Raw genomic sequence first — 115343 nt, 5'->3', positions numbered from 1 at the left:
GAACGCACCATGGTGCGTCATTGTTTCAAGCATGGAGAAGTGCTGGAAGGCGTGCGAGCCTTAGTGGTCGATAAAGACAATATGCCGCAATGGTCGCCCGCGCATCTGCGCGATGTGAGTCAGGAACAGATCACACAGTTCTTTACCGAAGTGTGGCCGGCACACGCACATCCGCTGCGCCATTTGCAGGGTTAATAGCGGACAGGTTTTTAAGCAATTTCACTGACAGATTTACTGACAGATTTGCCAGCACGTTTTTGCCGGCATCAGCACAGCAGCACCCATCACGCAATAAAGTGATGGGCGCTTTTTCATGGAATGCTGCTTAAAAAATGTGGCTGTATTTCTATCGTATCCGTGTTTCAGCACCAGATCACGACAAATCCTGCAACGAAGTATCAGGAAATTCCATTTTGAGCACCAAATATACTCCCCCCCAGTATATGTAAACCATCCTTATTTTCTGCTGACAATAGACCGATTTTATAAAAAAATAGGGGGAGTATGTGAACTCCCCCTCTTTCGTTTTGACTTCTGACTTACTTCATTTAATGATGTGAGCCACCACCCAGATACGCCGCTTTCACTGCCGGATCATTTTGTAATTTATCAGCTGGGCCGTGCACCGAGATGCGGCCATTTTCCAAGACGTAACCGTAATCAGCGACGGCAAGTGCGGCGGCAGCAAACTGTTCCACCAGCAACATGGTGCGGCCTTCCTGCTTGAGTCGCTGGATGATACGGAACACTTCGTCCACCAGTATCGGCGCCAAGCCCATAGATGGTTCATCCAGCAAAATCACTTCCGGATTCAGCATGACGGCGCGCGCCATTGCCAGCATTTGCTGCTCACCACCGGATAAAGTACCGGCCAGTTGGTGACGGCGTTCACGCAGACGAGGGAATAATTCCATCGCTTTTTGCAGATCGCTCTCGATATCACCGCGCGGACGCGAACGGGTAAAACGCGGAAACGCGCCTAGCAGTAAATTATCTGTTACCGACATCGTTGCAAACACACGGCGACCTTCCGGTGAATGGGCAAGGCCAGCGCGCGCGATCTTATGCGAGTCCAGGCCAGTCACATCTTTACCATGCAAAGTAACGGTGCCTTGTTTCGGTTTCAGCATGCCGGAAATCGCGCGCATGGTCGTGGTTTTACCAGCACCATTGGAGCCTATCAGCGTCACCACTTTGCCCTTAGGCACGTCCAGCGAAATACCATGCAAGACTTCCACCTTGCCATAAGCCGCGTGTAAATTTGAAATACTTAACATACTGATCTCCTCAGGCGGTGGCGGTCGATGGGGCAGCAGACCCCAGGTCATCACTGACGCTGCCACCGAGATACGCTTCGATTACTTTCGGGTCTGCCTGCACTTCGGCTGGCTTGCCTTCAGAAATTTTCTGACCAAAATCGAGCACGGTCACGGTATCGCAAATCGACATCACCACGTCCATGTGATGTTCAATCAGAATGATGGTGATATCGTGCTCGCGGATTTTACGAATGATCGCGATGAGGTCTTTGATGTCCGGTGCGGTGAGGCCAGCCGCAGGCTCATCAAGCAACAGCAACTGTGGATTCAGACCCAGTGCGCGACCGATTTCCAGCAGACGTTGTTTACCGTAAGGCAGATTCCGCGCTTCTTCATTCGCCAGATCAGCCAAGCCAACAAAATTCAGAATACTCGCCGCCCGTGCACGCGCTTCGCGCTCTTCACGCAGATAGCGTGGGCTGTGTATCATCACGTCAAACACATTGCTGCGGAAGGTATTGTGCAAACCGACCAGCACGTTTTCTGTCGCGGTCATTTCACCGAACAGCTGCACGTTCTGGAAAGTCCGCGCAACACCACCGAGCGCGATTTCTGAAGGTGTGGTGCCGGATATCACTTTGCCACCGAACTCGACCACGCCATCGGTAGGTTTATAGATACCGGTCAGCACGTTCATCATGGTGCTCTTACCGGAACCATTCGGTCCGATCAGTCCATGTACCGTGCCTTTGGCGATTTGCAAATCCACCTGATTCAAGGCTTTCAAGCCGCCGAATTGCATCAGCAACTGACGTGCGCTCAACAACACGCCGACACGTTCGCCGTTGGCTTTGACGATGGCCAGATCTTCACCACCGCTCAGCTCACCTGCTTTTGCCAGTAAGTGGCGTGGGCCTTTACCTAACAGAGAATTGACGAAACCAACGATACCATCCTGCAGGTAATACACCACGAACAGGGTCATCAGTCCGAACACCGTCAGGCGCCAGTCGGTGATATTTTCCAGTTTGTACGAGAAGATCGCCATACCGACAACCGCAGCCACCGGCACCAGCAATTCCTTCGCTGTTTTACGTCCCTTGGCGATAGTAAAGGCAGCACCGGCAATACCAATCACCGCAGCAACGGTCGCGATCTTACGGAACAGCTCAATGTCTGCCAGCAATGACGGCAGCATCACAACAATAAACGCACCCAGCAAAGAACCGATACGCGATTTGCGGCCACCCATGATCACCGCGAGCAAGAACATGATCGTCAGCTCAAAGTTATACGTATTCGGCGAAATGTACTCTTCGGAATACGCATACAAACTACCGGCCAGACCAGCCAATGCTGCACTGATGATGAACGCATACACTTTATAGCGATAGACGGAAACGCCCATGCAATCAGACGCGATCGGGCTGTCACGCAAGGCCTGAAAAGCACGGCCGAGATGCGAGCGCAAAATGCGATGCACCACGATCATCGCCACGACCATCATGCCGGCGACCAGATAGAAATTGCCGACTTCACCCAGTTTTTGACCAAACAGAATTGGCTTCGCAACCTTGATCCCCATCGGGCCTTCAGTCAGGAATGTCATTTCGTTGATCAGAATCTGAATAATGGTGCCGAATGCCAGTGTCACCATCGCCAGATAAGGGCCGGTGACGCGCAGCGCAGGCAAGGCCAGCAACGCACCAAAAATAGCGGTCACACCGATACTGGCGGGGAGCGCCACCAAAATCGGCATACCCAGCTTGAAATACAGCACGCCTGTGGTGTACGAGCCGATTCCGAACAGACCTGCATGTCCGAGCGACACCTGGCCGGTGTAACCGACAACGATGTCCAGACCGAATAATAAAATCGCGTAAATTAAAATTGTTTCGGCGAGATGTATGTAGTACGGGTTATGTACGATCATCGGAAACAGTATCAGGGCAATAATGCCGAGAATTGAAAAAGCTAAGGTTTTCTTGTTCATGTTTATTCCTTATACCTTTTTGATCGCTGCTTTGCCGAACAGACCAGCAGGTTTAAATGCCAGAACCAGCAACAGCAATACCAGGCCAGGTACTTCTTTATAACCTGTCGAGATATAAAAACCTGTGAGCGTTTCCGCCACACCTAAAATCAGGCCACCGACAATTGCACCGACACCGGAAGTCAGACCGCCGATAATCGCCACCGCAAATGCCTTCAGACCTAGTGCAGAACCCATCGTTGCACCAGTCAGCGTCAACGGTGCCACCAGCACGCCCGCAAACGCCGCTGTGGCCGACGATAAGGCATAAGAGAAGGTGATTACTAGGCTGGTATTGATGCCCATCAGGCCTGCGGCATCACGGTCATTCGAGGTTGCCACCACGGCTTTACCGTAAATCGATTTGCGGTTGAATAATTCCACCGCGAGCATAATCGCCAGCGCACCGACGACGACGACGACTTGCATCGCCTGCACATTCGCGCCGAAAATTTGAAACGGTGCCGCCGACAATGGCGACGGGAAAGTCAGATCGTCTTTACCCCAGATATTTTCAGCGACGTTTTTAAAAATAATCGCGAGCGCAATCGTGGACATAATCCAGCCGAACTCTGATTTGATTTTGATCGCCGGACGCACACCTATCCATTCAACGAACATCCCTTGCAAGCCACCGAAGACGATGACGATAGGAATCATCAGCCAGTAATTCATGTAAGGGCCACCATGAATATTACCGACCACACTCAGGCCGACCAGCGCGCCCAGCATCAATGATTCGCCCTGACCGAAATTCAGGGTGCCGGAAGTGGCAAAGGTCAGTTGATATCCAAATGCGATGACCGCGTAGATCATGCCAAGAGCGATACCACTGAACACTAACTGTAATAAAATTTCCATTTTCATTTACCTAATGGAGAGCACGACACAAGACGCACATAACAGCTGCAGACATGGCCGAGCCAGTCAATGCAGCGATATGGTCTTGATGATGCAGTACAGAGAAACGAGTCAGATCTTGCCTGAATTGCCGCAGACCTGACTCTGATGACAGCTAAAAAACGACGTTTTATTTAGCCAGAACGATGTGACCGCCTTTGGCTTCACCCATCACTGGAATACCAGTTTTGATCGCTTCGTGATCGTCGTGGGTAAATGGTTTGTTGTAAGTCGTTACAACACCATCGACTTTTTCAGTCAGATTTTCGAGTGCTTCACGAACTTTCACGCCGTCAGTAGTACCGGCCTGTTTGATCGCTGCAGCAAGCACGTAGATAGAGTCGTAGCCTTGTGCAGCAGAGACTGGTGAAGGAATACGCTCAACTTTGTAAGCCTTCTGATAGGCATCGATGAAGGATTTGCGTTTCGGTGTTGTCGCGTCTTGAATGAAGGTCTGTGGCATACGTGCGCCATCGCCATTTTTGCCAGCGTTATCAAGGAAGTTACCCATCGATAATGTCCAGCTGCCTATCATCGGTACTTTCCAGCCAAGCTTTTCCATGCCGTTGGCGATCTGCGCTAATTCAGGGCCGATACCGTAAGTCAGAATCGCTTGTGCGCCGCCTTGTTTGGCTTTCAGCAATTGCGCCGTCATATCCACATCTTTGATGTTGAATTTTTCTACTGCAACTGGCTTGATGCCTTTTGCTGCCAGCGCTTTTTCCAGATCTTCACGGCCTAATTGTCCGTAGTTGGTGGAGTCAGCAAGAATCGCCACTTTGGTAAATTTATGCTTGCCGATCGCTTCTTCCACAATCATTGCGGATTGAATCGTATCACTGGCAGCAATACGGAAAATGTAGTTATCTTTGTGTTCTGGCGCAACGAACTGCTTGGTGATTGCAGTACCGGTAGCGATGTTATTCATGACCGGAATTTTAGCTTCCTGATAGAAGCGCTGTGAAGCCAAAGCCACGCCGGTGTTTGCGTAGCCGACGGTAGCGACCACTTTTTCTTTATTGATCAGCTCTTGAGCAACTTGGACGCCACGCTCATTTTTTGCTTCATCATCACGTTCAACGAGTTGGAACTGACGACCAAGTACACCGCCTTTTGCATTGATTTCAGCAACAGCAATTTTGACGCCATCGCGCATCGAAACGCCCATAGGTGCAGAGCCGCCAGTCAGCGGGCCGGAAACGCCGATCTTGATCGGTTCGGCAGCAATACCTGCTACGGACCAGCTTACGAGTGCAGATGCAATAACAGCTTTCATTTTGTATGACATGTCGGTCTCCAGATTATTTGTATGAATTTGAATATTTGCTTTTCGACGTACTACCCATACAAATTACCAGAAAATTCTTTTTGCATTGCAACAAAAGCTACTTAAGTAAAACTACGCAAGCTATTTTCCGTCAACGCTCGTCATTCGTAATCCCGTTGAAGACCTCATGTTTTCTGGGTTTCCGCAGAGAAAACAATTTTCCATCAAATCTGTTTCATCAAAAGGCGAAATTTTTTTCACCAATTCTGATCAGAATTGATTTTTGTCAAGAGCGCAAAAAGAGACAATCAACATGGAGCACTGCGGTCGCTTATTTCAGTAAACTGAAAACCTGGCTGATCGCTTTACTGCCTGAACCAAGCGGATCTTTGCGTATCGCCTTTTCTTCTTCCGCAATCATGAGATACAGACCATCTAATGCTCGCTGCGTCACATAGCCTTCCACCGTTGACTCTTGCGCCGGGACCACGCCGAATTTCTGCGCTTGTCCCATCATATTGTTGTACTTAGAAGATAAGCCTGCCTTATCCGTTACATTCTTCACCAGAGGCAAAAATTTGACCGCTAACGGTGCCGCTGTTTTCTCTTTGAAAAAATCGGTGACCGATGTCTCGCCGCCAGTCAGAATATTTTTTGCGTCAGTCAGTGTCATTGATTTGACCGCGTTGATTAACAACGGCTTCGCCAAAGGCACGGCTGATTCAGCAGCACGATTCATTGACAACACAAGCTCATCGAGCTGCTGCGACTTTCCGGTCATTTTCAATATTGGCCGCGCTTTTTCCAGCACCGATGGCAGCGGTATTCTGACCTTATCATTATTCAGAAAGCCGTTTTCCACGCCAAGTTTGGCGACCGCGGCCACACTACCCTTGTCCAGCGCCGCTTTCAAGCCAGTGCTGGCGTCTTTATTACTTAAATCACTGAAAGAAATCGCGTGGACGGACATCGCTATCGTCGTCAGCGAAACAGCCAGCAGCAAGCGTCTTTTAGATAAGGAACGATCAGAAAACATAAGGAACTCCACAATAAATTTGATACAGCAGCAGATTAAATTTCTTGCATAGAAAACAGGCGTCTGTGTTCACGTATTGCATAACGATCAGTCATACCGGCGATGTAATCGGCTATTTTTCGCGCCTGCAAATCACCGTTGTCGTGATTCCCCGATTCATGCGCCACCTGATAATCTGGCGGCAGCAAGTTAGGTTCAGCTATCATCGCGTCGAATAATTCTTTAATGATTCTGCGCGCCTTCGACGTCATACGGTTGACCTGATAATGCCGGTACAAATGGTGATGTAAAAATTGCTTAAGCAATTTGGCTTCTTCAAATCTGGCATCCGAGAAAGCGATCAGTTTGCTGCTGTTTCTGACATCATCGACAGATTGAGGAGCACAATCGCGGATGCGCGATGCAGAGGTTTCAATCAGATCAGTGATCAAGGTGTTGATCATGCGTCGTATGGTTTCTGAAATTGCCCGGCGTCCCTGTACACCCGGATATGCCGCACTAACCTCAGCACGATGGCGAGCGAAGAAATCGACTTCCATCATCTGCGCCTCAGTCAGCAACCCGGAGCGTAGTCCGTCATCAATATCATGATTGTTATAGGCGATTTCATCTGCCAGATTTGTCAGTTGCGCTTCAAGACCAGGCTGAGTTTTATTGATAAACCGCTGCCCAACCTCGCCGAGTGCAGGGGCATTGGACAAGGAACAATGCTTGAGGATACCTTCGCGTGTTTCAAAGCATAAGTTCAATCCGTCAAAGCCCGCATATCGCTCCTCAAGTTGATCTACGATGCGCAGGCTTTGCAGGTTATGCTCGAAGCCGCCATAAGGCTGCATGCAGGCATTTAAGGCATCCTGCCCCGCATGACCGAAAGGTGTATGGCCGAGATCATGCGCGAGTGCAATCGCTTCCACCAAATCCTCGTTGAGTCGCAGGTTACGTGCAATAGAGCGACCTATCTGTGCAACTTCCAGGCTGTGCGTCAGCCGCGTCCTGAACAAATCGCCTTCGTGATTCACGAACACCTGGGTCTTATATTCCAACCGACGGAATGCCGAACAATGAATAATACGATCCCGGTCGCGTTGAAATTCAGTGCGTGAACCGGATGACGGCTCAATAAAAAGCCGCCCTCGTGATGTTGCTGATTGGGCGGCGTATGGTGCTAAATGGTCGTCGGCGAAATTCATTTATGGTCAAGAATACAGTGACGTAAGGTTTGTAATAATAACTCTTCCGGCACATTGGTAATGACGGAATGCCCTAAAGGTTTTAGCAAAATAAATTTGATTTGCCCACCTTCATTTTTCTTATCCACTTCCATTAATTCTAACCAACGCTGTTCGCCAAGGTCCGGGGCTATGATCGGTAAACCCGCAGCTTCGACTAGCTGTTTAATTCTGGTTTTAGTCACAAAATCAATATAACCTAAGCGGCAGGAAAGATCTGCAGCCATGACCATGCCGCAGCCAACCGCTTCACCATGCAGCCATTTTCCATATCCCAGACCAGATTCAATCGCATGTCCGAAGGTATGTCCGAAATTCAAAATTGCGCGCAAACCACCTTCCCGCTCGTCCTGTCTGACGACATCAGCTTTAATTTCGCAGGAGCGGATAACCGCATAAGCCAGGGCTTGTTCATCTCTTGCCCGGAGCTTCAACATGTTAGCTTCCAGCCACTCGAAAAAAGCCAGATCAATGATCGCGCCATGTTTGATGATTTCAGCCAGACCTGCGGATAATTCATTATCCGGTAGCGTAGTCAGCGTTGAGGTATCTGCAATAACGGCCTGAGGCTGATAAAACGCGCCGATCATATTCTTGCCGAGCGGATGATTAATGCCAGTCTTACCGCCGACAGACGAATCCACCTGAGACAATAAGGTCGTTGGAATCTGCACGAATGGAACACCGCGCATGTATGTAGCGGCAGCAAATCCTGTCATATCGCCGATCACTCCACCGCCAAGCGCAATCAAAGTGATTTTACGATCACACTTTTGCTCCAGTAAATGATCAAAAATCATCATCAGACTGCCCCAGTGTTTATGCTCCTCACCATCTGGAAGAATCACAGCACTACATGTCTTGCCAATACTACGCAGCGTTTTTTCAAGAGAAGACAAGTACAAAGGGGCGACCACCGTGTTCGTGACGATAACGACGCTTTTACCCTTGATGCGATCTGCCAATACGGAGGCATCATTTAATACGCCAGCACCGATAGTGATAGGGTAAGACCTATCGCCTAACTCGACATTCAGTGTGTGAAATCCTGCTTCTGTTTTATGCATACTGAGATGTTTCTGAGGAAATCGTTCGCTGACATCAGACCGGGGCAACTTATCCAGAATGTTCTGTACCAGATGCTGAACATTCGGACGTCCGGTTTCTATGACTAAATCAGCAATTTCCTGATATAAGGGGTGACGTTGAGACTCAAGTTCTTCGAGTTTTTTACGCGGATCTGCTGTACGAAGCAAAGGCCGATTTTTATCGTTGCGGGTACGCTGAAGAATACTATTTACACTCGCGTGCAAATAAATAACGGTACCGCGCTCTTGCAGGTAACGGCGGCTATCCTTATTCAGAATAGCACCACCACCTGTTGCCAGCACGATACCGTCTTGCGCGGTTAAGTCACGTATCACCTCAGCCTCTCGCTGACGAAAACTGACTTCACCTTCAATTTCAAAAATCACCGGAATCGAAACGCCTGTACGCGCCTCGATTTCGTGATCTGAATCAATGAAACGTTTATTAAGCTTCTTCGCAAGGGCCCGGCCAACTGTTGTTTTGCCGGAGCCCATCAAACCTACTAAGAAAATATTATTCGACACTGTCTTGCTTTAATTCCCATTATTTACAATTAGCGTCCAAAGTATCTCTGATGTTCATTTTACTTGTTGCCGACGCTCCTAAACTGTCAACTACAGTCAATGTAACTGTATATACACCTAAAGCTGTCAGAGGAGTAACGCATCGACGAGTAACAGAACCGATTGTAAAAGTATTGCCTGACAATGTTACCGCACCATATGACGGATCACTTGACCAATATTGTACGTATGGAGGAGTACCACCATAGACCTTCAATTGATACGACTCAGAGGACTGCTCGCTCACCTCAAAATCACTTGGCGATAAACGCAATGTGGCGGCATCACCAGTGGCAGTAATTGTAATTGTGGTCGTTGTGCCCAAAGCGTCAATGACAGTCACATCGGATTTACCAACATTACTCAGTACCGCGTTAAACGACGCACCATCTACTGATGCAAATACTTTAGCAATACTGTCGTTAGTATTCGTTACCTTGTAAGGCAACACTCCGCCGACAACGTTAAATTTTAAAGTATCACCAACGCTACCAGATGCACCGGCAGGCAAAACAGACAATGTACCTGCCGCTGGAGTCGTTACAGTTACAGCAATAGTGACCGAACTACGGGATGCGTCAGTCACGACAATATTAGCAGTTCCTGCGGCGATGGCCTTGATATCGAAATCAGTACCATTTTGTTTTAAGCTTACATCAGCGGCACCTGAGTTATTACTGGAAACCGAGTAAGGTGCGGAACCACCAGAAATCGAGTAAGAAACTGTTTTACCTGATGGAACCGACAACGCAGAAGGCGCTGTGGTGAACAGAGACCGAGTCCCGCCAACCACAGTAACAGCTATACTCACAGACTGGCCAGCATTGTCTTTTACAACAACCGTCGTTGTACCCGTGCTGACACCTGCAATAACGAAGACACTCCGGTCCTTATCAAAACCAACATCAGCAATAGATGTGTCGCTACTGTTGACGGCATAAACCCCAGTGCCACCGGTGATAGAGTATGTCAATGTAACCGCACCAACGCCAACAGTAACAGATGCTGGAGCGCTGGTAGTAAGTGTTGCTCCGGTTCCAACAGTAACGTCAATGGACACTTTAGCACCAGCTTTATCAGTAACTGTAACAGTACCAGTACCTGTTGCATTGGTAGCAACTGTTAGTACAGTTCCAGTCAAAGTTGCGGAAACTGCTCCGGAACTTGACACAGCGTAGGATGGGACACCGCCGCCTACTGTAAAAGTTTTAGTTTCTCCATAAAGCATCTGAATCTTGTCAGCCGCAGTTGTAAACAAGGCAGCGCCGTTCATGTTAGTGCCAGCAGAACCGCCACCACCACCGCACGCAGATAAGATTGCCATCAAAAATAGTCCAGAAACTATCCGAAAAAACGTCTTCATGTAACACCTGTAGTTAAGCTAAAAATTATCAAATCTGCGCGTTAGTCTAAGTTCACTATTACTTCACACTAAACTTATCAGTTACGATTTTAGGCGTAATGAAGATTAACAATTCAGTTTTGTCATTTGTGCGGCCGGTATTCTTAAACAAGTTACCAAACAGCGGGATATCACCAAAAAATGGTATTTTCGTAATATTATCACGTTCAGTCTGTTGGAAAATCCCACCTAACACAACGGTACCGCCATTTTCAACCAAGACCATCGTTTTTACTTCTTTAGTATCAATTGCATAACCCATACGTGTTTCCTGACCAACGCTGTCCTTATGTACTTCAACATCCAGTATGACGTTGCCATCAGGGGTGATCTGAGGTGTTACTTCCAATCTCAAAGTTGCTTTACGGAAGAAAATCGATGTAGCACCACTGGATGTCGCCACCAAGTAAGGTAATTCAGTACCCTGCTCAATTAACGCCTTTAATTGATCCGCAGTAACAACCCGTGGGCTGGAGATAATCTTACCTTTACCATCGGCTTCCAGTGCAGATAACTCCAAGTTCAAGAAGCGATTTGCAGCAGCTGAGAACAGACTGATGGCCAAACTTCCCGGTGTTGAGCCATTGATACCAGCAGCAGGCAGACTGACAAACTGTGAGTTAGGCACGAAACTCTGATCGGTAATCTTAGCCTGACCAGTTTGCTCACCAACACCCAAATAATTACCGGTCAAAGCGACGCGCTGATTTCCACTGACGGAATATCCTGCATCACCACCGCGTAAACCACGCAGATCCGTGAAGCCTAATTTTGCGCCGAGATTTTTACTGAACTTATCATCCGCCTCGACAATCCTTGCTTCAATCAACACTTGCTTTGACGCTATATCCGTTTTTTGAACTAACTTCCGAACCTCCTCAAGCTTTGATGGAATGTCAGTGACAAATATTTGATTGGTACGAGGCTCTATAACGGCACTACCTCGCTTCGATAAAATACGGTTTGTTGACGAACCATCCATACCAAATACCTGCTTAAATGCTTCGGCTTTTTGGTAATTCAACTGAAAAGATTCAGTCTTCACCGGTTCCAAATCTGCAATCTGTGCTTTTTGCTCCAGTTCCAGTTTTTCTTTCGTCAACAATTCATCTTTAGGTGCAATCCAGATCACATTACCGTTCTTACGCATATCAAGTCCCTTGATTTGCATAATGTTGTCCAACGCCTGATCCCACGGAACGTCTTTCAGACGCAAAGTGATAGTTCCGGTTACAGTATCGCTGGCGATAACGTTCAGACCACTTACTTCAGCAATAATTTGTAAAATTGCACGAACTTCGATGTTCTGGAAATTAAATGACAGGCGCTCACCTCTATAACCTTGGGTACCCTGTGTCAGCTTGTTCGGATCTTCTTTGATAGGCTTCACTTCAAGCACAAATTGCGTATCACTTTGATAGCTACTTTGCTCCCATAACCCTTTTGGCTCAATCACCATCTGCACGTTATCACCGACGGGAGTAGTAGTAATAATCTGCACAGGAGAACCAAAGTCAGCGACATCTAAACGCTTACGCAAGACTTCAGGCAAACCGACTTTCTGGAACGTCACCAAAATCTTTTGTCCCTGTTGACGCACGTCCACAGCAATCTGATTCAAAGGCAGATCAACAACTATCCGACCATCGCCAGCAACTCCGCGACGGAAATCAATGTCACGTATCTGTGGCTTTGTCGATATCGGGCTCTCAGTATTAACAGGAAGCCCTTGTGAGTTAACTGCGGTTGCAACACCGCCAGAACCATCAATAGTAACAATCAGAAATTTACCTTCGATCACGGTTGCGTAATTCAACGGCTTATTCAGATTGAATATCATCCGGGAACGGCCTGAGGCCTCGACAAGGGTAACTGTACGTAAATCGCCGATATTGACATCGACCGTTGCCTTGCCCGTTGCATTCGAAACATCAGCAAAATCAAGTGCGATGCGAGCCGGATTCGCGATAGAAAACCCAGCCGGTAATTTTGTGATTGGATTTTTCAAACCAACTTTCACAACAATATTAGAACCTTGTTGGTTAGCAACAACTGACTCGATACTGTTCGATTGGGCAAAAACCAACTGGCAAATGCCCAGCATCATAAAGATACAGGCTTTAAAAAACATGGCGCCCCTTTTACTTATATTTATCAACGCGTTCATTTCTTACTCTCCTGCAACTCAAGCTTAACGTTACGTTCAACCCACTCCCCTGATGCATCTTGAATGGTTTCTTTAATTTCAATCTCAGAATCAGTAATTCGTGTCATCAGGCCAAAATTTTGTCCAATGTAACCACCAGCTTTCGCCTGAAAAACGGTTTTATCTGCTTGCACCAAAGCTTGCTTAACCCCGGATTTTTCAATCACACCAACCATTTTTAACGCATCAAGAGGGAATGCCTCTAAAGCTTCTTTCCGCCGGTCCATATCAGGTTTTAAACCATTACCGGAATCTCTCATTCGTGCCAAAACAACAAGAAGCTTAGCGGGATTAAAAGGATCTATGTCTGCTGCACCAGAATAAGCAACAGGAACATACACTTTAGGAGGACTCAGCTTAGGAATCGATAATTTGGTATCTTTCTTCACTGAGTTCATCCACTCTGTCAGCTCAGAAACACCATTGTCGCCACAACCGGCAAGGAAAATTGCTGGCAACAGCAGTATCAGTATTTTGAAATATCTAAACATCATTTCTTTGCTGCCTTTTTCAGGTTAGCCTGAGCTAAAACTTCGTCCTTATCCAGATAACGGAATGTTTTAGCGACGACATCCAAAGTCAACCCGCCATCTTTGCTGCTTGTCAAAGCCAGGTTATTCAAAGTTACGATCCTTGGTAATTTTGCGATGTCAGCAACAAATTCGCCTAAATCATGGTAGCTGCCAGCAAGTTTGATATCAATCGGCAATTCAGCATAGTAATCTTTGACAATAACGACACCAGGTTTAAACGAATCAAATTGCAACCCTCGTCCTGTTCCCGCCTGGTTAATATCTGACAGCAACGCATACATTTCAGCCTTGCTCGGCAATTGCTTTTCCATCGTGGCGACATATTGCAACACCAACCCGCGTTGATCTTTCAAAGCATCCAGATTAATCGCTTGCTGCATTTTGTCGCGGTAGTCCTGCTTCAACTTAACTTCTTCCTGCAATTTCTGGTCTATTTCCTCTGTTTGTCCATCCCAATAAAAAAACCAACCTAGTGCCAGAACCACTACCGTCAAGGCAAAAGCCATAGCGACTCTCGGGGCAATCGGCCACAAACCAGGATGTAATCCATTCAGGTCACGGAATTGCTCGCTGATTCCTTCAAAAAATTCTTTTGCATTTGTTGCCATTCCTGATCTTCCCTTTTTACATTATCGAGCAGGACTCGGAGCACTCGTATTTTTTACCGGGTTCGCCACAACACCGGATGCCGATTCTTCTTTTTCACGCGGGCGTTTAATGCCAACATTCACAGTAAAGTCTGAAACTTTTTTAGCGTCCCTTCCTTGCCCGATTCCTGTTGTGTGGATATCAATCAGCTCCGGCTTAAACATCCATTCCGAGTTATTGCTTAAATTACGAATAAACTCAGCGACCCGCTCTTGCGATTGCGCGTACCCATTCAAGGTCACACGCTGTCCATCCTGTTTCAACGCGCGCAAATAAACGCCTTCCGGAGTATGCGTGACCAGCTCACTCAATAAAAATACTGGCTGATTCCGGTCACTTTGCAAATCTTCTACGGCCTGCTGGCGCGCTTTCAAAGAGTCAATTTCTTGCTTCAAAGTAGCGATTTCTTTAATTTTCTCGTCGAGCTTTGCATTTTCGCTCTTGATGAAATTCACCCTGTCTGTTTGTATAGCAAGCTCTCGCGCATTAAATACACCAACCACCACAACGATTAACGCACCAATGATCACCGCCAACAGCAATAGGGAATAAAAGTCTTTAACCCGCTGTTTACGCTTTTCCTCTCGATGAGGGAGAAGATTAATTTTTATCATTAGTCAAATCTCCGCAGCGCGAGACCGCAAGCAACGGTGTAAGCAGGTGCTTCACTGCGCAAAGCTTTTTCATTTACTCCTGTACCCAATTCCATCCCCTTAAACGGACTGATAACCGCGGTCGAAATCTTCGTACGCTCAGCGACAATATCAACAAGTCCTGCGACAACAGCACAACCACCTGTCAGAAAAATCTGATCAACTCTTGTATAAGGAGTGGACGTAAAGAAAAACTGAATTGCGCGGGTTACTTCTAACGCAGCATTCTCTAAAAATGGCTCAAGCAACTCCATTTCATAACTATCAGGCAGATCACCGTTTTTCTTTTTAATTTCAGCTTCTTCCTGCGAGAGTCCGTAATTCCTGACGATATCCTGTGTCAGTTGCCCACCGCCGAATTGCTGCTCACGTTCATAAACCACTTCACCATTGAACATGATGTAGATATAAGTTCGTTTGGTACCAATCTGGAAAATGGCAAAAACCTGATCACGTCCCTCGTTAGCCTGTTTTTCAATCAGGCGCTGCATTGCAGCGCGAGCTGCATAGGACTCAATGTCCATTACTTTTGCCTGCAATCCCGCTGCCTGAACAACAGCAACCCGGTCTTCAATTTTTTCTTTACGTGAGGCGGCCAGCATCACTTCGACATCTTCCTGATTTGCAGCCGGGCCGATCACACAAAAATCAAGGCTGACTTCATCCATAGAAAACGGAATATATTGGCTTGCTTCAGATTCAACCTGGACTTCCAGGGCCTGATCACTCAACGTTGCAGGTAAAAATATTTTCTTTGTAATGACCGCTGCAGCAGGCATGGCAACCGCAGCATTCTTTGAACCGGACCCGCTTTTCTTCAGCAATTTTCGAATCGTGTCAGAAACCTGCTCGATGTTTTCAATATTACCATCCAGAATCGCGCCCTTAGGCAAAGGCTCGGAAGCATAGCGTTCCAGCCGGTATTCTTTATCGCTACCCTCAGAAAGTTCGACCAGTTTGATATCAAACGAACTGATATCCAACCCGATAAGAGGCGGATTTTTTCTGCCGAGCAGTGAAGCAAGATCTAAAGCCAAGAATACCCCCTCATGAACACATCCGTTTTTTTAAACACGACAGTGTTCGTTTTTTAAACACTTCAGTGTTCGTTTTTTACAAATTGAAACAAACCCATCAATGAAAACCGAAAAATCTCTTTAAAAACCGCTATTTAGGAGACACTTATAAAAGCCTACGTGAAATGCTAGCAACATCGCCAGTATTGGTAAAGAACTTTCCTAAGGGCATATTCAGAATCCGTTGCCAAATCCCCACGCTCGGTCAAATTTCATGTCCGGGCTCAAACCAGGAATCAGGTTTCAACAGCTGTCGAGGTGACAACCGTTATAATGTCTGCCGCGATTGTTACTGAGTAAACACATGACGGATAACGAAAAAGAACTTTCTCAAAAGACCACCCATAAGGCAGGCGCAAAACGCAGCCTCGCCAGTCGTATCGTCATTGTTACCTTAGGCACACTATTGGGTTTAGGTGTCGCCCTGGCACTTGTCATTGGTTTTGCCTTAACCATGGCCTATCCGAATTTGCCCGAACTTGATTCAATCACCAGCTACAAACCGAAAATGCCTCTGCGCATTTTTTCTGCCGACAATGTATTAATTGGCGAGTTTGGTGAAGAGCGAAGGAATGTCGTTCGTTTCGATCAGATCCCTGACATCATGAAAAAAGCGGTTCTCGCGATCGAAGATGATCGCTTTTACGAACACGGCGGTGTTGATTATCTGGGTATCACACGTGCAGCCCTGCACAATCTGACTGGCGGTGCCAAGCAAGGTGCTTCAACGATCACGCAACAAGTCGCGCGTAATTTCTTTTTATCGAGCGAGCAAACCTTTAAACGAAAAATTTACGAGATCCTGCTCGCCTGGAAGATAGAACAAAATCTGAGCAAAGATCAGATTCTCGAAATTTACATGAACCAGATTTATCTGGGGCAACGCGCATACGGCTTCTCGTCGGCAGCGCAGATTTATTTTGGCAAAAACCTGAAAGACCTCACGATTGCCGAAGCAGCGATGCTGGCCGGCTTACCAAAAGCACCTTCCGCTTACAACCCAGTTGTTAATCCGAAACGGGCGACAGCACGTCAGCAATATATCCTGCAACGGATGCGACAACTTGGCTACATCACCAATGATCAGTATGAACAAGCCAAGGCCGAAGAACTGGTCACAAAAACAGACAGTAGCGAATTCGGTGTGCACGCAGAATATGTTGCTGAAATGGCGCGCCAACTGGTGTATGAGCAATTTAAAGAAGATACCTATACACGTGGATTGAACGTCTATACAACGATCACTAAGCCAGATCAGGATGCGGCTTATTTATCGTTGCGCCGGGGGGTGATGGAGTACGAAAAACGCCATGGCTATCGCGGGCCGGAAGCAATTATCAGCATACCGGAAGGAAAAGAAGCGGCGGAAGATGCGATTGAAAAAGCACTCGCAGAGCACTCGAATAGCGATGACTTGCAGGTGGCAATGGTACTCGATGCCACGCCAAAATCAGTCCGCGCAATCCTGGCTTCGGGTGAAGAAATTCGCATGGATGAAGCCGGCATCAGCTTTGCGGCTTCAGGCTTGTCTGCAAAAGCGCCGGCCAACAAACGTATACAGCGCGGTGCAGTCATCCGCGTGATGCAGGAAGGAAAAAACTGGGTCATCACGCAGATGCCTGAAGTGCAGTCGGCATTCGTGGCCGCCAGCACCACCGATGGTGCGATAAAAGCGCTGGTCGGCGGTTTTGATTTTGACCTGAATAAATTCAACCATGTGACACAGGCATGGCGTCAGCCGGGTTCCAGTTTCAAGCCGTTTATTTACTCCGCTTCGTTGGAAAAAGGTTTATCTCCGGCCACCATCATCAATGACGAACCCATCAGTTTTGACGCAGGTCAGACCGGCGGCCAGGCGTGGGAACCGAAAAACTATGACGGTAAATACGAAGGTCCGATGACCATGCGTAAGGGCCTGACGAAATCGAAAAATATGATTTCGATTCGCATCCTTAACCGGATAGGGGCGAAATATGGGCAGGAATACACCAGCCGCTTTGGTTTTCTCCCGGAAAAAAATCCACCTTATCTGACACTCGCCCTCGGCGCGGGCGCAGTGACGCCGTTGCAGATGGCAGGCGCATACGCGGTGTTTGCAAATGGCGGCTATAAAATCAACCCGTATCTGATCAGCAAAATTACCGACAGCAACGGCAATGTGCTGGTCACCGCAAAGCCAGATAAAGCGGGCGACGAAAGTAACCGCGTTATCGATGAACGCAATGCATTCCTGATCGACAGCATGTTGAAAGACGTGGTGCGCTATGGCACTGCCGCCAAAGCCATGGTGCTGAAGCGTCCGGATCTGGCAGGTAAAACAGGAACAACGAATGACTCTTTCGACGCCTGGTTCGCTGGTTACCAGGCCAAGATCGTGGGGATTGCATGGATAGGTTTTGATCAGCCGAAAAATCTCGGCAATCGTGAAACAGGCGGTGGTCTGGCTTTACCTATCTGGATAGGCTTTATGCAAAAAGCGTTAAAAGATATTCCTATCGAAGAGCGTCCGGTTCCGAATGGCATCATCTCTGTGAATGGCGATTTCTATTATGCAGAGAATCCGCCCGGAACCGGGATCAGCGATCTGAGCACACCGCCGGTGATTGAAGAACCCAAAGAGTAAATTCAGTAAATTCGGTAAATTCAGCGACCTTGTTCTTGCGCCAGCGAGGACAAGGTCGTAAATAATTCCGAGCCATCGCGCGTATTGCGCCATTGCTGACCATCGTATTTATAGTGGTAACCACCGGCGCGCGCAGCCAGCCACATCTCTTGCATCGGCGCCTGACTGTTGACGATCATTTTTGAGCCGTTGTTCACAAACTCTATCGTCAATACATTCCCGGTACGGCTGCATTCAACATCCAGCTCATCATTGTCGAACGCTTTTTCAAACATCTCTTCCACCTGGCCAAGGCAAGATTCCGCCAGAGTCAGGAAATCAGATTCAGTCATGCTACACTCCTCGCATTGATTCACACTTAAAACGCCATTTTATACGGTGTCAGACAATTCAAGATGCGTACCCTGATTTCTTCCCTGTTACTCCTCAGCCTGCTCTCCGCCTGCGGACAAAAAGCTCCTTTGTATTTACCGAATAAACCGAGTGCCCAGACGCTCTCTACGGCAAAATAATACTCCCCGGGAGTATATTTAAAGCCCCTTTATATTCGTAGAGATTCAAGCATTTTTGGCATATACTCCCTATTTTTTAGCGTTATCGGGGCGAAACTGTATCGGGCTGGCAAGTTGCGGACGACACCCCTGCACGCCATCGTAAATGCCGCGTATCTTCGCCAGATCGCCATCGATGTCGCCACTTAACTCAAGATAGTCAACCAGACTGACTTCTTTGCGACGAAAATCAAAATAGGCGCAGCCCAAAGGAACCCTGGCAGCGCAAGTGATGTGATAAAACCCGCTGCGCCAGTAAGGTTTACGACTACGGGTGCCTTCAGGTGCGATCACCATCCAGTACCAGTCAGACTGATTCACTTTTTCTGCCAATCGGGAAATCGCACCAGTCGAGACACCGCGCTCCACAGGTTCGCCGCCCAAAGCGCGGATAATCCGGCCTATCGTCGCGCCAGTGAAGCCTTCGAACAGAGAAGACTTCGCAATAAAATAAAATGGCATACCTATCGCCAGTTTTGCCAGAACACCAATCGGAAAATCCCAGTTTGACGTATGCGGATAAACGATGATGATGCCCCGGGGACCGGGCAAGGGACGGAAATGCACCTTCCATCCGATGCAACTTAACAGTCGCAACGCCACGCGCTGCGTCAGCGTTTGCATCTGGTCCTTTTTAAGTAGATAGCTTGTCATAATTCAACGGTACGATGTGCTGAAAATTGTGCCGAGCATTATGCCGTGGAAAAAATAGAGATGCAAAAATTACGTAAAACCATGCTGCTCATCGCCTGCGCACTGATGACACAGAACGCAGCACATGCCGCCCATCCGCTGGTGACAGAAGACGCCAATCTGCAAACCACTGGCAAACAGCAAATTGAATTTAATAGTGATCACTGGTCAACATCGAAAGCACACAGTCAGATCGGCAATCTGACTTATACCTACGGTGCCAACGATCAGCTCGATGTATTCTTTTCCAGCCCGATACGCTGGTCGTCACCCGGCGCACTCGGCGACTTATCCGTCGGCAGCAAATACCTGTTTTCGTCGCAAGAAAATGCCAACTGGGCCTGGAAAACCGAAGTCTTTTTCCCGACTGGCGCGAAGACATTCGGCAGTGATCGCTATGATCTCGCCCTGACTTTGGTCCGAACGGAAAACGCCGGGCCGTGGGTAATACACAGCAATCTCAGTCTGAATATACGTCAGCACCGACAGGCGCTGGCAGATGCACAGCAACGCGATCAACTATGGCGCACATCGGTTGCAGTATTGCGTGCGATCACGCCACAGACACAGTTGCTTGCTGATACGGGCATAGCGCAAGCCGATCAAAAAAATGATGGTTACTGGCAACCTTATCTGGTCGCTGGCGTCATTTATTCGCCAGCGAGCAATCTCGATCTGGATATCGGTTTCAAATATCAGAAGAAAACGCTGTCCACAGAACGGCAAATCGGCATCGGTATGGCCTGGCGTTTTTAAGCGATTTGTCTGGCGTCTTCAGCGTCCCTGCGCCAGCTCGCTGCGGCTGGCGGACCAGCGCCACCACACACGCATCAACAACAGCACGCCGACCAGTACAGCGAACATCAGCGGCTGCGACAAATCATGCTTGCCGGCTTTCATCCAGTAATAATGCAAGACACCGGCAGGCACAATCAGATAAATCAGGCGATGCAAAAATTGCCAGCGCTTGCCGCCGAGGCGCTTGATCATGCCATTCGTGCTGGTCAGCGCCAGCGGTAACAATCCGGCAAAGCCGAGAAACCCAACCGTGATGAATGGACGTTTCAGTACGTCAGCCCACATTTCCGCCAGATCAAAAAAGTGATCGAACCAAAGGAAAGTCAGGAAATGCAGGCTGGCGTAAAAAAACGCATACAAGCCCAGCATGCGCCGCAAGCGCAGTAACCAGCTCCAACCAGAAATTTTACGTATGGGCGTCACTGCGAGGGTGGCGCATAAAAAATACAACGTCCAGTCACCAGTGTTGCGGGTAATAAATTCCAGAGGATTGGCACCCAGTTGATCCAGCGTGGCGAAACCTACAAGCCTCGCCAAGGGCAACAAACAAAGAATAAAAACGACGGTTTTGATCACCGTTATCTGCCGCTGAGACATCGCCATATCAAAAGAATTTTTTCAGATCCATGCCCACATACAACGAGGCAACTTCAGGATAGCCATTAAACATCAGGGTCTTGCGCTTGCGGGTGAATAAGCCATCTTCACCGATACGTCGTTCCGTTGCCTGCGACCAGCGCGGATGATCAACCTGCGGGTTCACATTGGAATAAAAACCGTACTCGTTTGGCGCCGACTGATTCCACGCCGTGCGCGGCTGCTCTTTGGTCAGACGGATTTTAACGATAGACTTGGCTGACTTAAAACCGTATTTCCAAGGGACAGACATGCGTACCGGTGCGCCATTCTGATTCGGTAAAATTTCACCGTACATGCCGAATGTCAGCAGCGCCAACGGATGCATCGCTTCATCTATCCGCAGACCTTCGACATACGGCCAGTCGAGCACAGGGCTGCGCAAACCCGGCATCTGCTTCTTATCGTCGAGCGTGATGAATTCTACGTATTTGGCGTTGCCCGTCGGCTCTACTTTTTTCAGCAGATGCGATAAAGAATAGCCTACCCACGGAATAACCATTGACCAGCCTTCGACGCAACGCAGACGATAAATGCGTTCTTCCAGCGGCGCCAGCCTGAGCAAACTATCGAGGTCGAGTGTGACAGGCTTTTTGACTTCGCCTTCGATCACCACTGTCCACGGGCGCGTTTTCAAACTGCCAGCCATCACGGCCGGATCGGCTTTATCGGTGCCGAATTCATAGAAATTATTGTAGGTCGTGGCGTCTTTGTAAGCGGTCTTTTTCTCTACCAGCGCGTATGCCGGGTTGAGGCTTGCCGCCAATTTTTGCGCTGCAGATGTTTGTGCGAAAGCTTCGCGATTGGCCATTTCGAGCAGGCTACCGCCGGCAATCGTTCCGACTGCCAGTTGGCGTATGAAATCGCGGCGTGATTCAAACACCTCTTTTGGCGTAATTTCGGATGAAAGTGGCAAATGGTTGCCACTGGAATGGGATTTGATCAGCATGACAGACTCCAAAGTTGAAACGCCAGACAAAACAGAATGAATGAAACACCCACCCCGTTTTGCCGCTTAGTTTCTCACGAGTCGCAAAAGTCTGCTGAGAGAGGAAAATTTAACTGATTACAGCGTACCGTAGGAATGCAAGCCAGACAAGAACATATTCACGCCAAGGAATGCAAACGTCGTCACCAGCAAGCCCATCAAGGCCCACCAGGCCGCAACCTGACCTCGCAAGCCCTTCATCAGACGCATATGCAGCCACGCAGCGTAATTCAGCCAGACGATCAGCGCCCAGGTTTCTTTCGGATCCCATGACCAGTAACCGCCCCAGGCTTCCGCCGCCCACAACGCACCGAGTATCGTCGCGATCGTGAAGAAGGCAAAACCAACCGCAATCGCTTTGTACATCACGTCATCCAGCACCTCCAGTGCAGGCAGACGATCCGCCAGATAGCCTTTCGATTTCAGCAGATACGCCATCGCCACCATTGCCGCCAGCGCAAACGTGCCGTAACCAATGAAGTTTGCAGGTACATGAATTTTCATCCACCAGCTTTGCAGCGCCGGCACCAGCGGCTGAATTTCTGCCGCATCGCGAGTGACTGTGTACCACAGCAAAAAGCCAACCGCAGCAGAAATCACGAGCAACACAAATGCCCCTAATTGCCGGGTTTTGTATTCCTGTTCGTAATACAGATAAAACAATGCCGTAATCAGCGAAAACAGAATAAAGACTTCATACAGATTTGAGACCGGAATGTGACCGATATCGGCACCAACCAGATACGACTCGTACCAGCGCACCAGCATGCCAGTAAAGCCCATCACGACCGCCGCCCAGCACAGCACAGAGCCGACCGAGACACCGAAATCAGACCGTGCAATCAAACCGCCCCAGTAAAATAAAGTCGATAAAAAGAACAGCATACTCATCCACAGAATCGCGGACTGGCTCGACAGCAGATATTTCAGAAAGAATTTCTGGTTCGCCATTTCCAGTGAACCGGCGTACAAATGAATGGCAAAGAAACTCAGTAAGGCCAGCAGTACGATCAGCGGACGCACCGGCTTCCAATGCCAGCCCAACCATGCAAATGTCGGGGCAGCTAACAACAAAATGCCTTTTTCATAGACATCCATGTAAGCACCGAAACGGTTCAATGCAAACAGCGACGCCATGCACAGCGCAACGGCATACAGCCAGTCGAGCACACCCAGACGCTTAAAAAAGCCTTGATAGGGCGTGTAATTTTGTGTCATTTCCATCATTTCTCCCCGAACCAGAATAGGAAAATATCCTGGTCGTCAGTGTAGTCTATTCGTTGCATCTTTGTTCTGATTACATTCTTACGCCTGACCGTTACTGATCACCTGCCCCAGCTGCGCCTTCAGTTCGCCGAACTCTTTTTCAAAATCCAGGGTTTTGCGTTGTGAACTCAGGGCCATCAGTGTATTCGTCCCGTGTCCGTCGTCTTTGAGCCAGATCCAACAACGTCGCTCACGGATGTAAAACATCGCAAACACGCCTATGACTAAAAATAAGCAGCCGAGATAAACGATATTTTTCCCCGGTGAGCGAGTGACTTGCAATACCGATGCTTTGACCTCGTCAAAGCCTCTGAGTTGCAGATACACCGGTGCACCATAGAAATAAGCATCCGACATCGCACCGATAGATAATTGCAGGAAACGTCCATGTTTCTCAGTCAGTTCCAGCGCAGGCAACCCGTCTTTCTCACGCGCCAGCATCCACAGATCCCACAGGCTGCCATTCAGAATTTTCATGAATACATCCGCCGCCTTGCCCTGATCTGCGGCGGGAATCTGTTCTAAGAATTTCGAAATAGCCACGAAACCCGCTTGTTTTCCATCGCCAGCAAAAATGCCCAGACTTTTCTTTGCAGACTCTGCCAGTTGCATCTGCATCTGCGACGCATTGTTCAATTTGGCGGGCAAAGCTCTGGCTGCATAACGCTGTGCGGCAGCCTCACGCAGAGCCGGATTGGCGACCGCTGCGCGCAGACGCATCCATTCATTCACGCTGTCATTATCATCGGCAGGAATACGTAAATACCGGAAGGCATCTGCCGGACTATCTCTGGTACCGGCAAGAAACATGTAATCGCCATCGACCAGCAATGGCTGCATGTAATTATGAAACTCCCGCGCTTGCCCGGTTTTGTCGCGCAATTTGTACTGCACGCTGGGGCCGACGTTTTTCAAATCCTTGTTGTTCGCATTCTTCGCAGCAGAACCAAGATGTTTGTCGAGATCGGCACTGAATTTTTCGTTAAAGGATTTACCGGTGTTGACCGCGCGTACATCAGCGCCATTCCGTGTCATATTTTCGACGTTGAATGGCCGAAATCCTGACCATTCTATGGTGTAAGCATTGCCGCCCTGCCCGCTCAGCGGCGTATTTCCGCCGACTTCGCCTGCGACCTCGAAGCTGGTGGCCGATGCCCCGGACATAGGAAATGCGGCTAACTTCAAACGACTGCCGCCATCTTCAAAACTCGATTGATAAACCGCCACGCCTTTGTATATCAAAGGCTGATTCACCTTAATCGTGGAGTTGAATTTTTTCCCGGTTTCATGATCGGTCACCTCGACATCGCTGGCAAACAACTTAGGCATGCCACTGCTGTAAAAATCGATCGTGAATTTATTCAGTTTAATCGTGAACGGCAAATCCTGAATCAGGACACCGGTTTGCTGCGGAATAATTGCGGTATTGCTGCTGGCACCTTCAGGAATCATGGTATTGCCACGGAAAGTGGGATTCGCCAGTGACAAGCGATGTTGCTGCGGGATGTTGGCAATAATGCCGTTACCATCAAACGGCACTTTGCCCATAAACCATTGCTGGAAGCGGATTGGCAACTCGGAGTCCAGCATGCCGCCGATACAGATAATCACGATCGCGGCATGCGCAAAAATATAGCCCCATTTATTCCCCGCCCCTTGTTTGGCAGCGATCAGGGTTGCACCTTCTTTTTCCACGACTTTGAATTTATAACCAATACGCGCAAGGTGTTGCGTCATATCAGCCAGCAGTTGCGAACGCCGATGCGTTGACGTCCATTCTGCTTTATGACGGAAATTGCGCAATGATTGCTCGCGCACGTTGTCGCGCCAACTACGCATGTCTTTCAGCATTTTGGGGGCATTGCGAATCAGGCACAGACTGGTCGACAAGACCAGAAACGCCATGATCAGCAGAAACCACCAGGCAGAATACACAGAATACAAACTGAATTTACCGAAGACCTCAAACCAGAACGGCCCGAACTGATTGACGTAATTCGGCATAGGCTCATTTTGCTTGAGCACGGTGCCGATCACCGATGCAATCGAAATCAGCGTCAGCAAACTAATCGCAAAACGCATAGACGATATTAACTCTATCGCGTCGGCCAGCCACAACTTGCGGGTCGCAATCTGTATACCGCCGGTGTCGGCCACCGGATCATCCACGATGCCGGTATCTGTTTTGTTTTCCATACTGCTCCGAGAAAAACCTGAAAAAAAAGGGGATGGCTTTGCGCCACCCCCTCCTGTTGTCTTTAGCTTGTAGTAATCAGTTATTTCAAACCGGCTACGTAATCTGCAACTGCCTTCATTTCATCGTCCGACATTTTTTTGGCGATGGTCACCATTTGTGCGCTGTTTTTACGTGCACCAGTGCGGAAATTGGTCAACTGAGCAATCGTGTAATCCTGATGCTGGCCAGCGATACGTGGGAACTGTGCTGGAATCCCTGCACCGTTAGGGCTGTGGCAACCCGCACAGGCAGGTACATTTTTCTCAGCAATACCGCCACGATAGATTTGTTTGCCCAGTTCAACGATGTCTTTATTTTTTGCAGCACCCGGCTGAGATTTTTGCTTCGCCAGATAAGCAGCGACGTTTTTCATATCGTCCGCCGTCATCGCTTTTGCAAAAGTCGTCATGACCGGATTGTTACGATCAGCGCCGGTGAAATCCTGCAACTGCTTCACGATATACGCGTCGTGCTGTGCAGACAACTTAGGATTGACGGTAATCGTGGAATTGCCGCCAGCACCATGACAGGATGCGCAGGCAACGATGCCGCGCGCCGGGTCGCCGTTAGTGAACAGCGCCTCGCCTTTGGCCGGATCTGCTTTAACAGCCTTGGCTGGTTCATTGGCATACGCGGAAGCAATCGAGGACAACGCCAGAATAGCGATGCTGATGGACTTCAAAAATGGTAAGAAAGCACGGTTCATTCAAACACCCTGAGACTAAATAATAGAAATCTGCCCTGATGGCGACACGTAGCTACTGGCTTGATCTGAATTCAGTTGAATCAAACCCTGGAAACAACCAGAAGGGGTCAGTACGATGCTGCTACCGCCCGTTACCGAACCCCTTATTGTACAATAGCTTTCAGGCGTTTTTACTGCTGACTGTTGCATTTTTCAATTTTTCCTTTCCTCTATGTCTATCCTCTGGCAAGCCCGCTTCTTTACTACGGTAAATCACTTACGTGATCTGCCGCGTACCCATGTACCGGAAATTGCATTCGCCGGTCGCTCCAATGCAGGCAAATCAACTGCCATTAATACCCTATGCAACCAGAAAAAACTTTGTTTTGCATCAAAGACTCCTGGTCGTACCCAGCATATCAACTATTTTTCTATCGGCGGCGCCCACGTCGCGATGCATCGCAAAGATGAAACCCGGGTTGATGAGATCCGTGCGCTGCTGGTCGATTTACCCGGCTATGGCTACGCTGAAGTGCCCGGCGCGGCGAAAAATCACTGGAACCAGTTACTCGGCTCCTACATACAACGCCGAACGCAGCTCGCGGCATTGGTGCTGATTATGGATGCACGCCGCCCATTTACCGATCTGGACATCCAGATGCTTGAGTGGTTTGCGCCAAGTGGACGGCCTATCCATTGCATACTCACCAAAGCAGATAAATTAAACAAAAATGAATCTGCCAATGCTTTGCGCCAGGCCAAAGACATACTCGCCAGCTACGCGGATGATGAAGGTCCTTTATTTCCATACAGTGTGCAATTATTTTCGGCCTTGAAACGCACCGGCATAGAAGAAGCCGATGCAACGATACAGCACTTACTTGGTCTGGATCGCCCGCCTGAACAGATGGAGACAGAAGTTCCACCAGAAAGCGAATAAAAAAAACCCCGGCTTTGGCCGGGGCGAAATAACACCGATACGAATAGGGACGAACGGTGCCCGCTCAGGGAGGAGAAGCGGTAGGCTTGGAGATCATGATTCCTAACCTGTGCGTTAAGATGTGGCTGAACCCAAAAAGTTTCATTTACCTGACAAATATTTTTTAATTCATCATGGCCCAAAACAAACCCAATCTTTTCCCCGCTGTACGTATGCGTCGCATGCGTAAAGATGTTTTTTCACGCGCGATGATGCGCGAAAATACCATTACCTCTGCCGATCTGATTTATCCGGTATTCATACTGGATGGCGTTAATCAATGCGAAAAAGTGGCGTCGATGCCAGGCGTGGAACGTGTTTCCATTGATCTGCTGCTGGGCGTTGCAGAAGACTGCGTCGCACTCGGCATTCCAGTGATGGCTTTATTCCCGGTCATTAATCCCAGTTTAAAAACCCCGGACGGTATAGAAGCAACCAACCCTGACGGCCTGATGCCACGCGCTATCCGCGAGTTGAAAAGCCGCTTCCCTGAACTCGGCATTCTTACCGATGTCGCACTGGACCCCTACACCAGTCACGGTCAGGATGGCTTGATCGATGCGAATGGCTATGTGCTGAATGATGAAACCACAGAAATGCTGGTGCGTCAGGCACTGACCCACGCCCGCGCCGGTGCCGATATCGTTGCCCCCAGCGATATGATGGACGGCCGCATCGGCGCGATTCGTCATGCACTCGAAGCAAACAATTTTATTCACACGCGCATCATGGCGTATTCCGCTAAATATGCATCCGCTTTCTACGGTCCTTTCCGTGACGCGGTGGGTTCAGCGACCAATCTCGGCAAGAGCGATAAAGCAACCTACCAGATGGATCCGGCCAACAGCAATGAAGCCTTGCGCGAAGTGGCGCTTGATCTGGCCGAAGGTGCAGATATGGTGATGGTGAAACCCGGCATGCCATATCTTGATATTGTGCGTCGCGTCAAGGATGAATTCAGGGTGCCCACCTTTGCTTATCAGGTCAGCGGCGAATACGCGATGATAAAAGCGGCTGCGCAAAACGGCTGGCTCGATCACAACAAAACCATGATGGAATCCATGATGGCATTCAAACGGGCTGGTGCCGATGGCGTACTGACCTATTTTGCCCGCGACATCGCGCGCTTGCTACGACACGCTTAAACCACCGCACCGGCTGCGCCGGTGTTCTACCTGCGCAGATAACTGCCGCCAGCGATGCTGCGCGACAGCATTCTGCGTCACGGCTACAGGCATTCCCAAGATGTCTGTAGCCGTGTAGCATCACAGCTTCCTTTCTCTTTTGACGGTGAAGCGCATGCAAGAAAAAGTCATCACTTTTGCCAGCCCGATATTTTTTTTGCTGATCGCGCTTGAAGCCTACGTCGCCATGCGCCGGCATCGCCATGAATACCGCGTTAATGATGCGATCAACAGCCTCAGCCTCGGCGTCATGAGCCAGATCATTAACGTCTTTCTGAAGTTGCTGTCTATCGGCATTTACGTCTGGGTCGCACAGCACTTTGCCATCACCACTCTGCCTGCCGATCAGCCGTGGGTCTGGCTGACCGGCTTATTGCTGTACGATTTTTTATATTACTGGCTGCATCGCATGGGCCACATGACGAACCTTTTGTGGGCAGCGCATGTCGTTCATCATCAAAGCGAACATTACAATCTGAGTACCGCGTTACGGCAAACCAGCAGCGGTCATTTATTTGCCTGGATATTTTATTTGCCGATGGCATTGCTCGGTTATCCAGCAGAAGTTTTCATCGCCGTAGGACTGATCGATTTGCTGTATCAATTCTGGATACACACGCAGCAAATCGGTAAGCTGGGCTGGTTTGACCGCGTGTTTGCATCGCCGTCGAATCATCGTGTTCATCATGCGGTAAATGACATCTATCTGGATAAAAATTTCGGCGGCATCCTGATACTCTGGGATCGCCTGTTCGGCACCTTCATCGAAGAGCAGGATGCACATCCTGTCGTGTTTGGCACGCGCAAACCCTTGCGTAGCTGGAATCCATTCTGGGCAAACGCGGAAGTGTATGCCGCCGTGCTGACAGACGCGCTGAGCACCCGGCGCTGGACGGATAAATTCAAAATCTGGCTGATGCCGCCGGGATGGCAACCTGCCGATCTGGCGGCACGCTCTGCGCCCGCTACATTCGATCTGCAACGAGCAGAATATAATCCGCCATTGCGTGGTGCACTGATGTGGTACTGTCTCGCGCAGTTCGCGCTGGGACTGAACATCACGACGCATTTTTTACTCAGCGCAAATACCGCTGGCAGTATTTCGCTGGTGCTCTATGCGCTATGGCTGCTGGCTGGTTTCTGGATCATCGGCGGTCTGATGCAACAGCAAAAATTCTTCGTGTTACTGGAAGCGTTCAGAATCGCGATCTGTGCTGCGATGGTGCTGACGACGTCAAGCTGGTTTGGTATCACAACACTGACCGGCACGGCGCAAGCCTGCATCATTGCTGCTTGCGCGGCTTGCGCGGCTTGTTTAATGGCGCTCTTACTGATTTTTAAAACGAAACCGCATGGATATCTTTCATATTAACGACAATCAGGTATTACTCAATCCGGATTCCGCCGTCACGCCGCAAGGCTTTCTGTGGCTGGATGCAACCCACGATGAAGTCAGTAACAATGCAGAGGCATGGCGGGCAGAAGTAGAACGGATTACCGGCATTCATATTTACGATCTGCATTTGAGCGATGCCGTCAATCTGAGCCATCCTTCGTATTTCGATAACACCCATGATTACGAGTTGGTGGTCTTTCGCAAGCTAGCGTTGAACGGTGAAGCAGTCGCAACCGACACCACAGAAAAACGGAAAATTCCGGCAGCGCTGAATAAATTATTGACCGTTCCGGTGTCCTTTTTTGTTTTCGGTCATGCGCTCGTCACCGTCCGCGCCGCGAATAGCAAAACCATCGACAATGCCCGCGCCCGCCTGCTGAATTACAAGGCCAAAGCCGATGGCAGCAGCCATGGCCGCTTACCAGCGTCGCCCGAAGATCTGATGCTGCGCTTACTCAATGCGATGGTCGATCAGTATCTGGAATTGCGCCAGCCACTGACACAACAACTGGATCGCTGGCAGCACGCGCTACTGGACCCACGTCGCCCATTCAATAACTGGATGGCCTTGCTCGATTCGCGTCTGGAATTACGCAAACTCGATAATCTGTGCGAAGAACAACGCGATGCATTGCAGGAATTGCGCGATCATATCGTTGACACGCATGATGGCAACAACGATGCGCAAAGCCGTGCGAAAGATTTGTTATTGGTCCGCACCACCGATGTGATGGAACACATCAGTCGCGTACTGAATCATGCGCGCCGCCTCGAAGCATCGCTGGAATCGGCGGTGCAGATACACTTTTCTGCGATGGCGCACCGCACCAGCGAAATCATGCGCACTCTGACAGTCATCACGGCCTTGTTCATGCCACTGACACTGATTACCGGGATTTTCGGTATGAATTTTGAAGTCATGCCGCTGCTCAAAAACGCCTCCGGTTTCTGGATCACGATGGGTGCGATGGGCTTCATCGTCGTGCTGCTGTTGATATATTTCCGCAGCCAGCGCTACCTCGAAGATCGCCTGCGCAATTCCCGTCGATAACACGTTTTTGGGGGAGTATGTGGTTAAATACCCTTCATGTCCTTATAAACATTGGGCGTTTAAAAATACTCCCCCCAGTATATTTCACCTGTTTTTGCACTTATTTCTTTTACTTTTGCAGCCATTCCTGACGATTCCATGCAAGCACTGACCTTTCTGTGGCACGACTATGAAACTTTCGGCGCCGTGCCACGCCGCGATCGCCCGGCGCAATTTGCCGCTATCCGCACCGATGCGGAACTCAATGAAATCGGCGACGAACTGATGCTGTATTGCCAGCCCGCGCCCGATTTTCTGCCTGATCCACAAGCCTGCCTGATCACCGGCATCACGCCACAAACTTGCCTGCAGCTCGGCGTTCCGGAACACGAATTCGCACGGCAAATCGAAGCCGCATTCGCGCAACCCGGCACCATCGGCGTCGGCTACAACACCATACGCTTCGATGATGAAGTCACCCGTTTTTTATTCTGGCGCAATCTGATCGATCCGTATGCGCGCGAATGGCAAAATAATTGCAGCCGCTGGGATATTCTCGATGTCGTGCGTACCGCGTATGCGCTGCGCCCGGAAGGCATACAGTGGCCGCGCAACGAAGAAGGCAAGGTCAGCTTCCGCCTCGAACATCTGACGGCTGCCAACGGCCTCAGCCACGAAGCCGCGCATGATGCCTTATCCGATGTGCGCGCGACGATTGCGATGGCACGTTTGCTGAAAGAAAAAAATCCGCGGCTGTTTGATTTCTGCCTGAGTCTGCGCAAAAAAGACCGCGTCATGGAAGAGATAGGCTGGCCTGTGCCAAAGCCGTTTCTGCACATCACGGGCATGATTCCGGCAGAACGCGGATGCATCAGCGTGATGTGGCCGCTGGCGATGCATCCGACCAACAAAAACGAAATCATCGTCTGGGATCTGAGCGCCGATCCGGCTGAATTATTCTCGCTCAGCAGCGAAGAAATTCAGCTGCGTATGTTCAGCAAGAGCAGCAATTTACCTGAGGGTGTAACCCGTCTGCCGATCAAAACCATCCACATTAATAAGTCCCCGATCGTCATCAGCAATCTGAAAACCCTGTCCGCCGAACGCGCCGCGCATTGGGGCATCGATATGACTGCCGTCATGGCGCACGCTGCCATCGCAGCCCATGCGCCGGACATGGCACAAATCTGGGAAGCGGTGTTTGAGCGCTCTGCCGCGAACGGCTCATCAACGAACAATGATGTTGACGAAGATTTGTACAACGGCTTCATCGGCAATGCTGACCGCCGTTTATTGAACGAGCTGCGGGCGCTGCCAGCAGAACAACTGGCGCAAGCATCGACCCATTTTCAAGATGCACGACTGGACGAACTGTTGTTCCGCTATCGCGCCAGAAATTTCCTCGCGACGCTGAGTGCGGAAGAAGCAGAAACATGGGAACAACACCGCGCCGCCCGCCTGCATGACGGGCTGGGCAATGCAATGACGGTGGAACAGTTTTTTGAGCGCATCGATCAGCTATCGGAAGAAGCCGATGAACGCGCCGAAGAAATACTCGGTGCTTTGTATGATTACGCTGAGCACATCACGCCTATGCGTTGAAAAAATCATCCTGCAGGTAAAACAGAGACTGAGTATTCATGTGCTTCTTCAAGGCATTTCCTGCGAAGCAGGCGCATGATGATGCAGATGTTCAAATTAATTTTATGGAGTCACAATGATACGAGGCAGCTGCTTTTATTTGCGCCATCCTAAGAAAGAAGAAATTCCGCAACTCATCAACTTGCTCAATAATCTGGATACACGCGGCCCGTGGTTGTCAACCGAACTGATGCTGCCTGGCCTGCTCGAAAAGCGCTTTGAGGAACAGCATAGCTCTAAGGAAAACATGGAATACTTTCTGATCATCGGCGACGACGAACAGATACTGGGCAGAGTGTTCCATTTCAAAACAGTGCCGTATTTTCAGTCGCGCGAAATCGGTTACTCGCTGTTTTCTACAACCCTGCACGGCAAAGGCATTATGAGCGAAGCGGTGGCGCTACTCACGCGCTACCTGTTTGAAACCAGCTTGCTGAACCGCCTGGAAATTCACATGGAAGCGGGTAATGCAGGTTCTGAAAAAGTCGCTGTCAAGAACGGCTTTCAATTTGAAGGTGTCGCACGCGGTGCAGCATACAACCGCGGACGCTTTGTCGACGTCAGGATGTATGCTTTGTTGCGTAGCGAATGGGAAGCCTTGCAAAATACCTGATGCCGGCAAACAACTTGCATCTGGTGAAGTGGATTATGCATCTCGCTACCAATAAAAAGCCCCGGCACAAAGACCAGGGCAATCAGGTAAAGCAAACAGACAGCGCTTACTTATTTGGTTGCGGTGTAATGCGTAGATAAGGCTTTGGTGCTTTGTAACCTTTCGGGTATTTCTGTTTGATCACATCTTCATCTTTGATCGACAAAGGAATAATCACATCGTCACCATCACGCCAGTTGCCTGGTGTCGCAACGGTATAGCCATCGGTCAGTTGCAAGGCATCGATCACACGCAGCACTTCATCAAAATTTCGGCCAGTGGTCAGCGGATAAGTAATGATCAGGCGGACTTTTTTATTTGGATCAATGATGAACAGCGAGCGCACGGTCACGGTTTCTGATTGATTCGGGTGAATCATGTCGTACAACGCGGCAACCTTGCGATCGGCATCAGCGATGATAGGGAAACCAACCACGGTCTGCTGCGTTTCCTCAATATCTTTAATCCATTGCAGATGTGAATCCGCGCCGTCAACCGACAAGGCTATCGCTTTGACATTGCGCTTGTCAAACTCTGGCTTCAGCTTCGCTGTCAGTCCGAGTTCTGTGGTGCAGACCGGTGTGAAATCCGCCGGATGGGAAAATAGCACCACCCAGGAATTGCCAGCCCATTCGTGGAATTTCAGTTTTCCAATGGAGGAATCCTGCTCAAAATCCGGTGCAATATCGCCTAAACGTAAAGTCATCTTACTCTCCCAAAAATGTAGAGTCTGACTATAAATCGCCTCTTTCAACTTCTCAAGAACAGAGAAGTTGAAAGCTTATATCGGCTTAGTTATATAAGTGCGATTAGGAGGGACGCTGGATCAGCGCTGCAGAAATACGACGCTGATCCGGGTTAATTACTTACCTTCAATTCTTGATAATGACTGCAAGAATTTTTCAGCATTCTGGAAACCGACAACGCGACTATCGGGAATTTCTGCACCTTGATTATTGAAGAAAATGATGCCCGGAGGGCCGAATAATTTAAAGCGTTTCAGCATTTCTTTATCGTCGTCATTATTCGCGGTAACGTCGACTTGCAGCAGCAACATTGCATCCATCTTCGCCTTCACCCGGACATCGGTGAATGTCAGTTTTTCCATTTCTTTGCAAGAGACACACCAGTCTGCGTAGAAATCCAGCATCGCCGTTTTTCCTTTGCTCTGCGCCAATGCTGCATCGAGTTCAGCGACATTACGCACACGGACAAATACTGCACCATGCGTCTGCGTGCCAAACAGATGAGCGACCGGCGCATAGATATCGCGACCGCCGGTAGCGACACCAACGAGCTGCAATAAACCCAGTACGCCGAACGCAGCGGCAATCAGCTTCCCAGGCAAACCTGAACGATGAAAAAATAACTGATAGCTAGCATAAGCAATCAATAGCGTTGCCCACCCGAGCATCTGTAACCAGACAGGAATCACTGGCGAGATCATCCACAACGCCATCGCCAGCATCAGCACGCCAAAGAAACGTTTGATGTTTTCCATCCAGATTCCGGCGCGTGGTAACAAGCTGCCGGCAGATATACCGAGTAACAGCAAAGGCACGCCCATACCGATCGCAATAGCGAACATTGCGGCACCACCAACGATTACATCGCGCGTCTGACTGATGTAGACCAGCGCGCCAAGCAATGGGCCCGTGACACATGGTCCAACGATCAACGCAGAAATCGCTCCCATCAGGAATACGCCAATTAATTTTCCTAATTTACTATCGCGCTGACCTTCGGAAATTTCAGTTAACTTAGTTTGCAATGCCGCCGGCATTTGCAATTGATAGACGTTAAACATCGACAACGCGAAGAACACCATCAATAAGGAAAATGCACCCAATACCCATGGATTTTGCAGGGTCGCCGCCAAGCCCTCACCGGCGAGACCGGCAGCAACGCCCATTCCTGTGTACACCAGTGACATCCCGAGTACATACGCAAGCGATAACATGAATCCACGCGTACGACTGACACCCGCGCCTTCACCAACGATGATAAAAGACAAAATCGGCACCATCGGCAGCACACACGGTGTCAGCGATAAGCCCAGACCAAGAATGAAAAACAAAGGCAGGATGACGGATAACTTACCGCTCTTTAGTGCTGCACTGATGCTGCTGCTTTCTGCATCTGCTCCGGCATCGGTCTTGCTGACGTCTGCGCCGCTCGGCTGTGACGAAGTGGCAGCGTTACCCGCTGCGATGCTCAGTCTGAATTCACTTTCCAATGGCGGATAGCACAAGCCCTGATCAGCACATCCTTGTCTGCCGACTTTCAATGTGAAGTCATTGGCAGCCTGTACCGGAATCCTGATCAGTACAGACTTGCGGTATGTCTCTACGTCTTTTTGAAAGGTTTCGTCAAATTTGACCTTACCGGCTGGCAGCACGACATCGCCAATTTTTGCGTCGGCCGAAGTGAATTTCAACTTTTCACGGTACAAATAATAACCATCAGCAATGGTCAGCGTCACCTCGGCAACGCCGGGTTCAGCCATTTTGGCGGATGCTTTGAAAGCGACTTCCGGGTCGAGAAACTCATCGGCATGCGCCAGGCTACTGAGAATCAGAAATGCGCTCATTAACAGCATCTGTAATACATGAATGAAACCGTTTTGCGGCGAGAGCGTTGCGATGCGATGCGTGTTCATTTAAGTCCTGTTTGTTCTTGTACCCATTGCAGATAGGCAGGTAAGCCATCGACCACGGGAATAGCAATAATTTCCGGTACTTGGTAAGGGTGCAGCGAGCAAATCAATGCCTGCAGATCTAGGTAGGCTTGAGTTGTTGTCTTGATGTGCAATGGCACTTCAGTGGAGACTTCCTGCTGACCATCCCACGTGTACAGAGACATTATTTCGGGCATGACGTTCACGCATGCAGCCAAATTATTTTCTAATATATTTTGGGCGATCGTGAGCGCAACGGTCTTATCCGGACAATTCGTCATTACCAGTAAAACTTTATCGTCGTTTGTCTTCATAGCGCTCATTTTAGCAAGAGTCTGATGATCACGAGCAACCCAAGCTGAATAGAGCTAAATATAAACGCGTTGATAACTGGGACACAAATGAAGAAAAAAAAAGCCCGGATAAACCGGGCCTTTTATTTAAGAAATATCTTCTTAAATTATTCTGCTACTGGAGCATTTTCTACATCAGTGACTTCTGGACGATCCAGCAATTCAACGTAAGCCATCGGTGCATTGTCGCCAACGCGGAAGCCCATTTTCAGAATACGCAGGTAGCCGCCATTACGATTTGCGTAACGTGGGCCGAGTTCCGCAAACAGTTTCAAAACCATTTCGCGATCGCGCAGACGGGAAAACGCCAGACGTTTGTTAGCCAATGTATCAACTTTACCCAAAGTCAGAATCGGCTCGATAACGCGGCGCAGTTCTTTTGCTTTTGGCAATGTTGTTTTGATCGCTTCGTGACGCAACAGGGATACTGTCATGTTGCGCAACATAGCCAAACGGTGGGATGAAGTACGATTCAGCTTACGTAAGCCGTGACGGTGACGCATGGTATTTCCTTTCAGATTTCATTGCCAGCTCTTCTATCGACAACATTGTCGCGGGCCGGTAATTATTTTTACTACGATAAAAAAATGAACGACTTTATTTAAAACCGTTCATTCCGACAAATTATTTTTCCAAGCCTGCAGGTGGCCAGTTTTCCAGCTTCATACCCAAAGACAAGCCACGGGAAGCCAACACTTCTTTGATTTCGTTCAAAGATTTGCGACCCAGGTTTGGTGTCTTCAACAGTTCATTTTCGCTACGTTGGATCAGATCGCCAATGTAGTAAATGTTTTCTGCTTTCAGGCAGTTTGCTGAACGTACTGTCAATTCTAGATCATCCACTGGACGCAACAGAACTGGATCAACTGCTGGTGCACGGGATGGTGCTTCAGCGGCTGCTTCAGTACCTTCCAGAGCAGCGAAGACATTCAATTGATCAACCAGCACGCGAGCAGATTGACGAATTGCTTCTTCTGGTGTGATCACGCCATTGGTTTCAATATTGATGATCAATTTATCCAGATCGGTACGCTGTTCAACACGAGCAGACTCAACGGAGTAAGAAACACGACGCACTGGAGAGAAAGACGCGTCCAGAATCATGCGGCCTATCGTTTTGTTTGCATCTTCAGACAAACGGCGAACGTTACCAGGCACATAGCCACGGCCTTTTTCAACTTTGATCTGCATGTCCAGCTTACCGCCGGCGGTCAGATTCGCGATGACGTGATCTGGATTGATCAGTTCCACATCATGTGGCAACTCGATGTCGGATGCCAACACTGCGCCTTCGCCATCTTTTTTCAATGTCAGTGTCACTTCTTCACGATTGTGCAACTTGAATACAACACCCTTCAAGTTCAACAGAATATCAACGACGTCTTCTTGAACGCCATCGAGGGATGAATACTCATGAACAACACCAGCAATCACTACTTCAGTCGGCGCATAACCAACCATCGTCGACAACAATACGCGACGCAGCGCGTTGCCCAGTGTGTGGCCATAGCCACGTTCAAACGGTTCCATCACGACTTTAGCGTGACCGGCACCCAGCATTTCCACATCGATAATACGTGGCTTCAACAGATTGTTTTGCATGAAATGTCCTTTTCAATACCCTCGGTTCGTTACACCGATAAGGCTGACGGCATTAAAGAAAAAGCCTGCCTGTCGTAAAACAGGCAGGCGATGAAACTAAAATTAACGAGAATACAATTCAACGATCAGTGATTCGTTGACATCGTGAGCGATATCGCTACGATCTGGCATGGACTTGTAAGTACCTTCCATTTTCTTCGCATCAACAGCTACCCATGAAGGCATGCCGGATTGCTCAGCCAGGGACAGAGCTTCAACGATACGAACTTGTTTTTTCGCTTTTTCACGAACAGCAACAACGTCACCAGCTTTAACTTGGTAAGAAGCGATGTTCACAACGATACCGTTGACTGTGAAAGCTTTGTGGCTTACCAACTGACGTGCTTCAGCACGTGTAGAGCCAAAGCCCATGCGGTATGCAACGTTGTCGAGACGGGATTCCAGCAATTTCAACAGTGTTTCGCCTGTGTTGCCTTTTTGGCGATCAGCTTCGGCGAAGTAGCGGCGGAATTGACGTTCCAGAACGCCGTACATACGTTTAACTTTTTGCTTTTCGCGTAATTGATTACCGAAGTCAGAAGTACGTGCGCCAGATTTCGCACCGTGTTGACCTGGTTTTACATCTAATTTGCATTTTGAATCCAAAGAGCGACGTGCGCTTTTCAGAAACAGGTCCGTGCCTTCGCGACGGGATAACTTAGCTTTTGGTCCGATATAACGTGCCACAATATTTTCCTTTTATAAATGACGCAGAACTTGGCTGCGCTAGTCTGATCTGCTTGCTATCAGACAGTGGTCTTAAAGGCGAAAGCGAATCGCTTAATGCCTGAAATAAAATCCCCAACACAAAACCCGCCAACAAAATGGCGGGCTTGCATTCTAACGGAAATACCGTCAGAACGCCAGCAGCAAATGCTACCGCTTAGATACGACGACGCTTTGGAGGGCGGCAGCCGTTGTGTGGTACTGGAGTTACGTCTTGGATCAAAGAAATCTTGATGCCGAGATTGTTCAGTGCGCGTACTGAAGATTCACGACCTGGGCCTGGGCCTTTGATGCGAACTTCCAGATTTTTGATACCGCATTCAACAGCAACTTTACCTGCTGCTTCCGCTGCAACCTGAGCTGCGAAAGGAGTAGATTTACGTGAGCCTTTAAAACCAGCACCGCCAGCAGTTGCCCAAGAGAGAGCATTGCCTTGACGATCAGTGATCGTGATGATGGTGTTATTGAAAGAAGCGTGAACGTGTGCGATACCTTCAGCAACGTTCTTTTTAACTTTCTTACGAGCACGTGCTGCTGCTGCGTTGTTTTGTGCTTTTGCCATAATGATTTCCTTGGATCCGGGCTAGCCTGGATTATTTCTTCAAAGATTGAGCTGCTTTACGTGGACCTTTACGTGTACGTGCGTTAGTACGTGTACGTTGGCCACGGCAAGGCAAGCCTTTACGATGACGCAAGCCGCGATAGCAACCCAAGTCCATCAAGCGCTTGATGTTCATGGACAATTCACGACGCAAGTCACCTTCGACGATAAATTTACCGATTTCGTCGCGAAGCTTCTCGAGTTCGTTGTCATCCAGATCTTTAACCTTTTTATTGGTCAAAACACCTGTTGCTTCACAGATTTTCTGTGAGCGTGGACGGCCAATACCATAGATAGCTGTTAAGCCGATTACGGTATGCTGATGATTTGGGATATTAACCCCTGCGATACGTGCCATTCGTTATTCCTCGTTCAATAACGTTAAATTAACCTTGGCGCTGTTTATGGCGTGGTTCTGTGCAAATAACACGAACAACACCTTTGCGCTTGATGATTTTGCAGTTGCGGCAGATCCGCTTAACTGATGCGAGAACTTTCATTTTTGCCCTCTTCCCTTCTTGTTCACTTTTAATTTACTTGGTTCGGAACACTATTCGCGCCCGGCTCAAATCATAAGGCGTCAATTCCACTGTCACCTTATCACCTGGAAGAATACGGATATAGTTCATCCGCATCTTCCCGGAAATATGGCCTAGTACAACATGCCCGTTTTCCAACTTAACTCTAAATGTTGCATTCGGAAGATTCTCCAGAATCTCGCCCTGCATCTGTATAACGTCGTCTTTTGCCATTCGATCTGCTGTCCCTTCAGCAAATTACCGCGAAGGAATCCCGCCCTTGAAATTTGCTTTACGAAGCAGCGACTCGTATTGCTGCGACATGACATAGTTTTGCACCTGAGCCATAAAATCCATGGTCACCACCACGATAATCAGCAGGGATGTACCACCGAAGTAGAAAGGAACTTTCCATTTGGCAATCAAAAATTCAGGTAACAAACAGACTAGCGTGATATAAACCGCACCAGCCAACGTCAATCGCATCAAAATTTTGTCGATATAGCGGGCAGTCTGATCGCCTGGACGTATTCCAGGGACAAACGCTCCACTCTTCTTCAAATTATCAGCTGTTTCTTTGCTGTTGAATACCAAAGCGGTATAAAAGAAGCAAAAGAAAATAATCGCAGCAGCGTACAACAACGCATGAATAGGCTCGCCTGGCGCCATTGATGCAGCCAGATCTTTCAAGAACGTAATAAACCCGCTCGTTGAAGAATCTGCACCCTTGGTGAACCAGCTGGTAATCGTTGCTGGGAATAAAATGATCGATGAAGCGAAAATTGGAGGAATTACACCAGCCATATTCAACTTCAGCGGCAAATGACTGCTTTGCCCGCCATACACTTTATTTCCGACCTGACGCTTCGCATAATTAACCAGAATCTTACGTTGGCCACGTTCCACAAATACCACCAGAAACGTCACAGCTACCGCAATAACACAGATCAACAATACTGACGCAGGATGCATAGATCCAGTACGAACCAACTCAAACAAACTTACCAAGGCACCTGGCAAACCAGCAGCAATACCGGCGAAGATAATGATAGAAATACCGTTACCTAAACCGCGCTCAGTGATTTGTTCGCCCAGCCACATCAAAAACATCGTACCTGTCACCAATGACACTACAGTAGTGAATCTGAAAGCGAGGCCGGGATCAATAACGAGCCCTGGCTGCGCCTCCAGACCAAACGCAATGAAATATGCCTGCGCTGTCGCCAGTAACAAAGTTCCATAACGTGTGTACTGAGTAATTTTTCTGCGACCGGATTCACCTTCTTTTTTCAGTGCTTCCAGTTGCGGAGAAACGATAGACATCAGTTGCATGATGATCGATGCCGAGATATACGGCATGATGCCGAGTGCAAACACGGTGAACCGTGACAATGCACCACCGGAGAACATGTTAAACATCCCCAAGATACCACCTTGGTTTTGCTTAAACAGATCTGCCAATGCAGTTGGATCTATACCAGGAACAGGTACATGAGCACCAATCCGATAGACAACCAATGCTGCAAGCAGGAACCAGAGTCGCCCCCAGGGAAATCCGCTTGCTGCACTTTTAGCTTGTTGTGGAGATGTTGCCAATTATTGCTCCGGTGTCTGCAGTGAATTAAGCGATCGTACCGCCAGCAGCTTCGATTGCAGCTTTAGCGCCTTTAGTGACGATCAAGCCGTTCAAAGTTACTTTCTTAGTAATCGCACCAGACAAGATCACACGAACTACACGTGCGAGCTCAGAAACAACACCAGCTTGTTTTAAAGCAAGGATGTCAATTTCAGTGACTGGCAAATTTTCCAAGTCTGTCAGACGAACTTCTGCTTTGTACGGTGTTGCCAGTGATTTAAAACCACGTTTTGGCAAGCGACGTTGCAAAGGCATCTGACCGCCTTCGAAACCGACTTTATGAAAGCCGCCGGAACGAGATTTTTGACCTTTATGGCCGCGACCCGCTGTCTTACCCAAACCTGAGCCGATACCACGACCAACACGACGTTTGTAGTGTTTAGCGCCATCAGCAGGTTGTATGTTATTCAATTCCATAATTTGCTCCGAACATAAGTCTGACGACTTACGCTACAACCTTCACAAGATACGAGACTTTATTGATCATGCCGCGTACTGCTGGCGTGTCTTGCAATTCAGAAACTGAATTAACACGACGCAAACCCAGACCACGTACGGTAGCACGGTGATCCTGGCGTGTGCCGATCAGACCTTTGACCAATTGCACTTTTACTGTCTTAGTCATCGCGCTCTCCTTAACCGAGGATTTCTTCAACAGTCTTGCCACGCTTTGCAGCGATTTCAGATGGAGTACTCATCTTAGCCAGACCATTCAAAGTTGCACGAACCATGTTGTAAGGATTTGTTGAGCCGTTGGATTTAGCAACGACGTTAACAATACCCATTACTTCAAAAATCGCGCGCATTGGACCACCAGCGATAACGCCAGTACCTTCTTTTGCTGGAGAAATCATGACGGAAGACGCGCCGTGCTTACCAGTAACGGTGTGCTGCAAAGTACCGTTTTTCAAAGTCACTTTGATCATCTTACGACGGGCTTCTTCCATCGCTTTTTGTACGGCAACAGGAACTTCTTTCGACTTACCTTTGCCCATACCGATACGGCCATCGCCGTCGCCTACAACTGTCAATGCAGCGAAGCCCATGATACGACCACCCTTAACCACTTTGGTTACACGGTTGATCGCGATCATTTTTTCGCGCATGCCATCATCCGGCTTGTCGGCTGCTGTTTTTGCTTGCATTTTTGCCATGACAAATTTTCCTTAGAACTTCAAGCCAGCTTCACGGGCAGCTTCTGCAAGCGCCTTGATGCGGCCATGGTAACGGAAACCGGAGCGGTCAAACGCAACTTCGGTAACCCCTGCTTTGATTGCCTTCTCTGCTACACGCTTGCCGATCAAAGTCGCGGCTGTGGTGTTGCCACCAGCTCCGGACTTGCCAGCCAATTCTGCACGTACTTCCGCCTCTACGGTGGAAGCCGACGCCAACACTTTGGCGTCTGGGCCAATAATGTTTGCGTAAATGTGCAGGTTGGTGCGATGCACGGCCAGGCGGTTCACTTTGAGTTCTGCGATCTTGGCACGGGTTTGACGTGCGCGGCGCAGACGTGATTGTTTCTTGTCCATCGTCAACCCCTATTACTTCTTCTTGGTTTCTTTAATCACAACCACTTCGTCCGCATAACGGACACCCTTGCCTTTATAAGGCTCTGGGCTGCGGTATGCACGGACTTCAGCTGCCACCTGACCTACTACCTGCTTATTAACACCTTTAATCAGGATTTCAGTAGGAGTTGGCGTAGCACAAGAAATACCTTCTGGCATTTGATGTACGACTGGATGTGAAAAACCTAAAGACAAATTCAATTTATCACCCTGAGCTTGCGCTTTGTAACCAACGCCGACCAAAGTGAGTTTTCTTTCAAAGCCTTTAGTAACACCGGTAACCATGTTATTGACCAAGGCACGTAAAGTACCAGTCATTGCATTAGCTTCACGGCCATCATTGGCTGGTGAAAAACTCAAAGTGCCGTTGTCGTTCGCAACTTTCACTAAGCCATTGAGGCTTTGTGTCTGCACGCCCATAGGACCTTTTACTGTAATCTGCTCTGCTGAAATTGCAACTTCTGCACCGGCCGGCAAAGCGATTGGCATCTTACCTACTCGAGACATCTTTCACTCCTTAGGCGACGTAGCAAATTACTTCGCCACCGACACCGGTTGCGCGCGCTTTGCGGTCAGTCATGACGCCTTTTGGTGTAGAAACAATCGCTACACCCAAACCGTTCATCACATTTGGAATCTCGTCTTTACCTTTGTAAATACGAAGACCTGGACGTGAAACACGTTCCAAACGTTCAATAACTGGACGTCCTGCATAATATTTCAAGCCGATTTTTAATTCGGACTTCCCTGCAGTTTCTAAAACTGCGAAATCTTCAATGTAACCTTCGTCTTTAAGTACGTTTGCAATTGCAATCTTTACTTTAGAGGACGGCATCGCAACAACAGTTTTTTGAACAACTTGTGCGTTACGAATGCGGGTCAGCATATCGGCGATAGGATCGCTCATACTCATTGCTTATTCTCCTATTACCAGCTGGCTTTAGTCATACCCGGGATTTCACCACGCATGGCGACTTCACGGAGTTTAATACGGCCCAAACCGAATTTACGGAATGTGCCACGCGGACGACCTGTCAAAGCGCAACGATTACGCTGACGTGTCGGATTAGAATTACGTGGCAAAGCCTGCAACTTCAGACGAGCAACATAACGCTCTTCTTCAGTCTTTGATTGGTCATCAACGATGGCCTTCAATTCGGCGCGCTTGCCAGCGAATTTCTTCACCAAGTCTGCACGCTTTTGCTCACGATTAATCAGTGCCAGTTTTGCCATGGCGACCTCAGTTTCTGAACGGAAATTTAAATGCGGCGAGGAGTGCTTTCGCTTCTTCGTCGGTCTTTGCGGTTGTCGTGATACTGATATTCATACCACGCAATGCGTCGATCTTGTCGTACTCGATTTCAGGGAAAATGATTTGTTCCTTGACACCGATATTGTAGTTACCACGACCATCAAACGCACGACCAGAAACACCACGGAAGTCACGTACGCGAGGCAAAGCCACGGTAATGAAACGATCCAGGAATTCATACATCTGAGCGCCACGCAAAGTAACCATACAGCCGATTGGATAACCTTCACGGATTTTAAAACCTGCGATCGCTTTACGAGCTTTGGTCACAACTGGCTTCTGGCCTGCGATTTTCGTCAAGTCACCAACTGCATGCTCGATAATCTTTTTATCTGCAACTGCTTCAGACAAACCCATATTCAGGGTGATTTTCAAGATACGTGGAACTTCCATGCTTGACTTGTAAGCGTACTTTTCAGTCAATTCACCGACGATTTTTTCTTTATATAATGCTTGTAGACGGGCCATGATGTTATGCCTTCACAACTTCGCCAGTCGACTTGTAGATACGGACTTTTTTACCATCCACTACCTTGAAGCCTACACGGTCTGCTTTGCCAGATGCAGCATTAAACAACGCCACATTGGAAACATGAATCGGCATCAATTTATCAACGATGCCACCAACTGCGCCAGTCATTGGGTTTGGCTTAACCGCTTTTTTAGCGACATTAATACCAGCGACAACAACGTAATCACTATCGATGCATGATTGCACCTGACCGCGCTTACCTTTGTCTTTACCCGTCAAGACGATGACTTCGTCGTTTTTACGAATTTTATTCATCACGACTCCTTACAGCACTTCTGGAGCCAAAGACACGATTTTCATAAAGCGCTCAGTACGCAGTTCGCGTGTCACTGGGCCGAAAATACGAGTGCCGATAGGCTCAAGCTTTGCATTCAACAATACTGCAGCATTGCCATCAAATTTGACCAACGAGCCATCTTGACGACGAACACCCTTAGCTGTTCTCACAACCACGGCGTTGTAAATTTCACCTTTTTTTACACGACCGCGCGGAGCAGCAGATTTCACAGTGACTTTAATTACATCACCGATACCCGCATAACGACGCTTGGAACCGCCCAACACTTTAATGCACAGAACTTCACGCGCACCAGTATTGTCAGCAACTTCCAGCCGGCTTTCTGTTTGAATCATAATGTTCTCTTTCCCAACTTAATCCACACAACTTACACAATGCAAGCTTGTAGTCAGTCTTGGTCCTGCCAGCCAACCCCTACATAACCTGCAATGCACGAGCCAACTGATTAGGTGGACGATTTTTTAACCACTTTCACAACGAGAGGGTGTTGCGAAAGACATTTAGGCTGTCATTTGCTTACTACGCAAATGACAGCCCATCATTATTACATCAAAAAAATTTTTGTGCAATAACTTTATACGACTTGTGCTACTTGAACCACACGAGTCAATGTCCAAGCTTTAGTCTTGGAAATTGGGCGACCCTCTTGGATTTCAACTGTGTCGCCAGCTTTTGCCTGGTTAGCTTCATCGTGTGCATGGTACTTTGCAGTACGTACGATGATCTTGCCATACAAAGGATGTTTAACGTGACGTTCAACCAGTACTGTGACTGTTTTGTCCATCTTGTCAGACACAACCTTGCCAATCAATGTGCGCTTCAGAGCCACTTTAACTTGATCGTTCATTATTTGGCATCCTTCTGATTCATGACGGTTTTAACGCGTGCGATGTCGCGACGAACTTTTTTCAACTGTGAAGTATTAGTCAGTTGCTGTGTAGCGATTTGCATACGCAGGCTGAATTGCGCCTTCAACAGATCATTCAGTTCTTTCGTCAAAGCTGCAGAGTCTTTGCCTTGGAGTTCAGATACTTTCATTTACAACTCCCTATTAAGTGCCGACTTGACGTACGACAAACGTTGTCAACAATGGTAATTTGGCAGCTGCCAAGCGGAACGCTTCACGCGCCAGCGCTTCATCAACGCCATCCATTTCGTACAACATTTTGCCTGGTTGAATCTCGGCAACGTAGTACTCAGGATTACCTTTACCATTACCCATACGAACCTCTGCAGGCTTCTGGGAAATTGGCTTGTCCGGGAAAACGCGGATCCAGATACGACCACCGCGCTTGATATGACGAGTCATTGCACGACGCGCCGCTTCAATCTGACGCGCTGTGATACGACCACGGCCAACCGCTTTCAAACCAAACTCACCGAAGGAAACAGCTGTACCACGAGTATGCGAAATACCCTTGTTACGGCCTTTTTGCTCCTTACGATATTTTCTGCGTGCTGGTTGCAGCATGATTATTCTCCTGCTTTCTCAGCTGGTGCAGCATCAGCTTTTGCGCGTACACGCTTAGCTGGAGCTGCTGCGCCAGATGTATTTTGCCCTTCAGGACGCTTAGCACGTGGACGGCTGCTTGGCTTGCCATCGTCACGACGTGGGCCACGACGTTTTTTGTCGTCTTCCGGAGTCGATTCGATCACAGGCGCATCGCCATTTGCTAAACGGTCACCTTTGTAGACCCACACTTTTACGCCAATAATGCCGTAAGTTGTGGATGCTTCGCCAAAACCGTAGTCGATATCAGCACGCAAAGTATGCAAAGGCACGCGGCCTTCGCGATACCATTCTTTACGAGCGATTTCGATACCGTTCAAACGACCACCGGACATGATCTTGATACCTTGAGCGCCAAGACGCATTGCATTCTGCATAGCACGTTTCATCGCGCGGCGGAACATAATACGTTTTTCGAGCTGCTGAGCAATAGAGTCAGCGATCAATTGCGCATCGATTTCTGGCTTGCGAATTTCTTCGATGTTGACGTGAACTGGCACGCCCATCATTTTCGACAAGTCAGCTTTCAATACTTCAATGTCTTCGCCTTTTTTACCAATCACAACACCTGGACGGGAGCTGTAAATGGTAATACGTGCGTTTTTCGCAGGACGCTCAATAACGATGCGGCCTACAGATGCGTTTTTCAGTTTTTTCTTCAGGTATTCACGTACCTTCAGATCTTCACCGAGCATAGAAGCAAAGTTACCATTGCCTGCATACCAACGGGAAGACCAGTTACGCGTTACCGCCAGACGAAAACCGGTTGGATGTATCTTCTGTCCCATCGTGACTCCTTAGTTACCAACAGTCACGTAGATGTGACAGGATTGTTTAGAGATACGATCACCACGACCTTTAGCGCGTGCTGTGAAGCGCTTCAGGATCGCACCTTTTTCGACATAGATACTCTTTACTTTCAACTCATCGATATCTGCGCCATCATTGTGTTCAGCGTTTGCAATTGCAGACTCCAACACTTTCTTGATGATTGCAGCACCTTTTTTAGGGCTGAAGGCCAGGATATTCAATGCCTGATCAACTTTTTTACCACGGATCAGGTCTGCCACGAGGCGACCTTTTTGCTCGGACAGACGCACACCGCGAAGATTAGCTTTAGTTTCCATCATCGGTCCTTATTTCTTAGCCTTTTTATCGGCAGCGTGACCCTTGAACGTACGGGTCAGCGCGAATTCGCCGAGCTTGTGACCAACCATGTTTTCGGAAACATAAACTGGTACGTGTTGCTTACCGTTATGAACCGCAATGGTCAAACCGATGAAGTCCGGCATAATTGTCGAACGACGGGACCAAGTCTTGATTGGTTTTTTGTCTTTATTTGCCTGAGCAGCTTCGACTTTCTTCACCAGATGAGCGTCGCAAAACGGCCCTTTTTTCAATGAACGTGTCATGTTTTATCCCTTATTTCTTACCACGGCGTGAGACGATCATCGAAGTAGTACGCTTGTTGCGACGTGTCTTCTTACCCTTGGTCTGTTGACCCCATGGAGAAACTGGATGACGGCCTGCTGCAGTTTTACCTTCACCACCACCGTGAGGATGGTCAACCGGATTCATTACCACACCGCGAACGGTAGGACGAATACCACGCCAACGCATCGCACCAGCTTTACCAATCTTACGCAGATTGTGTTCGCCGTTACCAACTTCACCGACGGTTGCGCGGCATTCGATATGAATACGACGAACTTCGCCAGAGCGCAGACGAACTTGAGCGTAAGTACCCTCACGCGCCATCAGAACGACACCAGCACCAGCTGTACGTGCAATCTGCGCACCTTTTCCTGGCAGCATCTCTACGCAATGCATAGTTGTACCGACTGGAATGTTACGGATAGGCAAGCAGTTACCGGATTTGATCGGGGCTTGTGAGCCACTGATTAATTGATCGCCTACTGCAACACCTTTAGGAGCGATGATGTATGCACGCTCACCATCCGCGTAACACAACAAAGCGATGTGTGCCGTACGGTTAGGATCGTATTCAATACGCTCAACTTTTGCAGGAATACCATCTTTGTTGCGTTTAAAGTCAACAACACGGTAATGCTGCTTATGACCACCGCCGATGTGGCGGGTAGTGATGTGACCGTTGTTATTACGGCCAGCAGTTTTGGATTTCTTTTCCAACAAAGCAGCGAACGGACGACCTTTGAACAGGCCTTCAGTTACCACTTTCACCATACCACGACGACCTGGTGAGGTTGGCTTCATCTTAACGAGTGCCATTATTATGCCCCCTCAGTGAAGTTGATTTCCTGACCTGGCTTCAAGCATACAAAAGCACGTTTTGTATGGTTGCGGCGGCCAGTAAATCTACCGGTACGTTTTTGTTTACCTTGACGATTTGCCACTTGTACAGATTCAACCTGAACCTTAAACAGCAATTCGACGGCAGCTTTAATTTCTGGCTTGGTTGCATCTGGAGTAACCAGGAAAACCACTTGCTCATTCTTTTCAGCAACCATCGTTGCTTTTTCAGAAATCACAGGAGCCAGCAACACCTTCATCAGGCGTTCTTCACTATGTTTGATTAATGCACTCATGCCAGCATCTCCTCAATCTTTGCCAGTGCTGGCTTGGTGATCAACACTTTCTTGTAGAACACCAAAGAAACTGGATCAGCGTAACGTGGCTCAACAACCAAAACATTTACCAGATTACGTGCTGCCAACATCAGATTTTCATTGAATTCGTCAGTGATAATCAGAACGGAATCCAGGCAACCCAATGCTTTGAGCTTTTCAGTCAACAACTTAGTCTTTGGAGCATCAACCGTTACAGCATCAACCACGCTCAAACGATCTTCACGAGCCAACTGAGAAAGGATAGAGCAGATACCTGCGCGATACATTTTCTTGTTAACTTTGTGAGAGAAATTCTCATCCGGGCTATTCGGGAATATACGACCACCGCCACGCCACAAAGGAGAAGAAGACATACCAGCACGCGCACGACCAGTACCTTTTTGACGCCAAGGCTTCTTGGTTGTGTGGTGGACTTCTTCACGATCTTTTTGCTTGCGGTTACCGCTACGAGCATTTGCCTGATATGCAACAACAACTTGATGAATCAGAGCTTCGTTGTAATCACGACCGAAAATAGTGTCAGGAGCAGCAACATTCGCAGCAGCTTGACCTTGTTCGTTTAGGAGCTTCAGTTCCATGGATTAGGCTCCCTTCTTAGCTTTAACTTTAACAGCAGGGGATACAATCACCTGACCATTTTTTGCACCCGGCACAGCACCCTTAACCAGCAACAACTGACGCTCTGCATCAACGCGAGCGATTTCCAGATTTTGCACAGTGCGGTTAACGTCACCCAGATGACCAGTCATGCGTTTACCAGGGAAAACACGGCCTGGATCCTGCGCCATACCGATAGAACCTGGAACATTATGGGAACGGGAGTTACCGTGAGTGGCGCGACCAGAAGCGAAGTGATGGCGCTTGATAGTACCGGCATAGCCTTTACCAATCGTCACACCTTGCACGTCAACTTTCTGACCAGCTTCGAACAAACCGACAGGCACAACGTCACCAGCCTTCAATTCAGAAGCTTTAGCAGCATCAACACGGAATTCTTTTAATACAGTACCAGCTTCAACACCTGCTTTTGCGAGGTGACCGGCAGCCGCTTTAGTTACGCGGGATGCACGGCGCTGACCGAAAGTAACCTGAACAGCAGAGTAACCGTCTGTTTCAGGAGTTTTGACTTGCGTCACGCGGTTGTTGGACACATCCAGAACAGTAACAGGAATTGAATCCCCATCATCCGTAAAGATGCGCATCATGCCAACCTTGCGACCAACTAGGCCCAAGCTCATTATTTTCTCCATTCTCACCTACGATTGGGTGAGGCTGATGTTTAAAAAACTTAAACGAAAAGGTCAGCAAAAGCCGACCCACATTTAAGCCTTCGATTATAGCCCGCAAATTTTTTATTTACAAGGCAAATTATTTGAAAATTCGAAGAATTGTGGTATGTCAAATTTCTTCAATTATCTGATTTTTAATCAAATCAGATATTGATAAAAATCTGATTACTGCAATTTGATTTCAACATCAACACCAGCAGGCAAATCGAGCTTCATCAAAGCATCAACTGTCTTATCTGTTGGATCAACGATATCCATCAGACGTTGGTGTGTACGAATTTCAAACTGATCACGGGAAGTTTTGTTCACGTGCGGTGAGCGCAGAACGTCAAAACGTTGAATGCGAGTCGGCAAAGGTACAGGACCTTTTACAACAGCGCCAGTGCGCTTTGCTGTTTCAACGATTTCCAAAGCGGATTGGTCGATCAATTTATAATCGAAAGCTTTCAGACGAATGCGGATCTTTTGATTCTGTGTAGACATAACATTTCCTAAAGAACGAGCCACAAACTCAGTGAGAGTGGCATTTTTTACAAAGAGCGAATACTAAAAAAAAGCGGCTGTCGCTTAAAAAACAGCGACAGCCGACTAGTGTACTACAAAATTACGAAATTACTCGATAATTTTAGCAACAACACCCGCACCAACAGTACGACCACCTTCACGGATAGCGAAGCGGAGACCTTCTTCCATCGCGATCGGGTTGATCAGTTTGACTGTGATAGAGACGTTATCACCTGGCATCACCATTTCTTTGTCTGCTGGCAACTCGATCGAACCGGTGACGTCCGTTGTACGGAAGTAGAACTGTGGACGGTAGTTGTTGAAGAATGGTGTATGACGACCGCCTTCATCTTTCGACAAAACGTAGATCTCGCCTGTGAAGTGGCTGTGTGGCTTGATTGAACCTGGTTTTGCCAACACTTGACCACGTTGGATGTCTTCGCGTTTTGTACCGCGCAGCAGAACACCGACGTTGTCACCAGCTTGACCTTGATCCAGCAATTTGCGGAACATTTCAACGCCAGTACATGTTGTCTTAACTGTGTCTTTGATACCGACGATTTCGATCTCTTCGCCAACTTTGATGATACCGCGTTCGATACGACCAGTCACCACTGTACCGCGACCAGAGATGGAGAATACGTCTTCTACTGGCAACAGGAAGGCGCCGTCAACAGCGCGCTCTGGTGTTGGGATGTAGGTGTCGAGTGCATCAGCCAGTTTCAGGATTGCTTCTTCGCCCAATGGACCTTTGTCGCCTTCGAGCGCCAGTTTTGCGGAACCTTGGATGATAGGCAGATCGTCGCCTGGGAATTCATATTTGGACAGTAATTCACGTACTTCCATTTCAACGAGTTCCAGCAATTCAGCGTCATCAACCATGTCGCATTTGTTCAGGAAAACGATGATGTATGGAACGCCAACCTGGCGAGCCAACAGGATGTGCTCACGTGTTTGTGGCATTGGGCCGTCTGCTGCGGAGCAAACCAGAATCGCGCCGTCCATCTGAGCCGCACCAGTGATCATGTTTTTAACATAGTCAGCATGGCCTGGGCAGTCAACGTGAGCGTAGTGGCGTGTTGCTGTTTCGTATTCAACGTGGGCAGTATTAATTGTAATACCGCGTGCTTTTTCTTCTGGTGCTGCGTCGATTTCGTCGTATTTCTTCGCTTCGCCACCGAATTTTGCAGACAATACTGTTGCAATCGCTGCTGTCAATGTTGTTTTACCGTGATCAACGTGACCAATTGTACCTACGTTGACGTGCGGCTTGGTGCGTTCGAACTTACCTTTTGCCATTTTATTCTTCCTTCAAAAAGAACGATTTATCAATAAGATGCCTGCTCCAGGCAAGGAGCAGGCTTTTCAGATTACAAATTACTTAGCTTTGGATGTCACGATTGCGTCGATAACATTTTTCGGCGCTTCGGAGTAATGCTTGAATTCCATAGAGTACGTTGCGCGACCTTGTGTTGCGGAACGCAATGAAGTGGAATAACCAAACATTTCAGACAAAGGAACTTCAGCCTTAATGATCTTACCGCCACCACCAGCAACTTCATCCATACCCTGAACCATACCACGACGTGAGGACAAATCGCCCATGACCGTACCAGCATAATCTTCTGGCGTTTCAACTTCAACTGCCATCATTGGTTCCAGAATAACTGGACTTGCTTTGCGGCAGCCATCTTTAAACGCCATCGAACCCGCCATACGGAACGCGTTTTCGTTGGAGTCAACGTCATGGTAAGAACCGAAGAACAGAGTTACTTTAACATCAACTACTGGGTAGCCAGCCAATACACCGGATGTCAGTGTTTCACGAACACCTTTTTCAACCGCAGGGATGTATTCACGTGGAACGGTACCGCCTTTGATCGCGTCAACGAATTCAAAGCCTTTACCTGGTTCTTGTGGTTCAATTTTCAGAACAACGTGACCATACTGACCGCGACCACCGGATTGCTTAACGAATTTACCTTCGATTTCTTCGCAAGTTTTGCGAATAGTTTCGCGGTATGCAACCTGTGGCTTACCTACTGTCGCTTCAACGTTGAATTCACGCTTCATACGATCAACGATAATATCCAGATGCAACTCGCCCATACCAGCAATGATAGTCTGACCGGATTCTTCGTCAGTACGCACACGGAAAGATGGATCTTCAGCAGCCAGACGGTTCAGCGCCAAGCCCATTTTCTCCTGGTCAGCCTTGGTTTTTGGCTCAACAGCCTGAGAAATAACTGGCTCAGGGAAAACCATGCGTTCCAGAACGACAATCGCTTTATCATCACACAATGTATCACCAGTTGTTGTGTCTTTCAGACCAACAACCGCAGCGATGTCACCGGCAAGCATTTCTTTGATTTCTTCGCGCTGATTCGCATGCATCTGAACAATACGTCCGATACGTTCTTTTTTACCTTTGACAGAGTTATAAACTGTGTCGCCAGAATTCAAAGTACCGGAGTAGCAGCGGATAAAGCACAATTGACCAACGAATGGATCCGTTGCGATTTTGAACGCCAAAGCAGAGAATTTTTCATCATCTTTTGCCTGACGAACCACTGGCTCTTCATCTTCGTTTGTACCTGGTACCGGTGGAATATCCACTGGAGATGGCAGGAATTCAACAACCGCATCCAACATCGCCTGCACGCCTTTGTTTTTAAAGGCAGTACCGCACATCATCGGAACGATTTCACTCGCGATAGTACGCTGACGAATCGCCGCTTTGATTTCGGCTTCAGACAAATCACCTTCTTCAAGGTATTTGTTCATCAATTCTTCAGAGGCTTCAGCTGCTGCTTCCACCATGTTTTCGCGCCATTTCTTAGCATCAGCCAACAAATTCGCAGGGATCTCGCCGTATTCAAACTTCATACCTTGGGACGCTGTATCCCAGATAATCGCTTTCATTTTGACCAGATCGATAACGCCTTCGAACAAGTCCTCAGCACCGATAGGTACTTGCATAGGAATTGGGTTTGCCTTCAGGCGTGTGCGCATTTGCTCATACACTTTGAAGAAGTTCGCGCCAGTACGGTCCATCTTGTTGACGAATGCCAGACGAGGAACTTTGTACTTATTAGCCTGACGCCATACAGTTTCAGACTGAGGCTGAACGCCACCTACCGCACAGTAAACCATGCAGGCGCCATCGAGAACACGCATAGAACGTTCAACTTCAATAGTGAAGTCAACGTGACCTGGTGTATCGATAATATTGATATGGTGCGGCGCGAAATTATTCGCCATACCGCTCCAGAAGCAAGTTGTCGCTGCGGAAGTAATAGTAATACCGCGCTCTTGCTCTTGTTCCATCCAGTCCATGGTAGCAGCGCCATCATGCACTTCACCGATTTTGTGGTTGACACCGGTGTAGAACAGAACACGTTCTGTCGTCGTCGTTTTACCTGCATCAATGTGAGCCGAGATACCGATATTGCGGTAGCGCTCAATGGGGGTCTTACGGGCCATAGATAATCCTAAATCTTTTAATGGACAAAACCGAGCGCAATTTTTTGTGAAAATCGCGCCCGGCCTGATTCAAAATACTTGCCAGAACCATTGCATAATCATCATACAAAGGCTCCTTACTCTTACTCTTAGAAGCGGAAGTGAGAGAAGGCCTTGTTGGCTTCAGCCATACGATGAACTTCGTCACGCTTCTTCATTGCACCGCCGCGGCCTTCTGCGGCTTCTAACAACTCACCACCCAAACGTTGTGGCATGGATTTTTCACTACGCTTGTTTGCAGCTTCACGCAACCAACGCATAGACAAAGCCAGACGACGAACTGGACGCACTTCAACAGGCACCTGATAGTTCGCGCCACCAACACGGCGGGATTTTACTTCAACCAGTGGCTTGGCGTTGTTAATTGCCAATGCAAACACTTCCAGAGGATCTTTACCAGATTTTTGCTGGATGTGATCAAACGCACCGTAGATGATGCCTTCAGCAACAGACTTCTTGCCGGACAACATCAATACGTTAACAAATTTTGCTACTTCAACATTACCAAATTTTGGATCTGGCAATACGTCCCGTTTCGGGACCTCACGACGACGTGGCATTTCAATTCCTTTCAATCTTCAGTTGAGCATCGGGCAACAATTCACCTGACACTCGCGACAGGCCATCATAACCAGTCACTTACTCGGCTCATTCCGAACCGACACTGATCCGTAATACTTTACGGAGATTAAATTACGAGATAATTACTTCTTCACTGCCTTAGCGCGCTTAGAACCATATTTGGAACGAGCTTGCTTACGGTCTTTAACGCCTTGTGTATCCAAAGCACCGCGAACCATATGGTAACGAACACCTGGCAAATCCTTTACACGACCACCGCGCAGCAGGACTACGCTATGTTCTTGCAAGTTATGGCCTTCACCGCCAATGTACGAAATAACTTCGAAACCATTAGTCAGGCGAACTTTGGCAACTTTACGCAAAGCCGAGTTAGGCTTTTTTGGAGTTGTAGTATAAACGCGGGTGCAAACGCCACGTTTCTGCGGGCTGTTTTCCAGCGCCGGCGATTTGCTCTTAACCACTGCAGAAACACGTGGTTGGCGAATCAGTTGATTGATGGTTGGCATCGTTTTTAATCCAACAAAATACAACGTTAAACACAAACCCGGAAACGGTTGCCCGGGAACTAAAAATCATTTTTTACGTCCGAATTATTCAGACGAGCCCAATATCTGCCTGCTTTTTAAGCATATTTTTTCGCAAAAAACAGCTAGAAACATGTTGAAAACTGCAAACCCAAAATCGAGAACTCGCAATTTTATGTCGCCTGATCCAGCTATGTCAACGTTTTTCGTTGCGAAGCAGACTGCTCCAACTACTTCAATATGGCAAGTCAGGGTAGGAAATTTCCTTGAAAAATCAAGCATTCCCATGCTTTTTATTTAATTTTGTTTAAATTAGTGCAGTATGTAGAAGTGATTTCGCTAATGGCCTCCACCAGCAGCGCCCAGTGTTTATGCAAATCATTTATATTGTCGACCTGAACTCTTTTAGTGACCATCCTATGTTGCGGTAAACGGCGACGTATCCGTCACACTGCAACAACCGCAAGCCAGCCTGCCACCATCCTGATGCGCTCTTTATTACGCCCAAGCCCTCTCTTTCTGTTATTAAGTTACCTGCTGCTCTCAGCGATTCCATTTTTTTCGCTGATGCTGGGCAAACCGGTAGAAAAAGGCTGGCAGCTGCTGGCGATGGAGGTCATTTGCTGGCCAATACTATGGGCGGTGTTCAAGCATCCGCGCTGGTTTCATTTCCTGTTACTGCCGGCAATGCTGGCGATACCCATAGAGATTTACCTGCGCCTGTATTTCGGGCAGAGCATTTCGACTCATCACCTGGGCATACTGCTGGAGACCAGCCCCAAAGAAGCGATTGAATTTCTGGGGCAAAAAATCTGGCTACTGCTGTTTCTGACGTTGATGATTACAGCGTGGTGGTGGAGCCTGCTGAAAATTGCGCTGAACACGCCGGCACTGCACTGGCAACATCCAAGCCGCTGGGCGTTAATCAGCATGGTGGCGATGGGGTTCTGCATCTGGGGTTACGGCGAATATGTTGGCGTCACCGCACCACCAGCCTCAGCGTCAGCGGCAAGTAGCCATAGCGACGACGACAGCGACGATGAGCCAGCATCGGTCACCAGTGCCAAGCCGATAGGCAAAGTGATTCCGCAGGTTTGGCTGGAGCATCAACGGCAGAAATTAAGCCAGGCCCTTGGCCCGCTACCGTCCTGGGCCCAAATACGTTACGACGAGGATGTCTTCACAAGTACCTGGCCGTTCGGCCTCGCAGTGCGTATTGCTGACTTCTGGAGCGAACGTGGATATTTATCGAAGCTGTCTGAGAAAAGCCGCAATTTCCGCTTCAACGCCGCCCTCGCAGGCGATCCAAAGTTAGCGCAAACTATCGTTGTGGTGCTTGGTGAATCATCGCGCTACGACCGCTGGAGCCTGAATGGCTACGAACGTGAAACGAATCCCTTGTTATCACTGGAAGACAATCTGGTCAGCTTCAGCGACATGATTACTGCCGTCGCTGCGACTCGCCTGTCGGTGCCTGTTATTGTGTCGCGCAAACCGGCGGCACAAAGCCTGAAGGCCGGTTTCTCAGAAAAATCGTTTTTGTCTGCGTTTAAAGAAGCGGGATTCAAAACCTTCTGGATATCGAACCAGATGAGCTTTGGTCAGTTTGACACGCCGATCTCGGTGTTCGCGAAAGAAGCCGACGTCACGCAATTTCTGAATCTCGGTGGCTTTACCAATAATTCCAGTTTCGACGACATCCTGCTGGATCCCATGAGCCGCGCGCTGAACGATGCCACACCGAAAAAACTGATCGTCTTACATACGCTGGGGAACCACTGGAATTACAGCCATCGCCACCCGAAAGAATACGACCACTGGAAACCATCGCTGTTTGGCGTCGATAACCCGGCCTATACCGACCTGAAGAATAAACCGGCACTCAACAACAGCTATGACAATTCAATTCTGTACACTGACTGGATATTGTCGGAAGTCATACAGCGCCTGAAAGCGAGCAAACAAGTCACCTCGATGATGTATATCTCCGATCATGGGCAAACCTTGTATGACGGCACTTGCGGTCTGGCGTTTCATGGTCACAATACGCAATACGAATTTCACATCCCTGCCTTCATCTGGTATTCGGATGACTATCAGCAATTATTCCCGGAAAAAATTCGGCAGCTCAAACGCCATCAGAAATTCCGTCTGTCGACAGAAAACGTGTTTCACACCTTGCTCGATATGGGCAATATTCGTTATCCCGATGAAAGGCTGAACTGGAGCATCCTCAGCCCGCAACTGGTTGCGCATACTCGCTATGTCGATAGTTACGGCTGGTCTGATTACGATAATGCGACGCTGAAGGGAGATTGCCGCGAGGTGATCGACAAAAAAACGCCGGTACGGCAAGAGAAATAAGCGTTACACCAAGTGACAACACCGATGCAGCATCCTGCCGTTATATGCCTGCGAGCGCCTGTTGAGCATTAAATATACTGGGTGGAGTATATTTAAAAGCCCAATGTTTATGCTGAGAATAGCCCGATTTTTGAATATACTCCCCCTTAAAGCTCATTTTCACAGCAAAATAAAACCAGTTTTGTCTGCAAAGCATCTGACTTACGTAATCGCTAGCGGTCGAGCTGAGATGCCGATGGCGTATTTCTTTTAATGAAGATCAACATCAGTCAATGTATGCTTTGCTTCATTGCAGCAAAACAGTTATCTCGTTTACACTGACGACATGCCCTCAGTTAGCCCTCCCACCCTGACCGTCAATCATGCAGATCAGACCACGATTAGCGTGGCTGGCGCGTGGCTGGTGCACGCATTATCCGAAGGTCACCGCTTGCATGATTTGCAGACGGAGCTGACCAACAAGGGAAAGCGCGACGATATTCACTGGGATTTAAGCCAGATCAGTGCGCTCGATCATGTCGGTGCGCAGATATTGTGGCGCGCCTGGGGCAAGAAAAAGCCACAACATCTGTTACTGCAGCCGGTACATGAAGGTTTGTTTCAGCGTGTCGCAGAAGCCAGTCAGGTCAATCTGGTCAGCGCAAAACGCCCGCTCTTTTACGGCATCATGCAGTTGGGCGAGATCGTGCTTGGCTTCTTTGAGCACTTGTACGGCTTCAGCATGTTGCTCGGTCAACTGATGATCGATCTGGCCGGTTTTATACGCCACCCACTGCGAGGCCCGTGGAAAGAATTATCAGCCAACCTGTATCGCATGGGTGCGCAGGCGCTGGGCATTACCGCGCTGGTCGGCATCCTGATAGGGATCGTGCTTTCTTATCTGTCGGCACAACAATTACTGACGTTCGGCGGCGATTTATTTATCGTCAATATTCTTGGCATGAGCATCATCCGCGAACTCGGCCCGTTGCTGGCGGCGATTCTGGTTGCGGGTCGTTCAGGATCAGCCATCACGGCGCAGCTCGGCGTCATGCGGGTCACCGAAGAGCTCGATGCAATGCTGGTGATGGGCATACCACATGGTTCGCGCCTGATCCTGCCTAAGGTGCTTGCACTGGCGATCGCCATGCCGCTGCTGGTGATCTGGACCGATGTGATGGCACTGATAGGCGGAATGATTTCAGCGCAAGCGCTGCTCGGTATGAGCCCGGAATTTTTTGTCTATAAATTGCCGGATGCCGTGCCGCTGTTGAATTACTGGATAGGCCTGGGTAAAGGTGTTGCCTTCGGTATCCTGATTGCGTTGATTGCCTGCCATTATGGTTTGCGCATCAAACCGAATACGGAAAGTCTGGGGCACGGCACCACCAATTCCGTGGTGATTGCGATTACCGTCGTAATCATTGCCGACGCGATTTTTGCGATTATTTTCAGCAAAGTGGGCTATTGATGACGACCGATAACGTGATCGAAATTCAGGGCTTACGCACGCAGTTCGGGCGTGCCGTCGTCCACGATAATCTGGAATTATCGGTCAGACGCGGTGAGATTCTGTCTATCGTCGGCGGTTCCGGTACCGGTAAAACCGTGCTCGTGCGCCAGATGCTGGGTCTGGAAACGCCGCGTCGCGGCAGCATCAAAGTCTTCGGTGAAGACTTGCAGGTGTCCGACAGTCGTCATCTTGATTACCTGCGCAAACGTTCGGGCATGTTGTTTCAGCATGGCGCTTTGTATTCGGCGCTGAGCGTGTTCGATAATATCGCCCAGCCGATGCGCGAACTGAAAAAATTGCCGGAATCGCTGATCACCGATCTGGTGTATCTGAAATTGCAGATGGTGAATATCGCCTTTGAACATGCACCGAAAATGCCGGCAGATTTATCCGGCGGCATGATCAAACGGATCGCCCTGGCGCGCGCTTTAGCACTCGACCCTGAATTATTGTTCCTTGACGAGCCGACCGCTGGACTTGATCCGGATCGTTCCGACAGTTTCGTCGAACTGATACAGTCACTGCACCGGCAACTCTGCCTGACAGTCATCATGGTCACGCATGATCTCGACAGCCTTTTTGCACTGTCGAATCGTATTGCGGTGCTGGCTGAAAAAAAAGTGATCGTCGTCGGCACACCGCAAGAAGTCGTACGCTTCCAACATCCGTTCATCAGCAGTTTCTTCCTCGGTGGTCGCGGCAAACGCGCCATGGAAGTGCTGACACCCGCTACACCATAGGAAAGCCATGGAAAACCGATCGCACGCCTTAATCGCTGGATTCTTCACCATCGCCTTATTGATACTCGCTATTTTTATCGCGATCTGGCTGGGGCGCGACAAAATTCAGCGCACGCCGTATGAGATCGTGACCAAATCGGCGGTCTCCGGCCTCAACCTGCAAGCGGCTGTCCGCTACAAAGGGATTAAAGTCGGCAATGTTACCGACATCGATTTTGATGATAAAAATCCGGGACAACTGATACTGCGTCTGGAAGTGATTCCGGATACTCCCGTCACCAGCGCCACCTTCGCCACCCTGGCCTATCAGGGTGTGACGGGCATTGCATTTGTGCAGCTCGATGAAGACAAAACAGCGGGCGCTTCTGTCCCGTTAGCGCAGGATGGTACGACGCAACGGATTCCGCTGCGTCCCGGCGTCATGCAAAATCTGGAAGAGCGCGGGCTTGCAATTCTGACGCAGACCGAAGAACTGACCCGCCGTATCAATAGCCTGCTCGATCCGAAAAATCGTCAAACCATGATCAGCGCCGTTGACAATATCAACAAAGCTGCGGAAGCGTGGCAGGCATTGCCGAACAAACTCAACCCCAGCCTGGATAAATTGCCAGGGCTGATCGATCAGACGCAGAACACATTGAACACCGTCAGTGTGTTATCCAAAGACGCATCGCGCTTCACCAATAATCTGAACCAGCTCACTACGCAATTGCAGGCGGCCGATGGCCCGATCGCCCGCTTTAATCTGGCATTAGACCAACTGAGTAACGGCGTAACGATGGAAACGCTGCCGCGCATCCAGAGTCTGACCGGCGAAGCCCGCAGCAGCCTGCGTTCTCTCAACCGCACCACGGAAAATCTGAACGACAGGCCGCAAAGCATCCTGTTTGGCAATCCGCCAGCCGCACCCGGCCCCGGCGAAGCCGGTTTTGTCGCGCCCAAATAAATAACAGAGAAGACTACCTGAGGACATCGTATGCAACGACTCTATCGCCTTACTCACTATCGTTTTCTGCCCGTACTGCTGATCTGCGCCGGCCTGCTGAGCGCCTGCAGCAGCACGGCTCCGGCACAACGCCAGCAATACGATTTCGGCCCGTTCAATACGGTCTCGCTGCCGAATACCAAAATGCAAATTGCGCTCGCCGAGATTCAGGTACCGGCCGCGCTCGACAGCAATGCCATGCTGTACCGCCTGCAATACGATAACGCACAGCAGTTGAAGCCGTATGCGCAGGCGCGCTGGAGTATGGCGCCCGCACAGTTAGTCGCGCAAAGAATCAAGCTGGTGCTGAACTCGCGCGGCGCTGTGGTAACCAACGCCGCTGATAGCACGGGAAGTTTGCCGGTCTTACGCCTGGAACTCGATGAATTTTCCCAGGTATTCACCACGCCAAGCGCCAGCCATGCCCACATTTATGCGCGCGGCGTCGTGCTTAAAGGACGCAACATTATCAGCACGCGGAATTTTCTGCTGCAGATACCGGCTGCCAGCGCTGATGCTGCCAGCGGTGCAAAGGCCATGCAAACAGCGGTCGATACCATGATCAACGACATGCAGAAATGGCTCAATAGCCTGGCTCTGAATTAACTCCCGCCATGAGCGAACACCTGCCGGACAACCACACTCCGTCACCAGACGCAGGCGCGGACAGTCATTTAGCCAGTCACGTCGTCAGCCACTTACACAGCTCCCCTTTCGCCCGTGTCTGCCTGCTCGCCTATACCGTACTGATTCTGTATGCGAGCTGGTATCCATTTACCGGCTGGCAGGCAAATAATTTATCTGCGCTGCCTGATGTGATCCGGCAATGGCCACGTTACTGGACCAAATTTGATGCTGGTATCAATATTGTTGGCTATATCCCGTTTGGCACCCTGATCGTCTTTGCGCTGTACCCGCTGGTCAATCGCTGGTGGGCGGCGCTGATCGCCTGTTTTGGCGGTGCGCTGATCTCTGCGGTGGCCGAACTGGTGCAATATTTTCTGCCGAGCCGCGTCACTTCGCTGCTGGATTTTCTGACCAACACCAGCGGCGCGGTACTGGGGGCGATCTTAGGTGCGCTGCTGACGCCGCTGATACTTGAAAAAGGACGTCTGCAATTATTGCGCAAACAATGGACGTATCAGGATTCGAGCTGGGAAATCGTCTTGCTGGGCTTATGGCCGATGGCGCAACTGTATCCACAGGCCTATCTGTTCGGGCTGGGGCAACTGCTACCGATATTGTCGCAACACCTGAGCGACTTGTTCGACATGGATATCGACATCGGCGCATTTGTTCTGCAAGGCATGGAATTCAGTGCCGATGAATATCTGCTGGCAGAAACCTTCATCACAGCCAGCGGTTGTACCGGTGCCATCCTGATCTGTCTGAGTTTATTTAACCGCCATGCACCAAAATTCCCGCTGGGTATGCTGTTGCTGAGTATGACCCTGATCGCCAAAACACTCGCCAGCGCTTTGCTGTTCAAGCCCGAATATGCGTATGCCTGGCTGACGCCCGGCGCGATCGGCGGCTTGCTGATCAGCGCCATCATGTTGTACGGTTTTTCATTTGCGCCGGTACGGGCACAAAAGCGACTGGCATTTTTGCTGCTGCTGATTTCGCTCGTGGTGCTGAATCTGTTACCGGACAATCCCTACTTCGCCGCGACGATGCAAACCTGGGTGCAGGGAAAATTTTTGAACTTTAACGGTGCTGCGCAGTTCTTATCACTGTGCTGGCCTTGGATGGCATTGTGGACTTTGTTACGAAAGCCCAAACCGGCAGCTGCGCAAGTTGCAGTATCATAGCGGCTTGACGGCACAGCCGTTCGCCCTTCGCCTGACCGCTATCACCGGATAGCCATCCGGAGTCAGATTAACTGCCTGAAGCTAAAGAATTGCTCATCATGTCTGAACCTCTCTATTTTCAAAAACATGTGTTTTTCTGCATGAATCAACGCGACGATGGTCGCCCCTGCTGCACCGATCACGGCGCACAAGCCGCACAGGAACACGCCAAACGGCGCATCAAGCAAATGGATATGAATGGTCAGGGCAAAATCCGCATTAATAAAGCGGGTTGCCTCGATCGCTGCGACGAAGGGCCGGTGATGGTGGTCTACCCGCAAGGCACCTGGTACACCTTCGTCGATCAGACAGATATTGATGAAATCATCGATGTGGATCTGGTCGGCGGCGGCATCGTCAAACGCCTGCAATTACCGAACACCTGATTTTTACGCATGAACGCACAAACTGAACATTTTCTGATTCCCGGCGCCGTCGGCCCTTTGCAATGCGCGCTCGATTTACCTGATCCTGAAATTTTCGCAGCACCGCTCGGTCTGGCACTGGTCGCGCATCCGCATCCGCTGTACGGCGGCACGATGGATAACAAAGTCGCGCAAACACTGGCACGCACCTTCACTGGCTTGGGCTATGCCGCCGTGCGTATGAATTTCCGTGGCGTCGGCCAGTCTGCCGGAACGCATGATGCAGGCATCGGCGAAACCGACGACATGGCATTGTTGCTGGCCCACATGCGTACACGTTATCCCACGTTGCCATTAGCGCTGGCGGGATTTTCTTTCGGCACCTTCGTGCAGGCTTGCCTGCAACAAAGGCTGATACAGGCAGGTACGCCGGCCGAACGTCTGGTGTTAGTCGGTGCCGCCGCCGGTAAATGGGCAATGCCTGAGATTCCGGCGAACACCATTCTGATTCACGGCGAACAGGATGACACGATACCGTTGTCCGCCGTGCTCGACTGGCTGCGCCCGCAAGATATTCCGGTCACCGTGATTCCCGGTGCCGATCATTTTTTCCATCGTCGCCTGCACCATATCAAACAGCTGGTCACCAGCATGTGGGATAAACCTGCTGAGCGTTGAAGCCTTTTGCTTTTATCCTCTTTTGCTTTTATTTTTTGTTTTTTTAAGTCTCATCCAATGAAAAAATTCCTTGCCACTATTGCCGCCTCACTGCTGACGATGTCAGTGGCGATGGCACAAACGCTGCCAGCACCGACAGTTGCTGCAAAATCCTGGATACTGGTGGATGCCACCAGCAATCAGGTGATCGCCGCCCAAGACCCGGATCTGCGCATAGAACCAGCGTCGCTGACGAAAATCATGACAGCCTACATGGTCTTTTCTGCGCTCAAAGAGAAAAAGCTCGATCTGAATCAGAGCGTGAATGTCTCTACCCGCGCCTGGAAAGTGGATGCCAGCAGCTCGAAGATGTTCATCGAGCCAAACAAGCCTGTCACCATCAATGAATTGCTGTACGGTCTGATCGTGCAATCCGGTAACGATGCTGCCGTCGCATTGGCAGAGGCCGTCGCAGGCAGCGAAGAAGCCTTCGTCGTGCAGATGAACCGCGAAGCAGAGCGTATAGGCATGAAATCCAGCCACTTCGCTAATCCGCATGGTTTGCCCAGCCCGGAAAACTATGCGACCGCACGTGATCTTTCCACGGTAGCAGCACGTCTGATTAGTGATTACCCAGAATATTACAAAACCTATTACAGCACCAAGAGCTACACCTATAACAAAATCACCCAGCCTAACCGCAACCGTTTATTGTGGCTGGACCCAACGGTCGATGGCATGAAAACCGGCCATACCGAAGCGGCTGGCTATTGCCTGGTCTCTTCGGCGAATCGTCCGAATGGCACAGGTCAGCGCCGCCTGATTTCTGTTGTCACCGGCACCGCCAGCGATCAGGTGCGGGCACAGGAAAGCCTGAAATTGCTGAACTGGGGCTTCCTGAATTTCGATACGGTCAAACTGTATGCCAAAGGCCAGGCCATCGACACCCCGGTGATCTGGAAAGGTTCGCAGGCACAGATCAAGATCGGTTTCGACCGCGACCTGTACGTGACGCTGCCAAAAGGCTCGGCAGCTAAACTGAAGCCAGCGCTGGAACGCAAAGATCCGCTGGTGGCACCGATTGCCCAGAACAGCAAGGTCGGCACCGTGAAAATGATGCTCGATGGTAAAGCGATTGCTGAATTCCCGGTACTCGCTTTAGAAAAAGTCGATCAGGCCAGCATCTTTGGCCGCGCGTGGGATTCGATTCGCCTGATGTTCAAATAAGTCAGAAGACACGTATGCCAGCGTAATGCGTCATGCCCACAAAAAGCCACGCTCGCCGCCCGGTTTGCGTGGCTTTTTTACGTCTTCAGCAAGGCTGATTTCAAGCAAATACAGCACCAGACAAATAACCCGGGGGCATCCTTGTATGCGATATTTGCATAATCTGGCAGCATTATTTGTGTGAGAATAAGTTCTTTCCTCTCACTGGCACTCACATCATGAATGATCCTCTGGTTTACCTGAACGGCGTAATGACGCCCCTCTCCGAAGCTAAAATTTCCGTGCTGGATCGCGGCTTTATTTTTGGCGATGGTATTTACGAAGTCATTCCCGTCTATGGTCGCAAGATGTTCCGCGCGGACCAGCATCTGGCACGCCTGTTTCGCAGCCTCGACGCGATCGGCATCAACAATCCGCACAGCAAGGAAGAATGGCTGGCGCTGATCGCCAAGGTCATGGATGCGCATGAAGCCGATGATCAGATGGTCTATCTGCAAATCACGCGCGGTGTCGCCAAACGTGCCCACGCTTACCCAAAAGATGTGACACCGACCGTGTTCATCATGACCAATCCTATCGTGATGCCATCCGCCGAAGCGCGTGAACATGGCGTCGCCTGCGTCTCTATGGAAGACCTGCGCTGGCTGCACTGCGAGATCAAATCGATTTCTTTACTCGGCAATGTTTTTGCGGCGCAGAACGCGGCTGAAAACGGCGTCACGGAAACTATACAATTCCGTAACGGCTATCTGACCGAAGCCTCGTCATCGAATGTCTGGATCGTGAAAGACGGCGTGCTGATGGGCCCGCCGAAAGACAATCAGATTCTGGAAGGCATACGTTATACGCTGATCGAAGAAATCTGTGCCGCCAACCATATCCCGTTCAAAACCTGCCGTATCACCCGCGATGAAGTATTTGCCGCAGATGAAGTCATGTTGTCATCCGCGACTAAAGAAGTGCTTGCCGTCGTCAAACTTGACGATCAGACTATTGGAAATGGCCTGCCAGGCCCCATCTACAAGCAACTGTATGCCGCATATCAATTAGCCAAAGCGGCGTAAGCGCAGCGTATTTCCATTTCTTCATGAACTCAGGAATGCAAAGCGACGTCCGGCACGATGAAGAAATGGAATTAACATGGAAATGAAACCTATCCCGCCAGAAGAGAGCCTGATCGAATATCCGAGTGATTTTCCGATCAAGATCATGGGCGCAATGCACGACGCCTTTGCGCAAACCATCGTGGAAGTGGTGACGCTGCACGACCCGACGTTTCACGCCGGGAAAATGGATATGCGCCCTTCCAGCAAAGGCACCTATCTGTCATTAACGGTCACGGTCTGGGCCACCAGCCGTGAACAGCTCGACAATCTGTACCGCGAGTTGTCTGGCCATCCTATGGTCAAAGTCGTGCTGTAAGCAATATTTAGTACTGAATATACTCCCCCCAGTATATTTTAAAGCCCTTTATTTCTGCGGACATAAAGGGCTTTTTCATTAAAACGAGGGGGAGTATGCAAGAAATCAGGTTCTGGCCGAGCGCACTTCTGCCAGTAGCCATTCCCTGAATGCCCTGACCTGTGGCTTATCCATAGAACTCGCCGGATACACGAGGTAATACGACACCGGGCAAGGAATACTGATGTCAAACAAGCGTCGCAGCAGGCCGGATTGAATATCCGATTCAACGATCGCATGCCTGCCGAGCGCGATTCCCTGACCATCGACCGCCGCTCTGGCGAGCATGGAGGAATCCTGAAAAATCAGGCCGCCACTGGGTTCATCCGCATCCAGCCCGGCAGCCCGGAACCACGGCAACCAGGGCTCTTCGTCACAACGCAGCAAATGCGCGCCCACCAGCTCGGCTGGCGTCTGCGGCACTTTATCAGCCTGATAAGTGGGGCTGATGACAGGATAATATTCATCGCCCATCAGCAATTCGCTGACGAGTCCCGGATAATGTCCGAGGCCAAAACGTATCGCAATATCCACCTGCTCGCGGGTGAAATCGACCAGCGATGAACTCGATTGCAGGCTGACTTCCAGGTCGGGGTGGTGTTCGATGAAACGCCCCAGACGCGGCGACAACCAGCGGGCAGCGAATGAAGGCAGCGACGTGATCCCCAAGCGTTTTTGCTTGTTGCGATCCCGCAGCAAATCCGCCGCATCCGCCAGCTCTTGCAAGGAACGCCGGATCGCGCTGGCAAAACGCTCACCATCCGGCGTAATGCGGATGCGCTTGCCATTTCTGACGAATAACTCCACGCCGAGCTCTTCTTCCAGCGCCCTGACCTGATGGCTGATCGCGCCGTGGGTCAGGTGAATTTCGTCAGCAGCACGCGAGAAATTTTCATGACGGGAAGCCGCTTCAAACGCACGCAAAGCAGCAAGATTCGGCAGACGGCGGAAATCCATTTGACTTATATCTCCTATTTCGATAACGCATATTACTGTGAATTTAATTAGCAAGGAAAGACAAAATTACTCGTTTTGCATCTTACTTTCCAACGACTACAATTCTGACATCGTAATGCAGGATTGGTCTTTTCAGAGATAAATTGCTGCATATTTAACTTTATGCAGATATCGCAAGGAGTCTGGAAATGACAATTAATTTCGCAAAACCATCATTCACTATCACTGCGGGCGACACCGTTTCAGGCCAAAGTGAACAAGCGCAAACCTTCACCGTTACAGCTGGCCGTGTCTGGCTGACGATTGCCGGTGAAGACGAAGATTTCTGGCTGAGCGCTGGCGAATCCGTAACAGTACCTGCTCACCGTCTGGTAGTGATTGAAGCCGATCAGCAAAATAGCAGCATCGCATCCGTGGCAGCAACCCAGCCACAACAAGCGTCAGCAAAAAATGCAGGATTCCCGTTCCAATGGCAAAAACTGACGCAAAAAATCAGCCACGTTTTTGCCTGATCAACGTAGCCAGTGTTTCAGCATAAAGATCACCGGGATGTCCGCGTGATCTTTATTTTTTTGGGAACACATTAACTTGTCAAAACGCGCTCACTGAGACACCTCAGCATGCGGCGCAACGCAATACATGCCGCACTTGCTGGCGGCGCTAAAAGCAGAATTCGTCCCGCAGCGATGTTACACTAGCGTTCTATGCAAGCAGCTCTGTCTAATTCCATCTCCCCTCGCGTCATCCATCGCGGCGTTGAATCTTATCAGCTCACTTTTGATGCGATGCGTGCGTTCACCGATGCGCGCGATGCGCAGACGCCGGATGAGTTCTGGATCGTTGAACATCCTCCTGTATTCACACTCGGCCTCGGTGCAGATCAGTCGCATGTACTGGCCGCACATGATATTCCGGTTGTACAGACTGATCGCGGTGGCGAAGTCACTTATCATGGCCCGGGCCAGGTCGTGATTTATCTGATGATGGATCTGCGACGCAGCCACCCGAAAGCGCGCTTGTTTGCGCGTGAATTTGTGCACAAGATAGAACAGGCCGTTATCGATACGCTGGCAGCGTATAATCTCGCCGGCGAACGCAAAGCCGGCGCGCCTGGCATTTATGTCAGCGATGGTCAGTACAAAGGCGCCAAAATCGCCGCTCTGGGACTCAAAGTGCGCGGCAATGGCTGCACTTATCACGGGGTTTCGCTGAATGTGGCTATGGATCTGACACCATTTTCATGGATCAATCCCTGCGGCTATGCGGGACTGGCAACGGTGGATATGAAGACGCTGGGAGTCAGCGTTCCGCTGGCCGACGTACAGGCGACACTCGCACAACATTTGCAGCACCTTTTGACTGTTACTCAATAAACGCTTTCTGATTTTCTGAACCGATCCGTATCATGACAACCGACAACACACCCGCATCCCCCGCCACAACGACTGCTGCTTACGATCCGACTGAAAAACAGAAAGGTGCCAGCAAAACTGCGCGCATTCCTATCAAGATTGTGCCGATGGAACGCTTGCCTAAGCCTGACTGGATACGCGTTAAAGCTGGCTCACCGACAACCCGCTTCTACGAAATCAAAGATATTCTGCGTGCCAGTAAACTGGTCACAGTCTGCGAGGAAGCGTCCTGCCCGAACATCGGCGAATGCTTCGGCAAAGGCACGGCAACCTTCATGATCATGGGCGACAAGTGCACACGCCGTTGCCCGTTCTGCGATGTCGGTCATGGCCGTCCAGATCCGCTCGACGTCAATGAACCATTGAATCTGGCTAAAACCATTGCGGATCTCAAACTCAGTTATGTTGTCATTACCTCGGTTGATCGTGACGATCTGCGCGACGGCGGCGCGGCTCACTTTGCCGAATGCATTATTAAAATCCGCGAATTGTCGCCAGCCACGCGCATAGAAATTCTGACGCCGGATTTCCGTGGCCGCATGGATCGTGCACTGGAAATTCTGAACCTGGCACCACCTGATGTGATGAACCACAATCTGGAAACTGCGCCACGCCTCTACAAAGAAGCGCGCCCCGGTTCAGATTACGAATATTCACTGAGCTTACTCAAGCGTTTCAAAGAACAACATCCGAACACGCCAACCAAATCCGGCATCATGGTTGGTCTCGGTGAAACCGATGAAGAAGTGCTGCAAGTGATGCGCGATATGCGTGCTCACAATGTCGATATGCTGACCATAGGCCAATATCTGGCACCAAGCGGGCATCATCTGCCAGTGCGCCGTTATGTGCATCCTGACGTCTTCAAAATGTATGAAGAAGAAGCCTACAAAATGGGCTTCGCCCACGCCGCCGTCGGCGCAATGGTGCGCTCGTCATACCACGCAGATCAGCAAGCGCATGGTGTTGGAACGGATGTGAACAACCAGTAAATAATGAGACAGGCCAGTAGATAACGAGACTAATCAGAATTTAATGAGACAAAATCAGTCAAACTTACCTACTGAATCTACTAAAAATTCCTTTAATAACAATCACTTGCCATCAATTTTCGCCTTTCCTAAGGATGAAAATTTTTGGCGAATTGACTGGTTTGGTGAAGTCGCCTTCCCCAATCGACTACTTCGCCGAACCCAACCATCGGTGTTGATGCACCTTTCGCGTGTACTAAATACTTCCTTTCAGGAAAATCCCGCTCTACTCCTTGCTCCAGATTCCACATTTGCGTCGAGACAACGCAAGGTGTGGATTTCGGTCGGAACATTACCTGCTGACCGAACATCCATGCAGGTGCGCTACACAGTCGTATTGCCTATTGCTGGAGTCAGAGATCAATATGCGTCGCATATCTCTCGCTTGGCGTTGATTTTGTTTATATTGTGGATCAACCTGAGTGTCTATCACTGTGCACAGAAAATACAATAAAGTCTCAGATTATTTGAACCTTGAACTTGCTTTGAATGTTCCAGCTCCCTTTTCATGGACGGCAGTATTTTGCATGACCGGTTTACAAAGTTAATACGAATTATTACTCTCAGAACCCGTCTGTAAAAAACAAACATGGATAGTGATTATGGTAAGACAGGCCTAAGAAGCGACTACGACCACCTAATCAGGGTATAATCTCTCGTTAAAGTGAGTTAGTCCAATTATCAAAAAAATTTTCCGGCATCCGTTATCCTCTTCCGTCAGCTTAGTACTTTACGTCAATTGGTGGCTCTTGCCTGTGCTGATTTTCCGGATATGTATTTACGCTCTGACGTAAATGCCATACAAGTATGGCCAGCATAATGATCTTTTTCTCTTAAATGCAGCGGATACGCTGTACGAACAATAAGTAAAACCAGCTCCTGCAATGAATGTCATTGCAGGACTATATCAACTGCCGCAACAGCGACAGTACCTAATTATTAATATGAATGTGAACCCACAATGGCAAAAGAAGAACTGTTAGAAATGAGCGGCCTGGTTGAAGAAGTTTTACCGGACTCCCGCTTCAGAGTGAATCTGGAAAATGGACATCAACTGATCGCCTACACATCAGGCAAAATGCGTCAGCATCACATCCGCATTCTTGCGGGAGATAAAGTCACGCTGGAAATGTCGCCTTATGATTTGACTAAAGGCCGCATCACTTTCCGCCATATTGAAAAACACAGCGGCTCAGGTTCTGCTCAGCCACGCCGTCGTTACTAAACTGCAGGTGCGTTGAAATAAGCTGTCCGGACTGATCCAGGTAATCAACTCGTCAAGTGATGAGGGCATTTGAAACCGAATCAGTCTTCGCTTTGAACATGCCTGTATTTTGCCATTCCGGCAAGGCTAAGTTTCATGCAGATTTTCTGTCAGCACATGTTTAGGAAGTAGCCGTGCCTGATACATGTCTTTCACCAGAACTAGCTGATCCTGCGCAGCGTCCGGCACCGAGTCGGATAATAACCATTCCTTCCAACTGACTGCCTGCCCACGTGGAAAGATGACTTCGCCATCCAGCGGCATCTGTTCACGATAACGCTGCAATAAAGTCAGTCCGGCAACAAGATGTTTGTGATCCTGCGGACGAAACAGGATGTCAATTCTGGAATTCGTATCGAGATAATTTAATCCCGTCAAAAACTGCAACGCGAGTGCACCATACACGCGTAAGCGTACACCGGCAGCCGTTGCCTCCAGATTCAGCTCTCGTAAAGCGGTTTGCCACGCAACAGGTGCTACCGGAATGACCGTGCTCAGCGATAAGCTCGACTGATGCTCTATGATGTACTCGACTCTGGTTCTGGCAAATATGTATGGCTTACGTCCATCCGTCAGCGACAGATCAAACCCTATACAGACTTCATCATCGGCGGCTTCCGCATCCCGGCGCAACACCACAGCAGGCCACTCCTCATGTTGCCAGCGTTGCAAACCCTCGCTATTTTGCGTTTGCCTGGAAAAAATGTCGCGCCATGCCTGATCAGATAACCACACCAGATCGTGACGCTGAAATTGTTCAATCTGATCCAATTCAATACTGCCTTAACGTTTAATATCTGCAAATAATACGGCATCAACGGCTTTTTGTGCCATAACACGCCCACCTCGTGCGGCGCCGTGCGACATACGTAAATCTTCATTGGAAATATCTGCGAATGCGATCATCAGACAAGATGCCAGATTATTTTTCCAAATTTCCTGTATACCACCCATGCGCAGATAGTTTTCAGGGCCGGGCGCAAAAACCGGATGAGATTGCGCCAACCCGGCAAGCTTTTCCAGTGGGATTTTCATAATGCGCGCCATGGCAGATAAATCCATGACTCTGATTATTGACGAAGGTAGTGCGTAGCAAGCATCTGCCATCATGCCGCTACTGACAAAACCTCCGGATAAGGCCTGCCCATAGACCAAAGCGACGATCTTATGTCCGTTTCGCCGCGCTGATTCTATACATTTTCCCAGATGCGCCATATATCGTTGTATTCCCAGCATTTCATCCCTGCGGCGCAAACGCTGCCCTGTCGTATCGACCAGCAACAAAATCGGTCGCTCCGGATAATCACGCATCGTCATCAACACCAGTTGTGCCTGCTTCAGAGCGATTTCCACTCCGATTTCGGTGTGATTTGTCGTACCGATAACGCTGACGGTTGCGCTATTCATTTGCGCAGTGCCTGATAACACTGAGTTTTCTTCGGCGATGTCATATCCCTCAGGAAAAAGCTGTGCCGCCAGATGCCCCCATTCCGGATCAGGCTTCCCGGCTATGTAAGTATCAGCGCAACTGGTATCGCCAATCGCTGGTGGGAATGTCGCTAAGCGCTGCGTCAACATTGCATGTTCGGCTTCAAGTGAGCTGAAGCCCGATACTGCCTGCCTGGTGACCGTCATTGCCTGTGCCGCCGCTGCTTTAAATGCGGCAATCGTATCCGCCACTAGCATCTGGCAATCGCCACTACGATAGCGATGTTCGCCACCGCTGACTTGCCATACCAACGCACGATCTCTGGAGTCAAATTCCGCAACACCATGCACAGTTTCAATGACTCTGGGCCCGGACATTCCCAACCGCGCCTCGGTCGACATGACGAGAGTATCCGAGCAATTGGCGACGATGCCCATACCGCCAAAACAGCCATGCAGGCCTCCATTGAGTACGATTACAGGAATACCGGCTGCACGCACCGCCAATACTGCCCGCATCAGCTCAGAGGCTGCGATCAAACCCGCGTTGGCTTCTTGTAAGCGCACGCCGCCAGATTCAGCCAGAAGTATCACTGCCGTCGGTTTTTCCAGCAGCGCTTTGCGCAATAAGGCAACTAATTTAGCACCATGAATTTCGCCTATCGCACCGCCCATGAAATTGCCATCCTGCACAGCAGCGAACACCGTTTTTCTGCACAGGTAGCCGTAGCCTATGATGACGCCGTCATCAAATGCAACTGGAGCATTGAGTTGTGGCAAATGCGGACTACCCCATGCAGGTGATGCGGGTAGCAATTCTTGAAAATGTTCAATAATGCCATTTATGCGTTGCCGCGCAGTCGCATGCAGATAACTGGTCATGTCTTTATCCGGATAAATTTGCCGCTCTTGCTACGCTGTGAGCTATCGGAAATCAGTCTCGTCTGACAGACCTATCAGGATGACTGTCTGGCATTTTTCTGGGTATCGAAGAAATAAGTCATGCGTTTGCGTGGGCTCAGATATTCGTATATTTCAGGTGCAAGCTGCGCGGGTTTGAGACTGGCCTCAATCTCGATAACTGGCTCATGAACCAGATCAAGAATAATCGCCTCCGATTTAGGGACACTCGGATCATAGATCAATACGCTGGGACGTAAGGGCTTACCAGAATTGACAGCAACGACCATACCGTAAGTGCCATCAGATAACCGGACTATCGTTCCGGGAGGATAAATACCCATACTGCGGATAAACAGATTCAAAGCAGCAGGGTCAAACTGCTTGCGCAGATGACCGAACATATGCGCCATCGCCTCGTAAGGGCTCATGGAATCTGCAGGATTAGGGCAATTACACAAATTATCGTAAGCATTCGTTATCGTCACAATACGCGCCAGCGGGGAAATTTTATCGCCCGGCAAAGCACCCGGATAACCGCTCCCATCCATATGTTCGTGATGCTGATTGATAATATCCAGTACCTGTTTTGGCAAATGTAATTTTTCAGCAATTTGCTGACCATAAAAAACATGCTGTCGCAATAAATTCTGCTCAGCACGCGTCAGTTCAAATGTCTTATTAACAATCCGGTCAGGAATCTCCATTTTTCCTATGTCGTGAAACAGGCATCCCATACCCATCAACTTGATATCATCGGCGGAAAAAGCGAGTTCTTTCGCCAGCATCATCGTCAGCACAGTCACATTCAGCGAATGGTAATAAGCCTCTTCACCAGCGATTTTGTCATTCATCAGATGGATCGCGATATCCTTATCAACGAGGAGAGATTCCAGCATCTGCTGCACCAGTTCTTCGGCTTGCCTGACGGATTCCTGCGGACGGGCAAACAAGTTCTTCGTAATATTTTTTAAAGTTCCCGCTGCTTTCAGCAATTCCTTTTCACACTCGGCAATAGCATTGCGCTCATTCAAAAGACGATCAATCCGCGCGCGCTTTTCTTTGATTTTCTCAAGTTCCTCAGGCGTCGGCAGGGCTACTTCTGCAACGGGTGCGTTGGCCGATGGCGGTGGCAGAGGCCGACAATCCGACTTGGACGGATTCACCCTGATCGTTTTCAAACCTAACTGGCGAAGTGCCAGAATTTCCTGTTCGTTTTTTATCTTAAAACTGTTCAACGCAAAGGAATGATCAAGCCAGGAAATATCGAGATGAACATATAAGCCGACACACAGTTGTTCGACCGGAACGTTCACAGTAATTGGGGTTGCGCACATGTTGCAGATGGAAAGTATGAGTCAGGCTATTTTAACAGCCTGACAGCTTGGAATGACCGCGGCATTGTGCTGTCGTGCTGAACTCTAAGAGTAGCCGCTGGCATCCGCTTCTCTTGAAGGACACCAGCATCGCGCATTGAAATGGTATGATTGTCGCTTTAGAAGCGGAGCTAACTACTGTGATGGAAGGCTTGTCAGATCAGGCGTTGACGCAAGTCGCGCAGTATTTCTCAGCGTTGGCAGAGCCAACGCGTTTGCGCATTCTGAATTGTCTGCGCGATGGTGAACTGAATGTTGGTGAACTGGCGGAACGCTGCCAATGCTCTCAGGCGAATGCCTCACGCCATTTATCGACGCTGGCAAAACACGGACTGGTTGAACGTCAGAGTCGTGGCACAACGGTGTTCTACCAGATCGCCGATCAATCCGTCTATGACTTATGTGATCTGGTCTGCGGCAATGTGGCCCGACAACTTGATGCGCAAGCAGCTTTGCTGGGATCAATCAGAGGCAAATAGTGACTTGAGCACAATCTGATCCGCTTTATTGGTCTCACAGAGGAAATTCATGTCACATCCTATACGACGTATTGCGATCAGCACAGGCGGTGGCGATGCCCCGGGTTTAAACGCCGTCATACGTTCTGTCGTTTTTGCCGCTGAAAAACGCGGCTGGGAATGCTTCGGTATCCGCGAAGGCTTCAATGGCATATTACGACCGGATCGCTATCCGGTTGATGGCATTACCAAACTGACGATGGCACAAGTCGATCATATCGGTCACCTTGGAGGAACAATACTGGGAACCACCAATCATGGGAATCCTCTTAAGTTCGCCACCACCATGCCAGACGGCAGCGTGACAGAAACCGACCGCAGCGGGGAAATACATGCCGCGCTGAAGGCAATGGATATTGATGCCTTAGTCTGCATCGGCGGCGACGGCACATTAACGATTGCCAATGTGCTTCATCAGCAAGGAATGCGCGTCGTTGGCATTCCAAAAACCATCGATAACGATCTAGATAAAACCTTTACCACATTTGGCTTTGACACCGCCGTCGCCTTTGCAACCGAATGTACCGACCGCCTGCACAGCACTGCCGGTAGTCATCAACGGATTATGGTGGTCGAGGTCATGGGACGTTATGCCGGCTGGATCGCATTGCATACCGGCATTTCTGCAAATGCGCACGCTATCCTGATACCGGAAATTCCTTACGATATTGAAAAGCTGGCGGCCCACCTGATTGCCAGAGACCGCGCCGGTCATCACTATTCCATCGTTATCGTGGCCGAAGGTGCGAACCCATTGGGCGGCGAACGCGTACTGCATGAAAAAGCGGGAGCCGGCTATGTGGAAAGACTGGGTGGTATAGGCGAAAACCTGGCGCAAGAATTACAGAGAAAAACTGGGAAAGAAGCCCGCGCCGTCGTGCTCGGTCATCTGTTACGCGGCGGCAGCCCAAGCGCCTTCGACCGCGTTTCTGCGATGCGCTTTGGTGCTGCCGCAGTCCGGGCATTAGATGAAGGGCATTCCGGCATCATGGTGGCGCTGGCATATCCGGACGTGAATTATGTCGCACTGGAAGAAGTGGCAGGACGGATGAAAAGTGTGCCGCTGAATGGCGATATTGTGCAGACCGCGCGCGACCTGAATATCTGTCTCGGCGACTGAATTTCTACTGTATCCGACTTCGCATCAGCACGTCACAGCCTGCTGATGCGACGCGTATCACGATACTGCAGCCTCTTTTTTGGGATAAATCCTGACCAGAACGATGCGTGGGCCATTCATCTTTTTGACCACAGCGTCAAAACGGTCGAACTCCACTTTCTGTCCTTCGACTGGCAAGTCACCTAATTTCTGCATGATCAAACCACCGATCGATTCGACTTCATCACTATCAAGATCAAAGCGCAATGCCATGCCCAGCGTGTACAAGGGCAAACTACCTTTTCCTATCAGAGTGCCATCATCCAGCAATGTCCAGTCGTTTTCATTCTGCCGGAATTCATCGCGAATCTGACCAACCAACGCGCCCAGCAAGTTATCCAGCGTTAAGAAACCGACTGGCTTACTGCCTTTATGTCCGACGATCGCGAAATGCGGTGCGCCTTTACGAAAGCGACGGAACAGCTCCAGAGCTGGCATATTCGGCGGCACAAATTCTACCTGACGCAAATGTTTACTCAGATCATCCAGCGGTTTGCCGGATTGCTGCGCCAGAAATAAATCTTTCAGATGCAACATGCCCAGCACCGTTTTTTCATCTTCATCAAAATACGGATAGCGGCTGAAACGGTTACGTGCTGCCGTCTCCATGTTTTCTTCCAGGCTGGCGCTTTTGTACATCGCCACCACTTCATTGATCGGGCGCATCAGATCAGAAATTTCCAACCCGCCGAAATCGAGCACCTGCGCCATGATGCTCCATTCATCGCGTATTTCTTTGCTGCCGCCATGACTGCCGCGCAAAATCAGCTTCAATTCTTCCGGTGAATAATGGCTATCACTGCCATGCGCAACATCCAGCCCCACCCATTTCAGTACCAGATTCGCGCTACTGTTGAGCACCCAGATAACCGGATACATCAGCCAGTAGAACGCATATAAAGCGGGAGCCGTCCACAAAGACACTTTTTCTGGCATACGGATTGCCATCGATTTCGGTGCCAGTTCACCCACTACAATATGCAGGAAAGAGATGACGAAGAAAGCAAAAAAGAAGGAAACACCGTGAATAATTTCAACCGAAGTCACGCCCAAAACGTGGAACAAAGGTTGCAATAAATTTGCAAACGCAGGTTCGCCTATCCAGCCCAACCCGAGTGAGGCGAGCGTAATACCAAGCTGGCAGGCAGAAAGATAAGTATCGAGATGCTGATGTACCGTGACTAATAATTTGCCACGCAAGCCCGAAGATTTGGCAATACTGCGAATTCGGGTCTGGCGCAACTTCACCAGTCCAAATTCGGCTGCCACAAAAAAACCGTTTAACAACACCAGTAACAGCGCAGCTATCACTAACAATAAATTATCCAACACGAAACCTTAGTTACGAACACGGCATTACTTTAGACTAGTTTGCAACCATTTGCATGCAAATGCCTGTGAGTCACACAAAAAATGGAACTTTTCTTGGTTTTTCCCGGTCAATCCTGTCACACCTCACAGGTAAAGCCGGTTCATTCAAGTATTGAACCAGCAGCCGACACCGGCATCATCCTCCTCCTCCATAGCCCTGCGTTCATCGCGAATAGCAAGAGATGAACCCGGCAACATGACAAATCGTGCAAAGTACGCTACAAGTTTGTCTGCAAAAATATTAAGGAGAATCACATGTCTTTCGATATGATTCTGGCAGAAATAAAGTCCAGCCTTGCATTAACACCTGCATATAACGACATCAGCCCGCTGCGCAGCTTAGTGGCACAAATACGGCCACGGCAAGCGACCGACAAACAAAGAGCCACCGATAACATACGCGCGCTGTGCTTTGTGTTACGCCAGCATCCGGCATGGCGCAAGGCGCTGCGCGAATACGTGCTGCAAGTCATCAGCACCCGCACTCTGGTCCATTTACTGACGGACACCGGCATCACCTTGAACAACGGCTTCTGGGGTGCTGCCTGGCAAAGACTGATCAATAAATTTCTGCCGCCGTTAGTCAACAATGATTATGTGAAAGACATTTTCGGGCAAATCTTTGATCATCCTTCCGATCACATCTGGGTCAACGAGTTGGATGAAAGTACCTGGCAAGATCTGATCGACAGTATCGGTTTTCGTACCTCAAAAGCACGACAAGCACATGCGGCGTTGACCAACGAAATTCTGAGCGCCGTACAGGTATTGTCATACCGGATAACCAATATCGGACTGGAAGCAGAGCTGGTACGGAATTATCCTGAGATCGAACGATTCGAGTCGCCGTTTCTCCGGCAAAATGACGAGATCAACAATTACGTGATCAGCTATCGCACGTGGTTACACGACAGCACAACAGCACATGAAGACAACAAGCATATCGAAGTCTTATTGTCGCAGTGTGACGATATCGTCAACCGGATACGGAAAACCGCCGCTGTCGCAGGGGTTTCTGTCAGCCTGACCCGCTTGCTGTTGCGCCTGACGCAAAGCATGCACAGGTTACGCAGTCTGCTGGATTTACTCGACAGCACGGACGCCAACGAAGTGTCCTCAATAGCCATACGCTTATTCAAAGAACTCGTCAGTGCCGACAACAAACGTCACAGCCTGACCGACCTGATGCAGACCAACACCGAATTACTATCGCTGCAAGTGACAGAACGCGCCGGGAAAAGCGGTGAACATTATGTGACCAATAATCGCAGTGAATGGATGGCGATGCTGCGCTCGGCGCTCGGCGCAGGCTTTATCGTCGGCTTCATGGCAACGATAAAAATTCTGTTCAGTAAATTAGCGCTTGCCCCGTTTGGGTATGCGGTTCTCTACAGCCTGAATTATTCAACGGGTTTCATGTTAGTGCATGTACTGCATTTTACGATTGCGACCAAACAACCGGCGATGACTGCAGCGCTGATCGCCCGTGCGATCGACGAAGGCAAACAAAAGCTCGATGAGCTGGTCGAGCTGATCGTGCGCGTCTTCCGCTCACAGTTCATTGCCATCATAGGCAATATCGGCTTAGCGATACCGACGGCCTACGTCATTGCGTGGGTCTGGCTTTGGATGAGCGGCAGCCATTTGGTCACGCCGGAAAAAGCCGAACATCTGCTGCACGATCTTGATCCGCTCAACAGTCTCGCACTGCCTCATGCAGCGATTGCCGGCGTCTGCTTATTTTTATCGGGATTAATTTCAGGCTACTACGATAATAAAGCCAGTTATGGGCATATCCCCGCCCGCTTACGCCAACTTGCCTGGCCAAGAAAAATATTCGGTGAAGAACGTCTGCACCGCATCACTGATTACATCGGCGACAATCTGGGCGCACTAGCCGGAAATTTCTTCTTCGGCATCATGCTAGGCACGATAGGTCAGTTAGGCGTTTTCTTCGGGCTGCCGGTTGATATTCGCCACATCACTTTTTCCAGTGCCAATTTTGCTTTTGCATTAGTCGGTCTGGATCACCATATCAGCTGGCAACTGGCACTGTATTCATTGCTGGGCATCTTGTTGATCGGCATCGTCAATCTTGGCGTCAGTTTCAGTCTGGCAATGCTGGTTGCGCTGCGTTCGCGCCGCGTCAGCTTTGGTCGCGGTAGTACCCTGGTGCATTTGTTGTGGCGCAGGTTCCGTTCCGGCGGCAGAGATTTTTTCTTTCCGGGCAAAGAGCAACACCCGGAAAATCAAGCGCCAGAACAACGCGATCAGCAACATTAAGGCATCTCGTCCGGGTCTGTTATTGATACAACTCAAGTATCCGGCTCGCAACAGTTATCTGCCTTCATGATACTGCTGCGAGAACCGGATCAGCAGGTACAATAAGCGTCCGTTCCGGTTCCGACGCTTCCCATCATGTCAACGCAGCCCACACCATCTAAACGCTTTATTCCGCACAGTTTGCTGGAAGACGTGCTGGCGATTCTGACCGGCACGCTATTTGTCTCGCTAGGGATTGCGCTCTTCAATCAGGCCGGTTTACTGACCGGCGGCACAGCTGGGCTTGCATTCCTGATTCATTACCGCACGGGTCTGTCGTTTGGCACTGTCTTTTTTCTGGTGAATTTGCCGTTTTACTGGCTGGCTCTCAAACGTATGGGATGGCGTTTTACACTCAAGACTTTTTGCTCAGTCGCCCTTGTCTCTTTATTCTCTGGGCTGCATCCGAAACTGGTACATCTGGTCGATGTGAATATGCTGACGCCATTTTATGTCGCGCTGATCGGTGGCTTACTGATGGGCGTTGGATTTATCGTCCTGTTCCGTCATCAGGCCAGCCTTGGCGGAATTAATATTCTGGCGCTGTACCTGCAACAGACGCGCGGTATCCGTGCCGGAAAAATACAAATGGGGCTGGACTTTGTCATCGTGTTGGCGTCACTTGCTGTCGTCACACCGCTCGCTCTGGCGGCCTCGATACTCGGTGCTTTTGCTCTGAATCTGGCTATCAGTCTGAATCACCGCCCGGGTCGTTATATGGCGATGTGATCACTTCGTCCCACGCAGTCGGGCGCGATAATCTGTCGGCGAACAACACAAACGTTTTTGAAATACGCGACGCAAATGATCGTCGCTGGAAAAGCCGCAACGCGCTGCAATGGCTTTGACGGGCGCATTTTTTTCCGCATTGTCTGCCAATAACTGACAGGCAAATTCGACACGCGCCGCTTCGATGAATTCCAGGGTACTGACACCGACTTCCTGATGAAACAGGCGACTGAAATTACGCAGACTCATCCCGGCCATCTTAGCCAATTGGGCCACTGGTAAGCGTTGATGCAGATTCGCCATAATCCACTGCTGCACATCGCGGATATTCGATTGCGCTGTTTTCTGACTCAATAAATGCGTACTGAACTGGGATTGCCCACCCGGTCGCTTCAGATACACGACCATGTCGCTCGCCACTTCCAGCGCGAGCGCATGACCGCAATCGGCCTCAACAAATGCGAGCGCCAGATCAATACCGGCGGTCACGCCCGCTGAGGTCCAGAGATTGCCGCTACGGATAAAAATCGCATCGGCATCCACCTGAACCGCTGGAAAATCCTGCTGCAATTGCGCGGCAACGCTCCAGTGCGTCGTCGCATGTTTGCGATCCAGCAGCCCCGCCTGCGCCAGAAAAAATGCGCCGGAACACAAGGCCGCCAGCCGGTTAATTTTCGGTGCGACCGCCGACACCCAATCGATGATTTCTGGGTTGTCGGCCAATGCGGCATTGATGTGACGGGAGCCGACGATAATCGCATCGTCGGGTAACGCCAGTGTACTCAGCGCCTTGGTCGCCTCCAGACACATCAGCGTATCGGAGCGCACCATACCGATCTGCGTTGCGGCGATTTTTACGTCATATGCCGCGGGCTTGCCCTGGCGCTGCAAATGAATATTCGCATATTCAAAAACGGACATAGGACCAATGGCTTCCAGGGATTTAAATCCGGGATAAATCACAATATCTACGGTTCTTGGCAAGTGGTGCTTTTCTGATTTCATCAAACACATCCGGCTAAATTAACAACGACATGATAAACGCGATCAGGACGCCCGTCATTTTCAGCCATTCTTCAGACGTTTTTCGCCACACTACGCGATAAGCGATGCAAGCGCACGTGCTATCCGCGACAATCTGCGGCATCACATCATCTGAAGAGCGCCATTCCCGGCGTTCCCTCGTTAAAGGATTAACATGAAAACCAAAGCCGCCATTGCCTGGAAAGCCGGAGCACCATTGACGATAGAAGAAGTTGACCTGCAAGGACCACGCGCAGGTGAAGTGCTGATTGAAGTCAAAGCCACCGGTATCTGCCACACCGATTACTACACACTGTCCGGCGCTGATCCTGAAGGTCTGTTTCCGGCGATTCTGGGCCATGAAGGTGCCGGCATCATTGTTGATACCGGCCCGGGTGTCACCTCCGTTCGCAAAGGTGATCATGTGATTCCGTTGTACACGCCAGAATGTCGTCAATGCAAATTCTGCCTGTCACGCAAAACTAATCTTTGTCAGGCGATACGCTCGACTCAGGGTCGCGGTCTGATGCCAGATGCCACATCGCGTTTTTCTCTGGATGGCAAACCGCTGTTCCACTACATGGGCACCTCGACGTTCTCTAACTACATCGTCGTGCCGGAAATTGCCGTCGCCAAAGTCCGCGAAGACGCGCCTTTCGACAAAATCTGCTACATCGGCTGCGGCGTGACCACCGGAGTCGGTGCTGTTGTATTCAGCGCCAAAGTGGAAGCCGGTGCGAATGTTGCCGTTTTCGGTCTGGGCGGCATTGGTCTGAACGTGATTCAGGCAGCCAAAATGGTTGGTGCAGACAAAATCATCGGTGTCGATATCAATCCTAAACGTCAGGAAATGGCACGCAAATTCGGCATGACGCACTTTGTGAATCCGAATGAAGTTGACAACGTGGTGGATCACATCACACAACTGACGGATGGCGGTGTAGATTATTCGTTTGAATGCATAGGCAATACCAAGGTCATGCGCCAGGCGCTTGAATGCTGCCACAAAGGCTGGGGACAATCCTTCATCATCGGCGTGGCGGAAGCCGGTGCAGAAATCAGCACCCGTCCTTTCCAACTGGTGACTGGACGTGAATGGAAAGGCACTGCCTTCGGCGGTGCGCGTGGTCGTACCGACGTGCCGAAGATCGTTGACTGGTATATGGAAGGCAAACTGAATATCGACGATCTGATTACCCATCGTCTGCCGCTGGAACGGATCAATGAAGGTTTTGATCTGATGAAGAGCGGCGAATCTATCCGTTCTGTTGTGCTGTACTGATGATGGCAAACGTTACGATGAAGGCGCTGCCTGAAGGTGTGGAACTGCTGAGCCAACACGCGTGTTTTGGCGGGCTGCAGCAGTTTTATCGCCATGCATCCAAAGAAATCGGGCTGCCGATGCGCTTCTCCGTTTTTCTGCCGCCGCAGGCACTGACAGGCGCAGCATGTCCGGCGATTTTTTTTCTGGCAGGTCTGACCTGCACCGAAGAAACCTTCATGATCAAAGCCGGGGCGCAACGCGTCGCGGCGCGTGAAGGGCTGATTCTGATCACGCCGGATACCAGTCCGCGTGGTGCGAATATTCCCGGTGACAGCGATGCCTGGGATTTCGGCGTCGGTGCGGGCTTTTATCTGGATGCCGTCGAAGCACCGTGGAGTGTGCACTACCGTATGGAAAGCTACATCGTCCATGAACTGCGTGCGCTGCTGAGCCAGTTCTTACCCATCGACCAAGAACGTCTCGGCATCATGGGGCATTCCATGGGGGGGCATGGCGCACTGACGCTGGCCTTGCGCCACCCCGGCATTTACAAAAGTCTGTCAGCTTTTGCACCGATCGCCGCGCCGACCGAATGTGCATGGGGACAGAAAGCGTTTCGTGGCTATCTTGGAAATGACAATGCCGGCTGGGCAAAGCATGACGCCAGCCTGCTGATGGCACAACAGACGCAGGCACCTTTTCCACAAGGCATACTGATCGACCAGGGCGAGGCAGATCAGTTTCTGGCCAGTCAGTTACACCCGCATTTATTCGCAACCGCCTGCGAAAAAGCAGGGCAACCACTGACTTTGCGTCGGCATGCAGACTATGATCACGGGTACTACTTCATCAGCAGCTTTATCGAAGACCATTTACTGCACCATAAAAATCAGTTGACCACCTGATTTTGCGAGAGGATGAAGCACCGTGTACGCAGTACTTCATCCTGTCATCAGTGTTGACTGCCCCCTCCCACCAACGTTAAATGCTTGTTTTTGATTCATTTTTTACCCTACTGGCTAGCATAAAAACTCTATTTCTATCGCTAATCGGATAAATTTGACGGAGTTTTGTGTAAAATTGGGCGACAACGTCGCGCTTACAACGCATTCACATGACCAACATTAGGGCGCCGCTATCCCTCATATTCCGATTATCGTCACCGGTGTAGCGCACACCATGCGCCCGGCACAATATTCCGTAGCGGAAACACGGCACCCAGCATAAGAAAGAAAACGATGAACAAAGTAGTCATCAGCGGCACCGGCCTTTACACACCTTCCGAATCCATCTCCAACGAAGAACTGATCGTCTGTTTTAACGCCTACGTACAGAAATTCAATCAGGAAAACGCCGCCGCTATCGCCGCCGGTGAAGTCACCGCACTCGAAGAATCTTCCGTCGCCTTCATAGAAAAAGCATCTGGCATCAAATCACGCTACGTCATCAACAAAGATGGCATTCTGGATGTGAACCGCATGGTGCCGCGCATTCCTGAGCGCAGCGATGACGAGCCTTCAGTGATGTGTGAAATTGCGATGGCCGCTTGCCATCAGGCGCTGGAGCGTGCTGGTCGCACAGCGGCAGACGTTGATGCTGTCATCTGCGCTGCATCTAATATGCAACGTGCGTATCCGGCGATGGCCGTCGAAATTCAGAATGCACTCGGTATTGACGGTTACGGCTTTGACATGAACGTCGCCTGTTCTTCTGCGACGTTTGGTATTCAGGCCGCGGTCAGTGCGATCCAAAGCGGACAAGCCCGTGCGGTGCTGGTCGTCAGCCCGGAAATCACCAGTGGTCATTTGAACTGGCGTGACCGCGACAGCCACTTTATTTTTGGTGACGGCTGTACTGCTATTTTGTTGGAGCGCGCTGATCTGGCAACATCAAAACACCAGTTTGAAATCCTTGGCCTGAAACTGAAAACTCAGTTCTCCAATAACATCCGTAACAATTTCGGTTTCCTGAACCGTGCCGACGAATCTGGCATCGGCAAACCAGACAAATTGTTCCGTCAGCAAGGTCGCAAAGTATTCAAAGATGTGTGTCCGATGGCGGCAGCGACGATCACTTCCACTATCGAATCAACTGGTGTCCCTTTGCAAGACGTCAAACGCTTCTGGCTGCATCAGGCAAATTTGAATATGAACTTGCTGATTTCCCGCATGATACTGGGCCGCGACGCAACGCCTGAAGAATCACCGACGATACTCGACACTTACGCCAATACATCCTCTGCCGGTTCGATTATCGCGTTCCACAAATATCAGGACGATCTGACCGCCGGTAGCGTGGGCGTAATCTGCTCGTTTGGTGCTGGCTATTCCATTGGCTGTGTGCTGGTGAAGAAACTCTGATCAATCTCTGGCTTCCGGGCTCTGTCAGACAAGGTCACAACTTAAGCTCCCACGCCAGACGCCATGTGCGCGCTGATTGCTGACGACTATTGTCGCTCCAGCGTGCGGTCGGCGTGGTGTAAGTGTCACTATCGACGCTGTCTTGTTGCAGCACATTGCTGACAGACATTCGTAGCTGGCTCTGAGGGTTTTGCTTCCAGGCCAGGTAGAGATCAAGATGACGTTTTGGGCTGCGATGAACCCGCATATATTCTGATTCACGCGTAGTATTGCTGGCCTGAAAATGATAGTCCCCACCGATACGCAAACGAGGTGCCAGTTGATAATCTGCCCCTGTGCTGATCAGCAAAGGCACTTGTTGCGATAAGCGATTATCCGGACCAGGAACATTGTCCAGCCTTGACCAGTTGCGGTTGAGCGTTGCGCGCAATTCCATGTCGGGGAAACGACTGGATAATTCTGCTAACTTTGTTTTCACTTCGATTTCCAGACCCATCACGCTGGCGCGGCCATGATTGCTCAACACATTCAGCCAGCTGCCGCCGCTCTGGCTAAGCTGCTCCATGATAATGTCGTCAATCTGACGCCGGTACAGATTCGCACTGATCAGGCTGGTGCTACCAAAATAATGTTCATACGCCAGCTCAAGACCCCACGCGCGTTCAGGGCGCAGTTGTGGATTCCCCTGAAAGTCTGCATTAAGCGGAGTATTGTTGTTATCGACGCGAAAACGGCGCGGCACCAGATTGGCAACGCTGGGTAATTTAAAGCTGCGGTTCATTGCAAGCCGCCACTGCGTCTGTTCTGTCTGCTTCCAGACGGTTTGCAGTATAGGACTGGCCATGGTCGCAACATTATTGAAATCAAACCCGTCAGCTGCGACCAACTCTTTACTGCTGCTGACGATGCGCTCCCAACGCAAGCCCATATAAGCCGACCAGGTTTTATTGATACGCCATTCATCCTGTATGTAGGCAGCGAATTTATTGATGCGCGCCTGGTAGAAATGCGCATCGCTGATCACGCTGCTATCGCTTACCTGCACATCGCGTTCAAGGCGATTTTCATTGCGCAAGGCGTGGCTGACTTCCCAGCCCAGACTGACAACGTGGTCAGCCGAATACGGCGCAAGATATTTACCTGACAGGCGATATTCATTTTCCAGCGCAGCACCGTTGACGTAGCGCATTTCCTGCAAATTCGCCTGATTATCTTTGCCCCAGAACTTAAATTTTGCGTCACGTTCCAGCCTGTTCCATCCAAAGTTAATGTTGAGTTTGGCGCTATCATCGAGACGACGTTCCCAACTGAGATCATTGCGCGATGTCAGCACATGCGCCGCCCAGATACTATTGTTCGTCGGGAAGTCTGTCGTATCACTGTCGTCTTGCTCATGCTTTGCTTGTTCCAGTCTGCTGGCGTTAATGTTGCCTTGCCAGTTCAGACTGTTTTCTGCATCGATTTTCCATTGGATGCGAGGTGATAAATTCAAGCCATCTTTACGGTTTTGCTGCGACTGTTGTAGTTGCCTGCGGATTTGTGTTTGCCATTGTCCATTTGCAGGCTGAAGAACCGCGACGTTTTCTGCCAGGCTGATGTTGACATCATTGGTATTGCTTTCGGCATTTCCAGCTAAGACGTAAGAAATATCACCCCATTCTTCCGAAGCCTGCGCCCCAAGGCTCCAGGACACATTACCAGACAACCTGTTTGCTTGCAGGCTGGCATTGGCCTTAAATTCGCTCGCCTGATTGCTGCTCTTTTTCTTGAGGACGATATTAATGATGCCTGCGATGCTCTGGGTGCTCATATCAGCACTGGCGACGCGCATAACTTCGATTTTTTCTATCAAATCGGGAGCAATGTTATCGATGGAAAAGCCACTTGGTGTCGCCTGACCATTAAGCAGTATCTGGGTATAACCATTGCCTAAGCCACGCATACGTATTTCAGGCGCTTTTCCCGCGCCTTCGCTGATGCTGATGCCGGGCAAACGTTTCAGCACTTCGCTAAGATTGGTATCGCCGTATTTTTCTATCTCGTCACGACCGTAAATGCTGCGCATGCCGATGTCGTCCTGGCGCTCGCGCACTGCCGTTGTTTTGCCAGTGATGTCGACTTGCTGGCTGGTCGCTTGCGCGAAGCTGGCGTGACTGGCAAACAGGCTGATGACAGCCACAGCCAGCACCTTTAGTCGCGGCAACTGACTGCTGAAAATTTCACGTGTAAATTGCATGGTGTGTCTTTCTATTGTTGTGTGTGGACGTGCCCTGTCCTTGCACCGCTCGGGGCGCAATATGTAAGGCATGGGGGGAGATAGTGTCAGCCAGCGAACCTGACTGACTAAAACCTGCTTAGCTGGCTGTGGTCGGTAGCATGGCAGCCCGTATATTCATCACATCACCATCGCGCGCATCAAGGTTTCTGGCATTCAGCAATACCATGACGACAGGCTTGCCTCCGATATTCATACGCATGGCGAGACAGCGACCAGCCGCTTTGGAATAGCCAGTTTTGGACAGACTGATGTTCCAATCCTGGTTGGCCGTCAGGGCATTGCTACTCTGGTATTTTTGCAGCGTGCCGTCGATGGAAACAGCACCTTCGCTACGACTGCTCAGGCGGCTTAACTCAGGATACGCGGCCGCAGCCATCACCAGTTTGGCAATGTCTTTAGCACTGGAGCGATTCTGGGTTGAAATACCGGTCGCTTCGACCAATTGTGTTTGCTGTAGCTTGAGCTGACTTATTTTCTTTTGTGCGGCATCGATAAATGCGGGCTCGCCACCGGGATAAGTCCTGGCCAGCGCCTTGGCAGCGATATTGCTGGAGGCGGTCAGCGCCAGTTCCAGCAAGCTTTGCCGTGTCAGTACCTGACCGGGCTTCAGCATAATCTGACGGGTATTCCAGACTGCAGCATCGTCTTTTGTGATGGTGATTTTTTCCTGTCGATCTAAACCGGCGTCGACAATCAGCATGGCCGTCATCAGTTTGGAGATAGAGGCAATAGGCACAATCGCGTCCGCATCTTTGTCCATCAATACCTGCCCGGTTTGCTCGTCCATCACAAGCACATGTTCAGACTGAGTGCGGACATATACTGTCTTGCGTGCTACGGCATTGTTAGCAGTATTGGCATTGCTGACATTGCCATCGATTGCGGTCGGCTCGGCAGGATGTTCTGGCATAGTCATATCCGCCGTTGCCATCATCGGCATCTGCATCAACAGCAGCAATGCCATTCCGATACCCAATACGGGGCTCGCCATTTTCCAGTGCCATGGTTGTGCGTCAGGGCGTATCAGGTGTCTGATACGTGACAGCAGGTCACCGCCATTCGCAGCAAGCCCGGGGCGGTAAAGCACACCGGACTCGAGTTTATCCAGCGCTTGCAATGCACACGCCAAAGGGCGGGCGTGACCAACGGCACTGATTGCAAGGTCATCGGCAATCAATTCTCTTTCTGTATTGATGCGCCGTGATAACCACCAGACAGCAGGATGGTAGAACAGCAACGACAAGACCAGATTTTGTAATAAATTAACGGCGTAATCCCAGCGTTTGATATGGCCAAGCTCGTGTGCCAGCAAGGCTTCTATCATGTCGTAAGACATACCGCTCAGCAGCGACGCAGGCATGAGTATCACCGGTTTGAAACAACCGTAAGTAATGGGGCTGAATAATTGCTGGCGAAATTGCAGCGTTACCTGACGTTGGATACCAAATTTGTGCGCCAGTCGATTGGCGCGACACTGCCATGTTGATGACGCGTCAGCTAAGGTGCCCGTCGCATGCTGCGCTCCCAGCTTGTGTACCCATAGCAAACCCAGCCCAAGGCGTAGCATCATGATCGCGACGCCGAGACTCCAGACACTGACGATAAAGGGCAGGCAGGCGCCGATTCCCGCAACAAAAGCGCTTTCTTTTATCCACACCAGATCCAGAGCGATGGCCGTGTTTGTTGCCAGTTGTAATGCCGCCTCCAGACTGAGCGTTTGAGGTGCCTGCCATTGTTGGACAATGCTCAACACTGGCCATAACAGGCACAGCAACATGGCGATACAGGCAATCAGATAACGTAAATGCGGGCGGGCATTGCGGCATAGCGCAAACAGAATAGCGCTGATGCTGGCGATCAAAGCGCCCTGCCAGACGAAATTGAGTAAAGGCCAGCCCAATACCTCACTCATGCTGCGCGTCATGATGTCTGCGGATATCATGATTTTTTTTCTTCCTGCAGAATTTGCTCTATCTCTTTGCGTTCTGCTGCACTGACATGACCACGCAGGGCTGCCAGCACCAGCGCCTTGCCAGAACCGGCAAAGACTTTCTGTATCAGATCCTTGAGCAGATTAGTTTGCAGTGAGTCTTGTTCTTGTGACGGTGCATATACGTGCGATCGCTGGCTTTCATCGCGGGTCAAAATACCCTTCCCATGCATGATTTGCAGATGGCGCAATACCGTCGCATAGGCGAGGTCAGGACGTTCCGCATGGGCAGCCTCATGTACCTGTTTGGCATTCATCGGGCCCCGCTGCCACAGTATCTTAAGCAAATTCAGCTCCGAGGCTGTGGGCTTGGGGATGGCGGATGTGGACGATACAGATTTAAGAACGGAGTTCATGAATAACCTCGAAATCAGGAATGAATGCAGAATAAATGTTCTAGAAATTTTTGTCTAGAAATTTTTTTCTATAATGGTTTCGGCTAATAAGCACCGGATCTCAGTCCATTGCGACGCTTCATAATGCGACAGTCGCTTGCAAGCCATTGCAAATCAGTCGCCGGACTTGCTCTTGCACAAGCTTATCTGGCGAGTTTGTTTGCTACTATGAGCATGTGTGTTTTGCATACTCCTCACCTGCCAGCTCACGTGAAAAGGTTCAGTACATGGTATCCGAAGTGAACGCAATGACCGGTCTTAGCGCTACGGAAGCCGCCGCCCGGCTGACGGCAGAGGGCACCAATGAATTACCCTCCGCCAGACCGCGCAACATCGCCAGCATGATATGGAAAGTCGTCAGTGAGCCCATGCTGCTGTTGCTGTTTGCCTGTGGTGGTGTCTATCTGATTCTTGGCGATACACACGGCGCTGTCGTACTGGTATTTTTTATCCTGATCATCGTCAGCATCAGTCTGTTTCAGGAACATAAAACCGAACGTGCACTCGAAGCACTGCGTGACTTATCCAGCCCACGAGCCATCGTGATACGCGACGGCAGACAGCAAAACATCGCCAGCCGGGACGTCGTTTGCGGTGATTTGCTGGTTTTATCTGAAGGCGACCGTGTCACTGCTGATGCCATATTGCTGTCGTGCATGAATATGAGCGTGGACGAATCTTTGCTGACCGGTGAATCTTTAGCTGTCGGAAAAACAGTGGCAGAGCCGGCGCCGCTCACGATGGGACAAGCTGGCGGCGAACACATGCCTTTTGTGTTTTCCGGATCACTGGTGGTACAAGGCAACGGCATTGCGCGCGTGATGGCGACCGGCAGCCGCACAGCGATAGGGAAAATCGGACAGGCTCTGGCCAGCGTACAACAGGAGCCAACCCGCGTGCAGACCGAGATGGACAAGGTCGTCAAAATGATCGCCTTTGCCAGTCTGGCTGTCGCACTGCTGCTGACCATTTTCTATGGTATCAGTCGCCACGACTGGCTGAACGGGATTCTGGTTGGCATCACATTTGCCATGGCGCTGATTCCGGAAGAATTACCCGTCGTGCTGGCTCTTTTTCTGGGACTCGGTGCCTGGAGAATTGCCCGACAAAGAGTGTTGACCCGCCGCGTACCGGCGATTGAGATGCTCGGTGAAACAACTGTGCTGTGCGTCGATAAAACCGGCACGCTGACACAAAACAAAATGGCCGTTGCGCGCCTGTTTGCGCAAGGCAGCCACTATTGCTGTACCGCGCCCGATGCGAAGCAGCCGCAGGTACTGGAAGAAGAATTTCACGAAGTACTGGAATACGCGATTCTTGCCAGTCACCGCTCGCCGTTTGATCCTATGGAAGTGGCAATTCAGGAATTCGGAAAATCAATGTTGGGGCAAACCGAACATCTGCACGATAGCTGGACGCTGGTTGATGAATATCCGCTCTCAAAAGAATTACTGGCGATGTCACGCGTATGGCAATCGCCCGATCAGGCACATTTTGTGATCGCCAGCAAAGGCGCGCCCGAAGCGATTGCCGATCTTTGTCATCTCAGCGTTGAGCAAATAAACGCGTTACACAAGGAAGTCGATCTGCTGGCGAAGCAAGGCTTACGCGTACTTGGCGTCGCCAAAGCGCAATTCAGCCCGGTATCACTGTCTGCAACTGAAAATACAGATAAAAAACTGCCGCCTATCCAACATGATTTCGAGTTTGAGTTCATCGGCCTGATCGCGCTCGCCGACCCGATCCGCGTTGGCGTACCGGCGGCGATACAGGATTGCCAGACTGCCGGTATCAGAGTCATCATGATTACCGGCGACTATCCTGCCACCGCGCAAAACATCGCTCAACAATGTGGCTTTGCAACATCCTCCGGCATCATGACAGGCGCCGAATTAACTGCGATTGACGATGCCGAACTCAGCCAACGCATTAAGACAACGAGTATCTTTTGCCGCGTATCGCCAGAGCAAAAACTAAGACTGGTCAACGTACTGAAAAAGAATGGCGAGATCGTCGCGATGACCGGTGATGGGGTCAATGATGCGCCTGCATTAAAGGCCGCCCATATCGGTATCGCCATGGGCAAGCGCGGCACCGATGTAGCGCGTGAGTCGGCTGCACTGGTATTGCTCGATGATGATTTTACGGCGATCGTGGCGACCATACGCTCAGGACGGCGCATCTTCGATAATTTACGCAAAACCATTCGTTTCATCATTGCCGTGCACATTCCGGTGATCGGCATGTCGCTGATTCCGGTGCTCGCAGGCTGGCCGCTGGTGCTGATGCCCGTGCATATTATGGTGTTGCAACTGATTATTGACCCGACCTGTTCACTGGTGTTCGAGGCGGAATCGGAAGAACCCGATGTCATGCGCAGACCACCGCGTTCCGTCAACGCCAGTATTTTTGATGCAGCAGTACTGCGCACCGGCCTGTTACATGGCACAGCGTTACTACTGACGGTGCTTGGTATCTATGGGTATGCATTACAGCATTATCCAAATACCGGAGAAGCCCGCGCCCTGGCGTTCACGGCAATGGTGATAGGAAATATCGGTTTGATTTTTATTCATCGCAGTGTGTCGTCAGACATCATCCACAGTCTGCGTTTGCCAAATCCGGCATTGTGGTGGGTGGTCGCTACGGCCTCAGCAATCTTGCTACTTGCGCTGAGCATACCGGCGATCAGTGCACTGTTTCACTTCGGACAACCGGCTTTACCCGAAGTGCTGACCAGCGCCGCAGCGGCCCTGTTTTGTATCGGCCTGATTGCAGCAGCCAAAGCATACCGATACAGACAGCGCCGTTTATCCTGATCTGTGCCTCAGATAAACATCAACCAGCTAAAGCTTTTTCCAACAAACCATGCAATTCAGTGAATGAAGGCTCACCGACATAACGTTTTAAAACATTGCCCTGCTTGTCGATAACATAGGTGGTCGGCGTCAGCTTTACATCGCCGAAAGCCTGCGCCAACTTGCCCTGCACATCCAGTGCAACGTGAAATGGCAGTTGCCGGGTCTCAGCATAATTGAGCACATAATTCGGCGGATCGTAGCTCATTGCCACCGCAACAAATTCCAGACCTTGCTTGTTGTACTTGTTATAGGTCTCTATCATGCGTGGCATCTCAGCGATGCAAGTAGAACAGGAAGTCGCCCAGAAATTCACCATAACGACTTTGCCGCGCAAATCCTGCGTCGTCAATTTGTCGCCTTTCAGATTGGTGAACGTCACTTGTGGCATCGCCGGTTTGGCAGCGACCGATTGGTAAAAGAGAAAACCAAGCACAGCCAGTGCGATTGCGGCGATAGCGGCAAACAAAGCGAATTTGCGTGGAGAAGACGGTGCCAACATGGGACTTCCTCAATAGTTCAGAGATAAGCGGGCATTATACGGTTTACGCGTGATGTCGGCAGCGTGTCATCCATGTAACGCCGGATTGACTGCCCTCGGTCTGACCTTCATCAAACGGCTACACTCCTGCAGCTAAAATAATCTGGCAACTGGCACAACAACGCCCGCAAAAAAAGCACGATCAGTGGCCATAACGCTGATGCCTTTGCTCAACCCTATATCAAAAGTCAAACGTTTGTTCGGGCTGTAAGTCAGCGCCAGCAAGATCTGATTTTGCGGCTGACTGCCTTTACTTTTATTTCCCGACCACTCAGCAGTAACGCCCAGAGCCTCGCTGAGACTATATGAAAAAGCCGAAGACAGACCAGTTTGCCAACGCGATACGCCGCCATCTGCCCATCCCATTTTCGTCACGTTCGCATTTATGTCCAGATGCCAGTCGCCCAGGTCTTTGCTGTAAATACCATTCAGGGTGTAATCGCGTTTTTCTGTACCTATCGCTTGTTTTGCGGTTGGCAGTTTCACACCTAGCTCCAATCCGAAAGCAGTGTCGCTGTCGATCACAAACGCCCGCTTCAATACCAGATTCACGTCACCCATGCCACGCACACGCGTCCCCGCGCCATCATCATTCATCACCCGCAGATCACCGCCCAATAAGATGCCCCATTGCTCGGAAAAAGCCAGCTTCAACAATGAGGGCAAACTGTCGCGCCTTGCGTCTCCCGATTTACCGGATAAAACACCGAACTCGGCTTCGAGCTGACCTGGAAACGGCAATTGTGCCGAGTTCGATACCGATGGCCGATACGGTGTGATCGGCGCATCGTCCTGCTCTGCGGCGCCAGCCAGAAGGCTTACGCTACCAGCCAACAATCCTGCGCCGATACGTTTGATACACGCAGCTCTCGTACCGGAAAATCTCTTATTTTTCATCTCAGCCTCCTTCATGGACAGGTGCAGTAATCGCCTTTCCGGCGACATGCGTCGTCAGCACGATCGCCGTTGATGTCGATCCGAAGGCATTGAGCTCATTGATAATGCGCTGTAAATGCTCCACATCAGTTGCCAGCACACGCATCACTGCACCGTCTTCGCCGGTAACCGTATAACAATCGATAATTTCTGGACAAGATGCGACGTACTGCGCGTAAGGTCTGCCCTGCTGCGTCGACAAACGTATCATTGCGGTAATCTGATAACCGAGCGCCTTAGGATTCACGTCTGCGCGGTAACCACGTATGACTTCAGCCGCCTCCAGACGCTTGATGCGTTCGGATACGGCGGGCTGACTCAGATGCACCTGACGGCCAATTTCCGCATGCGACATGCGTGCATCCTGTTGCAATAAACTCAGGATTTTCTGATCAAAATTATCTATTTTTGGATTCATAAGGAGACAAAAGAATTTTCCGTTGAATTCCATCAATCACGGTTGAATTGCTTATGGAATCCTATTTAAGCGTCACGAAGCGCTTGTTAAAGTAGAGCTTACACTAAACCCGGTAAGGTTCAAGAGATCATCATGACGACCACTATCAGCAACACCCAGATCGCGCAGATCGCCACAGAATTCCACACCCCTTGCTGGGCATACGATGCCAGCATCATTCGCCAACAAATCGCCCGTCTTAAACAGTTTGACGTGATCCGATTTGCGCAGAAAGCATCCAGCAATATTCATCTGCTGCGCCTGATGCGCGAACAAGGGGTGATGGTGGACTCGGTCTCTCTTGGTGAGGTTGAACGGGCACTGGCGGCCGGTTATGCGCCAACCGCCAATGCCGATCAGACACATGCCCCTATCGTATTCACAGCGGATCTGCTGGATCGCAATGCATTGAAACGCGTGGTGGAACTGAATATTCCCGTTAACTGCGGTTCGCCGCAAATGCTGGAACAGCTTGGACAGGCACATCGCGGGCATCCGGTCTGGCTGCGGATCAATCCCGGTTTTGGTCACGGTCACAGCCGCAAAACCAATACCGGCGGCGAACAAAGCAAACACGGCATCTGGTTTGAAGAATTGCCGAATGCGCTCAACATCATTGACCAGTATGGTTTGCAACTGGTGGGTCTGCACATGCATATAGGCTCAGGCGTCGATTACGACCACTTGCAAAGCGTCTGCGATGCAATGATCGCGCAGGTGAAAACCGCAAATCGCGACTTGCAGGCAATCTCCATCGGCGGCGGCTTATCGATTCCTTATCGTGGCGATGAAGCCGTGGTCGATACCGATCATTATTTCCAGATCTGGGATAAAGCGCGTAAAGAAATTGAAGCGCATCTCGGCCACAAAATCAGTATGGAAATTGAACCGGGACGTTTTCTGGTTGCGCAGTCGGGCATCTTGATTTCGGAATTACGTGCACAAAAACAAGTCGGCAGTAATTTCTTCGCGCTGGTCGATGCCGGCTTCAACGATCTCGCACGGCCTGCGATGTATGGCAGTTTCCATCGCATTTCGGCACACGCCGCAGACGGAACACCGCGCACGACCGCATTGAAGCCAACCGTGGTGGCGGGTCCTTTGTGCGAATCCGGTGATGTGTTTACGCAGGAAGACGGCGGCGTCGTGACAACGCAGAATTTACCCGCCTGCGAAATCGGCGATCTGTTTGTCTTTCACGATACCGGCGCGTATGGTGCCAGCATGTCGTCGAATTACAATTCACGTCCGCTGATTCCGGAAGTGCTGGTGGATGGCGATAAAATCACGCAAATCCGCCGCCGTCAGACCATACAGGAACTCATCGCTTTAGAGCTGTAATACAGGGCTTCCATTGCGATGAAAACGAAAGGCGCTTTACGTACCATACGGCTCACGCTGTTGCGCCTTTTATTATTTCAGACAAGCTCCGAGAAACTCCTGAATTTTTGCGGACACCTGACGCCCCTGAGAACCAAAAGCAAAATGATCAGCATCGGCAATCGTCATTAACTCCACAGCCGCGCCAGCTGCTTTCATTTTCTTTGTAAAATCCCTTGCCTGTTGCACAGGTACAGTCGCATCCAGCTCGCCCTGCAACAGCAATAATGACGGCAGTTTATTTTTAAGTTTCCCTGATGCCGGGATATAACTGACAGGACTGGCGTCTTGGTAGATCTTCGCCGATGCAGAAAAATCTTCACCCAGCAGCGATTTCAGCATCACCCGCGGTGACATGGAGCTGCGTATTGCAGGGTCGGCAGTTTTCCACCAATCGACAAAATCCAGCGGCGGCGCATGTAAAACCGCACACCGCAACTGACTGCTGATACCAGCATAACCACCTGTGTTTTCCCATTTCCCCGGCGTGACCGCTGCCAGTGCAAGCAAATGCGCACCGGCGGAAACACCAAATGCGCCAATTTTTTCGGGATCGATCTGATACTCAACTGCATGGCTGCGTAACCAGCGTACCGCACATTTCACATCCTCTATCTGCGCCGGAAACCGTGCTGCGGGTGCCAGGCGGTAATCCACACTCATCGCGACAAAACCCATACGCGATAATTGCTGCAATAAGCCATGTAAATCCGTACGGGAACCGCCGAGCCAGCTACCGCCGTGTACCACTATCATCGCAGCGTATGGTGGCGATGCGTTGGCCGCTGGCAGCACATCAAATTTCAGCGGTACATCATCGCCGCAAGCGGTGACGGTTTGCAACACCGGCGTCGCTGTTGTCGTTGCAGCCTGCACAGGATGAATGAACATCACAAAAATCAACAGAGATAAACAAAGACGCAGAAGCATAAAAACCATTAAAAAAGAAGTATGAAGAAAAAAACCTCACGTCAGACGCAAGGTTTTTATATCACGACATAAAAATGCTCATGCGTATGCAGCTCACGGAACCACGCCACACGCCATGCGTGCGCCACCACCGCCCAGCATTGCAGGATGATCGCTATGATTATCGCCACCCGCATGCACCATCAGCGCATGCCCACTGAGATCGGCCGCCTTCAGACGCGGTGCCAGCACAGGATAATTCGCCTTGCCATCCGCACTCACGTACAACGCTGGTAAATCGCCTTTATGGCCTTTGCCATACGGCCCCAGATGCGCGCCTGATTTTTCCGGGTCCCAGTGCCCTCCAGCGCCCAGCGCGGCGGTTGCCACGCCATTATTTGCCGCAGGTGCGCAAGAAGGATTCGCGTGTACGTGAAAACCGTGCACACCGGCTGGCAAACCAGTTAAATCCGGTGTAATCAGCAAACCGTAGGCAGTATCTTCCAGTGTGACTTTGCCAGCAGAACCTAGATTGCCGCTCGCATCGACAAAATGCAACTCCAGTGTTTGTGCCTGCGCGATTCCAGTAATCAGGCTTGCCGCCATCAGACTCAGCTTCATTTTCGATAACATGTTGTCTCCTCAGGTTGTATGACAGGTGAAACGAAGCCATTGCCCGCATGTATGCATGTAACAACTTTCTGCAACGGTATCTGGCAATGGACTGTGAAGCACAGCAAAGGCTGACTATACACTTTTTTATCACAAAGGAATTTCAGGCAAACTCGCCGAACGCGAACCTGCTTCCGGCACATTTGCCGCATCCCGATAAGTGAATACCATAGAAAATTTTCCTGCGGTGGTCAGATTTTTCCCCGCGGCATGAAACAGATTACTATGAAACAGTAAGACATCGCCTTGCTGCAAAGCCACTGGACTTGTCTGTGCCAACAAGGCTTGATTCTGCGGCAGATCAGCACGTAAAAACTGGGCATTGTCTAATTGCGATGCATCGATCTGAAGCTGATGCGATCCCGGTATCACCAGCAGACATCCGTTTTCCACCGTTTCATTGCGCAAGGCCAGCCACGCTGAAATCAGTTCGGCGCGCGCAAAATGCCAGTAGCGGCTATCACGGTGCCAGCCGGTTGCGGTGGAATACTGCGGCTGTTTCGTCATGATGCAATTGTGATGTGCTTGTGACATCAGCGCACCATTGCCAAGTAATTGCAACAATGGCTGCGCCAGTGCCGCGCCTGTCGCCCATGTTGCCAGCAGAGAATCACGCCCATACGCCTGCAACAAACGGCGTGCGGTATGCCCGCCTTCGGCTTCGCGCGATGCCGGTGCGCCGGGATAGCGGGTATCCGCCTCATATTCTATGGGCTGTACGTCGTCCGTTAATTGTTGCTCTGCAAAGCGAATCACCTGTTCGCAAAAATCCGGCGTTGCCAATCCTGGTAAAACTAAAAAACCCTGAGTCTGAAACTCCTGAATCTGATCATGACTAAGCATTGTTATTGCCAATTTTCAAAAAGTGCAAAACACTATTGTGCCACGCACTCGACACCGCGTTGCCCTGAAAACAGGCAAGTTTTGCGGCAGAGCAGCAAATTAAGTCATAATAGGCATCAGGTTTTTCATTACTTACTGCCACCATGACCACTACCGCACTCGAAAATATTAACATCGTCTCGTTTGATCACATGCCTGCGCCGGAAGAGCTGCATGCACGTTTGCCGCTCACGGAAGCGGCAGGTAACGTCGTCGAACAAAGCCGCGAAGCCCTGCGCAATATCCTTGACCGCAAAGACAAACGTCTGTTCGTCGTCGTAGGCCCTTGCTCCATTCACGATCCGGTGGCGGGTCTGGATTACGCGCGTCGTCTGAAAGCATTGCAGGCAGAAGTCAGCGATGTGATGTTGCTGGTGATGCGCGTCTATTTTGAAAAGCCACGCACCACGACCGGCTGGAAAGGCTATATCAACGACCCGTATCTGGATGATTCTTTCCGTGTCGATGAAGGCATGGAAAAAGCGCGTCAGTTTTTGCTGGATGTCTGCGAGCTCGGCCTGCCGACCGGCACCGAAGCTCTCGACCCGATTTCACCGCAATACCTGGGTGATCTGATCGCCTGGACCGCAATTGGCGCACGTACGACAGAATCGCAGACCCACAGAGAAATGTCGTCTGGTCTGTCAACGCCAGTCGGTTTCAAAAATGGTACCGACGGTGATATCAGCATCGCGATCAATGCTATTTTGTCCGCATCGCATCCGCATTCCTTCCTCGGTTACAACAGTCAGGGTCAGGTGTCGATAGTACGCACCAGCGGCAATCAATATGGCCATGTCGTGTTGCGTGGCGGCGGTGATCGTCCGAACTACGATACGGTGTCGGTGGCGATGGCGCAGCAGGCACTGGTGAAAGCGAAACTACCACCGAATATCGTGGTTGACTGCTCACATGCCAACAGCTTCAAAAAGCCGGAATTGCAACCACTGGTGATGGCGGATGTGGTGAACCAGATCGCCAACGGCAATGACGCTATCGTCGGCGTGATGATCGAATCGAATATCGTCGCGGGCAATCAGGCGATTCCTGCCGATTTATCACAACTGAAATATGGCTGCTCCGTCACCGATGCCTGTGTGGACTGGAGCACGACAGAAAATATGCTGCGTGAAGCAGCCGCCAGATTGCGTCAGAAATAATCTGGCTCAATCTGGTTCAGCATGTAAAAAAGCGCAGTGTGAAAAATCACACTGCGCTTTTTTTATATTTCCGCGGACAGTTACGCGAGCAGAATCGTCTGTCGCGTTATGCCCTCAAAAAAACTTACTTCGCGGCCGCTGCTTTTTTCGCTGCGCCAGCAAAATCGCCGACATAGAAATGGGCAAAACTGTCTGGTTTCACGTATTTGCGTATCACCGCATTCACATCGTCCAGCGTCAGTGCGGCAATTTTCGCTTCGACCTCAGCATCAAATGCCATAGAGCGACCAACATATAACTGGCCGCGCAGGTTGCCTGCCAATGCCGGATCTTGCGCACGGCGGATATTACCTTCCTGTGCGATAGACTGCTTCGCGTCCGCCAACTCTGCTGCCGTCACGCCATCTTTGACTAACAAAGCCAGCTCTTCTTTCACGCCGGTTTGTAATTTCGCCAGATTTTGCGGTGCGTACATTGCGTACAAAACAACCGCTGCGTTTTTGTCCAGACTCGGCACGCTCAGTGAACTGCCGGCACCGTAGCTGATGCCTTCTTTCTGACGCAGGCGATTGAACAAACGTGATTTGATACCACCACCGAGAATATTATTGGCAACGCGCAACGCTGGATAATCGGGCGACTGGTCATCGAGTTCAAACGGCAGTGATGCCAGATAAAACGCATTCGCTTTGTCCGGTGTTTCTATGCTGTTCGCTTGCCCGTTTGCATTCAGATTCAGGCTTGGAACACGAACATACTTCGCTGGACTATTCCAGTCGCCAAGCACCGTGGCCAGTTTCGTTTTGACTTCTGCCGCATCAAAATCACCGACCAGAGAAAACTCGGCACTGTTTGCACCGTAGAAGGTTTTGTAGAAATCTTTGACGCTGTCGAGTTTTGCAGTGCTGTATTCTTCCATCGCTTCATTGAAAGAAGACTGATAACGAATATCGCCTTTTTTATACAGACTGTTTTTCAAAGCGCCCATCGCACGTGTTGCAACCGCTTGTGGCTCGTTTTTACCAGATTCTATCTGCGTCAGATTTTCTTTGACCAGCAAATCGAATTCAGATTGCGGGAAAGTCGGTGTACGCAGAACTTCACGCAGCAGATCCAGCAACGCTGGCAAATTGGCACGCACGGTGTCAAAGCTGACATTCAGATTCTGACCAGCACCGGAAATACGTAATTTAGCTTTCAGCTCACCGAGTTTGGTATCGAGTTCGGCGCGGGTAAATTTGCCGGAACCGCGCATCAGCATATCGGCAGTCAGATCGGCAACAGCGACTTTGCCGAACAGGGATTTTTCATCGCCGAAATGCAGGCTCAGATTGCCGTTCACAGTTTCACCGCGCGTTTTTTTACTTAACAATGCCACTTTCGCACCATTTTTCAGCGTCAATTTTTCTGTGCGTTTATCGATATTGGCAGCGGTAGCATCAAAGGTTTCTCCTGCCGCCACAGTCGCACGGCCTTTGTAGCCTTCCACCAGTTTGGCAACATCCGGTGCCGCCGGGATTTCGGCGCGATCAGGTTTTGCCACTGGCAAGAACTGACCGTAACTGCGATTGTCGGCTTTAAAGTAATTTTGCGCGACGCGCTGTACATCCGCCACCGTCAATGCTTCGATACGATCGCGTTCAACGAAGAACATACGCCAGTCACCCAGCGCAATCGATTCCGACATACTGACGCACAGACGTTGCGGATCGTTGATGGTTTTTTCCAAAGCATTCAACAGATTGGTTTTGGCACGCTTCAATTCGGCTTCGGTGACCGGTTCTTGCGCCAGCCCTTCGACAGTTTCAATCAGACTAGCTTTCACATCAGCCACATTCTGATCTTTACTCATGATTCCGAGGAACATGATGTAGCCAGGCTCTGCCAGTTGAAATGCCATTTCCGCGACATTCACTGCTTTTTTACTTTCCACCAGCTTTTTATACAAACGACCGTTTGGTGCTGAACCCAGAATCTCGCCCAGTGCAGATACGGCGGCGGCGTCGGCGTGACTGCCTGAGGATGTCGGATACAGTACGGCAGCGAGTTGCTGATCGCTGATGCGGCGCACGGTTACTTCACGCGTACCGTCGCGTGGCGCTTCGCGGGTCCAGGTGTTGCTCAGTTCACGCGTCGGTTTGGCGATGACACCAAAGGATTTTTCGATCAGCGCCAGGGTTTTTGCCGGATCGAATTTACCGGCTACCATCAGCACAGCATTATCCGGCTGATAGAACTTACGGTAAAACGCCTGCAGGTTAGTAATTTTCACACCCTCGACGTCAGAGCGTGCACCGATGGTGCTGTGACCATAGTTGTGCCAGTCGAAAGTTGCCGCACTCAATTGCTTCCAGAGCACGCCAAACGGATTGTTTTCACCAATTTCCATTTCATTGCGGACCACGGAAAATTCGGTATCGAGATCAACCCGCGCCACTTTGGAATTGACCATGCGGTCGGCTTCCATTTCCAGCGCCCATTTCAGATTATCTTCACTGGCAGGGAAAGTTTCGAAGTAGTTGGTGCGATCGTAAAACGTGGTGCCATTGAACTGCATGCCGCGCTTGCTCAGCTCTTGCATGATGTTGCCACGGTCTTTGGTACCCTTGAACACCATGTGCTCAAGCAAATGCGCCATACCGGTTTCGCCGTAACTTTCATGACGTGAACCAACAAGATAAGTCACATTGACGGTGGTGGTTGGTTTTGATGCATCCGGTGCCAGCAATACGCGCAAGCCGTTTGGCAAACGGTATTCCGTGATGCCTTCAACACTGGTGTACGCAGTCGCTTTTGCTGCAACAACCGCTTTTGGCGCTGCTGCAAGGGTAGGCATTGCAGTCGCAGCAGTAAACGCGAGGGCAAATGCAAGGCAAATTGGTTTGAGTTTCATTGATTTATTCCATTAGTCGTTAAACGGTCAACTTCACTACTTCTGAACTTTTATCTTCTATTTCTCTTCTATTTCTCTGATCTCTGATACCAGGCTGACATCGATAACAGCGATCAGTACCACTGATGCACCGTCACGCCGGAAAGGCAGTTTTGCATGCACCCCGTTATGACAGAAAATGCTTGCTCTCTTATTAAACGAGAAATGAAGCATAACAAATTTTCATTGTTTGGCGAGAGTTTGTGACGAAATGATGAATACGCCGACGAAATGCAGAATGTGGTCAATAAAATAGCGTGAATTCACCCTCAAGAAGATCGCGGAAGTTCATCGACAATATCAATAAAAATGGGGAGTATGTGGCGTTTTCATCCTTATCTCTTTATGAAATAAGGATGTCTGGAAATACTGGGAGGGAGTATATTTATTCTTTCGCGACGAATTAGTGCGCCACAAACACTTCAGTGCTGGCTTGATTCGCCTGACTTTCGCTGACTTCGGCTCCACCGCTTGCCGGCAGATTGGTTTTGTCTGACAGGAATACTTTAACCTGCGCCTGCGCAGCGGCTTTGTACGAAAAACCAAGCAGCGACACATCCCTTGCACCTGAGATCAACCGATGACATCTTCACCCACGTCTTACACCGTACGTCCCTTAACCGCACACGAATGGCAACAATATCGGCAGATCAGACTTCGCTCTCTTGCCGATGCGCCAGACGCCTTTGGCAGCACACTCGCCGCAGAAAAAGATCGTCCTGACGATGTCTGGGCAACACGACTCTTACTGGCAACAAGCTCAGGAAAAGATCGCCCGTTAATAGCGGAAATCTCGGGCATTAAAAATGAATTTGCTGGTTTGCTGTGGGCGAAAGAGGATGCCACTGATACTTCCGTCGTCAATATTTTTCAGGTGTGGGTGGCACCAGAATATCGGGGACAAGGTATGGCAGCGGCGCTGCTCAGAGCAGCAATTCTCTGGGCGAGATCCAGACGCGCCAGGCTTGTTCAATTAGGGGTGACATGCGGCGACAGCGCCGCAATGCGACTCTATCTCCGGGAAGGATTTCAGGCCGTCGGCGTGCCTGAACCGCTGCGTCCGGATTCCGCTTTACTGGAACAAACAATGCGTCTGGTACTGGAGCAAACGCCTGTCGCCACGGACATTCCCCCTGAGAAATAATGGCATATTGATTGCCCATCGACCTTATTCATTGACTTGAAATTGGGGGAGTATGCACAAAAACCGCCTTATTCTCAGCAGAAAATAAGGCGGTTTAAAAATACTCCCCCCAGTATATTTTTCGCTTCCAGCAACGGAAAGTACCAAATCACAGCTTGCGCAGCTCGCGCATGCAATTGACATAGGCGCTTTCTATCTGCGCTTGCTGGCAGTGGCGGCCATTGCTGACGACTTGTTTTCCGCCGACATAGACGTCACGCACCAGCGTATCGTTACCGGCAAAGATCCAGGTATTCAGCACATCGCTGCTGGAAATTCCGGCCAGATTCGGATGCGCATCGTCGAGCACAATGAAGTCGGCACGGTAACCGGAAGCGAGTTTGCCCAGCCTGCGCCCGCTGGCTTGCGCGCCGCCCTGCAGCGCTGATTGCCACAGAAAATCACCGACCTTTTTTTGCTGCGCGTTGCTGGCAATATTGCGGCCTTGCAAACGCAGACGCTGGCCATATTCGAGCCAGCGCAATTCTTCGACCACGCTTTGCGAAACATGGCTGTCGCTGCCGATACCAAAACGTCCACCGGCGGCGATGTAATCCGGTAAATCGAAAAAGCCATCACCCAGATTCGCTTCGGTGCTCGGGCAAATACCGGCCACGGCGCCACTGGCGGCGATGCCGGCGACTTCAGTTGACGTCAGATGGGTTGCATGCACCAGACACCAGCGCTGATCGATGATACCGGTATCCAGCAGCAATTCGACCGGGCGCTTGCCAGTGGCAGCGAGGCAAGCCTCGACTTCTTTGATCTGCTCAGCGATATGGATATGCACTGGCCGTCCGTTAGGCATCGCCTGTTGCAGCTCGCGTATCTGGCCTATGCTGGCCGCGCGCAGTGAATGCGGCGCAACGCCAACTTCCACCTGATGGCTGCGGCTGGCTTCCAAATTTTGCACTAGCAGCAGTATGTCATCGACATTCGTTGCAAAGCGACGTTGATCATCACGCAGCGGCTTTGCATGGAAGTCAGCGTAGCTGTACAACACCGGCAGCATGGTCATGCCTATGCCGCTCTGGCTGGCAGCAGCGATCAGGCGTTGTGCCATTTCCGCCGGATTCGCATACATCTTGCCCGCTGGGTCACGGTGCAGATAATGGAATTCGCACACAGCGGTGTAACCGTGGCGCAGACATTCTGCGTACAGTTGTGCGGCAATCGCCTGTATCTGCTCTGGCGTGATGTGCAGCGCGTAGCGATACATGAGATCGCGCCAGGTCCAGAAACTGTCTTTGCTGTCACCAGCGATTTCCGTCATACCCGCCATCGCGCGCTGAAATGCGTGGGAATGCAGATTGCACATGCCCGGTAACACGTAAGTCGCCTGCGGTTCGCCGGGTCTGACGATGGCGTCATTTTCTATGCTTTGAATATCGCCTTGCGCATCCCACTGCAGGCGAATATTCTTTGTCCAGCCTTGCGGCAAAAACGCGTTGCGCGCAAACAGCGTCGTCATGCCGCCTCCGTTTCATTCGCCCAGTCTATGCACTGCTGCAGCAATTGCCGCAACAGACCCTGCACCTGCTGTGCCAGATCGGGGCGATACGCATACGGCGCGGCTTCGTTCATATATACGCGCTGACTCATTTCCAGTTGCACTGCGTGAATGTGCTGTGTCGGTTGTCCATACTGACGCGTGATATAACCGCCCTTAAATCGACCATTGAATACATGGCTATAGCGCTGCGCATCAGCGGAACATTGCAAGCAGGCCGCCAGTCGTTGCTGTAATGCAGAATCACAGGATTTCTGGTCAGCGGTACCAAAATTCAGATCAGGTAATCTGCCATCAAAAAAGCGCGGCACGACCGATGCAATGGAGTGCGCATCCCACAACACCACTCTGCGATGCTGACGCTGCAAACGCGCAAGTTCCACCTGCAATTGCTGGTGATATGGTTGCCAGTACGTTTGGATGCGTCGCTGAATTTCAGCGTCCGTCGGTAGCTGATCCGGCAGATACAAAGGCTGTTTGGCAAACGTATCGACGGGGCACAAGCCTGTCGTATCCTGTCCCGGATACAGGTTTGCATTATCCGGCGCACGATTCAGATCAATCACATAGCGCGAATGTTCCGCTATCAGCGTTGATGCGCCCAGCTCCTGCGCCATGTTGTACAGCAAAGCTAAATGCCAGTCGGTATCCGCTTTCTCTTGCGCCACTGGCAGCATCTGCGCGGCGACTTCGGTCGGTATCGTTGTTCCGACATGCGGCATGGAAATCAGTAAAGGCGCGCTGCCTGGTTGAAAATGGAATGTGGGATACATGGGACGCTTTCAAAAATGGCTAAGACGATAGAAATGACGTTAGCGATGATGACGGTTTAGTCGATATAGTTTGTTCAGATTCAGATACGGCTTTCGATACGCAGACGCTGACTGATCTTGGCCGCAGCCGCCTGCGTCAGCCGTATCAATTCATCGCTATGCGGCAGGGCGCGGCTGGCCGGTGCCATCAGTGACAGGGTCGCCTCGGCCTTCGCCGTGCCTGACATCACTGGCACGCTGACGCCCCAGACGCCAATATCGACTTCATCCTGACTGACCGCATATCCTTGCCGGGCGATCTTTTGCAGTTGTTGTTTCAGCTCAGCGACGCTTGCATCATCTAATTGCTGAGTCGCCAGTTGGGCATCCAACACGGCGGGCGGCAAGCTGGCCAATAAGGCTTTGGCCGATGCGCCGCGCGCCGTCGGCCCTGTGCTGCCACGCGTGAACGAACAGCGTAAAGCCTGCGGACTTTCCAGCATATCGAGACAAATTACCTGCCCATGCAAGTAAATTAATAAGCCTACGCTTTCGCCGGATCGCTCCAGCAATTGCTGCATTTCTTCGCGCGCTTGCTGCATCAGATGGGAATGATGATCGAAGCACCACGCAAGCTGCACCGCCATTGGCCCAGGCTCATATAATCCGCTCTGGGCTACCTGCCCGTTGTGCACATGTTCCTGCAGCAGTCCCCACTTTTTGAGCATGGCAATTTGCCGGTACAAGCTGCTCAGCGGTATTCCGGTTTGTGCCGTCAATTCTCTGGCGCTGAGTGCCTGCCCTGCGCGCGCGACGCAAGCCAGAACCTGCAACACCCGCTCACCGGATGGCACATCGAACCGGACATCATGTACAGGTGCAGAAGGAAATAAGTTGATCATCGCTGACATTTCAAAAGAAGCTATGCCATGCTAACAGCAGACTCCGGAATATCAAGCCTGCATTCTCATATTATGAGAATAGAACGGTGAGATTTTAATCAGAAAAGGATAAAGAGCGAATACTACTTAGCTTTGCGCCACGGGAACAAAAGGTGATAAAAAAGCGCCACGGCGGGCGCTTCATCAGATCATAAACTGTTCAAAATGTGAATGAAGATCAGCTTTTGCTATAGGCCGTATTCTGGCAATTGCGGGTTTCCTGTGCAGGGAATTGTGCCTTGATCGCATCAAACTTCGTCTTTTCATCCCCATTCAGCGCCCGTAGCTGATAGGCAAATTTAGAGGTGGTCACGGTACGCGGCATGATGCGGGCGGTGCGTACCCCTTTATTATTCAGATTGGCCAGATGCAATTTCGCCGCTTCTTCAGTCTTGAAAATACCGAGTGAAATTCCCCAATGTAAGGTGCCTTGTTCCTGTATCACGAAGAAATCAGTAATGCCGATACGGCGCAATTCACCTACTTTCTTATCCGCGCCATCTTTGCTGCCCTGAGACGGGATGTACACCATATGGGTGCCGATATCGCTGACATTCAGCCTTGACTGTCTATCGCCCAAAGCCAGCGTCTTTAACTTCTCTTCTATCTTCGGCGCCTCGGCCTGAGGGAAATTCCCGATTTCCAGACAAGCGATGATTTCAGCTTTTTTTTCCGGCACAGGCTCTGCTGCGGTCATTGCTGCGCTGGCGGAAATCTGTACCAGTTCATCGACATGATGCTGTTTTTTCAGGCGTTCCGGCTCATGCGTCTCCAATGACCAATGTCCCAGCCAGCCAAGATTGAACGCCAGCGCAAATGCGTTCAAGACCAATAAACTCCAGAAAAAAAATCGCAGCATGATGATAAGTAGGTGAATTCAGCTCGGGCTTGATTGTGCCACGACATACAGTCCAGTCAAGACAAGATTGGCGATATGCTGGCAATCAAAATCCAGATGGGGCAACAGATAAGGCGCGGCACCGCCGGAGATCAGACACGTTACTGCCGTTTTCTGTTCCGCGGCAAAGGCTTGATAAGCCAGTGTGATCGCGCCAGTCTGCGCATGTATACAACCGCTGACGATCGCCTGATCAGTGTTATCCGCAAATGGTTGATTGACCCTGATGCTTTCAGCGACCTGAGGCAATTGCGCGGTATTACGGGCCAGCGATTCCGCCATTAATTTCAACCCAGGCAAAATCATGCCACCGGTGAACACACCGTCTGCACTGACCGCATCGACCGTCGTTGCAGTTCCGCAGGTTGCCACAATCAGATTCTGTTGCGGATACAGATAATGTGCCGCAATCGCAGAGACAAAACGATCACAACCCAGTTGCTGCGGATGACGATAATGGTTTTTCAGACCGGCCAACTCCGCTTGCGACGCCAGCCAATATGGTTGCAGCGCGGGGAAAATACGCACCAGTATATCGTTGAGCTGCGCTTTCACAACCTCACCCGCGACATTCGACACCAACACTCTGGTGACCGGATATGGATGCCAGCGCTCCGCCAGGGTGGCAATATCCGTATGGGCAACAGAATCCATTGCCAGCCAGTCTGGTAACGCGTTAGTCAACGCTGTCGCTAACTGGGGGATGCCCCATTTGATGCGGGTATTACCGGCATCAATCAGTAATAGCATGTCTATTCTTCTTTCATTGTTTGTGCAATCGCAGGGGGTATCTCAAACAGTATCGACTGGTCTCAACGAGACATCACCCGCCAGTACGGGTATTTGCCCATTGGCAGTTTGCAGCAGCAGACGACCGCTGACATCAACCCCGGTGGCGATACCACGCTGCAGTATCTGGCCGTGGTCAATGATCTGCACTTCCTGATTCGCGTAGGCATGCAGCGCATTCCAACGCGCCTGAAACGCAGAAAAACCGTGCTGGTCAAACTGCTCGAAAGCCTTTGCGAGGGCGTTCAGCAAATGTGCAAGCAAAGCATTTCTATCCATCCGTGCCAGCCACGGCGCATCTGCAACTGCACGTCCCAGGCTGGCTTCAAATGCCTCGGGCAACTGCAGATTCAGACCGATGCCAGCCACAATCCAGGTGCCGCCATTTTTTTGGGCGGCACTTTCGATCAGTATACCTGCCAGCTTTTTTCCGTCGCGTAAAATATCATTCGGCCACTTCAGTTGCACTGGTAAATCGAGTGCCTGTAATACGTCTGCAATAGCAACGCCAACCGCCAACGGCAATCCCATCAGTGCGTGTGTCTCCCGGCTCAATGGCCAGGCAAGCGAAAACATCAGCATGCCACCCGGCACCGATTGCCAGCTGCGACCTGCGCGCCCGCGGCCGGCAGTCTGATGCAAGGCAACGCGCAACAGGGGCTTATTCAATTCGCCCAATCGGGACAGCAGATCAGCATTCGTCGAGCCGGTTTCCGCGACAACTTCAACATCCGCCAACATGCCGAACGCATCACACAACACGAGAATCTTCTCCGCAGCGATATTGAGCTGAATATCATCATTACGGCTACTTGCAGGCGTTGTGGTAAGGCATTGATCTGGCATGAGTCTGTATTCGTCGTGAAAATTTAAATTTATGAACCTTGCTTCAAACGTCAGCCTCTGGTGCAGCACGGTTAGGGGTAACCGCAACTGACAACACTGCGAGGGGCTACGCTGAATCTCATTCTCTTAGGACTGACGTAAAGTTGACCCGGCAAGGCTAAAAAGCTTTTTTCTGCTTTGGGAAACATCGCTGGTAAGCGATGTCTGTTTCGCCAGCAGGCAACATGTTGCCTGAAACCCTGGCTACACCATGGCGACGAATACAGTACGAGTAGTACGGCTAAGAGCCATAACGCCGCTGGGGCAGTTTTGCGACAGTGCTATCTCTATAAAAAAACGGCACCGGAGACTGAGCTTCGGTGCCGTTTTTATTCTTTCAGCTACGCTTACGCGTCGCCTTCATGCACATCAGTTGTTGCTTCTGGAGCAGGAGCGAAGACTGCTTTTTCTGCTTCAAGTAACGCGTGACGTTCATCCGCTTCCCAGGTTTCTTTCAACTTGCGGGCGCGGTGGAATGCCAGACCGGTACCGGCAGGAATCAGGCGACCCACGATGACGTTTTCTTTCAGGCCGCGCAGGGTATCTTTCTTGCCCATGATCGCTGCTTCTGTCAGAACGCGGGTTGTTTCCTGGAAGGACGCTGCCGAGATGAAGGAATCAGTCGACAGAGACGCTTTGGTAATACCCAACAAGATATTTTCATACGTTGCAGGAATACCGCCAGCAGCGACCACGCGATCGTTTTCACCCAACAGGTCAGAGCGTTCAACTTGTTCACCGACGATGTAGTTCGCATCACCTGGATTCACCACAACCACACGACGCAACATCTGACGCACGATCACTTCAATGTGCTTGTCATTGATCTTAACGCCTTGTAAGCGGTACACGTCCTGCACTTCGTCAACGATGTAACGTGCCAACGCTTCGATACCCAGCAAACGCAGGATGTCTTGTGGATCGGCCGGGCCGTCAACAATCATCTCACCTTTGTTCACAACCTGACCGTCATGCACCAGAACTTGTTTGTCTTTGGTAATCAGGAATTCGTGTTTCTCACCATCCATGTCGGTGATTTCCAGACGTTGCTTACCTTTGGTTTCTTTACCAAAGGCAACCGTACCAGTTACTTCCGCCAACATACCTGCATCTTTTGGTGAACGCGCTTCGAACAACTCAGCAACGCGTGGCAGACCACCGGTAATATCACGGGTTTTTTGTGATTCAGTCGGGATACGCGCCAGAACCTCACCAACGTGTACTTGCTGACCGTCTTTCACCGTAATCAGCGCACCAACCTGGAAGCCAATCGTCACTGCGTGCTCAGTGCCAGAGATCTTGACCTCTTCACCTTGCTCGTTCAACAGCTTCACTTGCGGACGCAAAGACTTACCAGCAGCGCTACCACGGCGTTTCGCATCGATCGCTACCAGAGTGGACAAGCCAGTCACTTCATCGACCTGTTTCGCAACAGTCACGCCTTCTTCGACGTTTTCAAACTTCACAGTACCGGTGTATTCGGTAATGATAGGACGTGTCAGCGGATCCCATGTTGCCAGTGCTGTACCTGCCTTGATCACCATGCCGTCTTTCACGATCAGCGTGGCACCGTAAGGTACTTTATGACGTTCGCGTTCACGGCCGTGATCGTCCGTGATCAACACTTCACCAGAACGGGAAATCACGATCTGATCGCCTTTACCGTTCGTCACATAACGCATCGTTGCTGTGAAACGAATCGTACCGTTAGATTTTGCCTCAACGGAAGATGCCACTGCTGCACGGGACGCCGCACCACCAATGTGGAACGTACGCATCGTCAACTGTGTACCTGGCTCACCGATGGACTGCGCAGCGATAACACCGACTGCTTCACCAGCATTCACCATCATACCGCGACCCAGATCACGTCCGTAACACATTGCGCACAGACCGTAACGAGTGTCACAAGTCAGTGGCGTACGTACTTTCACTTCATCAATGCCCAGTGCTTCGATACGTTCAACCGCAACTTCATCCAGCAAAGTACCTGCTTCGTACAGTGTTTCCTGTGTTTCAGGATTCACGATGTCGTTAGCAGAAACACGGCCCAGGATCAGGTCGCGCAGAGGCACGTTAACTTCACCACCTTCGACCAGCGCTTTCATGGAAGAACCATTGCTTGTACCGCAATCGTCCTCAACCACGACCAGATCCTGCGTCACGTCAACCAGACGACGTGTCAGGTAACCGGAGTTCGCTGTCTTCAATGCGGTATCGGCCAGACCTTTACGCGCACCGTGCGTAGAAATAAAGTACTGGAGAACGTTCAGACCTTCGCGGAAGTTCGCGGTGATCGGCGTTTCAATAATCGAACCATCTGGCTTTGCCATCAGACCACGCATACCGGCCAACTGACGAATCTGCGCTGCAGAACCACGCGCACCAGAGTCGGCCATCATGTAAATCGCGTTAAACGATTCTTGTGTACCAACTGTGCCGTCGCGGCGTGTGACTGGTTCAACTTTCAGTTGTTCCATCATCGCCTTGCCGACTTCATCACCGGTTTTGCCCCAGATATCGACCACTTTGTTGTAACGCTCACCAGCCGTCACCAGACCGGATGCATATTGCTGCTCGATCTGTTTAACTTCGTGCTCAGCCGCTGCCAGCAAAGTCACTTTTTGTGGCGGTACCAACATGTCATCGATACAGATAGAGATACCGGCGCGTGTCGCGAGGCGGAAACCCATTTGCATCAGTTGATCGGCAAACACAACGGTAGCGCGCAGGCCGCATTTACGGAACGACGTATCGATCAGTTTGGAAATTTCTTTTTTCTTCAACGCGCGGTTCAGCACGGTGAATGGCAAGCCCTTAGGCAGAATTTCTGACAAAATCGCACGGCCAACTGTAGTCTCGTAACGTTTGATCGTTTTAACGAATTCACCAGTTGCCGGGTCTTTAGGATATTCCGTAATACGGACAGTCACGCGTGTTGCCAGCTCGACTTCCTTATTGTCCCAGGCGCGGATCGCTTCTGAAACATCAGGGAACATCATGCCTTCGCCCTTGCCGTTGATGGCTTCGCGAGACGCGTAGTACAGACCCAACACGATATCCTGAGAAGGCACGATAGACGGTTCGCCATTCGATGGGAACAGAATATTGTTAGACGCCAGCATCAATGTGCGGGCTTCCATCTGCGCTTCGATAGACAAAGGTACGTGAACCGCCATCTGGTCACCGTCGAAGTCGGCATTGAAAGCCGCGCAGACGAGTGGATGCAACTGGATCGCTTTACCTTCGATCAGGACTGGTTCAAACGCCTGAATACCAAGACGATGCAGCGTAGGCGCACGGTTCAGCATAATCGGATGTTCGCGGATCACTTCTTCCAGAATATCCCAGACGACTGGCTCTTGAATCTCAACCAGTTTTTTCGCTGCCTTGATCGTTGTTGCCAGACCCATCAATTCCAGTTTATTGAAAATGAAAGGTTTGAAGAGTTCCAAGGCCATCAATTTTGGCAAACCGCATTGATGCAATTTCAGTTGCGGACCAACCACGATAACGGAACGACCAGAGTAATCGACGCGCTTACCCAGCAAGTTCTGACGGAAACGACCGCCTTTACCTTTGATCATCTCAGCCAGAGATTTCAATGGACGCTTGTTCGCACCAGTCATTGCTTTACCGCGACGACCATTGTCTAACAATGAATCGACTGCTTCTTGCAACATACGCTTTTCATTACGCGTAATGATTTCCGGAGCGCGCAATTCCATCAGGCGCTTCAAACGGTTATTACGGTTAATGACGCGGCGATACAAGTCATTCAGATCGGAAGTCGCAAAACGACCACCGTCCAGCGGCACCAATGGGCGCAGCTCTGGCGGCAACACTGGCAACACTTCCATGATCATCCAGTCTGGTTTGATACCGGAGCGTTGGAACGCTTCGAGTACTTTCAGACGTTTTGCATATTTCTTGATCTTGGCTTCAGATTTGGATTCTTTGAGTTCAACACGCAAAGTTTCTGCATCACGATCGATATCAATCGAACGCAGCAATTCACGGATACCTTCTGCGCCCATGAATGCGGTGAATTCGTCGCCGTATTCTTCGTATTTAGCAGCGTAGTCGTCTTCCGACATGATCTGGCATTTTTTCAGCGGCGTCATGCCAGGATCGGTCACAACGTATGCTTCAAAATACAAAACGCGTTCGATATCGCGCAATGTCATGTCGAGCACCATACCCAGACGGGATGGCAGGGATTTCAGGAACCAGATATGTGCTGTTGGCGATGCCAGCTCAATGTGCCCCATGCGTTCACGACGCACTTTCGCCAGTGTGACTTCAACGCCGCACTTTTCACAAATCACGCCACGGTGTTTCAGACGTTTGTATTTACCGCACAGGCATTCGTAATCTTTGATAGGGCCAAAAATTTTGGCGCAGAACAAACCGTCGCGCTCAGGCTTGAAAGTACGATAGTTGATGGTTTCCGGCTTTTTAACTTCGCCGTAGGACCAGGAACGAATTTTTTCAGGAGACGCCAGACCAATTTTGATCGCGTCGAATTGTTCGTTAGGTTGGACTTGCTTGAATAGATCGAGCAGGGCTTTCATGTATATCACTCCAGTGAAGCGCGCAATTTACTTTGAAATTCACGCTTGGTGGCTGAATGGTGCTGCAACAGAAGGTCTTTCGCCTTACCCTGTTCGCATCAGCGGGAGAGCCAGGTCTGTCGACACTGGTTCCGCTCATACCGGGAACGAACTCGCTTCCAAACTGCTGGCTAGCTGAATGACCAACGCCCGAAACTCGTTCGGGCGATGGTTTTACTACTTAATTACAATTAATCGCGTTCGAGATCGATATCGATACCCAGAGAGCGGATCTCTTTGACCAGAACGTTGAACGATTCCGGCATACCAGCGTCGATCACGTGGTCGCCCTTAACGAGATTTTCGTACACTTTGGTACGGCCATTCACGTCATCGGACTTGACGGTCAACATCTCTTGCAAGACATAAGACGCGCCGTATGCTTCGAGAGCCCAAACCTCCATCTCACCGAAACGCTGACCACCGAACTGTGCTTTACCGCCCAATGGCTGTTGAGTCACCAGAGAGTAAGGA

General features: G+C 50.2%; 119 protein-coding genes (2 of these 119 cut by a window edge). 38 read left to right on the top strand and 81 right to left on the bottom strand.

Translation table 11 applies throughout. The features are described 5' to 3' along the window. On the top strand, window positions 1–195 hold the final stretch of the coding sequence (locus H8K29_RS02875; protein ID WP_186896310.1) for an enoyl-CoA hydratase/isomerase family protein. It extends 900 nt beyond the left edge of the window; 195 of the gene's 1095 nt are visible here — the last part of the coding sequence; the start codon falls outside the window, past its left edge; it ends in the stop codon at window positions 193–195. 353 nt (window positions 196–548) lie between these two features. On the opposite strand, the gene H8K29_RS02870 is transcribed toward H8K29_RS02875, so the two are convergent. The 13 genes from H8K29_RS02870 to H8K29_RS02810 form a co-directional block, all read right to left on the bottom strand. Next, entirely contained in the window at window positions 549–1277 is a 729-nt protein-coding gene (locus H8K29_RS02870) for an ABC transporter ATP-binding protein (RefSeq protein ID WP_186884675.1), read from the bottom strand. A gap of 10 nt (window positions 1278–1287) precedes the next feature. After that, window positions 1288–3252 carry an ATP-binding cassette domain-containing protein gene (locus H8K29_RS02865; RefSeq protein ID WP_186896309.1) on the bottom strand — a complete coding sequence of 655 codons (1965 nt, stop codon included), beginning with the start codon at window positions 3250–3252 and terminating at the stop codon, window positions 1288–1290. A 9-nt stretch (window positions 3253–3261) separates the two neighbouring features. Next, window positions 3262–4152, bottom strand: coding sequence for a branched-chain amino acid ABC transporter permease (locus H8K29_RS02860; RefSeq protein WP_186896308.1), 891 nt, complete (start codon window positions 4150–4152; stop codon window positions 3262–3264). A 169-nt stretch (window positions 4153–4321) separates the two neighbouring features. Further along, the gene (locus H8K29_RS02855) at window positions 4322–5479 is read right to left on the bottom strand and encodes an ABC transporter substrate-binding protein (RefSeq protein ID WP_186884672.1); all 1158 of its coding nucleotides are present in this window, start codon (window positions 5477–5479) and stop codon (window positions 4322–4324) included. 310 nt (window positions 5480–5789) lie between these two features. Then, window positions 5790–6494, bottom strand: coding sequence for a DUF4197 domain-containing protein (locus H8K29_RS02850; RefSeq protein WP_186896307.1), 705 nt, complete (start codon window positions 6492–6494; stop codon window positions 5790–5792). 35 nt (window positions 6495–6529) lie between these two features. Further along, entirely contained in the window at window positions 6530–7684 is a 1155-nt protein-coding gene (locus H8K29_RS02845; RefSeq protein WP_186896306.1) for a deoxyguanosinetriphosphate triphosphohydrolase, read from the bottom strand. Beyond that, the gene (gene aroKB, locus H8K29_RS02840) at window positions 7681–9306 is read right to left on the bottom strand and encodes a bifunctional shikimate kinase/3-dehydroquinate synthase AroKB (protein WP_222611407.1); all 1626 of its coding nucleotides are present in this window, start codon (window positions 9304–9306) and stop codon (window positions 7681–7683) included. The genes H8K29_RS02845 and aroKB overlap by 4 nt, the downstream gene beginning before the upstream one ends. Window positions 9307–9355: 49 nt before the next feature. Further along, complete coding sequence (locus H8K29_RS02835; RefSeq protein ID WP_186896304.1) at window positions 9356–10738, bottom strand: hypothetical protein; 1383 nt, start codon at window positions 10736–10738, stop codon at window positions 9356–9358. Between the two features lie 58 nt (window positions 10739–10796). After that, window positions 10797–12908, bottom strand: coding sequence for a type IV pilus secretin PilQ (gene pilQ, locus H8K29_RS02830; protein ID WP_255423253.1), 2112 nt, complete (start codon window positions 12906–12908; stop codon window positions 10797–10799). Window positions 12909–12940: 32 nt separating this feature from the next. After that, complete coding sequence (locus tag H8K29_RS02825; protein ID WP_186896302.1) at window positions 12941–13474, bottom strand: pilus assembly protein PilP; 534 nt, start codon at window positions 13472–13474, stop codon at window positions 12941–12943. Next, entirely contained in the window at window positions 13474–14124 is a 651-nt protein-coding gene (locus tag H8K29_RS02820; RefSeq protein ID WP_186896301.1) for a type 4a pilus biogenesis protein PilO, read from the bottom strand. Before H8K29_RS02820 ends, H8K29_RS02825 begins: the two co-directional genes overlap by 1 nt. 21 nt (window positions 14125–14145) lie before the next feature. Continuing rightward, window positions 14146–14778, bottom strand: coding sequence for a PilN domain-containing protein (locus tag H8K29_RS02815; RefSeq protein WP_186896300.1), 633 nt, complete (start codon window positions 14776–14778; stop codon window positions 14146–14148). After that, on the bottom strand, window positions 14778–15854 hold the full coding sequence (locus H8K29_RS02810; RefSeq protein ID WP_186884664.1) for a pilus assembly protein PilM: 1077 nt from the start codon (window positions 15852–15854) through the stop codon (window positions 14778–14780). Before H8K29_RS02810 ends, H8K29_RS02815 begins: the two co-directional genes overlap by 1 nt. A 343-nt stretch (window positions 15855–16197) precedes the next feature. Here H8K29_RS02810 and H8K29_RS02805 point away from each other — a divergent pair, with 343 nt between their 5' ends. Next, window positions 16198–18516: a penicillin-binding protein 1A gene (locus H8K29_RS02805; RefSeq protein WP_186896299.1), complete on the top strand. Its 2319-nt coding sequence runs from the start codon at window positions 16198–16200 to the stop codon at window positions 18514–18516. Between the two features lie 20 nt (window positions 18517–18536). Here the strand turns inward: H8K29_RS02805 and cyaY are convergent, their stop codons facing one another. After that, window positions 18537–18848 (bottom strand): iron donor protein CyaY, encoded by a 312-nt coding sequence (gene cyaY, locus H8K29_RS02800; protein ID WP_186884662.1) that lies wholly within the window; start codon window positions 18846–18848, stop codon window positions 18537–18539. Between the two features lie 63 nt (window positions 18849–18911). On the opposite strand from cyaY, the gene H8K29_RS18160 reads away from it, so the two are divergent. Continuing rightward, window positions 18912–19028: a lipoprotein gene (locus tag H8K29_RS18160; RefSeq protein ID WP_186884661.1), complete on the top strand. Its 117-nt coding sequence runs from the start codon at window positions 18912–18914 to the stop codon at window positions 19026–19028. A gap of 69 nt (window positions 19029–19097) precedes the next feature. Here H8K29_RS18160 and H8K29_RS02790 read toward each other — a convergent pair whose 3' ends face one another. Then, window positions 19098–19691, bottom strand: coding sequence for a 1-acyl-sn-glycerol-3-phosphate acyltransferase (locus tag H8K29_RS02790; RefSeq protein WP_255423225.1), 594 nt, complete (start codon window positions 19689–19691; stop codon window positions 19098–19100). A gap of 90 nt (window positions 19692–19781) precedes the next feature. On the opposite strand from H8K29_RS02790, the gene H8K29_RS02785 reads away from it, so the two are divergent. Next, a complete protein-coding gene (locus H8K29_RS02785; RefSeq protein WP_186896297.1) occupies window positions 19782–20516 on the top strand; it encodes a transporter in 735 nt (244 codons plus the stop codon). Window positions 20517–20534: 18 nt separating this feature from the next. Here H8K29_RS02785 and H8K29_RS02780 read toward each other — a convergent pair whose 3' ends face one another. The 5 genes from H8K29_RS02780 to H8K29_RS02760 all read right to left on the bottom strand — a co-directional run bounded on the left by H8K29_RS02780 (window position 20535) and on the right by H8K29_RS02760 (window position 26390). Further along, window positions 20535–21161: a sulfite oxidase heme-binding subunit YedZ gene (locus H8K29_RS02780; RefSeq protein ID WP_186896296.1), complete on the bottom strand. Its 627-nt coding sequence runs from the start codon at window positions 21159–21161 to the stop codon at window positions 20535–20537. A gap of 1 nt (window position 21162) precedes the next feature. Next, window positions 21163–22143: a protein-methionine-sulfoxide reductase catalytic subunit MsrP gene (gene msrP / locus H8K29_RS02775; RefSeq protein WP_186896295.1), complete on the bottom strand. Its 981-nt coding sequence runs from the start codon at window positions 22141–22143 to the stop codon at window positions 21163–21165. A 117-nt stretch (window positions 22144–22260) separates the two neighbouring features. Further along, the gene (gene ccsB / locus H8K29_RS02770; RefSeq protein ID WP_186896294.1) at window positions 22261–23406 is read right to left on the bottom strand and encodes a c-type cytochrome biogenesis protein CcsB; all 1146 of its coding nucleotides are present in this window, start codon (window positions 23404–23406) and stop codon (window positions 22261–22263) included. 81 nt (window positions 23407–23487) lie between these two features. Further along, window positions 23488–25644, bottom strand: a complete 2157-nt coding sequence (locus H8K29_RS02765; protein WP_186896293.1) for a cytochrome c biogenesis protein ResB — start codon at window positions 25642–25644, stop codon at window positions 23488–23490. Between the two features lie 80 nt (window positions 25645–25724). Continuing rightward, entirely contained in the window at window positions 25725–26390 is a 666-nt protein-coding gene (locus H8K29_RS02760; protein WP_186884654.1) for a cytochrome c, read from the bottom strand. Between the two features lie 211 nt (window positions 26391–26601). Between H8K29_RS02760 and yihA the strand changes: the two genes are divergently transcribed. The 6 genes from yihA to H8K29_RS02730 all read left to right on the top strand — a co-directional run bounded on the left by yihA (window position 26602) and on the right by H8K29_RS02730 (window position 33212). Beyond that, window positions 26602–27309: a ribosome biogenesis GTP-binding protein YihA/YsxC gene (gene yihA, locus H8K29_RS02755; RefSeq protein ID WP_186896292.1), complete on the top strand. Its 708-nt coding sequence runs from the start codon at window positions 26602–26604 to the stop codon at window positions 27307–27309. Window positions 27310–27482: 173 nt separating this feature from the next. Continuing rightward, window positions 27483–28493 carry a porphobilinogen synthase gene (gene hemB / locus H8K29_RS02750; RefSeq protein WP_186884652.1) on the top strand — a complete coding sequence of 337 codons (1011 nt, stop codon included), beginning with the start codon at window positions 27483–27485 and terminating at the stop codon, window positions 28491–28493. Window positions 28494–28647: 154 nt separating this feature from the next. Continuing rightward, entirely contained in the window at window positions 28648–29904 is a 1257-nt protein-coding gene (locus H8K29_RS02745) for a sterol desaturase family protein (RefSeq protein WP_186896291.1), read from the top strand. Beyond that, window positions 29885–30979: a magnesium transporter CorA family protein gene (locus H8K29_RS02740; protein WP_186896290.1), complete on the top strand. Its 1095-nt coding sequence runs from the start codon at window positions 29885–29887 to the stop codon at window positions 30977–30979. The genes H8K29_RS02745 and H8K29_RS02740 overlap by 20 nt, the downstream gene beginning before the upstream one ends. A gap of 138 nt (window positions 30980–31117) precedes the next feature. Then, window positions 31118–32560, top strand: a complete 1443-nt coding sequence (gene sbcB / locus H8K29_RS02735; RefSeq protein ID WP_186896289.1) for an exodeoxyribonuclease I — start codon at window positions 31118–31120, stop codon at window positions 32558–32560. A 115-nt stretch (window positions 32561–32675) separates the two neighbouring features. Continuing rightward, window positions 32676–33212, top strand: a complete 537-nt coding sequence (locus tag H8K29_RS02730; protein WP_186896288.1) for a GNAT family N-acetyltransferase — start codon at window positions 32676–32678, stop codon at window positions 33210–33212. Between the two features lie 106 nt (window positions 33213–33318). Here the strand turns inward: H8K29_RS02730 and H8K29_RS02725 are convergent, their stop codons facing one another. The 36 genes from H8K29_RS02725 to rpsL all read right to left on the bottom strand — a co-directional run bounded on the left by H8K29_RS02725 (window position 33319) and on the right by rpsL (window position 55635). After that, complete coding sequence (locus H8K29_RS02725; protein WP_186896287.1) at window positions 33319–33957, bottom strand: peroxiredoxin; 639 nt, start codon at window positions 33955–33957, stop codon at window positions 33319–33321. 156 nt (window positions 33958–34113) lie between these two features. Next, on the bottom strand, window positions 34114–35910 hold the full coding sequence (gene dsbD, locus H8K29_RS02720) for a protein-disulfide reductase DsbD (RefSeq protein WP_186896286.1): 1797 nt from the start codon (window positions 35908–35910) through the stop codon (window positions 34114–34116). Beyond that, entirely contained in the window at window positions 35907–36242 is a 336-nt protein-coding gene (gene cutA / locus H8K29_RS02715; protein WP_370527121.1) for a divalent-cation tolerance protein CutA, read from the bottom strand. Before cutA ends, dsbD begins: the two co-directional genes overlap by 4 nt. A 146-nt stretch (window positions 36243–36388) precedes the next feature. Next, entirely contained in the window at window positions 36389–36784 is a 396-nt protein-coding gene (rplQ, locus tag H8K29_RS02710; protein ID WP_186884644.1) for a 50S ribosomal protein L17, read from the bottom strand. Window positions 36785–36905: 121 nt separating this feature from the next. Then, window positions 36906–37883 (bottom strand): DNA-directed RNA polymerase subunit alpha, encoded by a 978-nt coding sequence (gene rpoA, locus H8K29_RS02705; protein WP_186884643.1) that lies wholly within the window; start codon window positions 37881–37883, stop codon window positions 36906–36908. A gap of 102 nt (window positions 37884–37985) precedes the next feature. Next, entirely contained in the window at window positions 37986–38609 is a 624-nt protein-coding gene (rpsD, locus tag H8K29_RS02700) for a 30S ribosomal protein S4 (protein WP_186884642.1), read from the bottom strand. A 196-nt stretch (window positions 38610–38805) separates the two neighbouring features. Beyond that, complete coding sequence (rpsK, locus tag H8K29_RS02695) at window positions 38806–39210, bottom strand: 30S ribosomal protein S11 (RefSeq protein ID WP_110255932.1); 405 nt, start codon at window positions 39208–39210, stop codon at window positions 38806–38808. 31 nt (window positions 39211–39241) lie between these two features. Next, window positions 39242–39607 carry a 30S ribosomal protein S13 gene (gene rpsM, locus H8K29_RS02690; protein WP_186884641.1) on the bottom strand — a complete coding sequence of 122 codons (366 nt, stop codon included), beginning with the start codon at window positions 39605–39607 and terminating at the stop codon, window positions 39242–39244. Between the two features lie 28 nt (window positions 39608–39635). Further along, on the bottom strand, window positions 39636–39749 hold the full coding sequence (gene rpmJ / locus H8K29_RS02685) for a 50S ribosomal protein L36 (RefSeq protein WP_014004415.1): 114 nt from the start codon (window positions 39747–39749) through the stop codon (window positions 39636–39638). Between the two features lie 33 nt (window positions 39750–39782). After that, window positions 39783–40001, bottom strand: a complete 219-nt coding sequence (infA, locus tag H8K29_RS02680) for a translation initiation factor IF-1 (protein WP_005663428.1) — start codon at window positions 39999–40001, stop codon at window positions 39783–39785. A gap of 24 nt (window positions 40002–40025) precedes the next feature. Further along, on the bottom strand, window positions 40026–41363 hold the full coding sequence (gene secY / locus H8K29_RS02675) for a preprotein translocase subunit SecY (protein ID WP_186896284.1): 1338 nt from the start codon (window positions 41361–41363) through the stop codon (window positions 40026–40028). 25 nt (window positions 41364–41388) lie between these two features. Then, on the bottom strand, window positions 41389–41820 hold the full coding sequence (rplO, locus tag H8K29_RS02670) for a 50S ribosomal protein L15 (RefSeq protein WP_186884639.1): 432 nt from the start codon (window positions 41818–41820) through the stop codon (window positions 41389–41391). 28 nt (window positions 41821–41848) lie between these two features. Continuing rightward, complete coding sequence (gene rpmD / locus H8K29_RS02665; RefSeq protein WP_186884638.1) at window positions 41849–42028, bottom strand: 50S ribosomal protein L30; 180 nt, start codon at window positions 42026–42028, stop codon at window positions 41849–41851. Window positions 42029–42038: 10 nt separating this feature from the next. Beyond that, entirely contained in the window at window positions 42039–42557 is a 519-nt protein-coding gene (gene rpsE / locus H8K29_RS02660; protein WP_110255927.1) for a 30S ribosomal protein S5, read from the bottom strand. Between the two features lie 12 nt (window positions 42558–42569). Next, the gene (gene rplR, locus H8K29_RS02655; protein ID WP_186884637.1) at window positions 42570–42932 is read right to left on the bottom strand and encodes a 50S ribosomal protein L18; all 363 of its coding nucleotides are present in this window, start codon (window positions 42930–42932) and stop codon (window positions 42570–42572) included. A 12-nt stretch (window positions 42933–42944) separates the two neighbouring features. Further along, window positions 42945–43478: a 50S ribosomal protein L6 gene (rplF, locus tag H8K29_RS02650; protein ID WP_186884636.1), complete on the bottom strand. Its 534-nt coding sequence runs from the start codon at window positions 43476–43478 to the stop codon at window positions 42945–42947. Window positions 43479–43488: 10 nt separating this feature from the next. Next, window positions 43489–43884, bottom strand: a complete 396-nt coding sequence (gene rpsH / locus H8K29_RS02645) for a 30S ribosomal protein S8 (RefSeq protein ID WP_186884635.1) — start codon at window positions 43882–43884, stop codon at window positions 43489–43491. A gap of 14 nt (window positions 43885–43898) precedes the next feature. Then, a complete protein-coding gene (rpsN, locus tag H8K29_RS02640; RefSeq protein ID WP_186884634.1) occupies window positions 43899–44204 on the bottom strand; it encodes a 30S ribosomal protein S14 in 306 nt (101 codons plus the stop codon). 7 nt (window positions 44205–44211) lie between these two features. Further along, entirely contained in the window at window positions 44212–44751 is a 540-nt protein-coding gene (rplE, locus tag H8K29_RS02635) for a 50S ribosomal protein L5 (protein WP_186884633.1), read from the bottom strand. A gap of 4 nt (window positions 44752–44755) precedes the next feature. After that, entirely contained in the window at window positions 44756–45070 is a 315-nt protein-coding gene (gene rplX / locus H8K29_RS02630; RefSeq protein WP_186884632.1) for a 50S ribosomal protein L24, read from the bottom strand. A gap of 9 nt (window positions 45071–45079) precedes the next feature. After that, window positions 45080–45448 (bottom strand): 50S ribosomal protein L14, encoded by a 369-nt coding sequence (gene rplN / locus H8K29_RS02625; RefSeq protein WP_006464924.1) that lies wholly within the window; start codon window positions 45446–45448, stop codon window positions 45080–45082. 239 nt (window positions 45449–45687) lie between these two features. After that, a complete protein-coding gene (gene rpsQ / locus H8K29_RS02620; protein WP_186884631.1) occupies window positions 45688–45960 on the bottom strand; it encodes a 30S ribosomal protein S17 in 273 nt (90 codons plus the stop codon). After that, window positions 45960–46151 (bottom strand): 50S ribosomal protein L29, encoded by a 192-nt coding sequence (rpmC, locus tag H8K29_RS02615; RefSeq protein ID WP_186884630.1) that lies wholly within the window; start codon window positions 46149–46151, stop codon window positions 45960–45962. Before rpmC ends, rpsQ begins: the two co-directional genes overlap by 1 nt. 13 nt (window positions 46152–46164) lie before the next feature. After that, window positions 46165–46584, bottom strand: coding sequence for a 50S ribosomal protein L16 (rplP, locus tag H8K29_RS02610; protein ID WP_186884629.1), 420 nt, complete (start codon window positions 46582–46584; stop codon window positions 46165–46167). 2 nt (window positions 46585–46586) lie between these two features. Then, window positions 46587–47411 (bottom strand): 30S ribosomal protein S3, encoded by an 825-nt coding sequence (rpsC, locus tag H8K29_RS02605; RefSeq protein WP_186884628.1) that lies wholly within the window; start codon window positions 47409–47411, stop codon window positions 46587–46589. Between the two features lie 9 nt (window positions 47412–47420). Continuing rightward, window positions 47421–47753 carry a 50S ribosomal protein L22 gene (gene rplV / locus H8K29_RS02600; RefSeq protein ID WP_186884627.1) on the bottom strand — a complete coding sequence of 111 codons (333 nt, stop codon included), beginning with the start codon at window positions 47751–47753 and terminating at the stop codon, window positions 47421–47423. Window positions 47754–47759: 6 nt separating this feature from the next. Continuing rightward, window positions 47760–48035, bottom strand: a complete 276-nt coding sequence (gene rpsS, locus H8K29_RS02595) for a 30S ribosomal protein S19 (protein ID WP_124574225.1) — start codon at window positions 48033–48035, stop codon at window positions 47760–47762. Window positions 48036–48045: 10 nt separating this feature from the next. Beyond that, on the bottom strand, window positions 48046–48873 hold the full coding sequence (rplB, locus tag H8K29_RS02590; RefSeq protein ID WP_186884626.1) for a 50S ribosomal protein L2: 828 nt from the start codon (window positions 48871–48873) through the stop codon (window positions 48046–48048). Between the two features lie 2 nt (window positions 48874–48875). Beyond that, complete coding sequence (rplW, locus tag H8K29_RS02585; protein WP_186884625.1) at window positions 48876–49190, bottom strand: 50S ribosomal protein L23; 315 nt, start codon at window positions 49188–49190, stop codon at window positions 48876–48878. Then, the gene (gene rplD, locus H8K29_RS02580; RefSeq protein ID WP_186884624.1) at window positions 49187–49810 is read right to left on the bottom strand and encodes a 50S ribosomal protein L4; all 624 of its coding nucleotides are present in this window, start codon (window positions 49808–49810) and stop codon (window positions 49187–49189) included. Before rplD ends, rplW begins: the two co-directional genes overlap by 4 nt. Window positions 49811–49813: 3 nt before the next feature. Further along, a complete protein-coding gene (rplC, locus tag H8K29_RS02575; protein ID WP_186884623.1) occupies window positions 49814–50470 on the bottom strand; it encodes a 50S ribosomal protein L3 in 657 nt (218 codons plus the stop codon). A gap of 216 nt (window positions 50471–50686) precedes the next feature. Further along, window positions 50687–51004, bottom strand: coding sequence for a 30S ribosomal protein S10 (gene rpsJ, locus H8K29_RS02570; RefSeq protein WP_110255911.1), 318 nt, complete (start codon window positions 51002–51004; stop codon window positions 50687–50689). A 129-nt stretch (window positions 51005–51133) separates the two neighbouring features. Next, a complete protein-coding gene (tuf, locus tag H8K29_RS02565) occupies window positions 51134–52324 on the bottom strand; it encodes an elongation factor Tu (protein ID WP_186896239.1) in 1191 nt (396 codons plus the stop codon). 78 nt (window positions 52325–52402) lie between these two features. Then, window positions 52403–54508: an elongation factor G gene (fusA, locus tag H8K29_RS02560; protein WP_186886133.1), complete on the bottom strand. Its 2106-nt coding sequence runs from the start codon at window positions 54506–54508 to the stop codon at window positions 52403–52405. A 128-nt stretch (window positions 54509–54636) separates the two neighbouring features. After that, on the bottom strand, window positions 54637–55107 hold the full coding sequence (rpsG, locus tag H8K29_RS02555) for a 30S ribosomal protein S7 (RefSeq protein ID WP_162039546.1): 471 nt from the start codon (window positions 55105–55107) through the stop codon (window positions 54637–54639). Window positions 55108–55251: 144 nt separating this feature from the next. Then, complete coding sequence (gene rpsL / locus H8K29_RS02550) at window positions 55252–55635, bottom strand: 30S ribosomal protein S12 (protein ID WP_186886132.1); 384 nt, start codon at window positions 55633–55635, stop codon at window positions 55252–55254. On the opposite strand from rpsL, the gene H8K29_RS02545 reads away from it, so the two are divergent. From H8K29_RS02545 to H8K29_RS02490, 12 genes are all read left to right on the top strand, one after another. Continuing rightward, window positions 55625–55954, top strand: a complete 330-nt coding sequence (locus H8K29_RS02545) for a hypothetical protein (protein WP_186896283.1) — start codon at window positions 55625–55627, stop codon at window positions 55952–55954. The genes rpsL and H8K29_RS02545 overlap by 11 nt on opposite strands. Before the next feature lie 107 nt (window positions 55955–56061). Continuing rightward, the gene (locus H8K29_RS02540) at window positions 56062–58017 is read left to right on the top strand and encodes a phosphoethanolamine transferase (RefSeq protein ID WP_370527120.1); all 1956 of its coding nucleotides are present in this window, start codon (window positions 56062–56064) and stop codon (window positions 58015–58017) included. A gap of 325 nt (window positions 58018–58342) precedes the next feature. Continuing rightward, the gene (locus H8K29_RS02535; RefSeq protein ID WP_186896282.1) at window positions 58343–59467 is read left to right on the top strand and encodes an ABC transporter permease; all 1125 of its coding nucleotides are present in this window, start codon (window positions 58343–58345) and stop codon (window positions 59465–59467) included. Next, entirely contained in the window at window positions 59467–60249 is a 783-nt protein-coding gene (locus H8K29_RS02530; protein ID WP_186896281.1) for an ABC transporter ATP-binding protein, read from the top strand. Before H8K29_RS02535 ends, H8K29_RS02530 begins: the two co-directional genes overlap by 1 nt. A gap of 7 nt (window positions 60250–60256) precedes the next feature. Beyond that, entirely contained in the window at window positions 60257–61195 is a 939-nt protein-coding gene (locus H8K29_RS02525) for an MlaD family protein (RefSeq protein ID WP_186896280.1), read from the top strand. Between the two features lie 30 nt (window positions 61196–61225). Beyond that, entirely contained in the window at window positions 61226–61840 is a 615-nt protein-coding gene (locus tag H8K29_RS02520) for an ABC-type transport auxiliary lipoprotein family protein (RefSeq protein ID WP_186896279.1), read from the top strand. A gap of 8 nt (window positions 61841–61848) precedes the next feature. Further along, window positions 61849–63045: a VanZ family protein gene (locus H8K29_RS02515; protein WP_186896278.1), complete on the top strand. Its 1197-nt coding sequence runs from the start codon at window positions 61849–61851 to the stop codon at window positions 63043–63045. Window positions 63046–63143: 98 nt separating this feature from the next. Continuing rightward, the gene (locus H8K29_RS02510) at window positions 63144–63470 is read left to right on the top strand and encodes a ferredoxin (RefSeq protein ID WP_186896277.1); all 327 of its coding nucleotides are present in this window, start codon (window positions 63144–63146) and stop codon (window positions 63468–63470) included. A 9-nt stretch (window positions 63471–63479) separates the two neighbouring features. Continuing rightward, complete coding sequence (locus H8K29_RS02505) at window positions 63480–64127, top strand: alpha/beta hydrolase (RefSeq protein ID WP_186896276.1); 648 nt, start codon at window positions 63480–63482, stop codon at window positions 64125–64127. Between the two features lie 57 nt (window positions 64128–64184). Beyond that, window positions 64185–65333: a D-alanyl-D-alanine carboxypeptidase family protein gene (locus H8K29_RS02500; RefSeq protein WP_186886123.1), complete on the top strand. Its 1149-nt coding sequence runs from the start codon at window positions 64185–64187 to the stop codon at window positions 65331–65333. A gap of 218 nt (window positions 65334–65551) precedes the next feature. Next, window positions 65552–66397 (top strand): D-amino acid aminotransferase, encoded by an 846-nt coding sequence (locus tag H8K29_RS02495; protein WP_186896275.1) that lies wholly within the window; start codon window positions 65552–65554, stop codon window positions 66395–66397. Between the two features lie 82 nt (window positions 66398–66479). Then, a complete protein-coding gene (locus H8K29_RS02490; protein WP_186886139.1) occupies window positions 66480–66755 on the top strand; it encodes a DUF493 family protein in 276 nt (91 codons plus the stop codon). Window positions 66756–66860: 105 nt separating this feature from the next. Here the strand turns inward: H8K29_RS02490 and gcvA are convergent, their stop codons facing one another. Next, window positions 66861–67751 carry a transcriptional regulator GcvA gene (gene gcvA / locus H8K29_RS02485; RefSeq protein ID WP_186886120.1) on the bottom strand — a complete coding sequence of 297 codons (891 nt, stop codon included), beginning with the start codon at window positions 67749–67751 and terminating at the stop codon, window positions 66861–66863. A gap of 188 nt (window positions 67752–67939) precedes the next feature. On the opposite strand from gcvA, the gene H8K29_RS02480 reads away from it, so the two are divergent. The 5 genes from H8K29_RS02480 (at window position 67940) to infA (H8K29_RS02460) (ending at window position 71419) form a co-directional block, all read left to right on the top strand. Then, the gene (locus tag H8K29_RS02480) at window positions 67940–68263 is read left to right on the top strand and encodes a DUF2917 domain-containing protein (protein WP_186896274.1); all 324 of its coding nucleotides are present in this window, start codon (window positions 67940–67942) and stop codon (window positions 68261–68263) included. Window positions 68264–68455: 192 nt separating this feature from the next. Next, window positions 68456–69124 carry a lipoyl(octanoyl) transferase LipB gene (gene lipB, locus H8K29_RS02475; RefSeq protein WP_186896273.1) on the top strand — a complete coding sequence of 223 codons (669 nt, stop codon included), beginning with the start codon at window positions 68456–68458 and terminating at the stop codon, window positions 69122–69124. Between the two features lie 32 nt (window positions 69125–69156). After that, a complete protein-coding gene (lipA, locus tag H8K29_RS02470; protein WP_186896272.1) occupies window positions 69157–70155 on the top strand; it encodes a lipoyl synthase in 999 nt (332 codons plus the stop codon). Between the two features lie 43 nt (window positions 70156–70198). After that, window positions 70199–70648, top strand: a complete 450-nt coding sequence (locus H8K29_RS02465) for a hypothetical protein (RefSeq protein WP_186896271.1) — start codon at window positions 70199–70201, stop codon at window positions 70646–70648. Between the two features lie 507 nt (window positions 70649–71155). Continuing rightward, a complete protein-coding gene (infA, locus tag H8K29_RS02460) occupies window positions 71156–71419 on the top strand; it encodes a translation initiation factor IF-1 (RefSeq protein WP_186896270.1) in 264 nt (87 codons plus the stop codon). A 126-nt stretch (window positions 71420–71545) separates the two neighbouring features. Here the strand turns inward: infA (H8K29_RS02460) and mdcG are convergent, their stop codons facing one another. The 3 genes from mdcG to H8K29_RS02445 all read right to left on the bottom strand — a co-directional run bounded on the left by mdcG (window position 71546) and on the right by H8K29_RS02445 (window position 75123). Continuing rightward, on the bottom strand, window positions 71546–72229 hold the full coding sequence (gene mdcG, locus H8K29_RS02455; protein ID WP_186896269.1) for a malonate decarboxylase holo-[acyl-carrier-protein] synthase: 684 nt from the start codon (window positions 72227–72229) through the stop codon (window positions 71546–71548). Between the two features lie 12 nt (window positions 72230–72241). Next, window positions 72242–73768: a biotin-independent malonate decarboxylase subunit beta gene (locus H8K29_RS02450; RefSeq protein WP_186896268.1), complete on the bottom strand. Its 1527-nt coding sequence runs from the start codon at window positions 73766–73768 to the stop codon at window positions 72242–72244. 74 nt (window positions 73769–73842) lie between these two features. After that, window positions 73843–75123 (bottom strand): HD-GYP domain-containing protein, encoded by a 1281-nt coding sequence (locus H8K29_RS02445; RefSeq protein ID WP_186896267.1) that lies wholly within the window; start codon window positions 75121–75123, stop codon window positions 73843–73845. A gap of 182 nt (window positions 75124–75305) precedes the next feature. On the opposite strand from H8K29_RS02445, the gene H8K29_RS02440 reads away from it, so the two are divergent. Continuing rightward, window positions 75306–75641, top strand: coding sequence for a metalloregulator ArsR/SmtB family transcription factor (locus H8K29_RS02440; protein WP_186886138.1), 336 nt, complete (start codon window positions 75306–75308; stop codon window positions 75639–75641). A gap of 49 nt (window positions 75642–75690) precedes the next feature. Further along, window positions 75691–76800, top strand: coding sequence for a 6-phosphofructokinase (locus H8K29_RS02435; protein ID WP_186896266.1), 1110 nt, complete (start codon window positions 75691–75693; stop codon window positions 76798–76800). Window positions 76801–76857: 57 nt separating this feature from the next. On the opposite strand, the gene H8K29_RS02430 is transcribed toward H8K29_RS02435, so the two are convergent. Beyond that, entirely contained in the window at window positions 76858–78168 is a 1311-nt protein-coding gene (locus H8K29_RS02430; RefSeq protein WP_186886137.1) for a hemolysin family protein, read from the bottom strand. A gap of 297 nt (window positions 78169–78465) precedes the next feature. Here H8K29_RS02430 and H8K29_RS02425 point away from each other — a divergent pair, with 297 nt between their 5' ends. Together H8K29_RS02425 and H8K29_RS02420 are read left to right on the top strand one after the other, a co-directional pair. Beyond that, the gene (locus tag H8K29_RS02425) at window positions 78466–80493 is read left to right on the top strand and encodes a site-specific recombinase (RefSeq protein WP_186896265.1); all 2028 of its coding nucleotides are present in this window, start codon (window positions 78466–78468) and stop codon (window positions 80491–80493) included. A gap of 135 nt (window positions 80494–80628) precedes the next feature. Continuing rightward, the gene (locus H8K29_RS02420; RefSeq protein ID WP_186896264.1) at window positions 80629–81261 is read left to right on the top strand and encodes a YitT family protein; all 633 of its coding nucleotides are present in this window, start codon (window positions 80629–80631) and stop codon (window positions 81259–81261) included. Here H8K29_RS02420 and H8K29_RS02415 read toward each other — a convergent pair whose 3' ends face one another. Then, a complete protein-coding gene (locus H8K29_RS02415; RefSeq protein ID WP_186896263.1) occupies window positions 81262–82266 on the bottom strand; it encodes a GlxA family transcriptional regulator in 1005 nt (334 codons plus the stop codon). It lies immediately after the preceding gene. A 193-nt stretch (window positions 82267–82459) separates the two neighbouring features. Between H8K29_RS02415 and H8K29_RS02410 the strand changes: the two genes are divergently transcribed. The 3 genes from H8K29_RS02410 (at window position 82460) to H8K29_RS02400 (ending at window position 85908) form a co-directional block, all read left to right on the top strand. After that, window positions 82460–83566 carry an S-(hydroxymethyl)glutathione dehydrogenase/class III alcohol dehydrogenase gene (locus H8K29_RS02410; protein ID WP_186896262.1) on the top strand — a complete coding sequence of 369 codons (1107 nt, stop codon included), beginning with the start codon at window positions 82460–82462 and terminating at the stop codon, window positions 83564–83566. Next, window positions 83566–84453: an S-formylglutathione hydrolase gene (fghA, locus tag H8K29_RS02405; RefSeq protein WP_304941579.1), complete on the top strand. Its 888-nt coding sequence runs from the start codon at window positions 83566–83568 to the stop codon at window positions 84451–84453. Before H8K29_RS02410 ends, fghA begins: the two co-directional genes overlap by 1 nt. A 333-nt stretch (window positions 84454–84786) precedes the next feature. Next, complete coding sequence (locus tag H8K29_RS02400) at window positions 84787–85908, top strand: beta-ketoacyl-ACP synthase III (protein WP_186896261.1); 1122 nt, start codon at window positions 84787–84789, stop codon at window positions 85906–85908. Window positions 85909–85942: 34 nt separating this feature from the next. Here H8K29_RS02400 and H8K29_RS02395 read toward each other — a convergent pair whose 3' ends face one another. The 3 genes from H8K29_RS02395 to H8K29_RS02385 all read right to left on the bottom strand — a co-directional run bounded on the left by H8K29_RS02395 (window position 85943) and on the right by H8K29_RS02385 (window position 90532). Beyond that, complete coding sequence (locus H8K29_RS02395) at window positions 85943–88144, bottom strand: TonB-dependent siderophore receptor (protein WP_186896260.1); 2202 nt, start codon at window positions 88142–88144, stop codon at window positions 85943–85945. Window positions 88145–88262: 118 nt separating this feature from the next. Next, window positions 88263–90128 (bottom strand): M56 family metallopeptidase, encoded by a 1866-nt coding sequence (locus H8K29_RS02390; protein WP_186896259.1) that lies wholly within the window; start codon window positions 90126–90128, stop codon window positions 88263–88265. Beyond that, window positions 90125–90532, bottom strand: coding sequence for a BlaI/MecI/CopY family transcriptional regulator (locus tag H8K29_RS02385; RefSeq protein ID WP_186896258.1), 408 nt, complete (start codon window positions 90530–90532; stop codon window positions 90125–90127). The genes H8K29_RS02390 and H8K29_RS02385 overlap by 4 nt, the downstream gene beginning before the upstream one ends. Window positions 90533–90819: 287 nt before the next feature. Here H8K29_RS02385 and H8K29_RS02380 point away from each other — a divergent pair, with 287 nt between their 5' ends. Then, the gene (locus H8K29_RS02380; protein WP_255423224.1) at window positions 90820–93390 is read left to right on the top strand and encodes a cation-translocating P-type ATPase; all 2571 of its coding nucleotides are present in this window, start codon (window positions 90820–90822) and stop codon (window positions 93388–93390) included. Between the two features lie 19 nt (window positions 93391–93409). On the opposite strand, the gene H8K29_RS02375 is transcribed toward H8K29_RS02380, so the two are convergent. From H8K29_RS02375 to H8K29_RS02365, 3 genes are all read right to left on the bottom strand, one after another. Then, window positions 93410–93931, bottom strand: a complete 522-nt coding sequence (locus tag H8K29_RS02375; protein WP_186896256.1) for a TlpA disulfide reductase family protein — start codon at window positions 93929–93931, stop codon at window positions 93410–93412. 132 nt (window positions 93932–94063) lie between these two features. After that, window positions 94064–94867 carry a transporter gene (locus H8K29_RS02370; protein WP_186896255.1) on the bottom strand — a complete coding sequence of 268 codons (804 nt, stop codon included), beginning with the start codon at window positions 94865–94867 and terminating at the stop codon, window positions 94064–94066. Between the two features lies 1 nt (window position 94868). Beyond that, complete coding sequence (locus H8K29_RS02365) at window positions 94869–95324, bottom strand: Lrp/AsnC family transcriptional regulator (RefSeq protein WP_186896254.1); 456 nt, start codon at window positions 95322–95324, stop codon at window positions 94869–94871. Between the two features lie 132 nt (window positions 95325–95456). Between H8K29_RS02365 and lysA the strand changes: the two genes are divergently transcribed. Beyond that, window positions 95457–96704 (top strand): diaminopimelate decarboxylase, encoded by a 1248-nt coding sequence (lysA, locus tag H8K29_RS02360; protein WP_186896253.1) that lies wholly within the window; start codon window positions 95457–95459, stop codon window positions 96702–96704. Window positions 96705–96776: 72 nt separating this feature from the next. Here lysA and H8K29_RS02355 read toward each other — a convergent pair whose 3' ends face one another. The 3 genes from H8K29_RS02355 to H8K29_RS02345 form a co-directional block, all read right to left on the bottom strand. Continuing rightward, the gene (locus H8K29_RS02355) at window positions 96777–97634 is read right to left on the bottom strand and encodes an alpha/beta hydrolase (RefSeq protein WP_186896252.1); all 858 of its coding nucleotides are present in this window, start codon (window positions 97632–97634) and stop codon (window positions 96777–96779) included. Between the two features lie 132 nt (window positions 97635–97766). Next, window positions 97767–98285, bottom strand: coding sequence for a superoxide dismutase [Cu-Zn] SodC (gene sodC / locus H8K29_RS02350; protein ID WP_370527119.1), 519 nt, complete (start codon window positions 98283–98285; stop codon window positions 97767–97769). A gap of 129 nt (window positions 98286–98414) precedes the next feature. Beyond that, entirely contained in the window at window positions 98415–99167 is a 753-nt protein-coding gene (locus H8K29_RS02345; protein ID WP_186896251.1) for a phytanoyl-CoA dioxygenase family protein, read from the bottom strand. Between the two features lie 143 nt (window positions 99168–99310). On the opposite strand from H8K29_RS02345, the gene H8K29_RS02340 reads away from it, so the two are divergent. Further along, window positions 99311–100366: a 3-deoxy-7-phosphoheptulonate synthase gene (locus H8K29_RS02340; protein ID WP_186896250.1), complete on the top strand. Its 1056-nt coding sequence runs from the start codon at window positions 99311–99313 to the stop codon at window positions 100364–100366. Window positions 100367–100490: 124 nt separating this feature from the next. Here H8K29_RS02340 and H8K29_RS02335 read toward each other — a convergent pair whose 3' ends face one another. Both H8K29_RS02335 and H8K29_RS02330 read right to left on the bottom strand, forming a co-directional pair. Next, the gene (locus H8K29_RS02335) at window positions 100491–103259 is read right to left on the bottom strand and encodes a pitrilysin family protein (RefSeq protein WP_186896249.1); all 2769 of its coding nucleotides are present in this window, start codon (window positions 103257–103259) and stop codon (window positions 100491–100493) included. A 442-nt stretch (window positions 103260–103701) separates the two neighbouring features. Then, complete coding sequence (locus H8K29_RS02330) at window positions 103702–103854, bottom strand: hypothetical protein (RefSeq protein ID WP_186896248.1); 153 nt, start codon at window positions 103852–103854, stop codon at window positions 103702–103704. A gap of 24 nt (window positions 103855–103878) precedes the next feature. On the opposite strand from H8K29_RS02330, the gene H8K29_RS02325 reads away from it, so the two are divergent. Further along, window positions 103879–104442, top strand: coding sequence for an N-acetyltransferase (locus tag H8K29_RS02325; protein WP_186896247.1), 564 nt, complete (start codon window positions 103879–103881; stop codon window positions 104440–104442). 148 nt (window positions 104443–104590) lie between these two features. Here H8K29_RS02325 and H8K29_RS02320 read toward each other — a convergent pair whose 3' ends face one another. From H8K29_RS02320 to rpoB, 8 genes are all read right to left on the bottom strand, one after another. Beyond that, window positions 104591–105952, bottom strand: a complete 1362-nt coding sequence (locus tag H8K29_RS02320; RefSeq protein ID WP_186896246.1) for a formimidoylglutamate deiminase — start codon at window positions 105950–105952, stop codon at window positions 104591–104593. Beyond that, window positions 105949–106764 (bottom strand): N-formylglutamate deformylase, encoded by an 816-nt coding sequence (gene hutG, locus H8K29_RS02315; RefSeq protein ID WP_186896245.1) that lies wholly within the window; start codon window positions 106762–106764, stop codon window positions 105949–105951. The genes H8K29_RS02320 and hutG overlap by 4 nt, the downstream gene beginning before the upstream one ends. Before the next feature lie 80 nt (window positions 106765–106844). Further along, window positions 106845–107645 (bottom strand): IclR family transcriptional regulator, encoded by an 801-nt coding sequence (locus H8K29_RS02310; protein ID WP_186896244.1) that lies wholly within the window; start codon window positions 107643–107645, stop codon window positions 106845–106847. 217 nt (window positions 107646–107862) lie between these two features. Beyond that, window positions 107863–108510, bottom strand: coding sequence for an SPOR domain-containing protein (locus H8K29_RS02305; RefSeq protein WP_186896243.1), 648 nt, complete (start codon window positions 108508–108510; stop codon window positions 107863–107865). Between the two features lie 51 nt (window positions 108511–108561). Then, entirely contained in the window at window positions 108562–109332 is a 771-nt protein-coding gene (locus H8K29_RS02300; protein WP_186896242.1) for a type III pantothenate kinase, read from the bottom strand. A gap of 42 nt (window positions 109333–109374) precedes the next feature. After that, complete coding sequence (locus tag H8K29_RS02295; protein ID WP_255423223.1) at window positions 109375–110217, bottom strand: biotin--[acetyl-CoA-carboxylase] ligase; 843 nt, start codon at window positions 110215–110217, stop codon at window positions 109375–109377. Between the two features lie 386 nt (window positions 110218–110603). Next, window positions 110604–114830: a DNA-directed RNA polymerase subunit beta' gene (gene rpoC / locus H8K29_RS02290; protein ID WP_186896241.1), complete on the bottom strand. Its 4227-nt coding sequence runs from the start codon at window positions 114828–114830 to the stop codon at window positions 110604–110606. Between the two features lie 230 nt (window positions 114831–115060). Then, on the bottom strand, window positions 115061–115343 hold the final stretch of the coding sequence (gene rpoB, locus H8K29_RS02285; protein WP_186896240.1) for a DNA-directed RNA polymerase subunit beta. 3824 nt of this gene lie beyond the right edge of the window; 283 of the gene's 4107 nt are visible here — the last part of the coding sequence; its start codon lies off the right edge, out of view; the stop codon is at window positions 115061–115063.

Source organism: Undibacterium sp. CY21W, from assembly GCF_014284265.1.
Lineage (GTDB): Bacteria > Pseudomonadota > Gammaproteobacteria > Burkholderiales > Burkholderiaceae_D > Undibacterium > Undibacterium aquatile.
This window is presented reverse-complemented; position numbering and strand designations above follow the sequence as displayed.

What these genes read in the sequence shown, in the direction of transcription:
- H8K29_RS02870 (WP_186884675.1), bottom strand. Translation starts at nt 1,277, where the DNA reads ATGTTAAGTATTTCAAATTTACACGCGGCTTATGGCAAGGTGGAAGTC.
- H8K29_RS02865 (WP_186896309.1), bottom strand. Translation starts at nt 3,252, where the DNA reads ATGAACAAGAAAACCTTAGCTTTTTCAATTCTCGGCATTATTGCCCTG.
- H8K29_RS02860 (WP_186896308.1), bottom strand. Translation starts at nt 4,152, where the DNA reads ATGGAAATTTTATTACAGTTAGTGTTCAGTGGTATCGCTCTTGGCATG.
- H8K29_RS02855 (WP_186884672.1), bottom strand. Translation starts at nt 5,479, where the DNA reads ATGTCATACAAAATGAAAGCTGTTATTGCATCTGCACTCGTAAGCTGG.
- H8K29_RS02850 (WP_186896307.1), bottom strand. Translation starts at nt 6,494, where the DNA reads ATGTTTTCTGATCGTTCCTTATCTAAAAGACGCTTGCTGCTGGCTGTT.
- H8K29_RS02845 (WP_186896306.1), bottom strand. Translation starts at nt 7,684, where the DNA reads ATGAATTTCGCCGACGACCATTTAGCACCATACGCCGCCCAATCAGCA.
- aroKB (WP_222611407.1), bottom strand. Translation starts at nt 9,306, where the DNA reads ATGGGCTCCGGCAAAACAACAGTTGGCCGGGCCCTTGCGAAGAAGCTT.
- H8K29_RS02835 (WP_186896304.1), bottom strand. Translation starts at nt 10,738, where the DNA reads ATGAAGACGTTTTTTCGGATAGTTTCTGGACTATTTTTGATGGCAATC.
- pilQ (WP_255423253.1), bottom strand. Translation starts at nt 12,908, where the DNA reads ATGTTTTTTAAAGCCTGTATCTTTATGATGCTGGGCATTTGCCAGTTG.
- H8K29_RS02825 (WP_186896302.1), bottom strand. Translation starts at nt 13,474, where the DNA reads ATGTTTAGATATTTCAAAATACTGATACTGCTGTTGCCAGCAATTTTC.
- H8K29_RS02820 (WP_186896301.1), bottom strand. Translation starts at nt 14,124, where the DNA reads ATGGCAACAAATGCAAAAGAATTTTTTGAAGGAATCAGCGAGCAATTC.
- H8K29_RS02815 (WP_186896300.1), bottom strand. Translation starts at nt 14,778, where the DNA reads ATGATAAAAATTAATCTTCTCCCTCATCGAGAGGAAAAGCGTAAACAG.
- H8K29_RS02805 (WP_186896299.1), top strand. Translation starts at nt 16,198, where the DNA reads ATGACGGATAACGAAAAAGAACTTTCTCAAAAGACCACCCATAAGGCA.
- cyaY (WP_186884662.1), bottom strand. Translation starts at nt 18,848, where the DNA reads ATGACTGAATCTGATTTCCTGACTCTGGCGGAATCTTGCCTTGGCCAG.
- H8K29_RS18160 (WP_186884661.1), top strand. Translation starts at nt 18,912, where the DNA reads ATGCGTACCCTGATTTCTTCCCTGTTACTCCTCAGCCTGCTCTCCGCC.
- H8K29_RS02790 (WP_255423225.1), bottom strand. Translation starts at nt 19,691, where the DNA reads ATGCAAACGCTGACGCAGCGCGTGGCGTTGCGACTGTTAAGTTGCATC.
- H8K29_RS02785 (WP_186896297.1), top strand. Translation starts at nt 19,782, where the DNA reads ATGCAAAAATTACGTAAAACCATGCTGCTCATCGCCTGCGCACTGATG.
- H8K29_RS02780 (WP_186896296.1), bottom strand. Translation starts at nt 21,161, where the DNA reads ATGGCGATGTCTCAGCGGCAGATAACGGTGATCAAAACCGTCGTTTTT.
- msrP (WP_186896295.1), bottom strand. Translation starts at nt 22,143, where the DNA reads ATGCTGATCAAATCCCATTCCAGTGGCAACCATTTGCCACTTTCATCC.
- ccsB (WP_186896294.1), bottom strand. Translation starts at nt 23,406, where the DNA reads ATGGAAATGACACAAAATTACACGCCCTATCAAGGCTTTTTTAAGCGT.
- H8K29_RS02765 (WP_186896293.1), bottom strand. Translation starts at nt 25,644, where the DNA reads ATGGAAAACAAAACAGATACCGGCATCGTGGATGATCCGGTGGCCGAC.
- H8K29_RS02760 (WP_186884654.1), bottom strand. Translation starts at nt 26,390, where the DNA reads ATGAACCGTGCTTTCTTACCATTTTTGAAGTCCATCAGCATCGCTATT.
- yihA (WP_186896292.1), top strand. Translation starts at nt 26,602, where the DNA reads ATGTCTATCCTCTGGCAAGCCCGCTTCTTTACTACGGTAAATCACTTA.
- hemB (WP_186884652.1), top strand. Translation starts at nt 27,483, where the DNA reads ATGGCCCAAAACAAACCCAATCTTTTCCCCGCTGTACGTATGCGTCGC.
- H8K29_RS02745 (WP_186896291.1), top strand. Translation starts at nt 28,648, where the DNA reads ATGCAAGAAAAAGTCATCACTTTTGCCAGCCCGATATTTTTTTTGCTG.
- H8K29_RS02740 (WP_186896290.1), top strand. Translation starts at nt 29,885, where the DNA reads ATGGATATCTTTCATATTAACGACAATCAGGTATTACTCAATCCGGAT.
- sbcB (WP_186896289.1), top strand. Translation starts at nt 31,118, where the DNA reads ATGCAAGCACTGACCTTTCTGTGGCACGACTATGAAACTTTCGGCGCC.
- H8K29_RS02730 (WP_186896288.1), top strand. Translation starts at nt 32,676, where the DNA reads ATGATACGAGGCAGCTGCTTTTATTTGCGCCATCCTAAGAAAGAAGAA.
- H8K29_RS02725 (WP_186896287.1), bottom strand. Translation starts at nt 33,957, where the DNA reads ATGACTTTACGTTTAGGCGATATTGCACCGGATTTTGAGCAGGATTCC.
- dsbD (WP_186896286.1), bottom strand. Translation starts at nt 35,910, where the DNA reads ATGAACACGCATCGCATCGCAACGCTCTCGCCGCAAAACGGTTTCATT.
- cutA (WP_370527121.1), bottom strand. Translation starts at nt 36,242, where the DNA reads ATGAAGACAAACGACGATAAAGTTTTACTGGTAATGACGAATTGTCCG.
- rplQ (WP_186884644.1), bottom strand. Translation starts at nt 36,784, where the DNA reads ATGCGTCACCGTCACGGCTTACGTAAGCTGAATCGTACTTCATCCCAC.
- rpoA (WP_186884643.1), bottom strand. Translation starts at nt 37,883, where the DNA reads ATGCAAAACAATCTGTTGAAGCCACGTATTATCGATGTGGAAATGCTG.
- rpsK (WP_110255932.1), bottom strand. Translation starts at nt 39,210, where the DNA reads ATGGCAAAAGCACAAAACAACGCAGCAGCAGCACGTGCTCGTAAGAAA.
- rpsM (WP_186884641.1), bottom strand. Translation starts at nt 39,607, where the DNA reads ATGGCACGTATCGCAGGGGTTAATATCCCAAATCATCAGCATACCGTA.
- rpmJ (WP_014004415.1), bottom strand. Translation starts at nt 39,749, where the DNA reads ATGAAAGTTCTCGCATCAGTTAAGCGGATCTGCCGCAACTGCAAAATC.
- infA (WP_005663428.1), bottom strand. Translation starts at nt 40,001, where the DNA reads ATGGCAAAAGACGACGTTATACAGATGCAGGGCGAGATTCTGGAGAAT.
- rplO (WP_186884639.1), bottom strand. Translation starts at nt 41,820, where the DNA reads ATGGAATTGAATAACATACAACCTGCTGATGGCGCTAAACACTACAAA.
- rpmD (WP_186884638.1), bottom strand. Translation starts at nt 42,028, where the DNA reads ATGACTAAGACAGTAAAAGTGCAATTGGTCAAAGGTCTGATCGGCACA.
- rpsE (WP_110255927.1), bottom strand. Translation starts at nt 42,557, where the DNA reads ATGGCAAAAATGCAAGCAAAAACAGCAGCCGACAAGCCGGATGATGGC.
- rplR (WP_186884637.1), bottom strand. Translation starts at nt 42,932, where the DNA reads ATGGACAAGAAACAATCACGTCTGCGCCGCGCACGTCAAACCCGTGCC.
- rplF (WP_186884636.1), bottom strand. Translation starts at nt 43,478, where the DNA reads ATGTCTCGAGTAGGTAAGATGCCAATCGCTTTGCCGGCCGGTGCAGAA.
- rpsH (WP_186884635.1), bottom strand. Translation starts at nt 43,884, where the DNA reads ATGAGTATGAGCGATCCTATCGCCGATATGCTGACCCGCATTCGTAAC.
- rpsN (WP_186884634.1), bottom strand. Translation starts at nt 44,204, where the DNA reads ATGGCAAAACTGGCACTGATTAATCGTGAGCAAAAGCGTGCAGACTTG.
- rplE (WP_186884633.1), bottom strand. Translation starts at nt 44,751, where the DNA reads ATGGCCCGTCTACAAGCATTATATAAAGAAAAAATCGTCGGTGAATTG.
- rplX (WP_186884632.1), bottom strand. Translation starts at nt 45,070, where the DNA reads ATGAATAAAATTCGTAAAAACGACGAAGTCATCGTCTTGACGGGTAAA.
- rplN (WP_006464924.1), bottom strand. Translation starts at nt 45,448, where the DNA reads ATGATTCAAACAGAAAGCCGGCTGGAAGTTGCTGACAATACTGGTGCG.
- rpsQ (WP_186884631.1), bottom strand. Translation starts at nt 45,960, where the DNA reads ATGAACGATCAAGTTAAAGTGGCTCTGAAGCGCACATTGATTGGCAAG.
- rpmC (WP_186884630.1), bottom strand. Translation starts at nt 46,151, where the DNA reads ATGAAAGTATCTGAACTCCAAGGCAAAGACTCTGCAGCTTTGACGAAA.
- rplP (WP_186884629.1), bottom strand. Translation starts at nt 46,584, where the DNA reads ATGCTGCAACCAGCACGCAGAAAATATCGTAAGGAGCAAAAAGGCCGT.
- rpsC (WP_186884628.1), bottom strand. Translation starts at nt 47,411, where the DNA reads ATGGGACAGAAGATACATCCAACCGGTTTTCGTCTGGCGGTAACGCGT.
- rplV (WP_186884627.1), bottom strand. Translation starts at nt 47,753, where the DNA reads ATGATGGAAACTAAAGCTAATCTTCGCGGTGTGCGTCTGTCCGAGCAA.
- rpsS (WP_124574225.1), bottom strand. Translation starts at nt 48,035, where the DNA reads ATGACACGTTCATTGAAAAAAGGGCCGTTTTGCGACGCTCATCTGGTG.
- rplB (WP_186884626.1), bottom strand. Translation starts at nt 48,873, where the DNA reads ATGGCACTCGTTAAGATGAAGCCAACCTCACCAGGTCGTCGTGGTATG.
- rplW (WP_186884625.1), bottom strand. Translation starts at nt 49,190, where the DNA reads ATGAGTGCATTAATCAAACATAGTGAAGAACGCCTGATGAAGGTGTTG.
- rplD (WP_186884624.1), bottom strand. Translation starts at nt 49,810, where the DNA reads ATGGAACTGAAGCTCCTAAACGAACAAGGTCAAGCTGCTGCGAATGTT.
- rplC (WP_186884623.1), bottom strand. Translation starts at nt 50,470, where the DNA reads ATGAGCTTGGGCCTAGTTGGTCGCAAGGTTGGCATGATGCGCATCTTT.
- rpsJ (WP_110255911.1), bottom strand. Translation starts at nt 51,004, where the DNA reads ATGTCTACACAGAATCAAAAGATCCGCATTCGTCTGAAAGCTTTCGAT.
- tuf (WP_186896239.1), bottom strand. Translation starts at nt 52,324, where the DNA reads ATGGCAAAAGGTAAGTTCGAACGCACCAAGCCGCACGTCAACGTAGGT.
- fusA (WP_186886133.1), bottom strand. Translation starts at nt 54,508, where the DNA reads ATGGCCCGTAAGACCCCCATTGAGCGCTACCGCAATATCGGTATCTCG.
- rpsG (WP_162039546.1), bottom strand. Translation starts at nt 55,107, where the DNA reads ATGCCACGTCGTCGTGAGGTCCCGAAACGGGACGTATTGCCAGATCCA.
- H8K29_RS02545 (WP_186896283.1), top strand. Translation starts at nt 55,625, where the DNA reads ATGGTTGGCATCGTTTTTAATCCAACAAAATACAACGTTAAACACAAA.
- rpsL (WP_186886132.1), bottom strand. Translation starts at nt 55,635, where the DNA reads ATGCCAACCATCAATCAACTGATTCGCCAACCACGTGTTTCTGCAGTG.
- H8K29_RS02535 (WP_186896282.1), top strand. Translation starts at nt 58,343, where the DNA reads ATGCCCTCAGTTAGCCCTCCCACCCTGACCGTCAATCATGCAGATCAG.
- H8K29_RS02530 (WP_186896281.1), top strand. Translation starts at nt 59,467, where the DNA reads ATGACGACCGATAACGTGATCGAAATTCAGGGCTTACGCACGCAGTTC.
- H8K29_RS02525 (WP_186896280.1), top strand. Translation starts at nt 60,257, where the DNA reads ATGGAAAACCGATCGCACGCCTTAATCGCTGGATTCTTCACCATCGCC.
- H8K29_RS02520 (WP_186896279.1), top strand. Translation starts at nt 61,226, where the DNA reads ATGCAACGACTCTATCGCCTTACTCACTATCGTTTTCTGCCCGTACTG.
- H8K29_RS02515 (WP_186896278.1), top strand. Translation starts at nt 61,849, where the DNA reads ATGAGCGAACACCTGCCGGACAACCACACTCCGTCACCAGACGCAGGC.
- H8K29_RS02510 (WP_186896277.1), top strand. Translation starts at nt 63,144, where the DNA reads ATGTCTGAACCTCTCTATTTTCAAAAACATGTGTTTTTCTGCATGAAT.
- H8K29_RS02505 (WP_186896276.1), top strand. Translation starts at nt 63,480, where the DNA reads ATGAACGCACAAACTGAACATTTTCTGATTCCCGGCGCCGTCGGCCCT.
- H8K29_RS02500 (WP_186886123.1), top strand. Translation starts at nt 64,185, where the DNA reads ATGAAAAAATTCCTTGCCACTATTGCCGCCTCACTGCTGACGATGTCA.
- H8K29_RS02495 (WP_186896275.1), top strand. Translation starts at nt 65,552, where the DNA reads ATGAATGATCCTCTGGTTTACCTGAACGGCGTAATGACGCCCCTCTCC.
- H8K29_RS02490 (WP_186886139.1), top strand. Translation starts at nt 66,480, where the DNA reads ATGAAACCTATCCCGCCAGAAGAGAGCCTGATCGAATATCCGAGTGAT.
- gcvA (WP_186886120.1), bottom strand. Translation starts at nt 67,751, where the DNA reads ATGGATTTCCGCCGTCTGCCGAATCTTGCTGCTTTGCGTGCGTTTGAA.
- H8K29_RS02480 (WP_186896274.1), top strand. Translation starts at nt 67,940, where the DNA reads ATGACAATTAATTTCGCAAAACCATCATTCACTATCACTGCGGGCGAC.
- lipB (WP_186896273.1), top strand. Translation starts at nt 68,456, where the DNA reads ATGCAAGCAGCTCTGTCTAATTCCATCTCCCCTCGCGTCATCCATCGC.
- lipA (WP_186896272.1), top strand. Translation starts at nt 69,157, where the DNA reads ATGACAACCGACAACACACCCGCATCCCCCGCCACAACGACTGCTGCT.
- H8K29_RS02465 (WP_186896271.1), top strand. Translation starts at nt 70,199, where the DNA reads ATGAGACAAAATCAGTCAAACTTACCTACTGAATCTACTAAAAATTCC.
- infA (WP_186896270.1), top strand. Translation starts at nt 71,156, where the DNA reads ATGGCAAAAGAAGAACTGTTAGAAATGAGCGGCCTGGTTGAAGAAGTT.
- H8K29_RS02450 (WP_186896268.1), bottom strand. Translation starts at nt 73,768, where the DNA reads ATGACCAGTTATCTGCATGCGACTGCGCGGCAACGCATAAATGGCATT.
- H8K29_RS02445 (WP_186896267.1), bottom strand. Translation starts at nt 75,123, where the DNA reads ATGTGCGCAACCCCAATTACTGTGAACGTTCCGGTCGAACAACTGTGT.
- H8K29_RS02440 (WP_186886138.1), top strand. Translation starts at nt 75,306, where the DNA reads ATGGAAGGCTTGTCAGATCAGGCGTTGACGCAAGTCGCGCAGTATTTC.
- H8K29_RS02435 (WP_186896266.1), top strand. Translation starts at nt 75,691, where the DNA reads ATGTCACATCCTATACGACGTATTGCGATCAGCACAGGCGGTGGCGAT.
- H8K29_RS02425 (WP_186896265.1), top strand. Translation starts at nt 78,466, where the DNA reads ATGTCTTTCGATATGATTCTGGCAGAAATAAAGTCCAGCCTTGCATTA.
- H8K29_RS02420 (WP_186896264.1), top strand. Translation starts at nt 80,629, where the DNA reads ATGTCAACGCAGCCCACACCATCTAAACGCTTTATTCCGCACAGTTTG.
- H8K29_RS02415 (WP_186896263.1), bottom strand. Translation starts at nt 82,266, where the DNA reads ATGAAATCAGAAAAGCACCACTTGCCAAGAACCGTAGATATTGTGATT.
- H8K29_RS02410 (WP_186896262.1), top strand. Translation starts at nt 82,460, where the DNA reads ATGAAAACCAAAGCCGCCATTGCCTGGAAAGCCGGAGCACCATTGACG.
- fghA (WP_304941579.1), top strand. Translation starts at nt 83,566, where the DNA reads ATGATGGCAAACGTTACGATGAAGGCGCTGCCTGAAGGTGTGGAACTG.
- H8K29_RS02400 (WP_186896261.1), top strand. Translation starts at nt 84,787, where the DNA reads ATGAACAAAGTAGTCATCAGCGGCACCGGCCTTTACACACCTTCCGAA.
- H8K29_RS02395 (WP_186896260.1), bottom strand. Translation starts at nt 88,144, where the DNA reads ATGCAATTTACACGTGAAATTTTCAGCAGTCAGTTGCCGCGACTAAAG.
- H8K29_RS02390 (WP_186896259.1), bottom strand. Translation starts at nt 90,128, where the DNA reads ATGATATCCGCAGACATCATGACGCGCAGCATGAGTGAGGTATTGGGC.
- H8K29_RS02385 (WP_186896258.1), bottom strand. Translation starts at nt 90,532, where the DNA reads ATGAACTCCGTTCTTAAATCTGTATCGTCCACATCCGCCATCCCCAAG.
- H8K29_RS02380 (WP_255423224.1), top strand. Translation starts at nt 90,820, where the DNA reads ATGACCGGTCTTAGCGCTACGGAAGCCGCCGCCCGGCTGACGGCAGAG.
- H8K29_RS02375 (WP_186896256.1), bottom strand. Translation starts at nt 93,931, where the DNA reads ATGTTGGCACCGTCTTCTCCACGCAAATTCGCTTTGTTTGCCGCTATC.
- H8K29_RS02370 (WP_186896255.1), bottom strand. Translation starts at nt 94,867, where the DNA reads ATGAAAAATAAGAGATTTTCCGGTACGAGAGCTGCGTGTATCAAACGT.
- H8K29_RS02365 (WP_186896254.1), bottom strand. Translation starts at nt 95,324, where the DNA reads ATGAATCCAAAAATAGATAATTTTGATCAGAAAATCCTGAGTTTATTG.
- lysA (WP_186896253.1), top strand. Translation starts at nt 95,457, where the DNA reads ATGACGACCACTATCAGCAACACCCAGATCGCGCAGATCGCCACAGAA.
- H8K29_RS02355 (WP_186896252.1), bottom strand. Translation starts at nt 97,634, where the DNA reads ATGTTCATTCATCCTGTGCAGGCTGCAACGACAACAGCGACGCCGGTG.
- sodC (WP_370527119.1), bottom strand. Translation starts at nt 98,285, where the DNA reads ATGTTATCGAAAATGAAGCTGAGTCTGATGGCGGCAAGCCTGATTACT.
- H8K29_RS02345 (WP_186896251.1), bottom strand. Translation starts at nt 99,167, where the DNA reads ATGCTTAGTCATGATCAGATTCAGGAGTTTCAGACTCAGGGTTTTTTA.
- H8K29_RS02340 (WP_186896250.1), top strand. Translation starts at nt 99,311, where the DNA reads ATGACCACTACCGCACTCGAAAATATTAACATCGTCTCGTTTGATCAC.
- H8K29_RS02335 (WP_186896249.1), bottom strand. Translation starts at nt 103,259, where the DNA reads ATGAAACTCAAACCAATTTGCCTTGCATTTGCCCTCGCGTTTACTGCT.
- H8K29_RS02325 (WP_186896247.1), top strand. Translation starts at nt 103,879, where the DNA reads ATGACATCTTCACCCACGTCTTACACCGTACGTCCCTTAACCGCACAC.
- H8K29_RS02320 (WP_186896246.1), bottom strand. Translation starts at nt 105,952, where the DNA reads ATGACGACGCTGTTTGCGCGCAACGCGTTTTTGCCGCAAGGCTGGACA.
- hutG (WP_186896245.1), bottom strand. Translation starts at nt 106,764, where the DNA reads ATGTATCCCACATTCCATTTTCAACCAGGCAGCGCGCCTTTACTGATT.
- H8K29_RS02310 (WP_186896244.1), bottom strand. Translation starts at nt 107,645, where the DNA reads ATGATCAACTTATTTCCTTCTGCACCTGTACATGATGTCCGGTTCGAT.
- H8K29_RS02300 (WP_186896242.1), bottom strand. Translation starts at nt 109,332, where the DNA reads ATGCTATTACTGATTGATGCCGGTAATACCCGCATCAAATGGGGCATC.
- H8K29_RS02295 (WP_255423223.1), bottom strand. Translation starts at nt 110,217, where the DNA reads ATGCCAGATCAATGCCTTACCACAACGCCTGCAAGTAGCCGTAATGAT.
- rpoC (WP_186896241.1), bottom strand. Translation starts at nt 114,830, where the DNA reads ATGAAAGCCCTGCTCGATCTATTCAAGCAAGTCCAACCTAACGAACAA.